This is a genomic window from Streptomyces sp. NPDC050732, assembly GCF_040654255.1.
Lineage (GTDB): Bacteria > Actinomycetota > Actinomycetes > Streptomycetales > Streptomycetaceae > Streptomyces.
On sequence record NZ_JBFAHP010000001.1, the window covers coordinates 114283 to 226506 of the forward strand.

Here is a 112224-nt window from a genome sequence, read left to right on the forward strand (position 1 = left end):
CCGGGACGGTCACCATCCGCGCCGTCAAGCCGGGCGCCGCCGAGCCGACCGCCGGCGAGGGCACAGTGACGTTCCGGCGGCCCACCCCGTCGGCCGGCACCGACGGCACCATGTCGATCCGCGCGATCCGGCCCAAGTCCGCGCAGCCCGTAGCGAACCCCTCCGTAGCGAACCCCTCCGTACCGAACCCCTCCGCACCGCAGTCCTCCGTACCGCCGCAGGGGAGTGTGCCCCCGCAGGCGCAGCCCTCCGTGCCGCAGCAAGGCGGTGTCCCCGCGCCCGTCACCTCCGGGCCCGGCGGTGGCGCGCAGTCCTGGGCGCAGCAGGTGCACCAGCTCGCACAGGCCCCGGTCGAACCGGCCCCCGCCCAGCAGGGCGAGGGACAGCCCGTCGTGCCGTGGAAGCCCGTGGCCGCGGACCCGTTCCTCGCCGTGGCGCAGGCGCAGGCCGCGGCCCGGCCCGCGGGGCTGGGGAGGCGGCTCGCGGCGCGGCTCCTCGACACCGTCGTCCTCGCCGTCGTCACCGGCGCCGCCGCGCTGCCCCTCGGCACCAAGGCCGCCGACCACATCGACAGCAAGATCGACGCGGCGAAGCTCTCCGGCGAGAAGACCACGGTCTGGCTGCTCGACGGCACCACCGCGGGCTACCTCGGCATGATCCTCGCCGTCCTGCTGCTCTTCGGCGTCGTGTACGAGGCGCTGCCCACCGCCAAGTGGGGCCGCACCCTGGGCAAGAAGGTGTGCGGCGTCGAGGTGCGGGACATCGAGGAGCACGAGGCGCCGACGTTCGGGGCGGCGCTGAAGCGCTGGCTGGTGTACAGCGTGCCGGGCGTGCTCGTGATCGGCGTCGTCGGCGTGCTGTGGTGCCTCTTCGACCGGCCGTGGCGCCAGTGCTGGCACGACAAGGCGGCGAACACCTTCGTCGCGGGGTAAGAGCCTGGGCAGGCTGGGGCATAACCCGGTCGGCCGCTCGCCGGATGCGGAGCCGGTTCCCCCGCGGTCGACTCGGGCCATGAGCACCGAACCGCCGCGATACCCGTCACCGGACGACGACCCGTTCCAGAAGCGGCCGCCGCAGCAGCCTCCGCAGGGCGGCGGGGGCGGCTCCCCGTACGACACCCCGCCCCCGGGTTCGGCGCCCCCGCCCCCGCCGTACGACGGCGACCCCTACGGCGGCGGGCCCGGTGGCTACGGCGGGCAGGACCCCCTCGCCGGAATGCCGCCGCTCGCCGACAGCGGCAAGCGGGTGCTCGCCCGCATCATCGACATGGTTCTGGTGGGCATCGTCGTCGGCCTGCTGACGTGGCTGTTCGGCACGGCGGAGTACGACATCGACCCGGACGAGGTGAACACGGGCAAGTCGTTCGGCCAGTCCCTGCTGGCCGCCGTGCTCTACATCGCCTACGACACCTTCATGATCTCCAGGACGGGGCAGACGCTCGGCAAGAAGTGGCTGGGGATGCGGGTCGCCAACCTCAACGACGGGGCCACGCCGACCCTGCAGACCGCGCTGGCCCGCGCGGCCGTCCTCTGGCTGCCGTTCGCGTTCTGCTGCGCCTGCGTCTGGACGGTGATCTGCGGCGGCTGGAGCTTCTTCGACAAGCCCTACAAGCAGGGCCTGCACGACAAGGCCGCCAAGACGGTGGTGGTCAGCGCCTAGGCACCGCGGCCTGCCGCGCCGGTACACGCGCCTCGGCGGGGGCGGGTGCCGGCACGGTGCGCGTGAGGGGCGCCGCAGGTTTCTCGGGACGCCTCGGCAGCGGAACCGTCATGGCGACCAGTAAGCCGAGGCCGAGCGCGGCCAGGGCTATCACCGCGATACCGACTCCCGAGGCGGTCCGGGAGAGCAGCAGCATCGCGAGGGTCGAGAAGACGACGGTCACCGAACCGTAGGTGATCTGTGCGGTGGTCGGACGTGGCATGGGACGAGGCATGACGTGATCCGTCCTCGGCATTGATCCCCCCACGGCTTGTGGCCGCGGGGGCGGATGCGGATGTGTGAACGACTGTTTACGAATCAAAGGGGGCCCGACGGGGGCGACTTGGGATGTGCCGCCCAGCGCGGTAGCGCACCGTCGATTGACTCTATGACGCTCCATGCCCGACGGGAACGGCCAGTAAGCGTGACCTAACCCACGGTGCGGCAGCACAGGGGGCGCACGGGTTCATGGCGTCCATCAAGTGGACGGTGCGGCGCGCCTGTTGACCATTCGCGTGGAACCGTGCTCCGCGTCCGGATACCGGAGCCCGGCGTCTGCATAGTGCACTTGGCCTGTCCAAGTCAAGGTCTGTCTTTTCTCCCGTACTTCCGGTCGAATGTCGTCACTTGTGACGCGTACATCGCGCGCGGACCTCCTCCGACCGGGAATTTCGGTCCGCCATTTTCGCGCGGGCGCGGGGGAGGACAACATCAAGTGACAGTCAGGACACGGACGTTCAGAGCCACCGCGGTGGCCGTGGCGATGGCCGCGGCCGCCGCGACGTTCTCGGCGGCGACGGCCGCGACGGCCTCGGCCGACGAGAGCGCCCCGGGCGGGGCGCCCGCCGTCGACCGGCAGGACCCGTCGCGCCCCAAGGCGCACGTCGACCACGATCTGGACGGACCGTTCAGCAAGCAGCAGGCGCAGCAGCGCAAGGCCGCCCTGCAGCAGGTCGTCGAGGGCGACGCCAAGGTCCAGAAGCGGGGCGCCTCCAAGGTCGTCAAGCTCGACGACAAGAAGTACGTCGAGCTGGGCCGGGAGAAGACCGACAAGATCTTCACGATCCTGGTGGAGTTCGGGGACAAGGTCGACGACACGACCATGTACGACCCGGACGGCCCCGAGGGCCCGCAGCAGCCCGTCAAGAAGTACGGCGGCAAGCCAGGACCGCTGCACAACAAGATAGCCAAGCCGGACCGTGCGAAGGACAACAGCACGGCCTGGCAGAAGGACTACAACCGGAAGCACTTCCAGGACCTCTACTTCGGTAAGGGCAAGGACAGCAAGGGCAAGACCAAGCACTCGCTGAAGACCTACTACGAGAAGACCTCCTCGGGCCGCTACTCGGTCGACGGCGAGGTCTCCGACTGGGTCAAGGTCGACTACAACGAGGCCCGCTACGGCTCGAACTACTGCGGCGACACCAACTGCGCCAACGTCTGGGACGCGGTCAAGGACGGCGTGACCGCCTGGACCAAGGCCCAGAAGGCCCAGGGCCGCACGGACGCGCAGATCAAGGCGGACCTGGCCAAGTACGACCTCTGGGACCGCTACGACTTCGACAACGACGGCGACTTCAACGAGTCCGACGGCTACATCGACCACTTCCAGATCGTCCACGCGGGCGAGGACGAGTCGGCCGGCGGCGGCGCCGAGGGCGAGAACGCCCTGTGGGCGCACCGCTGGTACGCGTACGGCAACGACGCGGGCCGCACGGGCCCCGGCAACAACAAGGCCGGCGGCACCCAGATCGGCGACTCGGGCATCTGGGTCGGCGACTACACCATGCAGCCGGAGAACGGCGGCCTCGGCGTCTTCGCCCACGAGTACGGCCACGACCTCGGCCTGCCCGACCTGTACGACACCACGGGCAAGGGCGAGAACTCGGTCGGCTTCTGGTCGCTGATGTCGGCCGGCTCCTGGCTCGGCACCGGCAAGGACGCCATCGGTGACCTGCCGGGCGACATGACCGCCTGGGACAAGTTCCAGCTGGGCTGGCTCGACTACGCCAAGGCGAAGGCGGCCACGACGTCCGAGCACAAGCTGGGCGTCGCGGAGTACAACACCCGGCACCGCCAGGCGCTCGTCGTCGACCTGCCGAAGAAGGCCGTGAAGACCACCGTCGTGAAGCCCGCCGAGGGCTCCAAGCAGTGGTGGAGCGACCAGGGCGACGACCTCAAGAACACCCTGACGCGCTCCGTCGACCTGACCGGCAAGTCCAAGGCCGAGCTCTCGCTGAGCGGCTGGTGGGACATCGAGGCCAACTACGACTACCTCTACACCGAGGTCTCGACGGACGGCGGCGCCAACTACACGCCGGTGGACGGCACCGCGGACGGCAAGCCGATCACCCGTGACGCCGGCGACAAGCCCGCGCTGACCGGTGTCTCCGGCGCGCACAAGAAGCTCGTCTTCCCGCTCGACGCCTACGCCGGCAAGAAGATCGACATCCGCTTCCGCTACGCCACGGACGGCGGCGCGGGCGGCAAGGGCTTCACGGCCGACGCGCTCACCGTCACCGCGGACGGCGCCAAGCTGTTCGAGGACGGCGCCGAGGGCGACGACAACGGCTGGACGGCGAAGGGCTTCTCGCGCATCGGTGAGTCCTTCACCAAGAAGTACGACCAGTACTACCTCGCCGAGAACCGCCAGTACGTGTCGTACGACAAGACCCTCAAGGTCGGCCCGTACAACTTCGGCTTCTCGCAGTCCCGTCCCGACTGGGTCGAGCACTACCCGTACCAGACCGGCCTGATGGTCTGGCAGTGGGACACCTCGCAGAAGGACAACAACACCAGCCAGCACCCCGGCCAGGGCCTGATCCTGCCGGTCGACGCCCACGCCAAGCCGCTGAAGTGGAAGAACGGCGACGTCCTGCGCAACAAGATCCAGCCGTTCGACGCGCCCTTCAGCAAGTACGCGACGGACACGTTCACGCTCCACAACGCGGACGTCGCGCTGAAGATCAAGTCCCAGAAGGGCGTCCCGGTCTTCGACGACCGCAAGGGCACCTACTGGTACGCCTCGAACCCCACCGGAAGTGTCAAGGTCACTGACACCAACACCCAGATCAAGATCATCAAGCAGCCCAAGGACGGCTCGACGATCACGCTCCAGGTGGGCCCCTCCACGAAGTAATTAGCGTTTTAGCAGGTCAAGCCATGATCGGCCGTTGCCCCCTGGCGGGCGGCGGCCGATCGTGTTTAGGTGCGTCCTGTGGCTCTCTTATTGACGCGACGTATCACGGGGGTGTGACCGACCATGTCCGCAGGTGGTTTCTGCAAGCTGCCCAACGGCAGCGTGGTGGTGGCGCTGACGCTGCCGAGCCCGGCGCCGGGCGGCGGCACGGTCAGGATGATCGTGCACGCCGTGAACCGCGCCAGGGCCCTGACCCGGCTGCGGAACCTCGGCCTGCGGGCCGTCTACCTCCGGGGCAACGCCGAGCCGCCCACCCCGGACGAGATAACGGCGGTCCTGCACCATCCGGACGGCCTCATATGGCGCACGGCGCCCGACACGGTGAACGAGCTGTGGCACCCCATCCGGGCCCTGTTCGGGCGGCGCGCCGCCGCGTAGCGCCCGCCCAGGGCCGGGGAGAGGCCTGCGCTCACCTGGGAGTGATGGCGATGCCCTCGGGCTGGTCCCCGGCGGGCAGGGTCGCCCGCACCTTCCCCGTCGCCGGGCCGACCACCGAGACGGTGTCCGAGCCCTCGTTGGCGACCCAGACCCGGTTGCCGCCCGGACTGACCGCGACCCCCTGCGGCGTCCTGCCGACGGGCACCTGATGCAGGACCCGGCCGGTCGAGGTGTCGATGACCAGGAGCCGGTCGGCCGCGGAGTCGGCGGCGTACAGACGCAGCCCGTCGGGGCTCAGCCCCAGGCCCAGCGGACCCTTGCCGACCGCCCAGGTGGCGGTCACCTTGCGCGTGCCGGTGTCGATGACCGAGATGGAGCCTGAGCCCGTGTTGGCGACGTAGACCCTGTCCCCCTTGCCGGTGCTCGCGATGCCGCTGGGGAAGTCACCCACCGGGATACGGGCCACCGCGCGGTCCTCCTTGGACAGCACGGTGACGTCGTTGGTACCGCTGTTGCTGACGTAGGAGACCCCGCCGGGCAGCGTGGCCACGCTGTGCGGGAGCTCGCCCACGGGGACGGTCGCGACGACCCTGCGGGTGGAGGTGTCGATGACCGACACGTTGTCGCTGCCCCAGTTCGCGGTGATGACCCGTCGCCCGTCACGGCTCGGCACGGCCGAGAACGGATACGAACCGACCGGCACGGTCGCCACGACCTTGTGGTGCGTGGTCTCGATGAAGGAGACCGTGCCGGACAGGCCGTTCGCCACGTACACGGTGGAGCCGTCCGGGGCCGCGCCCACGCCGGTCGGCCCGTTGCCCACCTCCGTGCTCGTGACGCGCCGTTCGAGCCGTACGTCGTAGGAGGGGACGGTCCCGGAACCGCTGCTCGCCACATAGGCGACGATGCGCATCGGGAATTCGCCGCCGGGCCCGCCCTCCGGCCCCGCCACCGGAGACACGGGCGGCCCGGGAGCCGCCGCGGCCGAGGTGCACGCCACGGCCGTGAGCACGGCACCGAGCGTCAGCCGGGCACGGAAACGGAAACGGCCGGTTACGGAAGGGCGCAGCATGATTCCCACCTTTTCGAGCTGGCGTTCGGGAGGTGTTCTACGGACACGTCCGTTCAAACGCCCGGCGGGTGATCAGTGCACGGCAGGAGTGTGAATTCGCTCTTCCGCCTGCGCCAGGTGGGCCAATTCGGCTATGACCCCACTTCGCGGACGGGGCGGGGGCCGACGATGTGAAGGGCTACAGCACCGGCTTGCCCGTGAGCTCCACGCCCGCCGCCCGCAGCTCCTGAAGGGCCCGCTCCGTCGTGGCCTCGGCCACCCCCGCCGTGAGGTCGAGCAGGACGTGCGTACGGAAGCCCTCGCGCGCCGCGTCGAGCGCCGTGGCCCGCACGCAGTGGTCCGTGGCGATGCCCACCACGTCGACCTCGGTGATGCTCCGCTCCCGCAGCCAGTCGGCCAGCGGCACCCCGTTCTCGTCGATGCCCTCGAAGCCGCTGTACGCCGCGGAGTAGGCCCCCTTGTCGAAGACCGCGTCGATGCCGCCGGAGGCGACGGCGGGCGCGAAGTTCGGGTGGAAGCCGATGCCCTCCGTGCCGGCCACGCAGTGCGGCGGCCAGGAGTCGACGTAGTCAGGACGGTCCGAGAAGTGGGCGCCGGGATCGATGTGGTGGTCGCGGGTGGCCACCACGTGGCGGTAGCACGCCGGGGCCTGGCCGATCAGCTCGGTGATGCCGGCGGCCACGTCCGCGCCGCCGGCGACCGCGAGGCTGCCGCCTTCGCAGAAGTCGTTCTGCACATCTACGACGATCAGTGCGCGGCGCATGGCGGGTGTCCTTCTGCTGGGAGACTACGAGCGTAGAGACTTCGGGTGCGTTGTGGGAGAGGGCGTTCGAAGCGCCCGGGGCGGGATCACACGTACTGGGCCGGGCGGATCACACGTACTCGGTCGGAATGACCGCTTCGCCCCGGGACAGCTGCGTCGCCGACAGGGGAAGCCCGGCGCGCGCGGCGGCGTGCCGGTCGCGGACCGCGTCCAGCGGCTCGCGGGCCACCACCCGGCCGCCCTTGACCAGCTCGACCAGGAGCTGCCGGTCGACGAGCTCGGGCGGCACCGCGCCGGTGCCGACGACCTCGGCCTCGGCGACGCCGTGCTCGTCGGTCCGGCGCGCGGCCCACTTGCGGCCGCCCACCGAGGACTTGGCGCCGAGCGACTTCTTCGCCACGGGCTCCAGGGGGGCCTTGGGGTCCGCCGAGTGCGCGCGGGCCACCAGCTTGTAGACCATCGAGGCGGTGGGGTGCCCGGAGCCGGTGACGAGCTGCGTGCCCACGCCGTACGCGTCGACGGGCGCCGCCCGCAGCGAGGCGATGGCGTACTCGTCGAGGTCGGAGGTCACGACGATCTTCGTGTCCGTCGCGCCGAGCTCGTCCAGCTCCTTGCGCACCCGATGCGCGACGAGCAGCAGGTCGCCGGAGTCGATGCGGACGGCGCCGAGCTCGGGCCCGGCGACCTCGACGGCCAGCCGGACGGCCTCGGTCACGTCGTAGGTGTCGACGAGCAGGGTGGTGCCGCGGCCGAGGGAGTCGACCTGGGCGCGGAACGCGTCGCGTTCGTTGTCGTGCAGCAGGGTGAAGGCGTGGGCGCTGGTGCCGACGGTCGGGATGCCGTAGCGGAAGCCGGCGGCCAGGTCGGAGGTGGTCGCGAAGCCGCCGACGTACGCGGCGCGGGCGGCGGCCACGGCGGCCAGTTCGTGGGTGCGGCGGGCACCCATCTCGATCAGCGGGCGGTCGCCGGCGGCCGAGGACATGCGGGAGGCGGCGGCCGCGATGGCCGAGTCGTGGTTGAGGATGGAGAGGATCACGGTCTCCAGGAGCACGCACTCCGCGAAGGAGCCCTCGACCCGCAGGATCGGCGATCCCGGGAAGTAGACCTCGCCCTCGGGGTAGCCCCAGATGTCGCCCTGGAAGCGGTAGCCGGAGAGCCATTCGAGGGTCGCCTCGTCGACGATGGCGCGCTCGCGCAGGAAGCCGAGGACGTCGGCGTCGAAGCGGAAGTTCTCGACGGCGTCCAGGACGCGGCCGGTGCCGGCCACCACGCCGTAGCGCCGCCCCTCGGGCAGTCTGCGGGTGAAGACCTCGAAGACCGAACGCCGGTCGCCGGTACCGGCCCGCAGCGCGGCCTGCAGCATCGTCAGCTCGTACTGGTCCGTGAAGAGCGCCGTCGACGGAACATCCACCGGCAGCCCAAGGTCCGCTGTGTTCATATGACGGATGCTACCCCCAATCTCGTCACTCTGACGATTTCAAGGGCCGGGAGGGGAGGCCATTTGTGCGAGGGCCCGTCCGGGGTGGCAGCATGGGGCAGGTGAGTACGGCTCCCGCAGAAATCACACGCCCGGAATCGGACGAGGAGACACTCGTCGTCCCCGAACCGGACGTCCCCTGGATCACGCTCGTGCACAACGACCCGGTCAACCTGATGAGCTACGTGACGTACGTGTTCCAGACGTACTTCGGGTACTCGAAGGAGAAGGCCACGAAGCTGATGATGGACGTGCACCAGAAGGGCCGTGCGGTCGTCTCCACCGGCACCCGCGAGGAGATGGAGCGCGACGTACAGGCCATGCACGGATACGGGCTGTGGGCCACCCTTCAGCAGGACCGCAAGTAGCGGACCGGAAGCAGCGGACCGGAAGTGGCGACGCATCTGATGCCAGGACAATTCGAAGCGATTCCAGGGGGCGGCGCCGCCGTCGCGCTCGACGAGGTCGAGGTCTCGATCATCCGCTCCCTCGCCGTGCAGCTCCTGGAGCTGATCGGTCCGGGGCCGGGCGGCGAGGTCTCCGACGACCCGCTCGCGGAGCTCTTCGCCGAGGGGCCGAGCGAGCCGCCGTCCGACCCGGTGATGAAGCGCCTGCTGCCCGACGCCTACGGCGGCCCCGGAAGCGAGGACGGGGCGAGCGACGCGGACGAACTCCGGGCGTACTCGGCGGAATTCCGCCGCTTCACGGAGAACGACCTGCGGGCCAAGAAGCGCGACGACGCCTTGGCCGTGATCCGCTCGCTCGACTCGATGACGGCGTCGGGCGAGGGCGGAGCTGTCCTGAAACTGTCGGTCGAGGAGTCGCGGCACTGGCTGGGAGCCCTCAACGACCTGCGCCTCGCGATCGGTACGCGCCTGGAGGTCAGCGACGAGGAGGACGCGGATCTGCTCTACCGGCTGCCGGACTCCGACCCCCGCAAGCCGATGGTGATGGCCTACCTCTGGCTGGGCGGACTGCAGGAAACGCTGGTCGGGACGTTGCTGGACTGAAGTCGGCGATAGTCGTTGCAGAGGACAGCGAATTTTGTTGTAGTGGACAGGTTGTGTTCACTCGCCGGCCGTTCGCTCAGCGGATGCTCAAATCCGGATAACGATCGCGTCACTTCATTGCCCGCCTTTGTGGCGCCGAGGGCGATTTGCCCGCTTCTTCTTGTGGCCTGCGTCACAGTTGGCTGATTCTGTCGCATTCCCTCACTGTTGCCACCGTGATAAATCTTCACGACCACTCGGTGACGCCACCCATGTCGCCGGGGGCGCTTCAGCCGGCAGACCGCCGGTAGCACTCCATTCGTATCCGGGGGGATCAGGACCTGGTCCGCAGCCACAACGCAGATGTGCGGGCGCGGATCAGCATGGAGAAAGGCGTCACCATGACCTCAGTGCAGGTCGAAGAGCACCACGACGAGCACGGCGGCAACGGTGTCGCGCAGGACGGCTCGTCCGGCGAGGGCTACCAGCGCGGGCTCGGAGCCCGGCAGATCCAGATGATCGCGATCGGCGGTGCCATCGGCACCGGCCTGTTCCTCGGCGCGGGCAAGGCCATTCACAAGGCCGGCCCCAGCCTCATCCTGGCGTACGCCATCGCGGGCCTCGTCATCTTCTTCATCATGCGGGCGCTCGGCGAGCTCCTCATGTACCGCCCCGTCTCGGGCTCCTTCTCGGAGTACGCCCGTGAGTTCATGGGCCCGTTCTTCGGATTCGTGACCGGCTGGACGTACTGGCTCTTCTGGGTCGTCACCGGCATCACCGAAGTGACAGCGGCCGCCCAGTACATGCAGTACTGGACACACGGATCCGTTCCACAATGGGCGTACGCGCTCATCTTCACGGTCATCCTGTACGGCGCGAACCTCATCTCCGTGAAGCTCTTCGGTGAGCTGGAGTTCTGGTTCTCGATGGTCAAGGTCACCGCCATCATCGGCATGATCCTGATCTGCATCGGCATCCTCACCATCGGCTTCTCCGACGCCGGTGACACCGCGACCGTCGCCCACCTGTGGAACCAGGGCGGCTTCTTCCCGAACGGCATCGGCTCCACGCTGATGACGCTGCAGATCGTGATGTTCGCCTTCCTCGCCGTCGAGCTCGTCGGCGTCACCGCGGGCGAGTCCAAGGACCCGAAGACCGTCCTGCCCAAGGCCATCAACACCGTGCCGTGGCGCATCGCCGTCTTCTACGTCGGCGCGCTCATCATGATCCTGTCGGTCGTGCCGTGGACGCACTTCCAGCCCGGCGTCTCGCCGTTCGTCGCCGCCTTCGAGAAGATGGGCCTCGGCGTCGGCGCCGCGATCGTGAACTTCGTGGTCCTCACCGCCGCACTCTCCTCCTGCAACTCCGGCATGTACTCCACCGGCCGCATGCTGCGCGACCTCGCGCTCAACGGCCAGGGCCCGAAGTTTTTCACCAAGCTCACGAAGAACGGCCTGCCGCTGATCGGCACCACGGCCTCCGCCGCGTTCATGCTGGTCGGCGTCTGGATCAACTACCAGTGGCCGGGCGAGGCGTTCAACTACGTCGTCTCCTTCGCCACCATCTCCGGCATGTGGGCCTGGATCATGATCCTGGCCTGCCAGATCCGCTACCGCCGCAAGGCCGACCGCGGCGAGCTGCCGCAGTCCACCTTCCGGGCCCCGGGCGCCCCGTACACCAGCTGGTTCGCCCTCCTCTTCATCGGCATGGTCATCGTGATGATGGGCGTCGACAAGGACGCGCGGATCTCGCTGTACGCCGCTCCGGTCTGGGCCGCGATCCTCGGTGTCTCCTACCTGGTCCTCAAGAGCCGCAACCCGCAGGCCGCGGCCTTCAACAAGCGGAAGGTCGGCCTCTCCGACAGCGACCGCGTCTCCAAGGACTGACCGGCACCCCAAGGCCGCTGTCCAGCATTCGGGCCCGCTCGTACCACACTCCGGTACGCGCGGGCCCCTCTGCTTATCCTGGCGCCATGCTGACCATCACCCAGGCCCTCCACGACCAGATCGTCGCGCACGCGCGCCAGGACCACCCCGACGAGGCGTGCGGCATGGTCGCGGGCCCGGCGGGCACCGGCCGCCCCGAGCGGTTCATCCCGATGCTCAACGCCGCGCGCTCGCCCACGTTCTACGAGTTCGACTCGGGCGACCTGCTCAAGCTCTACCGCGATCTCGACGACCGCGACGAGGAGCCGGTGATCATCTACCACTCGCACACCGCGACCGAGGCCTACCCCTCGCGCACCGACATCACGTACGCCAACGAACCCGGCGCCCACTACGTCCTGGTCTCCACGGCCGACACCGACGACGCGGGCCCCTTCCAGTTCCGCTCGTACCGGATCGTCGACGGCGAGGTCACCGAGGAAGAGGTAAAGGTCGTACAGGCATACTGAGCTTTACTCATGAGGGCGGCAGGACCCAGGAAGCCGGTGCGAACCCGGCACGGTCCCGCCACTGTGACCCCGTACCCGGCCGCGCAGGCCGGGGCGGGGGAAGTCAGGAACTGACCTGCCGCCTTCCTCCACACGACGCAGGGGACGCGGAAATCCCCTGGAGGAGGCAGTTCAGCCATGTCCCGCGCCCTTCGCGTACTCACCGCCGCGGCCCTGCTGGCCCCGCTCGCCGCATGCTCCGCCTCATCCGGTGGCGACGACTCGGGAAAGCCCGCCGCCAAGGCCGCCGGGTTCCCGTACACCGTCACCAACTGCGGTGTGAAGACCACGTACGACGCGCCTCCGAAGCGCGCCGTCACCATGAACCAGCACACCACCGAAGTGATGCTGGAACTCGGCCTGAAGGACCACATCGCCGGCACGGCCTACCTCGACGACAAGGTCCTCCCGAAGTATGAGAAGGCCTACAAGTCGGTCCCCGTGCTCGCCAAGGAGTACCCCTCCTACGAGAAGCTGCTCGCCGCCAACCCCGACTTCGTCTACGGCGGTTACGCCAGCGCCTTCCTCGCCGGCGACGGCCGCAGCCGCTCGGCGCTCGCCAAGTCCGGCATCGAAAGCCGCCTCAACGTAGAGGGCTGCGCCGAGCGCGCCCTCACCATGGACGACGTCTACCGCGAGGTCCGTGAGGTCGGCGCCACCTTCGGTGTGCGCGGGCGCGCCGAGACATGGGTGAGCGGGGCGAAGCGCGAACTGGGCGCCACGGCGAAGAAGGCACAGAGCGAGAAGCCGGCCCCCGTCTTCGTCTACGACAGCGGTGACAAGACGGCGTTCACGGCCGGCGGCCGCGGCATCGGCAACGACATCATCGAGCGGGCAGGCGGCCGCAACGTCTTCGCCGACGTCGACAAGTCCTTCAGTGACGCGTCCTGGGAGAAGGTCGTCGAGCGCCGCCCCGAGGTCATCCTGATCCTCGACTACGGCGCCACGACCGTCGCTCAGAAGAAGAAGCGCCTCCTGGAGGACCCGGCCCTCAAGGACGTCCCGGCCGTCAAGAACAAGCGCTTCGCGGTGCTGCGGCTGTCGGACATGGTCACGGGAGTACGAGCACCCGAGGCGGTGAGGAAGCTGGCGGCACAGCTGTGAGCGCGCTGCGGGAGTTTCAGCCCGTCCGGCGTTTGAGGACGAGCCCGAAGGGCGACAGACGGGGGCCACGGGGGCGGCACCTGGCCGTCCTGACGGTACTCACTGCCGCCCTCGTCGCGGCGACGATCGCCGGCCTGGCGCTCGGCTCCGTCCGCATCCCGCCGAGCCAGGTCGTCGAGATCCTGTCGGGCCGCGCGGAACCCTCCCCGTTCCGCACCATCGTGCTCGACGTGAGACTCCCCAGGGTCATCCTGGGGGCCACCGTGGGCGCCGGGCTCGCCGTCATCGGCACCGTGCTGCAAGCCCTCGTCCGCAACCCCCTCGCCGACCCGTTCCTGCTCGGCGTCTCCTCGGGCGCCTCCGTCGGCGCGGTCTGCGCGATCGTCCTCGGCGGCGTCTTCGGCCTCGGCGCCGCCCTGTCGACCGCCGTCACGATCCCGGCCGCCTCCTTCGCGGGCGCGCTGCTCTCGCTGGTCCTCGTCTACGCCCTGGCCCGCGGCGGCGGCAGCTTCGCCACCGGGCGCCTGATCCTCGCGGGCGTCGCCGTCTCGTACATCCTGACCGCGCTGACCAGCCTCATCCTCGTCACCGCCGACAGCGCGGACCACCTCAAGGAAGTCCTGTACTGGACGCTGGGCGGCCTCGGCAGCGCCCGCTGGGACATGCTCGCCCTGCCCTGCGTCACCCTCGTCCTCGGCACCGCCCTCCTGGTGTCCATGGCCCGGCCCCTCGACCTGCTCCTCGCCGGGGAGGAGGGCGCCACCGTCCTCGGCCTGCACGCCGCCCGCTTCCGCGCCGGCGTCTTCGTCCTCGCCTCGCTCCTGACCGGCGTCCTCGTCGCGTACAGCGGAGCCATCGGCTTCGTCGGCCTGATGGTGCCGCACGCCGCCCGCATGCTGGTCGGCGCCGCGCACCGCGCGCTGCTCCCGGTGGTGGCGCTGACGGGCGCGGTGTTCCTGGTCGTCGCCGACCTCGCCGCCCGCACCGTCGCCGCCCCGCAGGACATCCCCGTCGGCGTGCTCACCGCGCTGACCGGCGGCCCGTTCTTCCTGTGGCTGCTGCGGCGGCGTACCGAAGGAGTCCCGGCATGACAGGAGAGCTGCGCACCCAGGCCCTCTCGTACGAGATCGACGGCAGGCTCCTCGTCGACGCCGTCGACCTCACCGCCGCCCCCGGCGAGACCGTCGGCGTCGTCGGCCCCAACGGCAGCGGCAAGACGACCCTGCTCCGCTGCGTGTACGGCACACTGCGCCCCACCGCGGGCCACGCCCTCCTCGACGGCGACGACCTGCACACGATGACCCCGAAGGCCCGCGCCCGGCGCCTGGCCACCGTGCCGCAGGACGGACAGGCGGCGTTCGAGCTGACCGTCCGGCAGGTGGTCGCGATGGGCCGCTCCCCGCACAAGCGGTTCTGGGAGGCGGACACGGCGGCCGACGAGGCCCTCGTCACGGCGGCCCTCACCCGCGTCGGCGTCGAAGGGCTGGCCGACCGCGCGTTCCCCTCCCTGTCCGGCGGCGAGCGGCAGCGCGCCCTGGTGGCCCGCGCCCTGGTGCAGCAGCCCACCCTCGTCGTCCTCGACGAGCCCACCAACCACCTCGACATCCGCTACCAGCTCGAAATCCTCTCCTTCGTACGCGGTTTGGGCACGACGAACCTGCTGGCCCTGCACGACCTGAACCTCGCGGCGTACTACTGCGACCGCCTCTACGTCCTCGACGGCGGCCGCCTCGTCGCCTCCGGGGCGCCCAAGGAGGTCCTCACCGCCGAGCTGCTCGCCACCGTGTACGGCGTGACGGCCGAGGTCAGCACCCATCCGCTGACCGGCGCCCCGACCGTCGTCTATCTGCCGCCGCCCGCATCCTGAACGGATTCCGTCCAGCAGGTGAGATCACATTCCGGGATCCGGACCGGGAATCGATACGATGACCGCATGGTTCCCCATGACGTGAGCGAAGAGACGCCGAGCGCACCCCCCGTGCTGCTTGTCGCGCGGCTGCACGTCGACCTGTGCCGCCTCGCCAGCGCGATCTGTTCCCGCTGAACCGATCCGCAGCCCGGCCGTGGGCCGCGGCGCCGCACCCCGTACGCGGGCACACCCCGCGTACACCGACGCACCACACTCAGCACAGCGCCGCCGCGCGCGCCCACCACCCGCACTTTCTCGAACCCGACAGGAGCCCTCAGCCATGGCCATCGAGGTCCGCATCCCGACCATCCTCCGCACCTACACCGACGACGCCAAGGCCGTCGAAGGCAGCGGGGACACCCTCGCCGAGCTCTTCACGGACCTCGACTCGCGGCACCCGGGCATCGCCGCGCGCATCGTCGACGACGGCAAGCTCCGCCGCTTCGTGAACGTGTACCTGAACGACGAGGACGTCCGCTTCCTCGACGGCATCTCCACCAAGCTCTCCGACGGCGACAACGTCACGATCCTGCCGGCCGTCGCCGGCGGCATGGTCTAGGCCCGATCCCGGATGCCTCGCTACGACTCCCCGCTCGCCGCGGTCGGCAACACGCCGCTCGTCCGCCTGCCGCGCCTGTCCCCCTCGGAAGAGGTCCGCATCTGGGCCAAGCTGGAGGACCGCAACCCGACCGGCTCCATCAAGGACCGGCCCGCGCTGCACATGGTCGAACAGGCCGAGAAGGACGGCCGGTTGACGCCCGGCTGCACGATCCTGGAGCCGACCTCGGGCAACACCGGCATCTCGCTCGCCATGGCGGCCAGGCTCAAGGGCTACCGCATCGTGTGCGTCATGCCGGAGAACACCTCGCAGGAGCGGCGCGACCTGCTCGCCATGTGGGGCGCCGAGATCATCTCCTCACCGGCCGCGGGCGGCTCCAACACCGCCGTCCGCGTCGCCAAGGAGCTGGCCGCGGAGCACCCGGACTGGGTCATGCTCTACCAGTACGGCAACCCGGACAACGCGGGCGCCCACTACGCCACGACGGGCCCGGAGATCCTCACCGACCTCCCCTCCATCACCCACTTCGTGGCGGGCCTCGGCACCACCGGCACCCTCATGGGCGTCGGCCGCTACCTGCGCGAGCAGAAGCCCGACATCAAGATCGTCGCCGCCGAGCCGCGCTACGACGACCTCGTCTACGGCCTCCGCAACCTCGACGAGGGCTTCGTCCCCGAGCTGTACGACGCCTCCGTCCTCACCACCCGCTTCTCCGTCGGCTCGGCCGACGCGGTGACCCGCACCCGCGAACTCCTCCAGCAGGAGGGCATCTTCGCGGGCGTCTCCACCGGCGCCGCGCTGCACGCGGCGATCGGCGTCGGCAAGAAGGCGGTGGCGGCCGGCGAGCCCGCCGACATCGTCTTCGTCGTCGCCGACGGCGGCTGGAAGTACCTCTCGACGGGCGTCTACACCGCCCCGACCACGGAGGCGGCGATCGAGACGCTGCAGGGGCAGCTGTGGGCTTAGCCGCCCCGGAGAGCGGTGGATCACCGGCTCCGCCGCGTTCGTCCTCAAACGCCGGACAGGCTTGAAATCCCGCGCCCGGGCTGGTTCTCCAGCCCGGGCGCGGGATTGCGGGGCTCAGCCCGCCAGATACTTCACCTGGTCCCACAACACAGGGTCGACCGTCCCGGCCCTGCGCCGGAACTCCCCGAGCGGCACGTCCCGCAGCTCATCGGTCTCCAGGAAACTGGGCCGCCCGTGCGCGTCGCCCACCGAACCCGGCGGCAACGGAATCACGCCCGCCCGCTCCTCGTGGTACTTACTGGTGATCTTCGCGACCCGGGCGCGCCGCCCGCGCACGGACAGCACCAGACACGGCCGGTCCTTGCCGCCCGGCCCGTCCTCGTACGGCACCCGCGCCCACCAGATCTCCGCCGGGCGCGGCGCGGGCAGCCGCTGCCGGGGCCCCCGCGGCGGCCGCGTCCGCCCCGCCGGGCGGCTGCTCCGCTTACGCGGTCCGCGACCCCAGCCGTCCACCAGCGTGACGACGAGCGCCAGCACCACCACGGCTGCCAGCGCCAGCCACCACGACGTGTCCATACGCACGACGGTACCGGTGGCCATCCCGCACCGCCTGCCGCTTCACCCCGGTCCCACAAGCCCCCCGAACCGGTGACAGCGCAGGTGAGTTCCCCCACAACGGCCCGCGACGGAGGAGCGACCAGGGCTTTTGCGCCTTACGCTCGATCCACCGCACACTCCCCAGCTCTCCTGCCAGCGCGGAGGTTCCAGCTTCATGAAGCTCACCGTCGTCGGCTGCTCGGGGTCGTTTCCGTCCGCGGAATCGGCCTGTTCGAGCTACCTCGTCGAGGCCGACGGCTTCCGGTTGCTGCTCGACATGGGCAACGGCGCCCTCGGCGAGCTGCAGCGCCACATCGGTCTGTACGACCTGGACGCGGTCTTCCTCAGCCATCTGCACGCCGATCACTGCATCGACATGTGCGCGTACTTCGTGGCCCGCTACTACCGGCACGAGGGCGGCCGCTGCGCCCCCATCCCGGTCTTCGGCCCCGAAGGCACCGAGCAGCGCCTGACGACCGCGTACGCCGATACGCCCTCCGCCTCCTCGATGAGCGAGGTCTTCGACTTCCACACGGTCAAGCCGGGCTCGTTCGACATCGGCCCGTTCTCGGTGCGCACCGAGAAGATGTGCCACCCGGTCGAGGCGTACGCCATCCGGGTCGAGCACGCCGGGAAGTCCCTCACGTACTCCGGGGACACCGGGCCCTGCGACGCCCTGGACGAACTCGCCGCGGACACCGACCTGTTCCTGTGCGAGGCGGCCTTCACGCACGGCAAGGAGAACATCCCCGACCTGCACCTGAACGGCCGCGAGGCCGGTGAGTCCGCCCGGCGCGCGGGCGCAGGAAGGTTGCTGCTCACCCACATCCCGCCGTGGACGGACCCGCAGGTGAACCTCGCCGACGCGCGCGCGGTGTACGAGGGCCCCACGGCGCTGGCGGCGCCGGGCGCGACGTACGAGGTCTGATCCCGTCGACACACGGCGAAGGCCCCGGAACCGAACCGGTTCCGGGGCCTTCCTCCGCTCAGCCGAGCCGCAGGCTACTTCGCCTCGGCCTTCTGGAGCTCGGCGAGCTCCTCGTCGGACTCGCGGCCCGGCGTCGGCAGGTTGAACTTGGTGATCGCGAAGCGGAAGACCACGTAGTAGACCGCCGCGAAGCAGAGGCCGACCAGGGCCAGGCCCCACGGGTTCTTCGCGATGCCGAGGTTCAGGAAGAAGTCGACCGCGCCGGCCGAGAAGCCGAAGCCGTCCTTCATGCCGAGCGACCAGGTCAGCGCCATGGAGATGCCGGTGAGCACCGCGTGGATCGCGTACAGGACCGGCGCGATGAACATGAAGGTGAACTCGATCGGCTCGGTCACACCGGTCACGAAGGCGGTGAGCGCGAGCGAGAACATCATGCCGCCGACGACCTTGCGGCGCTCGGGGCGGGCGCAGTGCACGATCGCGAGGCAGGCCGCCGGGAGGGCGAACATCATGATCGGGAAGAAGCCGGTCATGAACTGTCCGGCGGTCGGGTCACCGGCGAGGAAGCGGTTGATGTCGCCGCTCTTGCCCTCGTACGAGCCCGCCTGGAACCACGGGAAGGAGTTCAGCAGGTGGTGCATGCCGACCGGGATCAGCGCACGGTTGGCGACACCGAAGATGCCCGCGCCGACGGCGCCCGAACCGACCAGCCACTCACCGAAGTTGTGCAGGCCCGTGCCGAGGACCGGCCAGATGTAGCCGAAGACGATGCCGAGGAGCAGGCCCGCGAAGGCCGAGAGGATCGGGACGAGGCGGCGGCCGCCGAAGAAGCCCGCCCAGTCGGGCAGCTTGGTCCGGTAGAACTTCTGGTAGAGCAGGGCCACCACGATGCCCATCACGACACCGCCGAGGACCTTGGCGTCCACGGGCGCCTCGGTCATGACTATCTTGCCGTCGACGACCTTCGCGATCTTGTCGAGGTTCGGGTCGGTGAACGTGGCGAGGACGTTCTTGAAGACCAGGTAGCCGGTGACGGCGGCGAGCGCCGTCGAGCCGTCGGACTTCTTGGCGAAGCCGATCGCGATGCCGACGGCGAACAGCAGCGCCATGTTGTCGAGGATCGCGTTGCCGCCCGCGGCCATGAAGGAGGCGATCTTGGTGACGAAGGCCGGGAACGAGTCGCGGCCCAGCATGTCGGTGTTGCCGAGGCGGACGAGCAGGGCGCCTGCGGGCAGCACGGCGACCGGCAGCATGAGGCTGCGGCCGATGCGCTGCATGACAGCCATCACGCCGGCGCCCTTCTTCTTCTCGGCCGCGGGAGCGGAACTGGCCGTGGACACAACTTCCTCCAGTGGGCAAGGCGCCGCCTGGGGACATGGAAGTGGGGGACGGCGGCGTCTCCGGGGGACGCGGCGAGAACGGCCGCGTGGTCTACACCATTAGTGGTGTAGACCTGTTGTAGCACGGTGAAGGTGGCGTAAGGAACCTGCGATTCCTGTTACCTGGGCCATATCCGGAAATGCCGGAGGAAAGCGCCGCCCGCAGGCAGTTACTCCTCGGTAGTTACACCTTGGTGTCACGCCTTGGTCTGCTCCCGGTCCTCGGCCTCCGCCTCCTCCTCCGGTTCACGGCCGGGCGTGTGCAGATCGAACTTCGTGATGACGAAGCGGAACAGCGCGTAGTACACGACGGCGAAGCACAGGCCGATCGGAATGATCAGCCATGGCTTCGTCGCCAGACTCCAGTTGATGACGTAGTCGATCAGGCCCGCCGAGAAGCTGAAGCCGTCCTTCACCCCCAGCGCCCACGTCACGGCCATCGAGACGCCGGTGAGCACCGCGTGGATCGCGTACAGGACCGGCGCGATGAAGAGGAACGAGTACTCGATCGGCTCGGTGATGCCCGTGACGAACGACGTCAGACCCACCGAGAGCATCAGGCCGCCGACCACCTTGCGGCGCTCGGGGCGCGCGCAGTGCGTGATCGCGAGAGCCGCTGCGGGCAGCGCGAACATCATGATGGGGAAGAAGCCCGAGGTGAACTGCCCCGCCGTCGGGTCGCCCGCCAGGAAGCGGTTGATGTCGCCGTGCACGACCGTGCCGTCCGGCTTGGTGTAGTCGCCGAACTGGAACCAGACGAACGTGTTCAGGAACTGGTGCAGGCCGACGGTGAGCAGCGCGCGGTTGGCGACACCGAAGATGCCCGAACCCAGCCAGCCGAGGTCGACGAGCCACTTGGAGAAGCTGGTCAGCGCGTCGCCGATGGGCGGCCAGATCCAGACGCAGAGACCGGCGAAGACCAGGCCGACGAAGGCCATGATGATCGGCACGAGGCGGCGGCCGTTGAAGAAGCCGAGCCAGTCGACCAGCTTCACGCGGTGGTAGCGCTGCCAGAACCAGGCGGCGAGCAGCCCCATCACGATGCCGCCGAACACCCCCGGATTCTGGTACGCGGCCTGCGCCACCGTCCCGTCCTCCGCCACGCACACCCCGCTCCACATGCCCGCGCTGCCGAACACGGTGTCCTGCGGGCAGTCGTCGGGGAAGGCGCGCAGCACCCCGTAGTAGACGAGGAACCCCGCGACCGCCGCGAGGGCCGTGGAGCCGTCCGCCTTCTTCGCCATGCCGATCGCGACACCGATGCAGAACAGCAGCGGCAGGCCGAGCGTGGAGTCGAGCAGCGAACCGCCCGCCGCCGCGAAGACCTTGGCGACGTTCGTCCAGCCGAGGCCGTCGTCGCCGAACACGTCGGGCTGTCCGAGGCGGTTCAGGATGCCGGCGGCGGGCAGCACCGCGATGGGCAGCTGGAGGCTGCGGCCCATCTTCTGCAGGCCCTGGAACAGGCCGTTCCACCACTTCTTCTGCGGCACCGTCGCGGCTGGGGAACTCATCGGCGTCCCTCCTGGAACAAGCCAGGTTTGGCGGTCGTTGAAAACTGGTGTAGACCAGTTTCGGAACGGGTGGGAGTGCCGCCCGATGAGGGACGGCACCTTGAGCGTCATCATTGGGCACGACTGCCGTATCCGCTCGCGAAGATGGTCCAACCGTGCGTTACGGTGACAAAGCGGACCAGCGGTCGGTCGCGGCCGCGTCCTACGGCTGCGTCTCCCGGGGGTTGCCCCGGACCCCCAGCCGCAAGAAACACAGGGAGAAACACATGGCCAGCAAGGCTGAGAAGATCGTTGCCGGGCTCGGCGGCATCGACAACATCGAAGAGGTCGAGGGCTGCATCACCCGCCTCCGCACCGAGGTCAAGGACCCCGCTCTCGTCGATGACGCGGCCCTCAAGGCCGCCGGCGCCCACGGCGTCGTCAAGATGGGCACCGCCGTCCAGGTCGTCATCGGCACCGACGCCGACCCCATCGCGGCGGACATCGAAGACATGATGTGAGACACGGGACCTGAGTGACCGGTCCTGAGCCACCTGACTCGATCCACCGGACTCGATCCACCGGACTCACTCGTGAGGGCCCCTCCCCGCCCAAGGGGAAGGGGCCCTCACCCATGTCCGGATAGGCTCGGGCCCATGTCCTCAACGCCCCGCATCGACGGCCGCACCCCCGAACAGCTCCGCCCCGTCACCATCGAACGCGGCTGGAGCAAGCACGCCGAGGGCTCCGTCCTCATCTCCTTCGGCGACACCAAGGTCTTCTGCACCGCCTCCGTCACCGAAGGCGTCCCGCGCTGGCGCAAGGGCAGCGGCGAGGGCTGGGTCACCGCCGAGTACTCCATGCTTCCCCGCTCCACCAACACCCGCGGCGACCGCGAGTCCGTCCGTGGCAAGATCGGCGGCCGCACCCACGAGATCAGCCGCCTCATCGGCCGCTCACTCCGCGCCGTCATCGACTACAAGGCCCTCGGCGAGAACACCATCGTCCTCGACTGCGACGTCCTCCAGGCCGACGGCGGCACCCGCACCGCCGCCATCACCGGCGCGTACGTGGCGCTCGCCGACGCCGTCGCCTGGGCCCAGGGCAAGAAGATCGTCAAGGCCGGCCGCAAGCCCCTCACCGACACCGTCAGCGCCGTCTCCGTCGGCATCGTCGGCGGCGTACCGCTCCTCGACCTCTGCTACGAGGAAGACGTGAAGGCCGACACCGACATGAACGTCGTCTGCACCGGCGACGGACGCTTCGTCGAGGTCCAGGGCACCGCCGAAGCCGAGCCCTTCGCCCGCAAGGAGCTCAACGCGCTCCTCGACCTCGCGGTCGGCGGCTGCGAGGACCTCGCCGCGTTCCAGCGCGAGGCGCTGGAGGCGACGCGCCAGTGATGAGCGCGACGTAGGTCACGCAAGCAACCAACAACCCCCTGCCGGGCGTTGTTACGAGTACGGGCGCGCGGGCAAAGCCGCGCGCTCGTCCACACCCTGGGGAGGGACCGAACCATGGCCGCGCGCCACCGACGTATCGCCACCGCCGTCGTCACAGCCCTGATCGTCATCCCGGCCGGTGCCGGCCTCGTCGGCTGCGACGCCGTCTCGAAGGCACTGGACTGCGTCCAGACCGCCGACACGATCGCCGACAGCGTCACCGACCTGCAGACGGCCGTCGAGAACGCCGGGGACAACCCGGCCGAGGCGGACAGGGCACTCGACGACATCGGCAAGAACCTCGACAAGATCGGCGACAAGACCGACAACACCGACGTCAACAAGGCCGTCGACGACCTCGACAAGGCCGTCGACAACGTCCGCGACGCCATCGACAAGGGCGACGCCACCCCTGACGTCTCCGGGGTCACCGACGCGGCCGGCGAACTGACGAAGGTCTGCACGCCGTAGGGGAGCGGGGCACCCCCGAGGGACTCGGGATACTGGGGGGCATGACCCGCCTCATCCTCGCCACCCGCAACACCGGCAAGATCACGGAACTCAGGGCGATCCTCGCCGACGCAGGCCTCACGCACGAGCTCGTCGGCGCGGACGCCTACCCCGAGATCCCCGACGTCAAGGAAACCGGCGTCACCTTCGCCGAGAACGCCCTCCTCAAGGCCCACGCCCTCGCCAGGGCCACGGGCCTGCCCGCCGTCGCCGACGACTCCGGCCTCTGCGTCGACGTCCTCGGCGGCGCCCCCGGCATCTTCTCCGCCCGCTGGGCCGGCCGCCACGGCGACGACACCGCGAACCTGAACCTGCTCCTGGCCCAGCTCTCCGACATCTCCGCCCCCCACCGCACCGCCCACTTCGCCTGCGCCGCGGCCCTGGCCCTCCCCGACGGCACGGAACGCGTGGTCGAGGGCCACCTCCGCGGCACCCTCCGCACGACCCCCGCGGGCACGGGCGGCTTCGGCTACGACCCGATCCTCCAGCCGGACGGCGAGACCCGCACATGCGCGGAGCTGACGCCGGACGAAAAGAACGCGATCAGCCATCGCGGGAAGGCGTTCCGGGCGCTGGCGCCGGTGGTGGGGGAGTTGCTGCGCTGAGCAGCGCAGAGAAGCTGAGCAGCGCACAGAAATGGCCTGCGCATCAATTCTTTGATGCGCAGGCCATTCGTGTGCGGCGGAAGGGATTCGAACCCTCAAGCCCGATCAAGGGCCACAGATCCTAAGTCTGCTGCGTCGCCGTTGCGCCACCGCCGCCAGCCGCCTGCCATCGTACCGGGCAGACGGCCGGCGGCTGATCGCGGGATTCCACCACAGGGGCGAGGTCAGAACCTCGGTGCTGTTGCCTGGGCCTCGACCATTTCTGCTGCCTCCTCCTTCGTTTCGACCGAAGGGGGTGAACCCGACAGCGGCTTCTGGGCCGTTTCCTTCATGCAGGCCACCGCGATGACGCCGACCAGGGCCGCCGCCATCGAGTAGTACGCCGGGACCATGTCCGTGCCCGTGATGCTGATCAGGGATGTGATCACCAGGGGGGCCGTGCCGCCGAAGAGGGAGGCGGAGAGGTTGTAGCCGACGGAGAGGGAGCCGTAGCGGACCGAGGTGGGGAAGAGGGCGGGCAGGGTCGCCGACATCGTGCCGAGGAGGCAGACGAGGGAGAGGCCCAGGAGGAGCATGCCGGCGGAGACCGCAAGGAGGCTGCCCTGCTTGATCAGGAGGAAGGCGGGGACCGAGAGGACCAGGAAGCTCAGCATGCCCGTCATCAGGAGGGGCTTGCGGCCGAAGCGGTCCGAGAGCTTGCCGACCTGATTCATGATCAGCATCAGGACGATCATCGTGCCGATGAGGATCAGCAGGCCGTGCGAGTCGTCGTAGCCCAGCTCGTCGGAGAGGTACGTCGGCATGTAGGACAGGAGCATGTAGTCCGTGACGTTGTACGCGCCGACCAGTGCGATGCAGAGGATCAGCGTCGGCCAGTAGTCGCGGAAGATCTTCGCCAGGTCGCCCTTGGCCGTGGTCTCGACGGTCGAGGCGCCCTCGCTCGCCGCGTGGAACGTCGCGTCCTCCATCTTCTGGAAGGCCGGGGTCTCGTCCAGCTTCAGCCGGAGGTAGAGGCCGACGAGGCCGAGCGGGCCCGCGACGAGGAACGGGATGCGCCAGCCCCAGGACTCCATGGCGTCGGAGCCGAGCGTGGTGTTCAGGATGAGGACCAGGCCCGCCGCACCCGTGTAGCCGGCCAGCGTGCCGAGCTCAAGGAAGCTGCCGAAGTAGCCGCGCCGCTTGTCGGGGGCGTACTCGGCGATGAAGGTCGAGGCGCCGCCGTACTCACCGCCCGTCGAGAAGCCCTGCACCAGGCGGAAGAAGATCAGCAGGACCGGCGCCCAGAAGCCGATCGTCGCGTAGGACGGGATCAGGCCGATGGCGAGCGTGCCGATCGCCATCATGATCATCGTCAGGGCGAGGACCTTCTTGCGGCCGATCTTGTCGCCCATCGGGCCGAAGACCATGCCGCCGATGGGGCGGACCAGGAAGGACACCGCGAAGGTCGCGAAGGAGGAGATCAGCTGTGCCGTGTCGTTCCCGGACGGGAAGAACACGTGGCCGATGGTGACGGCCAGATAGCTGTAGATGCCGAAGTCGAACCATTCCATGGCGTTGCCGAGCGAGGCCGCTTTGACGGCCCGCTTGACCGCGGCCTCGTCCGTGACGGTGATGTCCGTGCGGCGCAGGGGAGGGTTCCTGCGGCGTTTCACGGCCCGGAACAGGGTCCGGTGACGTCTCATCGCCTCGGGGTCGGCCTCGGCTTCGAGCTCTTCGTGGGCCGCCATGGAGTGGTTCCTTTCGTTCTTCGTACAAGTCCCCCGGGAGATCACTTGCTCGAAGATGGCCGATGCAAACGAAAGCCCCCCGCGAACGCGGAGGGGGGCTTCGTCACATCAGGCCGGTCACATCAGGCGCAGGAGGCCGGAGCGGCTCAGACGCCGAGATCCTTGATGATCTTCGCTACGTGGCCCGTCGCCTTCACGTTGTAGAACGCGTGCTCGACCTTGCCCTGCTCGTCGACCACCACGGTCGAGCGGATCACGCCGGTCACCGTCTTGCCGTACAGCTTCTTCTCGCCGAAGGCGCCGTACGCCTCCAGGGTCTCCTTGGAGGGGTCGCCGACCAGCGTGACCTTGAGGTTCTCCTGCTCACGGAACTTGGCGAGCTTCTCCGGCTTGTCCGGCGACACGCCGATCACGTCGTAACCCGCGGCGGCGAGCACGTCGAGGTTGTCCGTGAAGTCGCAGGCCTGCTTCGTGCAGCCGGGGGTGAGGGCGGCCGGGTAGAAGTAGACGATGACCTTGCGGCCCTTGTGGTCGGCCAGCGAGACGTCCTTGCCGTCGGCGTCGGGCAGGGTGAAGGCGGGGGCGGTGTCGCCGGGCTGCAGTCGCTCGCTCATGGTCGGTCTCCTCGTACGGGTGCTCGCTAAGGGTCGGGTGACGGAGTCGAGCGTAATAGGGGTGCCGTGGGGTGCGGTGAGCGCGAAGCTGACAGACTGTGGTCAGAGTTTCAGAGTTCACGTCCCATCATCGATACGACCACGGAGGCAGCGCGGTGTCGGATGCCAGGACCCCTGCGCAGATCGAGGCGGACATCAAGCGCCGGCGCGACCAGCTGGCCGAGACCCTCGACGAGATCGGGGTGCGCGTCCACCCGAAGACGATCGTCGGTGACGCCAAGGCGAAGGTCGTCGCCGGCGTGGACAACTCCCTCGGCCGGGCGTACGTCGGAGCGAACCGCATCGTCTCGGACGTGCGGGGCCAGCTCGTCTCGGCGGACGGTTCGCCGCGCATCGAGCGGATCGTGCCGGTCGCCCTGGTGGCGGTGGGCCTCGTCGGGCTGCTCGTGGTGAGCTCGCGCCGACGTAAGTGAGTACGGACCCGGGAGCCCACGGCCCCGGCCCCGCCAGGTAGGTTCGGGGGCGTGAGCGAGAAGACGTCCCAGAGCCCCCACGACGACAAGCTGCCCATTCGCATGCTGCACGACCGCGTGCTCGTGCGGCAGGACACCAGCGAGGGCGAGCGGCGCTCAGGCGGCGGCATCCTGATCCCCGCGACCGCGGCCGTGGGCAAGCGGCTCGCCTGGGCCGAGGTGGTCGCGGTCGGGCAGAACGTCCGGACGGTCGAGCCGGGCGACCGGGTCCTGTACGACCCGGAGGACCGCGCCGAGGTCGAGGTGCGAGGCGTGGCCTACGTCCTCATGCGGGAGCGCGACCTGCACGCCGTGGCCGCCGACCGGTTCGAGGGGTCGGAGGACTCGACGGGCCTTTACCTGTAGCCAGGTACATGTGCCCGAGGGGCTGGTGACCATCGTCACCAGCCCTTACGCATGGGCTTTGCTACCTTGGAAGGACCCCGACGAGACGCGCCGTACCGGGTTATCGCAAAGACGACGCACCCCCATCAGGTAACGCGCTGAGCGTTTCTACTCGTCGGAGGTGCCGTCATGGCCTGGGTTCTGCTGATCGTCGCCGGTCTGCTCGAAGTGGGCTGGTCGATCGGGATGAAGTACACGGACGGCTTCACGCGGCTGTGGCCCAGCCTGTTCACGGGCGTGGGCATCGTCGCCAGCATGATGCTGTTGTCGCAGGCCGCCAAGACGCTGCCCATCGGTACGGCGTACGGCGTGTGGGTCGGCATCGGAGCGGCCGGTGCGGCGGTGCTCGGCATGGTGATCCTGGGTGAGCCGGTCACCGCCGCCCGGATCTTCTTCGTCTGCCTGCTGCTGGTGGCCGTGGTCGGCCTGAAGGCGACCTCGGGCCACTGAGCCGCCGCACCGATCCAAAGACGGGCCCTAGCCCTCCGGGAAGCCGATCGCGCCCCCGTCGTCCATGCCGCCGTCGGCCACCCCTCCTGCGTCGTCGGTGCCGCCCGTCGGCCCGCCCTGGGCGCCGCCGTCGGTCGGTCCGCCGTCGGCGGCGCCTCCGTCGGCGGCTCCGCCCGGGTCCTGGCCGCCGGCCGGTTCACCCGTCTGGCCGCCGTCCTGCCCACCTGTCTGACCGCCCGTCTGGCCGCCCCCGGTGTCCTGGTCCCCCGTGGTGGCGCCGCCGCCGGTGTCCTGGCCGCCGGTAGTGGTGCCGCCGTCCTGTCCGCCGCCGGTCTCGGTGCCGCCGTCCGTGGTGCCGCCGGTGCCGGGCTCGTCGACGCCGCCCGTCGTCGGGTCGGGCACCTCGGGCACGTCGGCGCCCTGTTCGAGCTCCAGGTCGAAGTCCTTGACGGGCTTGCCCTCCAGGGCGTCCTTGGTGAACTCGGCCCAGACGCGCGCCGGGTAGCCGCCGCCGTTGATGCGGGCCTCGCCGAGCGCGCCGTACAGCGGGGTGTGGGCGCCGGTCTCGGGGTCCTGGCCCATGACCGCGACGACCGTGGCGAGGTCGGGGGTGTAGCCCGCGAACCAGGCCGCCGTGTCGTTCTCCGCGGTGCCGGTCTTGCCCGCGGCCGGCCGGCCCGCGCCCTGCGCCGCCGTACCGGTGCCGCCCTGGACGACGCTCTGCAGGATCGAGGTGGTGGTGTCGGCGGCCTCACGGCTCACGGCCTGCCGGGTCTTCGGCTCCGGCAGCGTGATCTCGTCGCCGTCCTTGGTGATCTTCTCGACGAGCGTGTACGTGCCGTGCTTGCCGTGGTTCGCCAGTGTCGCGTACGCCTCGGTCATGTCGAGGACGCTCGCGGTGGACGGGCCGAGCGCGATCGACGGGGACGCGGTGAGGTCGGGGGTGGTCCCGGGGACGCCGAGGGCGACGGCGGTGTCCTTGACCTTGTCGGAGCCGACGTCGACGGCCATCTGCGCGTACACCGAGTTCACGGACTTGTCGGTGGCGGTGCGGACGGTGATGTCGCCGTAGTTGACGTGGTCCTCGTTCTCGGGGGCGTACGTCCCGCCGCTCCAGCCCTGGACGGGGCGCTTGTTCGTGCCGTCGTAGACGGTGTTCGGGGTGATCGGGCGGCCGTCCTGGGTGACCGAGCCGTTCTCCACCGCGGAGGTGAACACGAACGGCTTGAACGTGGATCCGACCTGGTAGTCGCGGCGGGTCGCGTTGTTGACGTACTGCTTGGTGTAGTCGATGCCCCCGTACATGGCGACGACCTTGCCGGTGGCCGGGTCGATGGAGGCACCGCCCGCGCGGACGTTGCGGTCGACCTTGCGGGCGTCCTTGTCGACCTTCGACATGACCTCCTCGTCGACGGCCTTCTTGAAGGCTTCCTGGCGGTCCTTCTGGAGGGTCGTGGTGATGCGGTAGCCGCCCTTGGCGAGGGTGTCCTCTTCGATGATCTTGTTGGCGGTGAGGTAGTCCTCGACGGCCTTCACGACATAGCCGCGCTGCCCCGAGAGGCCCGCCGCGCCCTTGGCCTCGTCGGGCATCGGGAACTTCGTCTTCGCCCGGTCGGACCGGCTGAGCCAGCCCTCCTTGACCATGCCGTCCAGGACGTAGTTCCAGCGGCCCGCGGCGCGCGGCTTGTTCTCGGGGTGCGTGGCGACGTCGTAGGCGTTGGGGGAGTTGAGGAGGGTGGCGAGATAGGCGCCCTGGCCGACCGTGAGGTCCTGGACGTTCTTGCCGTAGTAGGCCTGGGCCGCGGCCTGGACGCCGTACGCGTTGCGGCCGAAGTAGCTGGTGTTGAGGTAGCCCTCAAGGATGTCGTTCTTGCTCACCTCGCGGTCCAGCTTGATCGAGATGAAGAACTCCTTCACCTTGCGGGTGACCGTCTGCTCCTGGCCCAGGTAGTAGTTCTTCACGTACTGCTGGGTGATCGTCGAGCCGGACTGCTTGCCCTTGCCGGTGACCGTGTTCCAGGCCGCGCGGATCATCGCCTTCGGGTCGACCGCGGACTCGCCGTAGAAGTCGCGGTCCTCGGCGGCGAGCACGGCGTGCTGGACGGTGAGCGGGACCTGCTTGAGCGGCACCTTCTCGCGGTTGACCTCGCCGTCGCGGGCGATCTGGGTGCCGTCGGAGTACAGGTAGACGTTGCTCTGCTTGGTGGCGGCGGCGTTCGCCGGCGGGATGTCGACCAGCATGTAGCCCGCCATGAAGCCGCCGACGCACAGCAGGATGATCAGGATGAAGCCGCCGAGGACCATGCGCCAGGTCGGGAAGATGCGCCGCCAGCCCTTGCGCTTGGGACGCTTGGGCTTCTTGGCTTTCTTGCCGTCGACGGAGGCCGCAGGGACTGCGGAGGCCGTGGAGGCCTCGGAGGCTGCCGGAGCCGCCTTGGCGGGGGTCGCCCCGGCGGGAGTCGTGTCGTCGGCGGTCGCCGCGTCCTCGGGCGTGCCCTGCGGCTCCCCGGGCTCCCGGCCCTGGCGTCCGGCAGGACCCTGCTGCTGCGGCTCGTCACTCATGTCTTGCGGAACTCCCGGTTAGCGTCGTACGTCCAGCACGCCTCGTAAACCCCGTGGCAACCCCCACTGCCACCCCATTGCACACCCTGGTCACACGCGTGCGTGACCAGGCACGCGCCCGCACGCCGAAAATGCCTGGCACGAGCGACCCCGATCGCACTAGGCTCCAGCGCTTTGGCCCGGTTCGGGACGAAGCCCACGGTGAAAGGGATGCTCGTGCGTGCAGGACGGTTCCGTTTGTACGCGGCCGTCACCGGAGGAAGCTTCCGCAGGTACGCCACGTATCGGGTGGCGACGGCTGCGGGGGTGTTCACCAACACGGTCTTCGGACTCATTCTCGCCTACACCTACGTGGCGCTCTGGGACGAGCGCCCCGGCCTCGGCGGCTACGACCAGTCACAGGCGCTCACCTACGTCTGGCTGGGCCAGGGCCTGCTGACCACGATGGCGCTGATGGGCGGCGGCTTCGAGAGCGAGCTGATCGAGCGGATCCGCACCGGGGACATCGCCGTCGACCTCTACCGGCCCGCCGACCTCCAGGCCTGGTGGCTCGCCACCGACCTCGGCCGGGCCGCGTTCCAGCTGCTCGGACGCGGAATCGTACCGATGATCTTCGGCGCGCTCGTCTTCGATCTGACGCTGCCGCCGGACGCGCTGGGCTGGCTGGCGTTCCTGGTCGCCGTCGTGCTCGGCACGGTGGTCAGCTTCGCGATCCGGTTCCTGGTGGCGCTCTCCGCCTTCTGGCTGATGGACGGCGCCGGCACCACCCAGGTGGCGATGCTCGCGGGCACCTTCTTCTCCGGGATGCTGCTCCCGCTGAACGTCTTCCCCGGCGCGCTCGGCGAGTTCGCCCGCGCGCTGCCCTGGTCGGCGCTGCTTCAGGTGCCCGCCGACGTGTTCCTCGGGGAGCGCTCGGGCGCCGGGCTGCTGCGGGTGTACGCCTTCCAGCTCGGCTGGGCGGCGGCGCTGCTCACGGCCGGGCGGCTGCTGCAGGGTGTGGCGACGCGAAGGGTGGTGGTCCAGGGTGGCTGACCTGCGACAGGCCCGCGAGAGGCTGTGCCAGGTGCGCGAGCGACTGGTCCAGGTGCGGGACGGGCTGCGTGTCTACCGGCTGATCTCCGCCATGTGGATCCGCTCCCTCATGGCGTACCGCGTGTCGTTCGCGATGACGGCGTTCGGCAACTTCGCGGTGACCGCGTTCGACTTCGTCGCGATCCTGCTGATGTTCTCCCAGGTGGACCGGCTCGGCGGGTACTCGCTCTCCGAGATCGCGTTCCTGTACGGCGCGTCGTGCACCGCGTTCGGCCTCGCCGACCTCGTCATCGGGTCCATGGACCGGCTCGGCAGGCGGGTGCGCGACGGCACGCTCGACACGCTCCTGGTGCGGCCCGCCCCGGTCATCGCGCAGGTCGCCGCCGACCGCTTCGGGCTGCACAGGATCGGCCGCCTCACGCAGGGCGCGCTGGTCCTCGCGTACGCGCTCGTGGTCCTGGACATCGACTGGACGCCGCTGAAGGTCCTGGTGGTGCCGCTGATGCTGCTGAGCGGGGCGGGCATCTTCGGGGCCGTGTTCGTGGCGGGCGGGGCCTTCCAGTTCCTGGCGCAGGACGCGGCCGAGGTGCAGAACGCCTTCACGTACGGCGGTACGACGCTGCTCCAGTATCCGCCGACCGTCTTCGCCAAGGACCTGGTGCGCGGCGTCACCTTCGTCCTGCCGCTCGCCTTCGTCAACTGGCTGCCCGCGCTGTACGTCCTCGGGCGGCCCTATCCGCTGGACCTGCCGACGTGGGTGGCGTTCACGCCGCCGCTGGTGGCCGCGGGGTGTCTCGCACTCGCCGGCCTCGCCTGGCGCACGGGTCTCCGTTCGTACCGCAGCACAGGGAGCTGAACTGTCGTGGAGAAGGATCTCATCGAGCTGGACGGCGTCGAGAAGGTCTTCGACGTACGCAGAAAGACGGGCTTCCTGCGGCGCGAGCGGCACGAGGTGCGAGCCGTCGACAACATCTCCTTCACCGTGCCGCGCGGCGAGATGGTGGGTTACATCGGCCCGAACGGCGCGGGCAAGTCGACGACGATCAAGATGCTGACGGGCATCCTCACGCCGAGCGGCGGCCGCCTGCGGGTGGCGGGCATCGACCCGTCGCGGGAGCGCGCGAAGCTCGCCCGCCGCATCGGCGTGGTCTTCGGCCAGCGCACGACGCTGTGGTGGGATCTGCCGCTGATCGACTCGTACCGCCTGATGCACCGCATGTACCGCATCCCGGACGCCCGTTACGCCGAGAACCTCGACCGCTGTGTGGAACTCCTGGAACTCTCCGCCCTGTTGGACGTCCCGGTGCGCCAGCTCTCCCTCGGCCAGCGCATGCGCGGCGACATCGCGGCGGCGCTGCTGCACGACCCCGAGGTGCTGTACCTGGACGAGCCGACGATCGGCCTGGACGTGATCAGCAAGGCGAAGGTCCGTGGTTTCCTGCGGGACTTGAACGAGGAGGCGGGGACGACGGTCCTCCTCACCACCCACGACCTGACCGACATCGAGCAGCTCTGCAAGCGGGTGATGGTGATCGACCACGGGCGTCTGATGTACGACGGACCGCTGGCGGGCCTGCACGAGGTGGGCGAGAGCGAGCGCACGCTGGTGGTCGACTTCGAACGCGAACTCCCGCCGATCGCGGTGGAGTCGGATTCGGCACGGGTGGTGAAGGTCGAGGGGCCGCGGCAGTGGCTCGCCTTCCCGGCGGCGGAGTCGGCCGCTCCGCTTGTCGCGCGGATCGCGGCGCGCTATCCGCTGGCCGACCTCTCGGTCAGGGAACCGGACATCGAGGCGGTCATCGCGAAGATGTACGCGGAGAAGCCGACCTCGTAGGCTTCGTATTTATGAGTGACGACCGCCCCGATCTCCCCCGTCTCCCCGATCTCCCCGACCTGCGGGCATCGGACGCCGACCGTGAGCGGGTGGCCGAGCAGCTCCGGGACGCGATGGCCGAGGGCCGCCTCGACATGACGGAGTTCGAGGAGCGCCTGGACGCGACGTACAAGGCCCGTACGTACGGGGAGCTGGAGCCCCTCACGCGCGATCTGCCGTCGCACAGCGCCAAGGTGTCCATGGTGAAGCGGCCGGCCGGCGACAACCCCGCCGCCATCGACTGGGACGAGCGGATGACGGCCGGCGAACCGACGTCGACCCTCGGGATCGCCATCTGGAGCGGGTTCAGCCGGAAGGGCGGCTGGGTGGTCGGCCGTCAGTTCACCGGTTTCGCGCTGTGGGGCGGCGGCGACATCGACCTGCGTGAGGCACGGTTCACGGAGCGCGACGTCGAGATCCGCTGCTTCACGATCATGGGCGGCCTGCAGGTCACCGTGCCGCCCGAGATGACCGTCGTCGTCAAGGGCTTCGGCATCATGGGCGGCTTCGACGACCGGGCGACGGGCGAGGGCACACCCGACTCGCCCCGCGTCGTGGTCAAGGGTTTCGCCCTGATGGGCGGTGTAGGCGTGGACCGCAAGATCCGCAAGATCGAAAAACTCCGCCTGAAGGAAGAACGCCGCAGAGAAAAACTGGAACGCAAGCAGTCCCGCCGCCAGATCCACCCCTGAGCCCGCACGTGCGGTGCCGCCCGCCCCGGCCGGCCCAGGGGGCGCGGGGAACTGCGCGACTCCGGCTCCGGACGACCCGCGGGCGAGGTGCCGCCCGCGCCGGGTGGCCCAGGGGCGCGGGGAACTGCGCGACCAGCCACAACCGACCCGCAGACCAAGGACGGATCAGAGCTCGGCCGCGGCCGACCCCTTGAGGTGCGAGAGATTGAACGTCTCCGCCATCCGGCGGAACCCCGCATCGGACGGATGCAGATGATCCCCGGAGTCGTACAGCTTCCGCAGCCTCCGCGGATCGTACGGATCCCGCAACGCCCGGTCGAAGTCCACGACCTCGTCGAAGACCTTGCCCGAGCGGATCTCCGCGTTGACGGCCTGGCGCACGTCCTCCAAGGCGGGCTCGTACCCCCGGTGCCCCCCGAACGGCATGAGCGTCGCCCCGACGACCCGCAGCCCGCGCGTGTGCGCCTGCCGGGTCAGCTCGCGCAGCCCCTCGACGATGCGGTCGGGATCGTTCTGGTGCGGGTTGCGCAGGATGTCGTTGACGCCGAGCGCGATGACGACGGCCTTGACCCCGGTCCGGTCGAGCACGTCCCGGTCGAAGCGGGAGAGCCCGCTGGGGTTGACGGCGGGGTTGCCGTTCCCGTCGGAGAGGATGCGGTTGCCGCTGATGCCCTGGTTGGCGACGCCGTAGCGCGGCGCGCCCGACTCGGTGCGCAGCCGGTCGGCGAGGACGTCGGTCCAGCGCCGGTTGGCGCCCATCGTGGACGAGATGCCGTCGGTGATGGAGTCGCCGAAGACGACGACGGTGCCGTCGGTCTCGTTGCTGAGGACGTCCACCGCGGAGAGGTAGCGCCAGTACGGGCTCTGCTCGGTGTACGCGTCGCCGAGCTGGTCCTCGGTGCGGTCGCCCTCCGCGACGTAGCTGATCTGGCGCGCGTGCGGGTGGTAGGTGACCGGCCCGGAGGGGGTCGGCGAGTACGTCGTGACGAGCAGGTCCGCGTCGTGCGGGACGCGCAGCCGCGCCGCGTCGCTCATCACCTGGGCGCCCGGCGGGATCACCACCGACGTGTTGCCGTTGAAGGTGAGCCTGCGCAGCGTGCCGGCCGCCGCGGCGGGGCTGTTCGACGCGGAGGCGAGGGCGATCGAGGCGTGCGTGACGCTGAGCGGTGTGGTCCCGTACAGGTTCGAAAGGGTGATGCGGGCGCTGGTGCCGCCGACGCTGGTGTGCACGACGTTGCGGATCGAGCGGCCCGCGAACCCCTTCTGTGCCGTGCCCGGTTCGGACCCCGCGGGGGAGGCGGACCAGGAGCCGACCCAGATGCCGGAGGAGGCGGGTGCGGCGGAGTTGCGGGGGTTGCGGCCGCCGGCGCTGATGGTGTCCTGCGAGCCGTCGTCCGTGCCGGAGACGCCGACGTATATGGCGCCTGAAATCACCACTATGACCGCGAGAACCGCGGCGAGAAGGGCATAACCGTGTCGCTTGGTCATGCGGGCTCTTTCTCCTCGGGCAGGGGGAGCCCCGAGGCTCCGGTGTGATCACCCCATGATGCGGCATGGGCCGGGAGACGGCCGACACTGCCCCCCTCCGCTCTTATCAGACGCCGGGAACTTGTCGTTCGTTCCAGGAGTAGGTCAGGAAGGGACGTAGAACACAGGGCACGGGGACAATCAGGACACCGGACGCGGGGCACCGGAACAGTGGCAGGGGAACAGTGCGGACGAGGACGAAGCGAACGGGCCGGGTGGAGTGAGTGGAACGCGCAAACGCGGAGGATTCGACTGAGGCGGGCACCGCTTCGGGTGCGGGCAGCCGCACGGATGGCCCAAAGGAACCCATAGGGCCGATGAAGGGCGGCCTCGCCTACAGCCCCGCCGACGAGGAGAAGCGCCGGGGCGTCCGCCGCATGAAGGCCACGGCGACGGGACTGCTCGTCCTGGTCGCCGTCGTCTACGTACTCGCGAAGTGGGCGCAGCACTCCGGAGCGGGCCCCTGGGCGGGGTATGTCGCCGCGGCGGCCGAGGCGGGCATGGTCGGCGCGCTCGCCGACTGGTTCGCGGTCACGGCGCTCTTCCGTCACCCGCTCGGCCTGCCCATCCCGCACACGGCGATCATCCCGAACAAGAAGGACCAGCTGGGCGCCTCCCTGGGCGACTTCGTGGGGGAGAACTTCCTCTCCGCCGATGTCGTACGAGGCCGCCTGCGCGCGGTGGGCATCGGCAGCCGCCTCGGCACCTGGCTCGCGGAGCCCGAGCACGCCGACCGGGTGACCGCCGAGCTCGCCACGGCCCTGCGCGGCGCCCTGACGGTGCTGCGCGACTCGGACGTGCAGGCCGTCGTCGGCGAGGCCATCACGCGGCGGGCCGACGCCCAGGAGATCGCCCCCGGCATGGGCAAGATGCTGGAGAAGGTCGTCGCGGACGGCGGCCACAAGCGGGTCGTGGACCTCGTCTGCGTCCGCGCGCACGACTGGCTCGTCGAGCACGGCGACTCGGTGATGGACGCGGTGCAGGGCGGGGCGCCCGGCTGGACGCCGCGGTTCGTCGACAAGCGGGTCGGCGAGCGGGTCTACAAGGAACTGCTCCGCTTCGTCACCGAGATGCGGGACATGCCGGAGCACCCCGCGCGGGGCGCCGTCGACCGGTTCCTCGCGGACTTCGCCGCCGACCTGCAGTCCGACTCGGACACGCGGGAGCGTGTGGAGCGGCTGAAGCGGGAGGTCCTCGGCCGCGGTGAGGTGCAGGACCTCATCGCCTCCGCCTGGTCGGCCGTGCGCGCCATGATCGTGGCCGCGGCGGAGGACGAGCGCAGCGAGCTGCGGCTGCGCGTGCGGGCCTCGCTGCTTTCGCTCGGCGCGCGGATGGCGAAGGACGGGCGGCTCCAGCGGAAGGTCGACGGCTGGGTCGAGGGCGCGGCGGTGTACGTGGTGACGACGTACCGCGACGAGATCACCTCGCTCATCAGCGACACCGTGGCCGGCTGGGACGCCGAGCACACCTCGAAGAAGATCGAGGCGCACATCGGCCGCGACCTGCAGTTCATCCGGATCAACGGCACGGTGGTCGGCTCCCTGGCGGGGCTCGCGATCTATACGGTGTCGCGGCTGCTGGGGGCGTAGCCGCTGCGGGTGCGGGGGGCACAGGCGGAGCGTAGGCGGGGCGTAGGCGCACTTCAGCGCGCGTGAACGGAGGTTCGCTGGGCACTCTGGAGGGGCCCCTCGCCGTCGAGGTGGCCGTCGTCCGGGAGGTGCGGGGGTCGCAGTCCCCCGGGCGGCGTGGCTGCAGCGGAAGGAGTCGCCCGCCATGACCGCGTCGTCCACGCCTTCGCAGCCGCCGCCCGGAACCGGCCAGGGCGCCGAGACCCCAGGGACGGAGAACACCGTCACCACAGCGGTCCCCGCCCGGCTCGACCGGCTGCCCTGGTCGCGCTGGCACTGGATGATCGTGATCGGCCTCGGCACGGTCTGGATCCTGGACGGCCTCGAAGTCACCACCGTCGGCAACATCGCGAGCCGCCTCTCCGAGGAAGGCAGCGGTCTGGCGATCAGCTCGGCGCAGGTCACCGGCCTCGCGGCGGCCCTCTATGTGGCGGGCGCCTGCGCCGGGGCGCTGTTCTTCGGGCGCCTCACCGACAAGTACGGCCGCAAGAAGCTCTTCATGGTCACCCTGGCCGTCTACCTCGGCGCCACCGCCCTGACGGCCCTCTCCTTCGACGCCTGGTGGTTCTTCCTCTTCCGCTTCCTGACGGGCTTCGGCATCGGCGGGGAGTACGCGGCGATCAACTCGGCCATCGACGAGCTCATCCCGTCCAAGTACCGGGGCCGCGTCGACCTGATCATCAACGGCAGCTACTGGCTGGGCGCGATCGGCGGCTCGCTGCTCTCCGTCCTCATGCTCAACACGAGCATCTTCCCGAAGGACCTGGGCTGGCGGCTCACCTTCGCCCTCGGCGTCGTCCTCGGCCTGGCCATCCTGCTCGTACGCCGCCACGTCCCGGAGAGCCCGCGCTGGCAGTTCATCCACGGCCACGAGGAGGCGGCGGAGCGACTGGTCACGTCGGTGGAACGCGAGATCGAGGAGGAGAAAGGCGAACGCCTCCCGCCCCCCGACCGCGAGATCACCATCCACCAGCGCAAGAGCATCGGCTTCGGCCTGATCGCCAAGACGGTGTTCCGCGACTACCCGAAGCGCGCGACCCTCGGCCTGTCCCTCTTCATCGGCCAGGCGTTCCTCTACAACGCGATCACGTTCGGCTTCGGCGCGATCCTGACCAAGTTCTACGACGTCCCCTCGGGCAGCACGGGCTATTACTTCGCCGTCATCGCGGCGGGCAACTTCCTGGGCCCGCTCTTCCTGGGCAAGCTCTTCGACACGGTCGGCCGCCGCATCATGATCTCCTCGACGTACATCGTGTCGGGCGTTCTGCTCTTCGTCACGGCCTGGCTCTTCGACCGCGGCTCGCTGAGCGCGGTGACGCTCACGGCCTGCTGGTGCGTGGTCCTGTTCTTCGCGTCGGCGGGCGCGAGCAGCGCGTACCTCACGGTCTCGGAGATCTTCCCGATGGAGACGCGCGCCATGGCCATCGCCTTCTTCTACGCGGTGGGCACGGCGGCCGGCGGCATCAGCGGCCCCCTGATCTTCGCCGAGCTGACCGAGTCGGGTGTCGTCGGCGACACGGTCCTGGCCTTCCAGATCGGCGCGGGCCTGATGTGCGCGGCGGGCCTGGTCGCGGCGGCGCTGGCGGTGAAGGCGGAGCGGAGGTCGCTGGAGGACATCGCGACGCCGCTGTCGGCGACGTCGGCGACAGCGCCGACGGCGGCGAAGTGAGGGGCCGGCGCCGGCGCCGGGGCCGCTAGGTTCTGCGCATGGTCATGAGCTCCGGGAGGCACCGGGTGGCGGTACTCGTACGGGACGGCGTACTGCCGATGGAACTGGGCCTGGTGCACCAGCTGTTCGGCGGCGCGCGGGGCCCGGCGGGGGAGCGGCTGTACGAGGTGCGGACGTGCGCGGTGACGGGCCCGGGCATGATCCGCACCGACGCGGACTTCCCGATCGGCGCACCGCACGGCCCGGAGGAGCTGGCCCGCGCGGACACGGTGATCGTGCCCGCCTCGCACGAGGAGGACGAGTCGCTGACCCCGTCCGCGCTGCCGACGCAACTGGCACGCGCACTGGAGAACGCCGCCGGGGCCGCCCGGCTGGCATCGATCTGCACGGGAGCGTTCGTACTGGCGGCGGCGGGCCTGCTCGACGGCCGCAGGGCGACGACGCACTGGCTCTCCACGGACCTGTTCGCCCGCAGATTCCCCTCCGTGACGGTCGACCCCGACGTCCTCTACGTGGACGAGGGCCGGATCCTGACGTCGGCGGGGGAGGCGGCGGGCGTGGACCTGTGCCTGCACCTGATCCGCGGGGACCACGGCGCTGCGGTGGCGGCGGACGTGGCACGCCGCACGGTGGTGCCGCCGCACCGGGAGGGCGGCCAGGCCCAGTACATCCAACGCCCGGTGACACCCGCGCAGTCGACATCAACGGGCGCGGCACGCGCCTGGGCGCAGGCCCGCCTGCACGAACCCCTGACGCTCCGGCAACTGGCCGACCAGGCATCGATGAGCGTCCGCACGTTCAGCCGCCGCTTCCGCGAGGAGACGGGCCTGACACCGATGCAGTGGCTGACGCAGCGCCGCCTGGACCGCGCCCGCGAACTCCTGGAATCCACGGACCACACGGTGGACAGGGTGGCGACGGAGGCGGGCTTCGGCACGGCGGCGTCGCTGCGGGCGCACTTCGTGGCGGGGGTGGGGGTGGCGCCGGCGACGTATCGGGCGACGTTCAGGGGCTCGGGCCCACCTCGGGAATGAGTACGCGTACTCTGTCGCGCCCTACGGCCGGGACGGCACCGTCGTACACATGAACGCGACGCTGATACCGCTACGGCAGACCGCCCCGCTCCCCAGGTACGCGACCCGCCTCCTGGGCGCGGCGCTCGCGGCCACGGCATACGTGGCGTGCCTCCCCTGGGACCTGCGCAACCGCGCGGAGACCGCGGGCGCGCTCAACGAGACGTCACCGGTGACGACGCAGGGCGTGGTGCTCCTGATCCTGGCGCTCCTGGCCCTCTCCGCCTACTTCGGCATAAGGGACCGCCTGGCGTGGACACTGCTGGTGGTGGCGGCCCCACCGTCGACGCTGCTGTTCGTGTCCTTCGACTCCCACCCCACGCAGGACGCGCAGGTGTGGCCGCTGGCGTGGGCGTTCTGCACGCTGGTGATGGGTGTGGGGGCCTTGGGGGCGGCGGGGGTGGCGAGGAGCGCGACGCGGCGCAGCGACGCGTGACGTACGCGGGGAAGCCGCCCCGTACGCGGGGAAGCGGCCCGCACGCGGGAAAGCCGCCCGCACGCGGGGCAACCGCCCCGTACGCGGGGAAGCCGCCCGTACGCGGGGAGACTGCCTCCGCCCCCTCTCGCCTCAGCTACGCCGGTCGGCGAGGACCCACGACGCGACCCCGACACCACCCGCGACGCTGAACACGGCGGGCCAGGCGCCCACCTTCTTGGCGAGCGGGTGCGACCCGGCGAACCCGGCGACGTAGGCCGCGGTGAGCGCGGCGGCGGTCTTCCCGCCGGCCGCCTCCCGCCACTGCCGGGCGGCGACGGCCCCGGCGGCGGCGAGCACGGCGCCGCCGAGGGGCCGCTTCTTGGTGAACCGGGCGGTGGCATAGCCCCCGACCAGCCCACTCGCCGCCACGACCGCTCCGGGAATCCTCGCCATGGTTGCCCCACCTCTCACCGATAAATCCAATAAATCCAAATCCGCGATGTTCCTTCGGCCCGAGGCTAACGCGCGGCGACCGGGGCGGGGCGAGCGGGCTCAGAGCTTCGGCTCGACGGGCCCGGGCTGGGCCTCGGCCCAGGCGGCGAGAACATCCACCGCAGCGTCCCGCGCGGCCCCTCCCACCGGCACCTCGTCCAGCATCCGCCGCTCGGCATTGGGCAACGCCAGCTCCCGATAGAACCGCAGATCCTCATGCCCATGCACCGCGGCATCGCGACTGCCGGCGCCATAGACGAGCCGCGGAATCCCGGCCCAGTAACAGGCGACGAGGCACATGGGACAGGGCTCACTGCTCGAATACAGCGTGCAGTCGTCCAAGAGATACGTCCCGAGCCGCCGCCCCGCGTCCCGCAGGGCGACGACCTCGGCATGAGCAGTCGGATCACACGCCTCAACGACGGAGTTGCTCCCGGACCCCACGACTTCCCCACCACGCACGACGACGGCACCGAAAGGCTTCTTGGTACTGCCGTCTTCGAGCGAACGCCGGGAGTTGGCGATGGCCAGATCCAGGAACTTGCGGTCTTGGTCGTTCTCGGGGGCGTACGGCACGGATCTCCCTCTCCTTCGACACATCCGGACAGAAGCACCGTAACTTTGAAGTACGGACGAGCACCCCACGTCCGCCCACCGCCACCTGGACACACTCGGTCCCGGAACCAGCCCTAGTGGGCGAGTGCAGGGCATTCAGCGCAGGGAAATGTCGAGTTCTCCGACATGCTGGATGTGGAGCTCATGGTGGGGAACTCGATGAATTCTCCAGTTTCGTCTCGATATATTATTCCGACGTTGTTCGCTGCGAGTAGCTCGCATATGTCGTCATCAGGCAAGCCAGGCAGGAGGACCATGCGTCGCAGTGGTCTGTTGTCAGTTGACTCCACGTACCTACTGATCTCCAGGAGCTGCACAAAGGCGTCCTTGGTTGCCTGGCGGGAGGAGCTTCCGGAAGGTTCGAAGACGGCATGCTGGGTCTGATCGAACAGTTCGGCGACAAGAGTGTCTTCGAGGCCTCGGGCTCGCACCTCAAGACGGCCAACAGAGTGCTGATCACCGCTGAGTGTGGCTGCGTAGTCTGCAGTCAAGTCCTCCCGTGTCTGAGCAGCAACAGTTGCCGCTGCGACGTCCCGCTCGCCACCTGTTCTCCGGCGCTTGGGTGCCCTCGGGCGGCGCATCGCCCCGTCTCGGACGAAGGTAACTTTCGTCTCCCGCGCGGGCGGAATTACGTCTTCCTCCAACCGGTGGAATTCCCCGATAGGCCGTAGACGGAAAACGATGACATCGCGCTCTGCCTGGTTCTCGTCGAGTGCGCGCCGTACGACGTACGGTCGATCCTCGTCGACCCCGAAAGCCCCTATGTAGCGGTGGGTCCTGATGCCCGTGCCCGGGACCTTTCCAGCCGCGATAAATAGATGAAGTATGCGCCCATCGGTGGCGTGCAGGGAGATCGCCGCGTTCCCTGACCCCCGGATCCCCTCGAACGTCTGGTTTCCGACAGTGCCCGCACCCGTGTACTCGAAAATGGGGCCATATCTATCTGCCTCGCGCAGCCACCCGTCCCGGTACCCGTACTTCTCGCCAGCGCTGATGTCGGAGTAGAGAACTACGGTTCCCTTCTCCTTCGACGGGCATATACCCCCTTGAGGGCTTCCTCCCAGTTCTGCACGAATTTCCGCACGTGTACGGATGTCTCCGGGTCTGAACGAGGGGGCGAGAGTCGTCATGCCTCAGAGGCTAGTCGGCCCGATCCAGCCTTGGAGTGAGGGGGTAAGGGGCCCAGCTAGGGGGGCCGTTGGGGCGTACTGGTGAGTCGGGGATGATGAACTCATGGACCAAGGACTCGCTGCGGTAATAGCTGGAGTGTCCGGAACCGCGGGGGCCGTCGCAGGCGCTTTCATCGGCGCGCTGGCTGGCCTCCGAGGCGCTCGCATCGGCGGAGAGAAGACAGTGGAGTCCGCTCGACTGCAAGTTGAGGGGCAAGCTGCTGCCGGGCATGTCCAGTGGGTTCGCAGCCAGCAGCAGCAGGTCTACGCAAAGCTGCTCGACGCGCACTCATCGGTGGAGGACTCGCTGCGCCGAGCAGCGGCTGGCGTGCGCGGGGGCGGAGTTCTCGCGCACGACGCCCGTACTGAACTCGCTTCGCGCATATTGGCTATGCAGCCCTGCCTCAACCAACTCGCCCTGTGGGGACCGGAGGAGGTGGTGGACCTTGCTCAGCTACTCAGAGCCGAGACGGCCGAGGCAGCTAAGGCTCTCGTCGACGCTCAGCGCGGGGTGCCCCAGACCGCCGGGAACCTGGACTCACGCTGGATTCAGTGGGAGCGAAAGATCCAAGTCGTGGCAGACCAACGCGCCCTCTTCCTGCAACGTGCCGGGGAGGTAGTCCGCGGCACGGAGCAGTCAGCCACCTAGAAGCTGGTGGCGGTTCACTAGCTAAGCATCGATGGACTTCGCATCGCGAACGGCGCCTATGAAGCCCTCCCAGGCGCGAGCGCCCACGGTAATGCAGGGTCGCGTAGGCGCCTTGGAGTCCCTCACAGCAATGTCAGTAGGCAACCTGGCGACCTCAACACACTCTCCACCCATGCCGTTGCTGTAACTACTCTTCCGCCACTGGACCGTTGGAAGCGAGGTCATCGGGAGTGCTCCTTCAGGATTTCCTTGATCAGCGACACTGAACGCTGCGGGCCGAGCGCCAGGGCTCTGAGGTGGTCGAACGCCTTCGAGTAGAGGTCGACGTCCTTGGGATCTTCGAGGTAGACGGAGTCCGTCAGTCCTTCCCGGTACACCATGTCCGGGTCCTCTTGTTCCGGGAAGCCGAGCACGGTGAACGACCCCGTCGTGGGGTAGGCGCCTGCGTCAAACGGCAAGACCTGGACCGTCACGTTCCTCAGCTCCGCCATTTCCAGCATACGTTCGAGCTGGCCGGCCATGACCCGCCGATTTCCGACGACATGCATCAGCGTGCTCTGGTGCACAACCGTCCACAGGTCAGGCGGGCAGTCGCCTACCAACAGGGCCTGGCGTCGCATGCGCACGTCGACCATCCGCTGGATCTCGTCGACTGTGTGATCGATCCATGAGCGACTCAACTCCGTCGCGTAGTCATGCGTTTGGAGCAGGCCCGGGACGAACTCTCCCTGGTAGCTGCGCAGGTCAGATGCCGCCTGCTCCAGTCCCACATAGACGGAGAACCAGGAGGGGACGGCATTCCCGTGCGCGTGCCACCAACCCTTTGTCTTGGACTCCTTGGCCAGGGACTTGAGCAGGTTGCGTAGCTCGTCCGAGGTTTCGTAGAAGCGGCACAGAGCGTCCACATCGGATGGTTGGACCCGCCCCTGTCCCGTCTCCATACGGTTCACCTTGGAGCTGCTCCAGTCCAGCGCTTTGCCGACTTGGCTGCAGGTCAAGCCGTTCTCCTCGCGCAGCCTCTTGACCTCGATCGCCAGACGTCGGCGGCGTGCGGTGGGCGAACCGGACACGTCAACTCCTCTTGCTGTAGCGGATGTTCCATCACATCGGAAGTGGCGCCAACTTCCAATCACTCCATCAGGGGAATCTCTTCGTGCATGTTGCACGGCGGGATGGTCACTGGGAGTCTCTCACTAAGAGTGACCCATGGTCACGCAGTGCACGGACGGTGTGGAAGGTAGGCATGGTGACCCCTGCAAGTAGCTGCGCCAGGCAGAAATCGTGGGACCTTTCCTTCGCGGCAGATCTCAGCGAGGTTGCGGTACTGCGGCGCACGTTGAAGGTCCACCTCGCCGGGTGGGGACTTCCGGAGCTCGTCGATTCGGCTCAGACGTGCGTCACGGAGTTGACCTCGAATGTCATCAACCACGTGGGTGTGGGAACGCCCGCTACGCTTACGGTCTCCATGAGGTGCACGTATCTGCGCATCGAGATGCGAGACCCTGACGCGCGAGCGCTACCCACTCTCCACGCCGCCGGAAGTGACGCGGAATCGGGGCGTGGAATGCAACTCATCGATGCCGTCACCGAGCAGCGGTGGGGCATCATCCTCCACGCGGATTCCAAGGTGGTGTGGTGTGAACTGGCAATGGACCTCATCGCCCCGAACGGCCATGGGGGCGGCGCCTGCTTTGCGCAGCCACAGGGGCACCTGGGAGTCGTGGCGGCGGACGAGGTGTTGGATCGGGTGCAACTGCGCTTCGAGGCTGAAGAGGAGGCCCCTAAGTTGTGACTGAGGAGTACGTCCAGACGTCGGCCGGTACCTCGTGCTGGAGCTTCCAGGTGATCGCCATCGGCTTGCTTCCCTCATGGGAGACGTACTGGGCGGGACCCAAGAACATCCACGGCTCGGCGCCACCGATGTCGGTGCTCTTGTAGCGGCGCACGAACAGCAAGATGTGGCTGCCGCGTTGTGTGTGCTCGCGGTAGCGACGGCCGGTGGCGGAGTTCTCATCCGTGGCGTTCTGCGACTCCCAGTGGAAGAGCGTTGGGCTCATCGCGTAGTCCTTGTACCGGATGGTGGGAGTGAAGTCCTTGTCATCCTTTTCAAGAGTGATGAGGAGAGCATCGGTATTGAATTCCTTGGCCTCCACGACACCTTGCGCAAACGAACGCGGCATCTGCCCACCCAGGCGCGCCACGTTGAGGGCAGCAAGGATCTCCGAGCGGTTGTAGGAGCTGTGGATGTTCAAGGGAAGGCTGCTGTGCGGCCCTTCTAGGCGGATCGGATAGTGATCTGTATGGGCCAGGCAGTGTTCGAGGACCTGGTGGAGCTCGTCGCGGACAGCCTCATGCTCCTGCAGTGAGGCTAGGCCCTCCTGGTAGGACGAGTAACCACCGGCATTGTCCCAGAAGTTGAAGAACAGCATGCGGGCGAAGCTCTGTTCAAGCGGGCTCATGACGTCGTAAACAGGTGCATTATCTGCAAGGAGTCGTTGGTATGCCTCGATGCGGTCACGATCGTCGACATGGAGGAAAGATGAGATGCGCTTCAACAATCCCAACTCGCCATCAGGAGCCGCTTCCGGCAGCATTTTAGCGCGACGGAGAAGGGTAGTCCACGAGTTGCCGTTGCCGCCGCGGTAGATTTCCTTAATGTCGCGCCCACTTTCTGTCAGGTATGTAGAAAGATGGGGTTCGCCGTACTCCCTGACTTCACGGGCAAGGGTATTGGCGTTGACGTTAAGTTGCTCCTTGATGTTCTTGATGATGGCTTGCTTAGCCTTGGGCTCCAGGATGATTTGGCAGGACGACGGCATTGATGGAAAATCGTGCTCCAAGTTATCCAGTAGGCGCTTCCTCGTGAGGTTCGTGAGCGCTCGAAATTGGTTCTCGAAATGGAACTCTTTGCGGTGCTGTCCGATAAAGTCTAGGACCGTCAGGAACTCTTTCTGTTCCGTGCGGCGCAATCCGCGGCCGAGTTGCTGCAGGAACAGGGTGGCGCTTGCAGTGGGGCGGAGCAGGAGCAAAGTGTCTACATCGGGGATGTCGAGACCTTCGTTGAACAGGTCAACGGAGAAGATCACTTGGATCTTTCCGGCCTTTAGGTCGCTAAGGGTATCTTGGCGCTCATCGCGGTGGCTTGCACCGGAGAGAGCGGTCGCCTTGATCCCAGCCTCTCGGAAGTAGTGGGCCATGAACTGGGCATGTGAGACGGACACGCAGAATCCCAGGGCGCGCATACTACCCAGGTCAGGGACCTTCTCCTTGACTGCTTCTACGACAAGTTGGGCACGTTCACTGCTCTGCGTGAAAATGTCACTGAGGGAGGCCAGATCGTAAGTGCCACGCTTCCACTCCACGGACCGCAGGTCAGTGTCATCGCTGATCCCAAAGTAGCGGAATGAGCTCAGGAGTTCGTTCTCCAGCGCCTCCCATAGGCGCATCTCGGCCGCGATATTGCCGTCAAAGAACTCATCCTGAACGTTCTTGCCGTCCATGCGCTCGGGGGTCGCGGTCAGGCCGAGCAGTTCTCTCGGCGTAAAGTGATCGATGATCTTTCGGTATGTGGGGGAAGTGCTGTGGTGGAACTCGTCGATGACGATGACATCAAAGTGGTCCGGGGGGAGCCCATCTAGCACTTGAGGGTTGAGGGACTGAACGCTCGCGAAGACATGTGTCCACTTTTGGGGACTGCCACCACTATGGAATGACTCGCCGAACGCGGCGTCATTTAGTACGCGTTGATACGTTTGCCGTGATTGTTCCAGGATTTCCTTGCGGTGTGCGACAAAAAGGAGTCGCAAACTGCGTCCCGCTTCGCGGCACAGCTCCTGGTAGTCGAGCGCCGCCATCACAGTCTTGCCCGTTCCAGTCGCGGCAACCAGGAGATTGCGGTGGCGGCCGCGGACTGAGCGCTCTACCGCTAGACGCTCCAGCATGTCTTTCTGGTGCGGATAGGCGATCACCCCACGTTCAGCGGCTAGGCGATTGACCCACTCACGGACACCGTCCAAAGTTGCCACCGACTCCAGAATGCTGTGTGCCGTGTGCAACCGTTCCTGCTCAGGCAGCTGTTGGAGTGTGCTGCGTATGGCCTCGGCAACGCGCCATGCGACGTCGCGAGGTGTCGACGAAGAACCGGACAAGCCGTTGATAGTGGGCAAGCTGGCTGCATCAAGGCCCTTCAACTGGTCCTCGATGCGTAGCGCCACCAACTGCTCGTACAGCCCAGAAGTGGCCTCGTTGGGCCCCAACGCCTCAGTCACGCCTAGTCCTCCCCGGGAAATCACCGCACGCGATATCACCTAGCGGCGGTATGCCGAACCAGCTTATGGACTCGGTCGGCAACAGGAGGCTCTTTAACGTTGTCGCGGTGGGGCTAGCCAGGGGTCCTCGCGGTCAGGCGGAGGGAGCCCCATGGCACTCCCCGTACCCCCGTCCCGACCCACACCAGCAATCCCCACCCCGCTCCGGCGGCCAAGAGACTGCCCGTCCCCGGGCCGCCAGCGTCGTCGCGTACTGGGGCAGCAGCGATGGGTCCTCCGGGGACGTTGCCTCTGAGGCGGCGAAGGCCTCGTAGGAGGGGACTGTTCCTGTGACGATGCCGAGGTTCGGGGTGCCGGAGGTGGAGAGTTCGCGGAGGGAGGACTCTATGGTCGACAGGTGGGCCTCGTGGGAGGGGTACTCCGAGGTCAGGGACGGGTACGCCGTCAGGAGTTCCGTCAGTTCCGAGGACGGCCAGTGGAGGATCGCCACGGGGAACGGGCGGGACAGCGCCTCGCGGTACGAGCCCAACTCCGCCTGGATGCGGGCGATCTCCGCGCGCAGCTCCGCGGGGTTCTCCGAGCCGAGGGACCACACCCGCTTCGGGTCGTGGAGTTCGTCCAGGGAGACCGAGGCCGTGGAGACGCGGTCCGCCAGGGCGTCCCACTCGTCGTGCTCCGCGCCCAGGAGGCGGCGTACACGGTGGCGGCCGAAGAGGAGGGGGTGCGTGGCGTACGGGGGGTCCGTCGTGGTGACGGGGACCAGGAGTGCCGCCGCCTCCGTGAACGTCGCCTGTGCCTGTTCCAGCTCGTCGTGCGCCTCCAGCGACTCCGCCACGATCACCCACGGCGCCGGGTCCCGGGGCGATGCCGTGCGGACTCCGTCGATGATCGCGCGGGCCTCGGCCTCGTGGCCGTACTCCCAGAGATTCGAGGCCTTCAGCGCGCGGATCAGGAGCGGGGCGGACGGCGGGTGCGGCGCGGTGGGCGACAGCAGGCGGTCGTAGAGCGTCGTCGCGCGGTCGCGGTCGCCGGCCAGTTCGAGGTGGGCCGCGGCCTGGATGAGGAGCTGTTCGGCGTCCTCCGGATACAGGTCGGCCGTGCGTTCCAGACGCGCGGCTTCGGCGATGTGGTCGACGTCGACGTGGTCGGCGGCAGCAGGCTTCTCGGGGCGCATACGGGACACCGTACTGCCGAGCGTGCCTCCCGCAGGAGGGGCGGTGCGGGGTCGGTGTGGGGGCGGCGCAGGGGCGGTGCGGGGCCGGTGCGCGGTTGGTGTGCGGTTGGTAGGCGGTTGTACGGGTGCCGCTTCGGTTCGGGCATGGATTGTTGCCGGTGCAGCGCCTATCCTCCGGGCCGCCGGGGACCCTCGGGTCCCCAGAGCGCAGGGGCGCCGGGGCGCCGGGTCACCGGGGACTCCCGGCCCTCCGGATCGCCGGGGGACATGGTGCTGGTGCGGAGGAGGCGTCGTGCGGGGTCGCGTGCCCGTCGTTCAGCAGGGGCGCCGCCCGAGTCGCCCCCTCGGCGTACGGCTGCTGTGGAACGGCGCCGAAGTCGCCGTCACCCTCGGGCTCGTCCTGCTCCTCCTCGTCGCCCATCAGCTCTGGTGGACCAACCGGCAGGCCCGCGCCGCCGCCGAGCGGAAGGTCGAGGCCCTGGAGAGGGAGTGGGCCGAGGACGAGGCCCCTGGCGGGGAGTCGGGTCCGGACGCGTCCCGTCGGCCTTCGGGCGCCCCTCCCCGGGCCTCGTCGGGCGGCGGTGACCGGCCACCGCGTGACGGGCGCCCGGCCGCGGGGGCCACCGGTGGGTCCGGCGCGTCGGCGGGCGCGCCCGCACCCCGCTGGGACCAGGCCTACGCCGTCCTCCGCATCCCCCGCATCGGCGTCCGCGTCCCCGTCGGTGAGGGTGTGAGCAAGCGGGGCGTGCTCGACAAGGGGTACGTCGGGCACTATCCCCGCGCCGCCCAGCCCGGCCAGGCCGGGAACTTCGCTCTCGCCGGGCACCGCAACACCCACGGCGAGCCCTTCCGGTACATCAACCGGCTGCGGCGCGGGGACGAGATCGAGGTCCGGACTGCGGACGCCCTCTACACGTACGTCGTCGACAAGACCCTGGCACGGACCTCCGCCCGCGACAGTGGCGTCATCCAGCGCGTGCCCCGCAGCGATGTGCGCGGCGGATACGGGTATCGCGGCGCCGGGTACTACATCACGCTCACCACCTGCACCCCCGAGTACACCTCCAAGTACCGGCTCGTCGTCTGGGGCAAGCTTCGGTCCATGCGGCCCGGATAGGGTCAACCCCTGTGATCGCTCGCCGCCCCCACCTGGCACGCCCCCACCTCCTCTGGCTTCTCGGGCCCTTCGTGCTGTATCTCGTGGCCCTGCCCCTCGCCAACCGCGTCCGGCCCGTCGTCCTCGGGCTGCCCTTCCTCTTCTTCTGGCTCCTCTGCGCGACCCTCCTCACGCCCCTCTGCGTGTGGTTGACGTACCGAGGGGATCGGAAGAGCCGGAAGAGGACGGAGGGTCCGGCATGAGTGACGGAGCCGTCGCCACCCTCGTCTTCGGCGTCTTCATGGCCGGGACCGTCGCCCTCGGTCTCGCCGCCGTCCGCGGGCGCGGGCAGCAGGGCGGGATCGCCGAGTGGTCCGTGGGCGGGCGCAGTCTCGGGGCCGTGTTCATCTGGGTGCTGATGGCGGGGGAGGGGTACACCAGCTTCAGCTATCTGGGGGCAGCGGGCTGGGGGTACAACTACGGGGCGCCCGTGCTGTACGTCGTCGCCTACATGTCCTGCGGTTACGCCGTGGGGTACGTCGTCGGGCCCATGCTGTGGGCCTACGCCCGGCGGCACGGGCTCGTCAGCATCTCCGACATGGTCGCCCACCGGTACGGGCGGCCCTGGCTCGGCGCGGGCGTCGCCCTGCTCGCCACCGTGTTCCTGCTGCCGTACATCCAGCTGCAGATCACCGGCATGGGCGTCGTCGTCTCCACCATCTCGTACGGTGCCATCAGCCTCAACTGGGCCTACTTCATCGGCTTCGCGGTCACGACCGGGTTCGTGGTGGTGAGCGGGCTGCGCGGCAGCGCCTGGGTGTCCGTGCTCAAGGACGTCCTGGTCGTCGGGACCCTCGCCTTCCTCGCCGTCTACGTACCCCTGCACTACTTCGACGGGTACGGGCCGTTCCTCGACCGGATCGTGAGCGAGAAGAGCGACTGGCTCACGTTGCCGGGGAGCGGCGGGAGTCAGTACGGGGAAGCGTGGTTCGTCACGACCTCGCTGCTCAACGCGCTCACCGTCGTCATCTTCCCCACCACCGTCGCCGGGTACCTCGGCGCCCGCAGCGCGGACGGGCTGCGGCGCAACGCCATCTGGCTGCCCGCCTACAACGTGCTGCTCTTCGTGCCCATGCTCCTCGGCATTGCCGCGCTCTTCGTCGTGCCCGGACTCGTCGGCGCCGAGTCCAACCTCGCGCTCTTCAAGCTGGTGGTCGACTCGCTGCCCGCGTGGGCGGTCGGCCTCATCGGGGTGGCGGCCGCGCTCTCCTCCATCGTTCCGATGGCCGTGTTCATGCTGGTCATCGGCACCATGTGGGGGAGCAGCGTGCTGTCGCTGCTGCCCCGGTGGCGCACTCCGCAGCGGCAGAAGCTCGCCTCGCAGGGCGTGGTCGTCGTCGCGGGCGCGCTCGCCCTCGCCCTGACCTACGGGGCGCCCAACACCCTCGTACGGCTCTCCCTCATCTCTTACGAGGGGATGGCGCAGCTGGTGCCCATGCTGCTTCTGGGGCTCGTGTGGCGGAAGTTGTCCTTGGTCGGGGTGCTGAGCGGGCTCGTCGTGGGGGTCGCGATCGTGTGCGCGCTCGTCTTCAGCGAGCACGACCCCGTCTTCGGCGTGAACGCGGGGATCGTCGCGCTCGCCGTCAATCTCGCCGTGGCGCTGACCGTGACGTACGTCGGTCCGGACGGCCGCGAGGACGGGCGACCGGACGACGAGGTCCTCGCGAGCGATCCTCTCGACGACGAGCCGCTCGCAGTGGATCCTGTATAACGTCAATCAGAACGTCAGTCAGCACGTCAGTCAGAACGTCAGGCAGTACTACAGTCGGTACGACGAACAACCGTGCGCGAGCGTGAGGAGAGGAGGGCCGGCGATGCACGACATGATCCGTGGCTGGAAAGCAGCCGCGCGCCCCGCCCTGCTCCTCCTCTTCCTTCTCGTCGAGGTCGTCCTCGTCGACACCGGTGGCCTCGCCTCCGCCGTCGCGCTCGCCGCGACGGCCGCCGCGGGCTCCGCGCTCGCCGCCTGCTCCGTGATCGCCGCGCGCTGCGCGCCCGCCGTGCCCCGCACCAGAGTGCGCACGGCCATCCGCGACCGCGAGATGCGCACCGCCTTCCTGCCCCAACGCGACCCCGACGCCCGGGGCCGCAGGCGCCCCCGAGCACCCGGCCGTCCCCTCCCGACGGCCGCGTAGGGGACCCCCGCACCACCACAGTCGGTCCCTGCCTCAGCCCCTCGCGGGCCGTCACGCCGAAACGCGACGTCTTCCCGTCGCTTCTTCTTCCGGCACGACGGAACCCTCGGAGGGCTTCTCCATGTCCGATCTCCTGTCCGATCCCATGTCCGCGTCCATGTCCCTGTTCGCCGGGCTCGTCGAGCACCTCGCCGACCTGCTCGACCCGTTCTTCCACACCTCGGCGACCGCCGCCGCGATCGTCCTGTTCACCGCCTGCGTACGACTCCTCGTCCACCCCCTGTCGCGCGCCGCGGCCCGCGGGCAGAAGGCGCGCGCCAAGCTGTCGCCGCAGATCGCGGAGTTGCGCAAGAAGCACGCGAAGAACCCCGAGAAGCTGCAGAAGGCCGTCCTGGAACTGCACAGGAAGGAGCAGGTGTCGCCGCTCTCCGGCTGCCTGCCGAGCCTCTTCCAGCTGCCGGCCTTCTTCCTCCTCTACCACCTGTTCTCCAGCGCCGGCATCGGCGGAGAGGCGAACGCGCTGCTCGGTCACACCCTCTTCGCCGCGCCGCTCGGCGGCCGGTGGACCGACGCGCTGGCCGAGGGTGGGGTCTTCGGGGCGCAGGGGCTGGTCTACGTGACGCTGTTCGCGCTCGTCGCCGCCGTCGCCACCTTCAACTACCGGCGCACAAAGGCGCAGCTGGCGGCCAACCCGCTGCCGCAGGGGCAGGCCGGGGGCGCCGGGGGCGCCGGGGGCCAGCAGGTGCCCGGCATGGGGGCGATCGCCAAGGTGATGCCGCTCATGTCGTTCATGACTCTGTTCACGGTGGCCGTGGTGCCGCTGGCCGCCGCGCTGTACGTGGTGACCAGTACGACGTGGAGCGCGGTCGAGCGGGCGGTGCTGTACCGGGACATGCCGGGCGCGGCGGGAGCGCTGGCTACCGCCGGGTAACGGTCCAGTACGTGAACCGGGTATTGCCTACGGCACAGGGACCTTGGACGATCGACCAATCCTCCGATGGCCGCACCCCATCGGCCGGGCCACGCTCGACCAAGGGAGACTGACCATGAAACTGCTGCGAGTCGGTACGGCGGGGGCGGAGCGCCCCGCGCTGCTGGACGCCGACGGGGCCCTCCGGGACCTGTCGGGGGTCGTCGCCGACCTCGACGGCACCGTGCTCGCCGACGCGGCGGCGCTCGACCGGATCAGGGCCGCCGCCGACGCGGGCGACCTGCCCGTACTCGCGGCCGAAGGGCTCCGCGTCGGGCCGCCGGTGGCACGGATCGGCAAGGTCGTCTGCATCGGCCTCAACTACCACGACCACGCCCGCGAGACCGGCGCCGAGCCGCCCGCCGAACCCGTCGTCTTCTTCAAGGCGGCCGACACGGTGGTCGGCCCGGACGACACCGTCCTGGTACCGCGCCGCTCGGTCAAGACGGACTGGGAGGTCGAGCTCGCCGTGGTCATCGGACGTACGGCACGCTATCTGGAGTCGCACGAGGAGGCGCTGGCGCACGTCGCGGGGTACGCGGTGGCGCACGACGTCTCGGAGCGGGAGTTCCAGATCGAGCGGGGCGGCACCTGGGACAAGGGCAAGAACTGCGAGACGTTCAACCCGCTGGGCCCCTGGCTGGTCACCGCCGACGAGGTGCCGGACCCACAGGCCCTCTCCCTGAAGCTCTGGGTCAACGGCGAACTGAAGCAGGACGGCTCGACCGCCGACCAGATCTTCCCGGTCGCCGAAGTGGTGCGGTACGTGAGCCAGTTCATGACGCTGTACCCGGGCGACGTCATCAACACGGGCACGCCCGCCGGGGTCGCGATGGGGCAGCCCGAGCCGAAGCCGTACCTGCGGGCCGGTGACGTGGTGGAGCTGGAGATCGAGGGGTTGGGGCGGCAGCGGCAGGAGCTCAAGGACGCGTAACGCCCCACCGCCCTGCGCCCCCGGTGCCCCCGGGGGCGCAGGCGCGCCATCATGGCGAGGTGAGACTGACTGCGGTCGAAGCCGCGCTCACCGGCACGACGCTGGGCGCCCTCGCCACCTTCTCCAGCGCCTGGCTCATTCAGCGGGCCACGACCAGACGCGAACGTGAGAACCGCGTGTGGGACCGGCGGATGGCCGTCTACGACGAAGTGATGATCGTCGTCAGGCGGATGGCGGACCTCAGGGAGGCCGTCCGGCGGACGGGCACCTTCCCCGAACGGCGGGCCGGCGAGACGGCCCCCGCCGACGACATGTCCCCGCTCCTCGCCCGCCTGGAGATCTACGGCAGCGACGAGCTGCTCGCCGCCTGCAAGCACGCCTTCGCCGCCCGCAGGCGATGGAAACTCGCCTGGGGAAAATGGCACACCCAGCGCGAGAACAACCCCCGGATCAGCGACAACGACGAATTCTGGGTCGAGTTCAAGAAGGCCGTGAAGAAGTCGAGGAAAGCCGACCGGCGGGTGCTCGCGCTGCTGCGTGCGGAGGTCCACCCCGAAAGGATCTCCGCGAGGCGGAAGTTGCTGATGCGGCTGCGGCGGTTCAGGCTGCCGCGTCCGTGGCGAAGACACCCGATCGACCCCGGCCGAACTCCTGACCGAAATCCTGGATGACCCCGGGGAATATTCCAGGAGATGTGCCACGGGCCCATTCCAGGGCAACCGATTCTGGCTACCATGGCGTCTTCCGGGCGAAAGCGGGGGTTCGCTCAGAGGTCCGGACGGGGGGCTGGTCCGCGGTGTACGACGAGCACTTCATCGAGATCTTCCGGAGCGGCTGCCGCCAGGGCGGCGAATGCCGACGGGGGGACGACTGCCGGCGGGACGAAGGTCTCGGGCAGGACGAGAGCTGCCGTCGGGGCTCGGGCGTGCGGCTCACCCGCGAGTTCGCCCTCACCGCCGCGCACTGCCTCAAGGCCCGCGAGCTCAAGGGCCTCGACCCCGTCATGCTCCGGCTCTCCGACGGCAAGCAGGTCACGGGCGGCGTCCTCGACTACGACCGGCGGTCCGACCTCGCCCTGCTCAACCTCACCTTCGACGAGGGCGAGGACGTCCAGCTCCCGGGCGTCTGCTTCGACGACGCCCGCCGCGACGAACTGTGGAAGGCGACCCACCACCCCCCGGAGACCGACGACGTGTTGACCGGCACCGTGGCCGACGTCGCCTACGAGTACGGCGAGCCCCAGAAGGGCGTGAAGATCTGCGCCCTGCGGCTCAACTGCCACACCGGGCCCGACGATCACGGGATGTACGCGGGCAGCCCGGTGGAGCGCGGCGACCCCTACCGGCCGACGGCGGTACTCGGCCTCATCGTCGAGCGGCGCGCGGCGGTCGGCACGGCGGCCGGCACGGCGGGCGACACGGTCTACGCCGGGACGATCCGCGAAGCCGTCCGGCAGTTCGACCGCTTCCGGTTCCGCATCGAGGACCTGGCGAGGGACCAGTGGCCCCTGTCCGTCCGGCCCTACTCGGTGGAGGCGACCGAGACGGAGCGGAAGCTCCGGGTCAGTGCCGCCGTGGCCGAGGCCCTCAAGAAGGCGGGCCACGACTCCGTGGTGGCAGTGCACTGGATACGCCGCTGACCCAGCACACCGGCACGTGGGCCGGCGACCTCCCGGGAGGGACCATGACGACGACGCAGTACCTCGACGACGCCATAGCCGTCGCCGAAGAGATGCTCCTGGCACCCGCCGGGCCGCGCCGCCGGGACAAGGGCCGCCTGGCCGCCTACGTGAAGCACGTCCGCAGGCCCGACCCCGCCGACAAGTCCCAGCGGTTACGCGCGGGACAGCTCATCCACCTGGCGAAGCTGCTGAGCGCCCTCGGCATGAAGACGCTGTCCCTGTCGGTGGCCGACATGACGCTGCGGCACATGGAGATCGTGGAGGCGGACCGCGAGGTGTACGCGGCGTCCGTCTGGAACGAACTGGGCTCGCTGCTCGCCGAGCACGGCGAACTGGAACGGGCGCGGCTCGTCCTGGGCCGCGCGCTGAGCAGGGCCGAGCGGGGCAGCCGGGTGCCCGAGCGGGGCCGCATCCTCGCCAACCTGAGCGCCGTCAGCCTGCGCAGGGGCGACCTGGGCGACGCCGACTTCTGGGCCGACAAGGCGCTGGAGGAGATGGACACGCGGCCGGGCGACGACCCCGACGCCCGGCTGACCGCGGACCTGGTGCGGCTCGAAGTCGCCAGAGCGGACAAGGACATCGACCGGATCCACGACACCCTGCAGAAGTTCGACAGGTCCGCGGAGCACTCCATCGCCCTCAAGGGCGGCGACCACCCCGCGGCCATCGCCGCCCGGCGGGCCCTCGCCACGGCGACGTTCCACGCGGCCGCGGCCGGGCACGACGTGGAGCTCAGCGAGCGGCAGCTGAGCGAGCTGGAGATCGTGAAGCTGAACGCGTCGGCGTTCCTGGGGGCGACCCACCGCGAGACCATCGTGGCCCAGGCGGCCCTGGCCGTCGCCGAGTTCGAGGCGGCGAGCGGCGGCTCGGGGAGCCTGCTGCGCAGGCGGCGGGCCGTGATGCTGCTGGAGAGCGCCGAGGAGATGGCCGTGGAGGCGCTGGGCCGGGAGCACGCGCAGACCCTCGCGATACGGGAGGCGCTCGCGCACCTGCGGGCGGCCACGGTGCAGACGGACGATCTGCCGTACCGGATCGACCGTACGTACACACCGCAGGAGAACGACGTACGCAACACCGCGAAGCAGAAGGCGATCGGCGCGGAGCGGAACGTGATCCGGCTGACCGCGCACGCGGGCGCCTCGTATTTCCTCGCCGACCTGGACATCTTCTACTGGCAGATTTACCGCGCCCTGGAGCGCGGCACCTATTTCCACGTGATTCTGAGCAGTCCTTGGAACAATCTCGCGATCTTCATGCAGCACGGCGCGGAATCGGAGCCGGTGAGCCACCAGAACATCGTGGACCGGGTACGGGCGAGCACGTATTACCAGGAGACGTTCCTGCCGGTCATCGCCTCCTATCAGGACCTGCGCGACCGGTTCCCCGATCACATCGAGCTGAAGCTGACCCCCACCGACATATCCGGGTCGACGCTGCTCACGTCGGAAGCGGGATTCTTCGAGCCGTACATCACGATGAATCCGCTGCAGCGCACCCGCAGGGGCCTGAGCGTCTTCGAGCACCAGTTCCTGAAGGACAGCAAGTACTACGAGGACAGCCTCGCGGCGTTCCGTACGCAGTGGGAACTGACCAGCACGTGGGAGCAGTTCGGCATGCACGAGGAGAAGCACAAGGAAAGGCTGCGCGCGCTGATGACGACACAGTCCGACGACCGCTGGAGCAAGAGCCACGAATAGCTCAGGGGCAGTGCACCGCGCCGTCCCTGATGCTCCTCAGGACGCCCGCCGAGCCGACGAAGAGCGCTTCGGGCAGCGCGTCCAGGGGCCAGAACTGCCAGCGCAGACAGCGGTCCGGTTCGCGTACGAGGATGTCGCCGGTGTAGTCGACGACCTCGACGCCGACCTGCATGTGGTGGTTGGCCGCCGGGTCCGGGTCGGTCACGCAGGCGACCCGCAGGTCCAGGGCCTGGACACCGGTCTCCTCCGCCAGTTCCCTGCGGGCGGCGTCCGTCAGGGACTCGCCCACTTCCAGGTGGCCGCCGGGCAGGCCCCAGGTGCCCGCGCCGAAGCAGTTGGCCCGCAGGCCGAGAAGGACGTCACCGCCGAGGCGGACGATCGCCTGGACACCTACGCGTACGTGCGCTGTCATCGGGAGCTCCTCACGGGGCCGGCGGGCCGTCCGGATCCGGGCCGTCCGGGTCCGGGTAGGTGCCGGCGAAGTTCTCGACGTTCCGGGCAGGGGTGATCAGCTCGGCGGGCCGGAGCGTGCGGTCCGCGAGCTTCTCGAAGAGATTCCCGATCCTCCGTTCCTCACCCTCGTCGACGACGACGATCTCGCAGTCCGGATCGATGAAGAAGTAGCTGCCGGTGCGGGTCGAGTTGCGGTACACCCTCAAGGCCACGCGGTGCCGCCGCGCGGCCTCCTCGCACTGCTCGACGACGTCCTCGAACTCCGCGTCGCCGATGGAGAGCCAGTCCCGGTTGTCCGCGCCGTAGTTGGTCTCGGACATCTGGTAGACCTTCCACACGTCGGGCAGCGAGGCCTCGTCCTCGATCAGGTCCAGGACGTGCGGCGCGCCCTTCACGTTGAGGCGCGTGACGACCGTGCCCAGCTTCACCCGGACGTGCCCGTGGTTCTTGCGCACCTCCCTCAGCAGGTCGAGCACCCTGTCGCGGTGCGGTGCCGGGCTGCCGGTGCGCAGCAGTCCGTGCTCCGCCGCGTCCTTGGACTCCAGTGGCAGGGCGAGCCAGGAGAGGTGGGGGAGGATGCGCTGCATGGACTTCAGGGGGGCGAGGCCGTTGGTGCTGAGGACGACGCGGGGCGGCCGCCCGGACGGCAGCGGCCGGTTCAACTCCTCGGCCAGCTCGGGGAGGTAGGGCAGCAGTGTCGGTTCTCCACCGGAGATGACGACGCCTCGCACGCCCGAGTCCCGGAGGACGGCAGCGATCCGTAAAGCCGTCTCCCGGGGCATCGAGGGCACCTCGTGGCGGGGGCCGAAGCAGAAGGGACAGCTGAGGTTGCAACGCCCGATGGGACGCAGGTCTACAAACGCGGGCAGCTGCATGGACGGACACTATGGGGTCCCTGGGGCCCCACAGTGTCGCTTCCACTCATTCAAGCGAGTGGTTTTCACTCATTGCGCTGAACAATCCTGGTTCAGGCTGCGACGAACCGTTCCAGCGCCTCTACCACCAGTGCATGGTCCTCCACCTGCGGCAGTCCCGACACCACCACCGTGCCGATCACTCCCGCGCCCGCCACCGCGAGCGGGAACGCGCCGCCGTGGGCCGCGTACACGTCGGGGTCGAGGCGGGAGGAGTCCTCGAACGTCGTGCCCTTGGCGCGGAAGCGGGAGCCGACCAGGTACGAGGAGCAGCCGTAGCGCTCGACGACGCGGCGTTTGCGGTCGATCCAGGCGTCGTTGTCCGGGGTGGAGCCGGGCAGCGCCGCGTGGAAGAGCTGCTGGCCGCCGCGGCGGATGTCGATCGCCACGGGGGCGCGGCGCTCGCGGGCCAGCTCCACCAGGAGCGTGCCGAGCGCCCAGGCGTCGTCGTATGTGAAGTGGGGGAGGACCAGGCGGCGCTCCTGGGCCTCCAGCTCGTCGATGGACGGGGCGGCGGCGGGGGGCGGGGTCACAGCGTCACCGCCACGCCGTCGCGGGCCGAGCGGCGGGCCGCCTCCAGGACGTCCAGGGCCGCGGCGGCCTCGTGCGCGGTGACGGGGTTCTCGCCGGTGCCGCGCAGGGCGTTCGCCACCGCTTCGTAGTACGCGGGGTAGTCGCCAGGCAGGGTCGGCAGCGGGGTGCCGCCGCCGGTCAGCGGGGACTCCCCGGCTCCGACCGTCCCCCACATCGACTCCGGCTCCACGCCCCACGGGTCGTCCGCGGTCGTGGCCGTGGCCGGGCGCTTGCCGTCGCGCAGGGCCGCTTCCTGCGGGTCGAGGCCGTACTTCACGTAGCCCGCCCGCGAGCCGAGGACCCGGAAGCGGGGGCCGAGCTGGGCGGTGGTGGCGCTGACGTAGAGGTGCGAACGGACGCCGTTCGCGTGGGTGAGCGCGAGGAACGTGTCGTCGTCGGCCTCCGCGCCGGGGCGCCGCACGTCCGACTCGGCGTACACGCTCACGACCGGGCCGAAGAGCACCAGGGCCTGGTCGACGACGTGGCTGCCCAGGTCGTAGAGGAGGCCGCCGATCTCCTCCGGGTTCCCGGACTCGCGCCAGCCGCCCTTCGGCTTCGGCCGCCACCGCTCGAAACGGGACTCGAAGCGCCATACGTCGCCGAGCCCGCCGTCGGCGATCAGCTTGCGCAGGGTGCGGAAGTCGTTGTCCCAGCGGCGGTTCTGGAAGACGGAGAGGAGCAGCCCGCTCTCGTCGGCGAGGGCCGCGAGCCCGCGCGCCTCGGCGGCCGTGCCCGCGACCGGCTTGTCCACGACGGCCGGCAGGCCCGCCTTGAGGGCGGCGGTGGCGAGCGCCACGTGCGTCTTGTTCGGCGACGCGATGACGATCAGGTCGAGCTCGTCAGCCCGGTCCCACAGCTCGTCGGCCGAGGCCGCGCAGCGCAGGCCGTCGCCGAACTCGGCGCGGGCCTGCGCCTGCCGCTCGGGGTTCGACGTCACGACCGTGTCGAGGACGAGGCCCTCGGTGGCGGCGATCAGCGGGGCGTGGAAGACGGAACCCGCGAGGCCGTACCCGATGAGGCCGACGCGGAGGGGGGTGCCTGAGGTGTCTGAGGTGCCTGTGCCGGTCTTGGGGCCTGTACCAGTCATGTCCTCCACTTAAGCAACGGTGTTGCCAAAGTGCAAGCGGACGGGACAATGGCCCTGTGACGTCGTACGTGAACAGGGGAAACCCCGGAGTGAACCTGCCGGTGCTGCGCGGGCACAACGCTGCCCTCGTGCTCGATCTGCTGCGCGCCGCGGGCGAGGCGGGCATCAGCCGCCTCGAACTCGCCGAGCGCACCGGGCTCACCCCGCAGGCCGTCAGCAAGATCACCGCGAGGCTGCGGGCCGAGGGGCTGGCCGCGGAGGCGGGGCGCCGCGCCTCCACGGGCGGCAAGCCCCGCACCGTGCTGCGCCTCGTCCCCGGCGCGGGCCACGCGGTCGGCCTCCACCTGGACCGTGACGAGCTGACGGCGGTCCTCGTCGACCTGACCGGCGCGGTGGTCGCCGAACGCCGCGCTCCGCTCGCCTTCGGCGCGGGCGCGGAGGCCGTGGTCGAGGTGGCCGTCGGGGAAGTGCGGGGGCTGCTCCTCGGCCGCGGCACCGTCTCCGGGGTCGGGGTCGCGCTGCCCGGGCCGCTCGACCACGCGGCGGGGGTGCTGCACCGCGTCACCGGGTTCCCGGAGTGGGACGGGTTCGCGCTGCGGGACGTGCTCTCGGGGCGGCTCGGGCTGCCCGTCGTGGTCGACAAGGACACCAACGCCGCGGCTCTCGGCCTCGCTCTCGCGAGTGCCGCCGACTCCTTCGCGTACCTCCATCTGGGCACCGGGCTCGGCGCCGGGCTCGTGTTCGGCGGCGCCCTGCACCGCGGGGCCCGTACCGGCGCGGGCGAGTTCGGCCACCAGGTGCTGCAGCTGGACGGGCCGTCCTGCGAGTGCGGGGACCGGGGCTGCGTGGAGGCGCTCTGCCTCGCGGCCGTCGCCCGGGGCGACCTCGACGAGGCGGCGCGGGTGCTCGGCACGGCCGCCGGCAACCTCGTCGGCCTCCTCGATATCGACCGCGTCCTCCTCGGCGGCCGGACCGTCTTCGCCGCGGGGGAGCTTTTCGTACGGGGGGTCGGCGCGGTCGTCGCCGAGCGCGTCCGGCGCGGGGGCGGGGAGGTTCGGGTGCCGGTGAGTCTCGCGCCGGGAGGGGAGCGCGGGGTGGCGGAGGGGGCGGCACAGCTCGTCCTCGCACCGCTCTTCGGGCGCGCGGAGGTGGCTTTTCCGGTGCGTTGAGGGCGGGTTGCTGGTGGTGGCAGTCAGGGGGGGGCATGCGGCGGTCATGCGGCAGTCATGCGGCGGGGACTTATGCGCGGGGACGGGGATCTCGCCTGAACGGGGGGCTTGGGTGGGCCGGTCGGGCCTGTCCGACGGTGGTGGGGTGGCCGTGTCGCGCACGCGTGGCAGGGTCGGAAGCGCCCCCGTTCGCCGGTGAGCGCTCAGTAAAGGTTCTTCATGGGCTTCCGCAGTTCTCTCGCCTTCGGTGCCACTGCCGTGGCCGCCGCAGCCGCCGCCCTCGTGCCCGCCGCGCCCTCCGTGGCCGGGGAGGGTGTTGTGCGGGGTGGCGGCGGGGCCGACTGTGAGGTGGCAAGGGGTGTGGGCCGGGATCTCTGTGCCGCTGCCCCGGGAGAGTCCGGGCTCCGTGTGGTCCGGAACCGGGAGTGGGAGGGGGTACGGGGCCGGGAGCAGGGATGGGGGCGGGGCCGGGGACAGGAACGGGAGCGTGGGCGCGGTGGTGCGGTTCGGCGGGCCACCTGTGCGGGGGAGGACCGGGTCGACTTCCCCATCGACGCCCGGATTCATCGGGGGCCCGCCATCTACCGGCCCGGCGGTGGGCACGAGGACTGGACGGTCGACCTCACCAACGCCACCGACGAGCCCTGCGGCAACATCCACCCCGTCCTCGTCCTCGTCGACGAGGAGCGGACGCTGACGTCCCGGCAGGTGCGGCTGCGGTTCGTCGACGGGACGCGGTGGCGGCCCGTGGCGTTCGAGCGGACCGGTCAGGGCGAGCACGTCGGTGTCTTCGACGACGGTTTCCCCGGCTTCACGGTCGCGCCGGGCCGTACCCTCACCGTCAAGGTCCGGCTCGCCTTCACGGCCGACGCCGGGCCCAACCACGTCGTGGCCTCCGCCGCGGTCGTCCAGCGCAGGGACGGCGACGGCGACTGGGTCGGCGCCTCCAACGACTACCCGTTCGACCTCGCCCCCGGCGCCTCCGCGGAGCTCGCCGCCGAGCCGCCCGCCGGCCTGCGCGCCGAGCTCGCCGAGACCGGTTCGGACGTCCCGCTCGTCACGCGCATCGCCGCCGCCGGAGCCGTCGTCCTCGTCGGGAGCGGCACCCTCGCCCTGTGGGGCGCCCGCCGCCCACGAGTCCGCCGGCGCTGAGGGGCGGGCACGGCCCAGGGTCCGGCGACCCCCGTTCACGTACGTCTGCGAACATCCCCGCGTGGACATTCCGAACACCGCGCACCACCCCGCCCACCTGCTCGACCAGGCGCCGGGCGCCCCCATCCGCTCCGGTATCCCCGAGCACGGCCGCATCCCGAAGTACTACGCCGTGAAGGCGCGGATCGCCGCGCTCATCGAGGAGTTGGGGGACGGGCAGCCGCTGCCCACCGAGCGAGATCTCGCCGAGCGGTACGAAGTGGCGCGCGAGACCGTGCGGCAGGCGTTGCGCGAACTGCTCCTGGAGGGGCGGCTGCGCAGACAGGGGCGCGGCACCGTCGTGGCGGGGCCGAAGCTTGAGCAGCCGTTGTCCCTCGCGAGTTACACCGAGGGCGTGCGGCGGCAGGGGCGTACCCCCGGACGCAACCTCATCTCCCTCGACCGGTTCCCGTGCCCGCCCGCCCTCGCCCGCGAGATCGGCACCGACGCGGGCGAGCCCGTCTGGCACATGGAACGCGTGCTGCTCGCCGACGACGAGCGGGTCGGCCTTGAGAGCACCTACGTCTCCGTGGCGCGGGTGCCGCGGCTCGACACCGACTTCGAGCCCGACTCCTCCTTCTACGCCTACCTGCGCGACAGCCTCGGCATCTCCTTCGGCGACGCCGACGAACGGATCGAGACGGTCCTCGCCACCCCGCGCGAGGCCCTGCTCATCGGGACGCCGCCCGCGCTGCCCATGCTCCTGATCCACCGGCTGTCGCGGGACACGTCGGGCCGCCCGCTGGAGCGGGTGCGCACCCTCTACCGGGGCGACCGGTTCTCGTTCACCACGCATCTCGGCTGAAGCGGCGGCCACCCCTCGCTCATCAAGTTCGGTAACGAGAAGATAACGGGTCTAGGCCAAGCTTGGGTGGCCGTTCACCGTCCCGTTGCCGTTCGGCCCCGCCCGGGACACCGGCCCCCAGGAGCGTTGCCGCCGTGAGAGTCATCGTCGTAGGAGCCGGCGTGGTGGGAACCATGCACGCCTGGCACGCAGTGGAACGCGGCCACGAGGTCGTACAGATCGAGCGCGAGAGCGAGGCCCGCGGGGCGTCCCTGCGCAACTTCGGGCAGATATGGGTGAGCGGCCGGGCGGGCGGCGAGGAGCTCGACACCGCCCTGCGCGCCCGCGAGCTGTGGGAGCACATCGGCGAACGCGTGCCGGGCCTCGGCTTCCGCGCCAACGGCTCCCTCACCCTCGTCCGCAACGAACGCGAGCACGCCGTCGCCGAGGCCGCCCTGGCCCGCCCGGACGCGGCGGCCCGCGGCCACAAGCTGCTGAGCGCCGACGAGGCACGTGCCCTCAACCCGGCCCTGCGCGGTGAGTTCAGCGCCGGCCTGTGGTGCGAACGGGACGCGGCCGTGGAGCCACGCACCGCTCAACTCCGGCTGCGGGAAGCCCTTCTGGCCTCCCCGCGCTACACCTTCCTGCCCGGGCGCGAGGTACGCGACGTCGTCGGCGGGAGCGCGGTCCGCGACGACCACGGTGACGTGCACACCGGAGACGTCGTCGTCCTCGCCACCGGCGCCTGGCTCGGCGGCCTCGTCCGCGAGCTCGCGGGACCCGACCTGCCTGTGCGCCGCGTACGGCTGCAGATGATGCAGACCGAGCCCCTCGGCGAACCGCTCACCACCTCCGTCGCCGACGCCGACAGCTTCCGCTACTACCCGGCGTACCGGTCGGACGCCCTCGACGCGCTCAACGCCGGGCAGGCCCAGACGCCGACCGCCGCCGCACACAAGATGCAGCTGCTCATGGTGCAGCGCGCCGACGGCGGCCTGACCATCGGCGACACCCACGAGTACGAGCACCCCTTCGCCTTCGACACCGTCGAGGAGCCCTACGACCACCTCACCGAGGTCGTCGAGGGCTTCCTCGGCCGCCCGCTGCCGAAGATCAGGCGGCGCTGGGCCGGGGTGTACGCCCAGTGCGTCGACACGAGCCGCGTCGTGCACCGGCAGCAGGTACGCGACGGCGTGTGGCTGGTCACCGGGCCCGGCGGGCGCGGCATGACCTGCTCGCCCGCGATCGCCGAGCAGACAGCGAACGAACTGGGATGGTGAGGGAGTTGACCGACAAGACGCAGGGCCGCGTCGGGCTCGTCGTGCTCGACATGGCCGGTACCACCGTCGCCGACGGCGGCCTCGTCGAGCAGGCCTTCGCCGCCGCCGCGCGGGAGCTCGGGGTCGAGCCCGGCTCGGCCGACCACGCCGCGAAACTGGAGTACGTCCGCGCCACGATGGGCGAGTCCAAGATCTCCGTCTTCCGGCACCTGTTCGGCGAGGAGAAGCTCGCGCAGCAGGCCAACGCCGCCTTCGAGAAGGCGTACGGGACGCTCGTCGACGGCGGTCGCATCGCACCGATCGCAGGGGCGCGCGAGGCCATCGAGGAGCTCGCGGACGACGGCCGCACCGTCGTCCTGACCACCGGCTTCGCCCGGATCACCCAGGACGCCATCCTCGACGCGCTGGGCTGGCGGGGCCTCGTCCCGCTCACCCTGTGCCCCGCCGACGCGGGCGGCCGCGGGCGCCCCTACCCCGACATGGTGCTCAGCGCGTTCCTGCGGACCGGTGCCGTGGACGGCGTCCGGGACGTCGCGGTCGCGGGCGACACGGCGTACGACATGCTCAGCGGCGTACGCGCCGGCGCCTCCGTCGTCGCCGGAGTGCTCACCGGCGCCCACGGCGACACCGCGCTCCGCGAGGCCGGGGCCACCCACGTGCTCGGCTCCGTCGCCGAACTGCCCGCGCTGCTCCGGGGAGTCGGCTGATGGGCAGCGGCATCCGCTTCGACGGGGTCTCCGTCGCGTACGACGGGAACACCGTCCTCGACTCCCTCGACCTGACCGTCGAACCCGGCGAGGTCATGGCCCTCCTCGGGCCCTCCGGGTCGGGCAAGACGACCGCGCTGCGGGCCGTCGCCGGGTTCGTGCGGCCCGTGTCCGGGCGCGTCCTCATCGGCGGGCGCGACGTCACCGCGCTGCCGCCGCACCGGCGGGGCATCGGCATGGTCGTCCAGCAGTACGCCCTCTTCCCGCACATGCGGGTCGCGGACAACGTCACCTTCGGTATGAAGGCGCAGAAGACGGCAAAGGCGGAGATCCCCGGGCGGGTCGCCGAGGCGCTGGAGATGACGGGCATGGCCGCGTACGCGCGGCGGTTCCCGCGCGAACTGTCCGGCGGGCAGCAGCAGCGGGTCGCCATCGCGCGGGCACTCGCCATCCGGCCCGGCGTGCTGCTCCTCGACGAGCCGCTCTCCGCGCTCGACGCGCAGCTGCGCTCCGGAATGCTGGCCGAACTCGCCCGCCTCCACCGCGAGTTGCCCGACGTGTCGATCCTGTACGTCACCCACGACCAGGTCGAGGCGCTCACCCTGGCCGACCGGATCGCCGTCATGGACCGGGCCCGGCTGCGGGACTGCGGGACCCCGCAGGAGCTCTACCGGGCGCCGCGCACGGAGTTCACGGCGTCGTTCGTCGGCAACGCGAACCTCCTCGCGGTGACGGTGGAGACCGGGGCCGTCTCCTTCGGTGGGGTGTCGTTGAAGGTGAACACGGGGGGTGTCGCCCCTGGGGCGACCGCCACACTGTGCGTGCGGCCGCATCTGGTCGGGCTCGGGGAGGGCCCGAACCCCCTGCGGGGCAGGGTCGCCGAAGTCCAATGGCGGGGTGCCATCCATCGGTTGTACGTCGACGTGGCCGGGGAGCGGGTGAAGGTGGATGTCCGGGAGCTTCGGGATCCGCCCGCTATCGGCGACGTGGTCACCCTGCACTTCCTGCCCGAGGACGCGGTGCTCCTGGCCGGAGGGGTGACCGATGGGTAGTCCCACTGGGCGCCACGGTACAAGTGGCCCGGCACCGGGGGCTGTGCCCACCCTCCCCCAATCTCTCGACTCCGCTCGATCAGGGGGGACCCCCATCGCCGTGCGGAACGCCTGCCCACAGCAGAAGCGGCAGGAGTCCGGGGCTCGGCGGGGGTGGCGTCTGCCCGCGTTCGTGTGGGTTCTGCCGCCCGTCGGGATTCTCGGGGTGTTCTTTCTCTATCCCCTCTTCCTCGTCGTGCAGCAGTCCGTGCGGCCCGACAGCGGTGGGACCTCTCTCCAGCCGTATTCCGACGTGTTCGCCTCCGAGGCGTTCCGGGAGGCGCTCGGGACCACCGTGTGGCTGGCGGTCGGGGCGACCGTGGGATGTCTCGTGCTCGGGTTCGCGCTCGCGCTGGTCATCGCGTTCGTGCCGTTCCCCGGCGGGAAGACCGTCGCGAAGTTCATCGACGTGTTTCTTTCCTTCCCGTCCTTCCTGATCACTCTCGCCCTGCTCTTCATCTACGGGACGAAGGGCATGGCCAACGGGGTGTGGACGGACGCGACCGGCGCCGCCGAGGGGCCGTTCCAGTTCCTGACCACCCCGTGGGGCGTGCTGCTCGCCGAGATCACGTACTTCACGCCCTTCGTGATGCGGCCGCTGCTCGCCGCGTTCTCGCAGCTCGACACCGCGCAGATCGAGGTCGCTTCGAGCCTCGGGGCCGGGCCCGCCCGCATCGTGCGGCGCGTCATCCTGCCCGAGGCGCTGCCCGCGCTCGCCGCCGGCGGCAGCCTCGTCCTCGTCATGTGCCTGAACGAGTTCGGGATCGTCCTCTTCACGGGGGCGAAAGGCGTCACCACCCTCCCGATGCTCGTCTACAGCAAAGCCATCCTTGAGTCCGACTATCCGGCCGCGTGCGTCGTCGCCGTCATCAACATCGCGATCTCCGTGGGCCTCTACGGCCTCTACCGGGTGGTGAGCCGTCGTGTTGGTGCATAGCCGCAAGGGGAAGTGGGCCGTCTGGGTCCTGTTCGCCGTGCTCTTCCTGCCCCTCTTCGCGCTGCCGCTGCTCGTCATCCTCACGGCGTCGTTCTCCGAGCACTGGTCGGGGGCCTTCCCGTCCGGGCTCACCGGCGAGCACTACGCCTCGGCCACCCGCGGGGAGTCGCTGCGCGCCCTCACCACCAGCCTGGTCACCGCCCTCGGCGCCAGCCTGCTCGCGCTGACCGTCGGCTCCTGGGCGGCGCTCGCCGCCGCCTCGCTGAAGAAGGGCGGCAGGAAGGGCGGCAAGAGGGTCCTCGACGCGCTGTTCGTGCTGCCTGTCGCCGTGCCGTCCGTGGTCGTGGGCCTCGCGGTCCTCGTCGCCTTCTCCAAGCCGCCGATGATCCTCAACGGGACGCGGTGGATCGTGATCCTGGCGCACGCCCTGCTCGTCACGGCATTCGCCTACCAGTCCGTCACGGCGGCGATCGCGCGGCTCGACCCGGCGTACGAACAGGCCGCCGCGTCGCTGGGCGCCCGGCCCTCGTACGTCCTGTGGAAGGTGAAGCTGCCGCTCCTGCTGCCGTCCCTGAACGCGGCCGCCGGGCTCTGCTTCGCGCTCTCCATGGGCGAGCTGAGCGCCACGATGATGCTCTACCCGCCGGACTGGACGCCGCTCCCCGTGCGGATCTTCGCGGCCACCGACCGCGGGTCCACCTTCACCGGCGCCGCCCTCGCGGTGGTCCTGATGGCGGCCACGCTCCTCGTGCTGCTCGCCGTCTCCCGCGTCCGCACCCGCGCCTCCTACCGCTGACCTCCCCGCCTCCCTGTCCCAAGGAGTACGAAACGTCATGTCGCGTCACCCCCGCATCCGCGTCCGAGCGCTCGCCGCCGTCACCGGCAGCCTCGTCCTCGCCGGCTCCCTCACCGCGTGCGGCGGCAGCTCGGCCGCGTCCGACGACAAGGTCGTCACCGTCTACAGCGCCGACGGCCTCAAGGGCGAGAACGGCGACGGCTGGTACGACCGGGTCTTCGAGGACTTCGAGAAGAAGACCGGCATCAAGGTGAACTACGTCGAGGGCGGCTCCGGCGAGATGGTGCAGCGCGCCGTCCGCGAGAAGTCCAACACGCAGGCCGACGTCATCATCACCCTGCCGCCGTTCATCCAGCAGGCCGACGAGAAGGGCCTGTTGCAGGCGTACGAGCCCAAGGGGTCGGACCGGGTCGGCGGCGCCGACAAGGCCGCCGACGGCAAGTGGACCGCGGTCGTGAAGAACTACTTCGGGTTCATCCACAACAAGAAGGAACTGGCGGGCGGCAAGGCGCCGAAGACGTGGGAGGACCTCACCGACCCCGCGTACAAGAACAAGGTGCAGTACTCCACGCCGGGCGTCGCGGGCGACGGGACCGCCGTGCTCATCAAGGCGATGCACGACTTCGGCGGCAAGGAGCCGGCGATGGCGTACCTGAAGAAGCTGCAGACCAACAACGTCGGCCCGTCCGCCTCCACCGGCAAGCTCGCGCCCAAGGTCGACAAGGGTGAGCTGCTCGCCGCCAATGGCGACGTCCAGATGAACTACGCGCAGTCCAAGGACATGCCGAACCTCGGCATCTGGTTCCCCGCGACCGAGAAGGACCCGGACAGGCCCACCACGTTCGCGCTGCCCTACGCGGCCGGTCTGGTCAGCAAGGCCCCGCACAGCGCCAACGCGAAGAAGTTCCTCGACCACCTCCTCGGGGAGCAGGCGCAGCGGCAGGTCAGCGAGATCGGCGGCGGCTTCTCTGCCCGCGAGGACATCAAGGCCACCGACGCCAACGCCATCGCCCTCGACAAGATCATCGACGGGGTGGAGGTCTTCGAGCCGGACTGGAAGGACATCTCCGAGAACCTCCAGTCGTATGTGGAGGACTGGAAGTCGGCGACGGGCAGCTGAGCCGTCAGGCACGAGCCGTCGCGCCCAAGCCCGATGTGATCGGCGGGGTCAAGATCACCGCATCCTGATTAGGCTGTGGGGTGTCGGCACAGCGCTGTCCCGGCGCCCCAGCCACCTCGTACACCGCAGGAGTGCACCCCATGGCAGAGCGCAAGCCCATCGAATCGTGGCTCACCGACATGGACGGCGTGCTCATCCACGAGGGAGTACCGATCCCGGGCGCCGACGCCTTCATCAAGAAGCTGCGCGAGTCCGGCAGGCCCTTCCTCGTCCTGACGAACAACTCCATCTACACCGCGCGCGACCTCCAGGCCCGGCTGAACCGCATGGGCCTCGACGTGCCCGTCGAGAACATCTGGACGTCCGCGCTCGCCACCGCCAAGTTCCTCGACGACCAGCGCCCCGGCGGCACCGCGTACGTCATCGGCGAGGCGGGCCTGACCACCGCCCTGCACGACATCGGGTACGTCCTCACCGACCACGACCCGGACTACGTGGTCCTCGGCGAGACCCGCACGTATTCCTTCGAGGCCATGACCAAGGCCGTCCGCCTCATCAACGGCGGGGCCCGCTTCATCTGCACCAACCCCGACGAGACGGGCCCCTCCATGGAGGGGCCGCTGCCCGCCACCGGGGCCGTCGCGGCCCTCATCACCAAGGCGACCGGCAAGAACCCGTACTTCGCGGGCAAGCCGAACCCGCTGATGATGCGGACAGGGCTGAACGCGATCGGCGCGCACTCGGAGACCAGCGCGATGATCGGGGACCGCATGGACACCGACATCCTCGCCGGTCTCGAAGCCGGGATGGAGACGTTCCTGGTGCTCACGGGGCTGACGACCCGGGCCGACATCGATCGCCACCCCTTCCGCCCCTCGAACATCGTCGACTCCATCGCCGACCTCGTCGACCGCGTCTGACCGGCCCGGACCTCCGTCGAGATGCGGAGTCGTCCGGTGCGGGTGAACCTCGTAAGTGGAGGTTCACGATGCGTATACGTTCCCTAGCTCTCCGTCGGGTAGGGGTGGCCGTCGTCCTGGCGGCCGTCCTGCCCGCCGGTGCGGCCCAGGCCCACGACAAGGACGCGGTGCGGGCCACCGTCACCCCGTCCGACGCCGCGCCCGGCGCCACCGTGGAGGTGAGCGTCTCCGGCTGTGGGGGCACCACCGGTACGGCCGGTTCGGGAGCCTTCGAGGGCGACGCCGAGCTCACCGGACGCGACGGCGGCAAGTACGCGCTCAACGGCAGCACCAAGATCAGGCGCGGCGTCTCAGGGACGTTCGACGTCACGGTCACCTGCGACGGCCACCCGCACCAGGGCGTCGGCACGGTCCAGGTGGGCAGGAACGACGCGGCCCCGGTCGCCCCGGTGCGGGCCGGTGGCGGCGGCGCGCGGCTGACCACCGCCACCTCGGCCGAGGCGGAGGAGGCGGGACCCGGCACCCGGCACGCCGTGATCGGCCTGGTCCTCGCCGGGGTCGCCGCCGTGGCCGTCGCGTTCCGCAGCGTCCGCCGACGACGACGCTCCGAGTGACGGGCGGGCAGAACCGTGTCCAGCGGTGGACGCGCGACCGGCTCGGGACGCCTGCTGACCGGCGTGGCCTGGGCGGTACTCCTGGTCGCCCTCTGGCTCTGGGGCAGTGACATCGCCGGTCTGCGCGGCGGGATGTCCGCGCCCGCCACGGGTGACGTGGCCGCGGTCGGCCGCCCCCTCGGCGTCGAACTCCCGCCCGCACACGAACCGTTGACGCCCGCACGGCCGCAGCGCGTCGACGTGCCCTCACTGGAGGTGCGGGCCCCGGTGGCGGCCCGCGGTCTGGACGCCGACGGCGCGATAGACCCGCCGTCCTTCGCCCAGGCCGACACCGTCGGCTGGTACGCGGGCGGCGCCCGCCCCGGGGAGCCCGGCGCGGCCCTCTTCGTCGGCCACGTCGACACGGAGACCGAACCGGCCGTCTTCTACGACCTGAGCGCGCTGCGCGCCGGCGAGCAGATCAGGGTGGCCCGCGACGACGGCACGGTCGCGGAGTTCACGGTGGACGACGTGCGGGTCGTCACCCGGGCACGCTTCGACGCCGAGAAGGCGTACGGCCCGCACCAGGAGGGCCGCGCCGAGCTGCGGCTCATCACCTGCGGCGGCGTCTTCGACAAGACCGCCCGCACGTACTCGGCCAACGTGATCGTGTCGGCCTACCTCACGGGTGTGCGGTCGTAGGGCAACCCGGCGCCCGGCTCCCGTACCTGGCCCGGTCGGCGGCCCGCTCCCCCCGGAGCCGCCGACCGGGCTGGTCCTCGACCGCGCGCGCACGGGCTGCGGGAGAAACCCGGCGCCGGCGCGGGAGGTACGGGGACCATCCCGAAACGCGGAATGGCCGACAGGCCGGGGGCTTGGGCCGTGCAAGAAACTGTAGAACGAATGAGCGCGCGGGCCTAGGGGGCGATCGAGGCAGAATGACGCCATGTCGCAGGCCCCTGTCCCTGTGTGATCAGCGCAGGTGGGAGCGGTCCTTCAGGAAGGTCCGGACCTGCGCCGCCGAAGGGTTTCGGCATCGATCAGCCCCTTGATCACCTGCACGGCCACCAGGTCGACGACCTGCTGTTCTCTGCGTGCGTAACTCCGCATCGCCTCGAACGCATCGTCCATGCCCGTCTGCCAGCGCTCGGCGAGTATCCCTTTGGCCTGTTCGACACGGATGCGGCTGTTCAGTGCCGTCTGGAGCTGCTCGGACAGCAGCCGGCACGCGAAGTGGGTGCGGTGGTTGTGCAGGCCGGTCGCCGCGGCCTTGGCGAGGGCCTGCGCGATCCGCACCTCGCGGACGGACGTCGGCCCGCTCTCCCGGCCCACCCCGCGATGCGCCGCCGCCACGAAGACGTTGAGCGCGCCCAGTACCGTGCCGTTCCGCCTGATCGGCACCGCGTACGTCTCCGCGATGCCGTACTTGCAGGCCCGCGCGGCGAACGCCGGCCAGCGGGCCCCCGCGACGGCGGAGTCGATCCGTACCGGCGCCACGGGCTCGCCGGTGCCGAAGCTCTCCACACACGGGCCGCCCAGGTGCTGGATCTCCAACAGCTCCAGGATCGCCGCCCGTTGACGCCCACAGGCGGCGAGGAACACGTCGTCGATGCCGGCGGTGTACATCACCCCGGCGCCCCGGGCGCCGAGCAGCTCCACACAGCGGTCGGCCAGCCACGTCAGATAGCGGCCGAGGTCGAAGTCGTCGGTCAGAGTGTCCGCGGTCTCCACCAGGACGTCCGCAAGCCGCAGTTCGCTGTCGCGGTCTCGCATGCCCCATGCACCTCCACTCCCCGCGGACTGCGCCTACCCCGCTGGGGCGGGCTGTAACAGCTCTCGTACAGCTCCCTGCGCCGGGCCCCGCGGACCTCGTGGGCAGGGGCCGGGTATGCCAGGATTGCAACAGGGCCAGTGCACCCGAGGGGGAGTGTATGTACCGCAAATACACCGGCCGCGGACGCGGTTTCGCGACCCGGGGGATGCGGACGGGAGCGGCGCTCGCCGGGGCCGCGCTCCTCCTCGCCGGGTGCTCCTCCGGCGGTGACTCGCCGGACGACACGTCGAGCCGGCCGGTGAAGCAGCAGCCCAAGGAGAAGGACCCGTACTGGGTCAACCCGGACGGCAACGCGGCCAGGCAGGCTGCCTCGTACGCCGAGGAAGGCAAGAAGGACGACGCCGAGCTGATCCGGAGGATAGCCGAGCAGCCGGTCGCCGAGTGGCTCGTCCCGGAGAACGCGGAGGACCAGGCGCGCGGCTTCACCGAGGCCGCGGAGAAGGCCGACCGGGACGCCCTCCTCGTCGTCTACAACATCCCGCACCGCGACTGCGGCCAGTACTCGGGCGGCGGCGCGGCCGACGGCAACGCGTACCGCGCCTTCATCGACCAGGTCGCCCAGGGCATCGGCGACCGGCACGCCACGGTGGTCCTGGAGCCCGACGCGGTCCTCCACCTGGTCGACAACTGCACGCCGAAGGAGTTCCACGAGGAGCGCTACGACCTCCTCAAGGGCGCCGTCGAGAAGCTCAAGTCCCTGAAGAACACGAAGGTGTACCTCGACGCGGGCAACGCGGGCTGGCAGAACCCCGACGCCCTCTGGGAGCCGCTGAAGCGGTCCGGCGTCGAGCAGGCCGACGGCTTCGCGGTGAACGTCTCCAACTTCCAGACCACCGAGTCCAGCACCGAGTTCGGCAAGAACCTCTCGGCGAAGATCGGCAACAAGCCGTTCGTCATCGACACGGGCCGCAACGGCAACGGGGCGTACACCAAGGGCAAGGACCCCTGGTGCAACCCGCCGGGCCGGGCCCTCGGCGAGACCCCGACGACGAAGACGTCCGACCCACTCGTCGACGCGTACCTCTGGGTCAAGCGCCCCGGTGAGTCCGACGGCACGTGCCGGGGCGGCCCCAAGGCCGGCGAGTGGTGGCCGGAGTATGCGTTGGGCCTCGCGAAGGCTGACTAGGGGCGCGGGGAACTGCGCGAGCAACCACGACAAAGCCGCAGTCGCGTCTGCCGAGTACCCGGCAGGTGCGACTGCGGCTTTTCGTGGGCTGAGCGCGCAGTTCCCCGCGCCCCTGAAACGCCCCTGCGGGGCGTCCCTAGGGCACGTGGACCCAGCGTGCCTTGCTGGGCGTGCCCTGGTCGTCCGTCACGAAGAGCATGTACCAGCCGGACTCGACCAGGCTCCGGTTCTTCGGGACCGTCACCGTGACAGAGCCCTTCGCCTTCTTCAGGTCGAGCGCGACCGACGTCTGGTCGATGTCCGTGACGTGCGTCGACGCACTCGGCTTGATGAGGCGGGCCGTCTTGAGGGACGACGCGTGCTTCGTCGGGAACGTCCCCGACCCGCCCCGTGGGATCGTCTTCGGCCCCGCGCCGAGCGAAGGCTGCGAGCCGCGGTAGAGGTACGGCGGCGTGTAGATCTCGATGCGCTGCTCGAAGACGCCGGGCTTGGTGTCGGCCTCGTCGGCGTAGAGCGAGTCGGAGCCGAAGAACATCACGCGGCCGTCGGGCAGCAGGACCGAACCGGAGTGGTAGTTGCGGCCGACCTCGGGGTCGGCCACCCGCCGCATCTCACCGGTCTTCGCGTCGTAGATCCGCGCCTGGTGGATGTTGGAGTCGCCGCGTCCGCGGTAGTCCTCGGAGCCGCCCGAGATCAGCACGGTGTCGTCGGGCAGCGTGGAGATCTGCGGGTAGCGCGTGCCCTTCTCCAGCGGGGGCCCGTCGACGAAGCGGGGCTCGTCCGCCTTCAGGTCGACGGTGCGGGTCTTCTCGGTGGACTCCTTGGACTCGCCGACGCCACCGCCGCCGACGACCATGTACTTCTGGTCCTGCGCGGGCGGCAGCTCGACCGTGCCGGAGGTCTCCAGGAGGTGCTGGTCGCTCAGGCCGGGGACGCCCTGCCACTTGTTGGCCTTGAGGTCCCAGATGCCGGGCTTGCGGCCGACGTCGTCCGGGCCGTAGCCCGCGTTGGAACCGGAGTAGAAGAGCTTGCCGTCGGCCAGCTGGAAGATCGCGGGGTACGTCGGGAACTGGCGGATCCCCTTCGTGTACGTCCACTTCTTCGTCTTCGGGTCGTACACCTCGTTCTTGCCCGGGACCAGCTGGCCGATCTCGTCGAGGCCCGAGGTGGAGAGGATCCTGCCGTCGGTGAGCGTGGTCAGCGTGGGGTACCAGCGCGCCTCGTTCATCGGGTCGACCTTGATGTACCGCTCGGCGACCGGGTCGAACTCGAAGGTGTCCTTGATGCCCTGGAAGTCCTTCTTGTCGAGGGCGAGCTTCTGCGCCATGCCGTAGACGTTGCGGGTGTCGGAGCCCTTCAGGCCCTGGATGCGGTAGTTGTCCTGGGTGCCCGTCTCGTACTTGGCGCCGCTCCTGGCCGCCTCCACGTAGACCCGGCCGAGGCCCGGCTCGGTGCGCAGGAACCGGCCGGTCTGCTTGTCGAAGACCTTCTTCGCCTTCTCGACCAGGACGCTGTCCTGGGAGACGAACGTCCTGCCGTTCTTCTTCCCCGTGAACGTGGTGCCCGCGGGGATCGTCTTCGGCTCGTCCGGGTCCTCGTTGTGGACGATCATCAGGCCGCCGGCCTTGGTGACGTCGCCCTTCAGCTTCTCGTAGCGCTGGGTGCCGCCCGCGATCAGCAGGTTGCCGTTGCCCAGCTGGGTGTGGCCCGTGCAGAACAGGTCGGTGGGCGTCGGGATCTTCTTGACGGTGTTCTTGACCGGGTCCCACAGCCGGGTGTCGAACTTCTTCTTGTCGAAGTTCTTCTGGTTGTTGCCGGACCCGGCGACCAGCAGGACCTTGCCCGTGTGCAGGAGCGCCGCGTGGATGGTGTTCTGGCGGTACTCCTCAGGGAAGTCGAGGACCTCCCAGTGGCCGTTGGCCGCCTTGTACTCCGGCTTGTTGATCTTGTAGTCGTGGTACTTCTCGGAGCCCACGCGCCACAGCCACGGGCCGTTCATCCCTGCCAGCGCGAGGACGACCGCCGTGCCTATCGCGATGCGGCGGGCGCGGCGGCGGTGACCGGCACGGTCTTTCATTTCTCACGTCCCCCATGGGAAATCCGGGAAATCTGCAGGGTCTGGTCGGGCGCCGCCGCCCAGCTGGGCTTCTGCCGCGGCACGATCACGTCGGGCGCGGGCGGCTCGGGCCTCTTCCTGTCCTGCCGCATGCCCCAGCGCCACGCGAAGATCGGCGCGGCCGTGATCAGCAGGGCGAACGTGGCCCAGACGATCATCGCGGGGTGGGAGTGCCCGTACACGAAGGAGGCGGCCATCGAGCCGCCGAAGACCAGGATGAAGAACAGGTGGATCCGGAAGGTCCCGAACAGCGTGTCGGGGCTCGCCGAGTCGCCCTTGGGGGTCACCACGAACCTGCTCTTGCGGCGCAGGGCCGCGTCGAGGAGCGAGCGCGCGTAGACCGGTGCGGAGAGCGCCGACATCACCATGCCCGCCACACCGCCGGAGCCCTCGGGCTCGTGCGGGGAGACGTTGTGCCTGCGGTTCCAGATGTAGAGGCCGATCTGCAGCGCGGAGGCGTTGCCGTACAGCATCAGCCAGATGGTCGGGTCGATGTTCACGCCGGACGCGCCGAGACCGAGGAACAGCGCGCAGCTCAGCGCGGCCAGGATCCAGTTCATGGCGGACATCGGGTAGAAGATGACCATCATCGTGTAGTTGAAGAGGCGGCCCGGGGGCAGGGAGAACGGCGCCTTCCAGAACTGCTTGAGGATCGTCTCGTACGTGCCGCGGGACCAGCGCAGCTGCTGTGTGAAGAAGTCCGTCCAGGCGTTCGGGCCCTCGCCGACCGCGAGCACGTCCGGGGTGTAGACCGACTTCCACTTCTTGCCGGTCGCCGGGTTCGTGGCGCGGTGGATCTCGAAGCCGGTCGCCATGTCCTCGGTGATCGAGTCGTACAGGCCGCCGATCTGCTTCAGCGCCTTGATGCGTACGGCGTTGGACGTACCGACGAACATCGGGGCGCCGTAGGCGTTGCCCGCGCGCTGGATCAGCGCGTGGAAGAGGAACTGCTGCGACTCGGCGGCCTTGGTGACGAAATTGTCGTAGTTGCCGTAGACCTGCGGGCCGATGACGAAGCCCACGTTCTCGTCGCGGAAGAAGCCGAGCATCCGCTCCAGGTAGTTCGGCATCGGGACGTGGTCGGTGTCCACCGACGCGAAGTAGTCGTAGTCGTCGCCGTGCGCGTCCAGCCAGGCGTTGTAGTTGCCGTGCTTGGTCCTGGCGCGGTGCGGGCCCTTGGCCGTGTTCCACTTCGCCACGCCCTTGCGGGAGAAGTGGTGGACGCCGAGCCGCCGGCAGACCTCCGTGACCTCCGGGTCGTCACCCTCGTCGAGGAGCCATACGTGCATCGGGCCGCGGTGCCGGATCTTGACCGCGGCCTCCAGGGTCTTCGTCACCATCTCGATCGGCTCCTTGCCGGGCACGAACGAGGTGAGGAAGGCGACTCTGGTCCCCGTCTCGGGGACCACGGGTATCGGGTCCCGGGCGACGAGCGTGGCGTGCGCGTTCGACAGCACGTTCATGCAGCGGAAGAACTCGATCAGGCCGATGGATATGAGCATGACGACGTCGAGGACCGGCAGCCAGTCGTTCGCGACGTGGTCCCGCTCCGTCCAGTGCTGGGGCTGGAGCAGCCAGCCGAGCAGCACGAGGGAGAGCAGCGGGGCCGCGCCCAGCATCAGCGCGGCCCGAATCCTGTGCGGCTCCTGCGAGAGCAGCGTGCGGTACTTCACCCGGTAGGGCTTGCTCGGATCGGGCCGGGTCAGGGGCCCGGCGAGCCGGCTGTAGTGCTCGTAGTCGTACCGCGGCAGGGACTTCCTGATTCTGCGGAACCCGCCCGTCGTGTGCGAAAGCACCCGGAGCCGGGTCGTCTCTGACGGGTCGTTCTGTCGGGCGCCCGGCGGCGTCGACGTCATGAGCATCCCCCCGCACGCGGTCCGCCGCGTGGTCGTTCGCATGCTGCCCCCTGGCATCGCCAGGGTTCTACGCCTTACGGCATGATCGCAAGAGCGAAAACAAGGGGTTTACCGGTCATACGTGCGATGTGGAGTGTCTGCTGGGACGGGGGAGCTCAGGCGGGTACGGATGTTGCCGAAGTGCTCGCGTATGGCCTGCTCAGCGCGGAGAACGTCGCCCGAGCGGACCGCCGCGAGGATTTCCCGGTGCTGGCGGCAGGTGACCCGGGGATCGAGCGGAACGTCCACCAGGTCCGTGCGAACCTTGTGGAAAGCGTCCCAAAACGCCTCCAGAACCTCACCGAGCAGCAGGTTTCCCAGGCCGCGGTAGAGCGTGGCGTGAAATGCGCGGTCGGTCTCGGCGTGCACGGCGCCCTCCGGGGACGCCGCCTCGGCCTCCATCCGTGCCACCAAGGCGTCGAGTTCGGCCAGGTCGGCGTCCGGGACGCGGCCCGCGAGACGTGCGATGAGCCCGGTCTCCACGGCCTCGCGCAGCTCCAGGAGCTGGAGCAGGCTGTCCTCGCCGCGGTAGTGGCCCGCGACCGTGCGGAAGGCCAGGCCCTCGATCATCGGCGCGACCGACATCGGGCCGACATACGTCCCGAAACCGTGCCGGATCTCCACGATCCCCATCGCCTGGAGCGCCTTGAGGGCCTCCCGCACGGAGTTCCTGCTGACCCCCAGGCGCTCCATCAGCTCGGGCTCCGTCGGCAGGGAGGCGCCGGAGGGCAGCCTGGAATCGATGATGAGCTTCTTGATCCGCTCCTGGATGTCGCGCGCCATGGCGACACGTTAGCGGTACGGATGCGGGGACCGGCCCCGCGCGGACACGACGAAGGCCCCCCGCGTGAACGGAGGGCCTTCGCTGTCTGTGCGCCGCCAGGGACTCGAACCCCGGACCCGCTGATTAAGAGTCAGCTGCTCTAACCAACTGAGCTAGCGGCGCCTGCTGACCTGGATAACTCTACCGGATGCCGAGGGGTGGTCCCGACCACCCGGCGGCCGCCCGGCGAGGGCCGGCGCTGTGGGGGGTGCGCGGGTGGGACCGGGTGGCGGTCCGATCCATCATTCGGACCGTCAACATGCGGTATCCCGGGACAGTTGAGAAACTGACGGACGTGCAGATGCGCGAACATTCTTTTCCGGGGTGTGAGGGGAATCGCATGGAGGCCGCTCCACTGTTCGAGGAATTCGCCCCCGAGAGAGACTGCGACTGTCCCGGCTGTATTCACCTGCGCCGCACGACGGCGCTCGCGCTGCCCCCGCGGCTCGGCGGCCACCCCGCGGCGCACGGCGCGCGCCGCGCCCTCGTCCTCGCCGCCGCGGCCGGCACGGTGCTCGGCGGCCAGGCGCTGCCCGCGGTGGCATCGGCCGAGGTGGGAGGCGTCCCGGCGGGACCGGAAGCGGGACCGGAAGCGGGTCCGGCGGACACCGGCCCCGACACCCCGCAGGGCCCCGCGAGCCCGCTGCACGGCCGCCAGGGCGTGGCCCTGCCGGGCGCGCCGGCGCCGACAGGGGTACGGGCGACCACCCGGACGGAGATCATCAACCGGGCCAAGGCATGGGTCGCCGAGAAGGTTCCCTACAGCATGGAGAAGTACCGGCCCGACGGCTATCGGCAGGACTGCTCCGGCTTTGTCTCCATGGCCTGGAACCTCGGCGGCAACGAATGGACGGGCAGCCTCGACACCTACGCGACGCGCATTTCCAAGGACCAGCTTCAGCCCGGCGACATTCTTCTCTTCCACAATCCGGCGAACCCCACCAATGGCTCGCACGTGACCCTTTTCGGGGGCTGGACGGACTACACGCGCACGCATTACCTCGCCTACGAACTGGCCCGCCCGCACGCCCGGAAACAGTCCACTCCCTATGCCTACTGGACGTACGCGGACCGCTATGTGGCCTATCGGTACAAGGGCGTCGGCGTCGGCTCCCCGGGCGGCCCGGGGCCCTCGGCCTCCGCGCCGGCGCGGTATCCGGGCGCGGCGGCCTTCGCCCCCGGGGCGAGCAACAAGCACGTGACGCGGCTCGGCGAGGCGCTGGTCGCCCGGGGCGGCAAGCGCTTCTACCGGTCGGGTCCCGGCCCGCGCTGGAGCGACGCCGACCGCAGGGCCACCCGGGCGTTCCAGCTGGCGCAGGGCTGGCGGGGCGGTGACGCGGACGGGCGGCCGGGCCCGACGACGTGGTCGTACCTGGTGGAGGGGAAGGGCCGGGACATCCCGGCCGGGGGCAGCACCGGCGGCTCCGCTCCGCACGGTTCTCATGGCGCTGCGGGTGGGCCCGCGTATCCGGGCCGGGGCGTCTTCCGCCCGGGGCAGTCGCACGCGGCGATCGAGCGGCTCGGCAGACAACTGGTGCGCAAGGGCTTCGGCCGGCACTACGCGCGCGGCCCCGGCCGCTCGTGGAGCGAGAGCGACCGGCGCAACGTGGAGGCGTTCCAGCGCTCCCAGGGCTGGCGGGGCGCGGCGGCGGACGGCTTCCCGGGGCCTGAGACGTGGCGGCGGTTGTTCCGGTGAGCGGAGTGGCGGGTGGACGCGCGCTTCCGGAGCGCGCGGAGGTGCGGGAGCCGGACAAGGGCGAGGTGGAGGAACGGATGAGTGCGACGGCAGCTTCGGAGTCAGCGGTTCCGCCGGCCGAAGGGGGGCCGGAGACGGGCGTCGCGCGGTTGCCGCGGGTGATCCAGAGCGAGGCCACCACCGAGATCCCCGTCCACCTGCTCTTCCGCGACGATCCGGACGACGTGACGGGCGTCGCGCTGCCACCCGCCGTGGTGCGGCGCAGACGGGGAACCGGGGAGCAGCCGCGCACGCCGCGCCGCCCCGCGGCGACACCCCTCACCGCACCCGTCGCCCGGCCCGTGCCCGACGTCGACCCGGCCCTCGTGGAGCGGCGGGCCCGCGTCCTGCCCGGCCTCGCCGGGGTGCTCGGCGGCTGCGCGGGCGTGGCGGGGTGCGCGCTCTCGCTGTGGTGGGCGGGCGTGCTGCCCGAGCCCGTGGTGCGGGTGACGGGACTGCCCGCGTACGACGGTGTCCGGCTCGGCCCCGCGCAGTGGGCGTCGCTCGCCGGGTCGGGGGCGCTCGGTCTCTTCGGGTTCGGGGGCCTGGCCCGCGGCCGGGTCGGCAGGGCCTGGGTGCTGAGCCTCTTCGGCCGCTACCGGGGCACCGTCCGCCGCACCGGCCTGATGTGGGTGAACCCTCTCCTGCTGCGCCGCCGTGTCGACGTACGGCTGCGGCACTGGCGGAGCGAGCCGATGCCGGCGGTGGACCGCGGCGGCGTCGCCCTGCGCGTCGTGCTGCTCGTCGTGTGGCGGGTGAAGGACCCCGCGCGGGCGACGCTCGCGGTCGAGGACCACCAGGAGTACCTGCGGGAGTGCGTGGAGGCGACCACGGCCCGGGTCCTCTCGCGGCTGCCCGCCGACGCCTTCCACGACGAGGCCCCCACCCTGCGCGACGCCGAGGCCGTCGGCGCCGCGCTGACCCGGACGCTCGCCGCCGACGCGGAGGCGGTCGGCGTCGAGATCTTCTCGGCGCAGCCGACCCGTATCGAGTACGCCCCCGAGGTCGCCGCAGCGATGCGGCGCCGCCGGGTCGCCGCCCTGGACGCACGCCACCGTGACACCGTCCTGACCTCGGTGGTCGACTCGGTCGAGGACACGGTGACGCGGCTGACCACGCGGGGTCTCGTGGAGCTGGACGACTACGAGCGCAAGGCCTTGGTGAAGGACCTGACGGTGGCGTTCTATACGGGCCATGGAGAACACCGATGACACCGCTGCCACCGATGACCTCGCCCGACTCGCCGCCGACGCCAGGAAGCTGACGGCCGGGGTCCCGCGCGCCGTCCTCGGGATCGCGGGGCCGCCCGGCACCGGCAAGTCGACGCTCGCGCGGGCCCTGGTCGAGCGGATCGGCGAGGACGCCGCGTATCTGCCGCTGGACGGCTTCCACCTGTCCAACGGACAGCTGGCGCGGCTCGGCCTCACCGGGCGCAAGGGCTCGGAGCCCAGTTTCGACGTGGCGGGATATGTCGCGCTGCTGCGCCGGGTGCTCGGCGACCCGGGGCACGACATCTACGTACCCGACTACGACCGCACGCTCCACGAGCCGGTCGCGGCCCGGCACCTCGTCCCGCCCGCCGCCCGCCTCGTGATCACCGAGGGGAACTACCTCGCCTGCGACCTGCCGGGCTGGCGCGCCGCGTACGACCTCATGGCGGAGTGCTGGTACCTCGACTCACCTGCGGAGGTACGGCAACGGCGCCTCGTCGAGCGGCAGTTGGCGGGCGGCAGGTCGCCGGAGGAGGCCGTGACCTGGGTCGCGACGAACGACGGGCCCAACGGTGAACTTGTGGAGACGTCGCGGGGGAGATGCGGACGGATCCTCTCCGAGATTGGTATGGACATGTTCAACTAACGGCAATAATCTGAACTTGGTCTAGACCGCAGTGCGCGCACGTCCCACGGAACTCCCCACGTTCGGCAGGAGCGGCACATGCGAAACAAGAAGATGTACGCGGCCCTGGTCGGCCTCGGCACGGTCGGCGCGTTCGCGCTCTCCTCCGGTGGTGCCAGCGGTCACGGCTACACGGATCTGCCGGCCAGTCGGCAGATCAACTGCGCCAAGGGCGTGGTGGCCAACTGTGGCTCCATCAATTACGAGCCACAGAGCGTCGAGGGCCTGAAGGGCTTCCCCGCCGGGGGCCCGGCCGACGGCAAGATCTGTTCGGCGGGCGTCGCGGGCTTCAGCCAGCTCGACTCGCCCAAGACGCCGAACGGCGCGGCCTGGCCGACGACGAAGGTGAGCGGCGGTCAGAACTACACGTTCCGCTGGCAGTTCACCGCGCGCCACCGCACCACCGATTTCAAGTACTACATCACCAAGCAGGGCTGGGACGACAGCAAGGCGGTGACCAGGTCCGCCCTGGACACCACGCCGTTCCTCAGCGTTCCTTACAACAGCCAGCAGCCGCCCGCGACCCTGTCGCACAGCGGCACCATTCCCGGCGGCCGCAGCGGCCACCACGTGATCGTCGCCGTCTGGACGGTCGCGGACACGGCGAACGCGTTCTACGCCTGCTCGGACGTGCAGTTCTGACGCGGTCCCCCACAGGTTCCGCGCACGCCGTGCCGACCACACGGCGTGCGCGGGGCCGCACGCGCGCGGACGACGGTCTCGTCATCTGACGCTCCATCAATTACCGTGCGCGACCATGGAGAGCACCGGAAGCACGGTCGCGGAACTCGTACAGGCGCGCTGGGGCGACCACCGCACCGGTCTGCGCCACGCGGGCGGACGGCTGAGCCACCACCAGGTGACGGCGGGCGCCGCGGCCAGGGCCGCGCTCCTCGCCGACCTGCTGCCCCCGCACGGCGACCGCCACATCGGCGTCCTCCTCGACAACACCCCCGAATTCCCCCAGTGGTTGAGCGCGGCCGCCCTCGCGGGGGCGGCGGTCGCGGGCATCAACCCCACGCGGCGCGGAGCGGAGCTGGCCCGGGACATCCTGCACACCGACTGCACGGTCCTCGTGACCGGACGGACACACCTGCCACTCCTCGACGGCCTCGAACTCCCGGGCGTACGCGTCCTCGTGACCGACACCGACGCCTACGCCGAACTGCTGGCCCCCTACGCCGACGCGAAACCGGAGATCGCCCGGACCGTGGGCCCCGACAGCCGCATGCTGCTCTACTTCACCTCCGGCTCGACGGGCGCGCCCAAGGCGGCGATCTGCAGCCAGGGCAGGCTGGCGGCGGCGGGCCGCTCCCTGGTCGAGCACTTCGGGATCCGTGCCTCCGACACCCACTACATCTGCATGCCCATGTTCCACGGCAATGCGGTGATCGCGGACTGGGCCCCGGCGCTGGCCGCGGGGGCGGGGGTGGCGCTCCGGTCCCGTTTCTCCGCGTCCGGCTTCCTCCCCGACGTACGAGAATTCGGCGCCACGTACTTCACCTACGTGGGCCGGGCCGTCCAGTACATCCTGGCCACGCCCGAGCGGCCCGACGACCGGGAGAACCCGCTGCGGGTCGGCTTCGGGACCGAGGCGGGGGCGGTGGACGCGGCACGCTTCGAGGAACGCTTCGGCGTGCGGCTCGTCGAGGGCTACGGCTCCTCCGAGGGCGGCGCGGCCATCCAGCGCACCCCCGGCACGCCGGCCGGGGCGATCGGCCGCGCGGCACCCGGGGACGACCTCGCGGTGGTGGACCCGGAGACACGGCGGGAGTGCGAGCCGGCCCGGTTCACGGCGGACGGCCGCCTCCTGAACGGTACGTCCGCCATAGGAGAACTGGTCAACCGCGGCCCGAACCCCTTCGAGGGGTACTGGCGCAACGAGGAGGCCCAGGCGGAACGGAGCCGCGACGGCTGGTACTGGACGGGTGACCTCTTCTACCGCGACGCCGCGGGCTTCCTCTACTTCGCGGGCCGTACGGACGACCGGCTGCGGGTGGACAGCGAGAACCTGGCGGCGGCGATGATCGAGAACATCCTCGCGCGGTACGAGGGGGTGGCGGCGGTGGCGGTGTACGCGGTGCCCGACCCGGTGGCGGGCGACCAGGTCATGGCGGCCCTGGCACTCCCGCCCGACACCCCCTTCGACCCCCTCACCTTCACCGAATTCCTCCTCTCCCAACCGGACTTGGGGACGAAGATGGCCCCTTCCTACGTCCGGGTGGTGCGGCGGATGCCGACGACCGCGACGAACAAGGTGGCGCGGAGCCTGCTGCGCCGCGAGGCGTTCCTCTGCGAGGACCCCGTCTGGTGGCGCGCCCCGGGCACCCCGGCCTACCGCCCCCTGACCCCCGCGGACGTGGCCACCCTCCTCACCACATACCGCACCCACACCCGCCACTCCCTCCTGAACCCGTGACGCCCCCCCTGCGCCCGGGCAGAAGCCCCAAGCCCGCCGCTCCGCGGCGGATGCCTCCCACCCACCCACCCGTTTGCCCCGCAACGTCCTGCGGGGTAGGGGCGGGGGCGGGTGGGTCTCCCCGCGATGCCCCGTGGAGGTAGGGGTGGGTGGGGTGCCCCTGCGATGCCCCGCGGGAGCAAGGGCGGGGTGGGTGGGGGCCGCCCGCGACGCCCCGTCCGGGTAGGAGCACCAAGCCCGCCGCTTCGCGGCGGATGTTTCCCACCCACCCACCCGTTTGCCCCGCGACGCAGCTGCCAGGTAGGAGCAAAGACGGGGACCACGGGGACCCCCACCGGCCGGGCAGCCGCGAGCGCGCCGGAGGGGACGTGGGGGTATGTGCGAACGGAGCACCGAGCACACCATGGCGTCTTTGTCCGTGCAGCGTGGCGCAGGGATAGCGAGTACGCACATACCCCCGCGGCCCCGCCCCACAGACGAAGCAAAGGCGCAGCCCCCAGCCCGCGACGCCCCGCAGGCGCAGCCCCCGCCCAAGGCGCCCCGCAGGCGCAGGCCCCGCCCCAGGCGCCCCGCAGGCGCAGACCCCGACCCACAACGCCCCGCAGGCGCAGGCCCGGCCCACAGCGACCCGCACGCGAGCCCCCGCCCAAGGCGCCCCCGCCAGCCCCCGCTTACCGTAGGGCCATGGCCCGGGGGAGTGTCAGGAATGCGGTGCCGGGGGCGGCGGCCCACCGTTCGAGAGGTGTCGCGCCCTGGCGCAGTGCCCTGTACCTCCTGGGAGGGGTCCTCCTCGGTGCCGGCATCCTCGTGCTGGGGCTCGTCCTCACCACCGTAGGGGCCCTCCTCAGCCTCGTCCTCCTCGGCATCCCCCTCCTCGGCGCCCTCGCCTTCGCCGGTGTCCCGGTCGCCGCCCTGGAACGCCGCCGCGTCCTCCTCGTCGATCCCACCCCCGCACCCACCCCCGCGCCCTCCCCCCACCGCACCCCCACCACCCCCGGCATCCCCGCCTGGTTCCGCCTCCGGCTGAAGGAGCAGGCGACCTGGCGCGAACTCGCGTACACCGTCCTGTTCGCCCTCGTCCTGTGGCCGCTCGACCTCCTCGTCCTCGCCTGCACCACGGCCGCCCCCGCCCTGCTCGTCGCCGCCCCCGCCCATCTCGCCCTGACCGGCGGCCCGGAACAGGGAGGAGTACGGCCCGCCAAGCTGTGGCTTGTGGAGGCGTACCCGGCGGCGTGGGCCACCGCGCTGCTGGGGCTCGTCCTGCTTCTCGCCCTCGCGTACCCGCTGGGCGCGTACGCCGCCGCCCGTGCCGCGTTCACCCGCCTCCTGCTCGCCCCGCGCGAGACGGAGGCCGCCGACGCCCTGGCGGAGGTCACCCGCTCGCGCGCCCGCCTCGTCGACGCCTTCGAGGCCGAACGCCGTCGTATCGAGCGGGACTTGCACGACGGCGCGCAGCAGCGTCTCGTCGCGCTCACGATGACCCTCGGGCTCGCCCGGCTCGACGTGCCTCCGGGCAGCGCGCTCGCCGAGCGGCTGGCCACCGCGCACGACGAGGCGGGCCGCGTCCTCACGGAGCTGCGCGAGCTGATCCGCGGCATCCACCCCCAAGTGCTCGCCGACTACGGCCTCACCGCGGCCGTGGAGGACGCCGCGGACCGCTCCACCGTCCCCGTGGAGACGCAGACGGGGAAGGGGGCGGGGGCGGGGGCGGGGGCGGACGGCACCCCGCTCCCGAGGTTGCCCGAAGCCGTCGAGTCCGCCGCCTACTTCGCGGTCCGCGAAGCCCTCACCAACATCGGCAAGCACAGCGGCGCGACCCGGGCCCGCATCACCGCCGTCCACACGGACGGCGTCCTCCGCATCGACGTGTACGACGACGGCCGCGGCGGCGTCGACCCGGCCCGCGGCACGGGACTCACCGGCCTCGCGGACCGCCTCGCCGTCCTCGATGGCACACTGACGGTCGCCGGCCCGCCGGGCGGCCCGACCATCCTGTCCGTGGAGATCCCGTGCCAAGCAGCAGACCGACCGGCAGCCGAGGCCTGAGAGTCGTCCTCGCCGAGGACAGCGTGCTGCTGCGCGAGGGGCTCATCGGCGTACTGGCCCGCTTCGGGCACGAGACGGTCGCCGCGGTGGGCGACGCGAACGCGCTGCGGGACGCCGTGTCGGCGTACGACCCGGACATCGTGGTGACGGACGTGCGGATGCCGCCCGGTTTCCAGGACGAGGGACTGCGGGCGGCCGTCGCGCTCCGGGCGGCGCGGCCGGCACTGCCCGTGCTCGTGCTGAGTCAGTACGTCCAACGGTCCTACGCCGCCGAGCTCCTGGACACCGGTGACGGCACGGGCGTCGGCTATCTCCTGAAGGACCGCGTGGGCCAGGTCGAGCAGTTCGTCGACGGGCTCACGACGGTCGCGGAGGGCGGCACGGTCGTCGACCCGGAAGTCGTACGGCAGTTGCTGCGCCGCCGCCGCGACCCGCTGGAGCGGCTGACCCCGCGCGAGCGCGAGGTGCTCGCCCTCGTCGCCGAGGGCAGGTCGAACGCGGCGATCGCCGCCGAACTCGTCGTCTCCGAGGCGGCGGTGGGCAAACACATCGGCAACATCCTCGGGAAGCTGAACCTGCCGCCGGCGGACGGCACGCACCGCAGGGTGCTCGCGGTCCTCGCGTATCTGCGGGCGTGAGGAACCCGTGCTGAAGGAACACAAGTCGGCAGAACCGCTCGCGTGAACGATTACGATCCACGTACATGAGTGCGCACGACCAGACCACGCCGGCCCACGACGAGGCCCCCGCCCCCACCCCCGCCGCCCGCGCCCGGCGCGCCCGCATCGCCGCGGCCTCGGTGCTGATGGCCGCGGCGGCGGTGGTCCTCGCGCTGCGCCTGGCGAGCCGGTCCTCCGTCCTCGTCGTCGGGGTGTACGGACTGCTGCTCATCCTCTGCGGCGGAGTGATCGAGCTGAGCCGCCGCGGCCGGACCAGGCTCGGCACTTGGCTGCTGGCCGCGGGGCTCGCGGCGGCGCTGTTCATGGACGGTTTCGTGCTGTCGTGACGCCATGACGCCCGTGGAGGCGCCGCAGCGGCCCGGGCGCCCACCAGGCCCGGCTCCCCAGCAGAGCCATGGAGGCCGGGACGAGGAACATGCGGACCACGGTCGCGTCGATGAGGACGGCCAGGGTCAGCCCGAGCCCGATCTGCAGGATCGGTGAGAAGCCGCCGGTCATGAACCCGGCGAAGACGACGGCCAGGAGCAGCGCCGCACAGCTGACCACGCGCCCGGAGCGGCGCAGGCCCTCGACGACGGCGGTGCGGTGGTCGCCGGTCTCCGTCCAGCTCTCCCGCATCCGGGAGAGGATGAACAGCTCGTAGTCCATGGCGAGTCCGAACGCGATGGCGACGATGAGCGGCGGCGCCGTCAGGCTCAGCGCGCCGAGCCCCTCGCCGCCGAGCAGCGAAGCGCCGTGTCCGTGCTGGAAGACCCAGGTGACGACGCCGAGCGCGGCACCGAGGCTGAGCAGTGTGGTGGCGAGGGTGCGCAGGGGGATCAGGACGGACCCGGTGAAGGCGAAGAGCAGCGTGAACAGACCGGCGAGGACGGTCAGCACCGCCCAGGGGGCGCGCTCGGCGAGCATCGAACGGAAGTCGACGAGGCGGGCGGCGTTGCCGGTGACCTGGACCGGCTCGGCGCCGCGCACATCACGGATCCGCTCGACGAGGCCGGTCGCGGCCGGCCCGTCGACCGGGCCCTTCGGGGTGAGTGCGAGCAGGACGGTGCCGTCGCGGAGGACCCGGCGTTCGGACGCCGCGATGCCGGGCAGCGCACCGATCCTGCGCGCGCAGTCGGCGGGGGCGCCGGGGCGGACGAGGACGCTCACGGGGTCGGTGCCTGCCTCGGGCGGGTAGTGCTCGCGCACGGTGTCGTAGAGCCGGCGGGCCTCGGTGTCGTGCGGCAGCTGGCGGGCGTCGCCGATGCCGATGCGCATCCCGAACGCGGGCACGGCGAGGACGACGAGGGCGGAACCGGCGACGACGAGCACGGCGACCGCCCGCCGGGCGGCGAACCGTCCCACCCGGGCGAAGACCTCCCCGTCCCGCACCTCGCGACCCCCGCGCCGGCCGGCCCGGACCGCCCCCGCGGCCGAGATCTTCCCGCCGAACCGGGCGAGCAGCGCCGGGAGCAGCGTCAGCGCCGCCAGCATGTCGACGACCACCACGGCCCCGGCCGCGAGACCCATGCTGCGCAGGAACGGGCTGGGGAACCAGAGCAGGCCGGAGAGGCAGATCGCGACGGTCAGCCCGGAGAAGAGGACGGTGCGCCCGGCATGGGCGACCGTCGCGCGCACGGCCCCGGCGACGTCGAGCGCCCGTGCCCGCTCCTCGCGGAAGCGGACGACCATCAACAGGGCGTAGTCCACGGCGAGTCCGAGCCCGAGCATGCTGACGATCTGGACGGCGTAGACGGAGATGTCGGTGAGCAGACTGAAGCCGTACAGGATCAGGAAGGCCCCGGCGACGCCGCTGACGGTGACGAGCAGCGGGAGCCCCGCCGCGCGCAGGCCGCCGAAGATGAGCAACAGCACCAGGAGCACGGCGGGCAGCGTGATCAACTCGGCCTGGGCGACGTCCTCCTGGGCCCGCGTGCCCAGCTGCTCGCCGAGCAGGGGGCCACCGCTGACGGCCACGTCGGCCGCGTCGATCTCGCGGAGCAGGCCGGCCGCGGCACCGACGGTGTCGTCCTCGGCGTCGTCGTCGAGCCCGCCCTTGAGGGTGACCGGGATCAGCAGCGCCCGGTTGTCGTGGGCCACGAGGCCGTGCCGGTCGTACGGGTGGGGGACCTCGGCGACGCCGGGCAGTGTGCGCACCGCGGCGACGGCCCGGTCGATCTCGGCGCGCAGCGGGGGCCGGTCGACGTCACCGCCGCCCGAGGCGACGGCGGTGATGGTGGCGCCGGACGGGTCGAGGTCGTCGAGGAGCTCGTCGGCGACGACCGACTCGCTGCCCGGCACGTCCTCCACCGTCGAGGTCAGATCCCCGAAGACGCGGGTCCCGAAGCCGAGTCCGAGGACGAGCAGGCAGAGCCAGACGGCGATCACGGTGAGCGGGCGGCGTGTCGCCGTCCGGGCGAAGGTGGCGAGCATGACGACTCCTCAGGAGTGACCGGGCCGGGTGCCCAGAGTCGTCCCGGAACCGTCCCCGCGAATCACCGCACGGAGCGGTCTTGCCCCCTCCCTCGCGGGGGCGAGCACTCACCCGCCGGAGGGAGGCCGCGGGCACGGGAGCCGTCAGTCCTCCCCGTCGTCGTCCTCGCCCGCCACCACGAGCCCCGTCTCGTACGCGCAGATCACCGCCTGCACCCGGTCCCGCAGCGCCAGTTTGGAGAGGACGTTGCTGACGTGGGTCTTCACCGTGTGCTCGCTGACCACGAAGGACGCCGCGATCTCCGCGTTCGTCAGGCCCCGCGCCAGCAGCCGCAGCGTCTCCTCCTCGCGGGCGGTGAGGACGGCGAGGCGTGCGGCCGGCGCCCCCGGGCCCGCGCCCCGCCCCCGCCGCACGAGGTCCGCGACCAGGCGCCGCGTCACCGTCGGCGCCAGCAGCGACTCACCGGCCGCGACGACGCGGACCGCGTGCACCAGGTCGTCCCTGCGGACGTCCTTGAGGAGGAACCCGCTCGCTCCCGCGTACAGCGCGTCGTACACGTACTCGTCCAGGTCGAAGGTGGTGAGCATGACGACGCGGCAGCCGGACACCGAGCAGACCCGGCGGGCCGCCTCGATGCCGTCCATGCCGGGCATGCGGATGTCCAGGAGCAGCACGTCGGGGGCGTGCGCGCGCACCGCGGCGACCGCCGCCGCACCGTCACCCGCCTCCGCGACCACCTCGATGTCCGGCTGCGCGTCCAGGATCATCGAGAAGCCGCTGCGCACCAGCTCCTGATCGTCGGCGACCACCACCCGGATGCTCATCCCCCAAGGATGCCGTGGGCAGCCACGCGACGACACGGAATCCTCCACCGGGCCCGGGCCCGGGTCCGGCCTCCGCGCGCCCGCCGCACGCGGCGGCACGCTCGCGCACCCCGACGAGCCCGTGCCCGCCACCGTCGCCGCCACCCGCACCCTGCCCGTCGTCGGTGACCGTGACGCGCAACTGGCCGTCGCCCCACTCCAGTTGTACGTGCACGCGCGTGGCCCGCGCGTGCTTCACCGTGTTGGTCAGCGCTTCCTGGACGATGCGGTACACCGACACCTCGACGTCCGCGGTCAGCGCGCACGGCGTGCCAAGGACGGCCAACTCGGCTGTCAGGCCGGTGAGTCGGACGTGCTCGACCAGGCCGGGCAGGGTGTCGAGGGACGGCTGCGGGCCCCGCTCGCCGGGGGCCCGCTCCTCCCTGAGCACGCCCAGGATGCGGCGCAGCTGCACCATCGCGTCGCGCCCCGCCGAGGCGATCGCGTCGAACGCCGCCTCCGCGCGCGGCGGATCGCTGCGCACCACCACGGGTCCGGCCTCGGCCTGCACCACCATGAGGCTCACCGCGTGGGCGAGGATGTCGTGCATGTCCCGTGCGATGGTGGCCCGTTCGAGGGCCACGGCCCGCGCGGTCTCGCTCGCCCGCTCCCGCTCCAGACGCCGCGCCCGGTCCTCCAGGGCGGCGGTGTACGCGCGCTGTACGCGGGCCAGCACCCCGAGGGCGTACGCGCTGCCGAGACTCAGCAGGTGGAAGGGGTACTCATACGGTTCCGCGCGCTCGTGGAACGCCATGGTGACCGTCGTGCCGACCAGCCACCCGGCCAGCATGACCCGCCGCTGCCACGGCCGGGCGAGGGCGGCCACGGTGTACAGCACGACGAGCCCGCCGTACATGATGTCCGGCGGCGGCCGGTGGTGGACCGCCATGGCGGGCGTGCAGCAGGTGACGGCGCACGCGACGAGGAAGGGCGCGCGGCGCCGCCACACCAGCGGCACGGCCGTACCCGCGCCGAGCAGGAAGCCGGCCGTGGACAGGGCGTCCCCGCCCTCGTCGGGGAAGAGGAACTGCAGGGAGACGGCGAACAGGACGACGGCGGCCGGCGCCGTGTCGACCACCCACGGCGGAGCGGCACGCACCCACGCGACGGACCGGGCGACTCCGGGCATGCGCATACGGCGGCTCCTCAAGAGGGAGGCCGCCAGTATCACCGCGCCCGCCCGCCACCGTCCTCACCGGCGGGAGGGATATGACGAGGGGCAGTCACGACTCCAGATAGCGCAGCACCGCGAGCACCCGCCTGCTGTACCCCGTCGTCTGGGAGAGCCCCAGTTTGTCGAAGATCGCGGCGAGGTTCTTCTCGACCGCGCTCAGCGAGATGTGCAGCTTCTGCCCGATGGCCGCGTTGGTGTGCCCCTCGGCCAGCGCCTCCAGGACGGTGCGTTCCCTCGGGGTGAGCCGGGTCAGCGGGTCGGCGTGGGTGGTGCGGATGAGGAGCTGGCGTACGACCTCGGGGTCGATGGCGGCGCCCCCGGCATGCACCCGCTCCAGCGCGTCGAGGAACTCCTCGACCTGCGCGACCCGGTCCTTGAGGAGGTAGCCGACCCGCTCGGCGCTCGACGTGAGCAGCTGGGCCGCGTAGTTGCGCTCCACGTACTGGGAGAGGACGACGACGCCGATCTCGGGGCGCAGTTCGCGGATCCGCACCGCGGCGCGCAGGCCTTCGTCGGTGTGGTCCGGCGGCATCCGGATGTCGGTGACGACGACGTCCGGCTCGTGTGCCGCGACCTCGCGCAGCAGCGCGTCGGCGTCGCCCACGGCGGCGAAGACCTCGTGGCCCTCCTCGGCGAGCAGCCTGACCAGGCCCTCCCGCAGCAGGGTCGAGTCCTCGGCGAGGATTACGCGCACGGCAGCTCCGCGGTGATCGTGGTGGGGCCCCCGAGGGGGCTGTCGACATGCAGGGCGCCGTCGAGCGCGGCGACCCGGCTGAGCAGTCCGGTGAGCCCGCTGCCCGTGGGGTCGGCGCCGCCGGTCCCGGTGTCGCGGACGACCACGGAGAGGGACGCGCCCCGCTGCCGTACGCGGACGAAGACCTCATCGGCCGCCGAGTGCTTGGCGGCGTTGTTCACGGCCTCCGACACGACGAAGTAGGCGGCCGTCTCGACGGCGGAGGGCAGCGGGTCCGGTACGTCGTACTCCATGCGGACGGGGATCGCGCACCGCTCCGACACCCCGCCGAGCGCCTCGCGCAGGCCCAGGCTGTCGAGGGCGGTGGGGTAGACCCGCCAGGCCACTTCACGCAGTTCGGTGAGGACTTCCCGGGCCTCCTTGTGGGCCTGTTCGAGCAGGGCGTCCGCCTGTTCCGGGGTGCGGCCGCGGCGGGCCCTGCCGAGCAGCATGGCGAGGGCGACGAGCCGCTGCTGGACGCCGTCGTGCAGGTCGCGCTCGACGCGGCGCCGCTCCACGTCGACCGCCCTGACCACCGCGGCGCGGCTGGTGGCCAGCTCGTCGATGCGGCGCTGGAGGAGCTCGCGCTCGGAGGGGCCGAAGCACTCGCGGGCGAGCCTGGCGTCCTGCTCGGTCAGCGCGCGCAGCCCCTGGACGGCGAGGAAGAGCAGGGTGCCGCCGAGGACGACCTGGCTCAGCACGTCCAGCCAGGTCATCGACGACCGGGCGAGCGACACCGCGAAGATCCCCGCGAGGACGGCCCCGAAGTCGACGAGGCCGACGACGACGGCGCACAGCAGCCCGGAGTACGTGCGGGCCGCGAGGTAGCGCAGGATCTGCTGGTCGGAGGCGCGGTGCTCGGGGAACGCGTCGCGGAAGAAGAGGGACCGGCGCCGCCGGTCCAGGGCGGTGAGCCTGCGGGCGCCCGCGGCGAGCAGGGCGTGGGCGCGGCGGCGGGTGCGCGGCCAGAGCAGGAAGGCGCCGAGGGCGGTGCCGGCGACGACGAAGTACAGCAGCCCGAGGAGCGCGGTCAGGCACCCGACGAGCACCCCGGCGACCCGCATGAGCAGCGGCGCGGCGACGGGTTCCCTCACATCGCCCGACATTAGCCGAGCCCTAGCGGGAGCGGCGGTGGCGGGCCTCGGAACCGGCCCCGGGCTGTTTGCGGGACCGCACGCGCACCGCCACGTACACGGCGACGGCCCCGACGACCAGGACGAGGACGGCCTTGGAGAGGAGCCCCACGTATGTCTCGACCGCGTCCCACTGGTCGCCGAGCCAGTATCCGGCCATGACGAGCACGGAGTTCCAGACCAGGCTGCCCAGCGTGGTGAGGGCGAGGAAGACGGGCAGCCGCATGCGTTCCACGCCGGCCGGCACGGAGATGAGGCTGCGGAAGATCGGCACCATCCGGCCGAGGAGGACGGCCTTGGTGCCGTGCTTGGCGAACCAGGCCTCGGTGCGCTCCAGGTCGGAGATCTTGACCAGCGGCAGCTTCGCCCACAGGGCGTGCATGCGCTCACGCCCGAACCAGACGCCGATCCCGTAGAGGGCGGCCGCGCCGACCACCGAGCCGAGCGTCGTCCAGAACAGGGCGGAGGCCAGGCTGATGACTCCCTGCCCCGCGGCGAAGCCGGTGAGCGGCAGGATCACCTCGCTGGGCAGCGGCGGGAAGAGGTTCTCCAGGGCGATGGCGAGCCCCGCGCCGGGGCCGCCCAGGGTGTCCACGAGGTCGGCGGCCCATCCTGCGATGCCGCCTGCGGGTTCCTGGGGGAGGGCGAGAGTCATGAGGTCCATGGAGGCCACGCTAGAAAGTGCAGGTCAGCGGCGGTATGGGGGTTGCCGTCGGATGGGGGTGCGGAAAACCGCACCCTGCTGCGGAAAGGGTGAGGCGTACGCGAAAGGGCGTCCCCGGAGACCGGGAACGCCCTTTCGGCATTCGCAAGTGCGCCGCCAGGGACTCGAACCCCGGACCCGCTGATTAAGAGTCAGCTGCTCTAACCAACTGAGCTAGCGGCGCCTGCTGACGAGTAAATAATACCTGGTCCGGGAGCGTGCTTCCGACCACGGCGGCCGGGCCCCTCAGATGGCCAGGGACAGCAGCACGGGCGCCGCCCGGCGATTAAGTGTGTCCGCGGCCTCGCGCAGGCGATGCGCGTGCTCCACCGGCAGGGACAGGGCGAGGCACCCCACGGAGGACCCCGCGGTGATCGGAACCGCGGCGCACACCGTGCCCACCGCGTACTCCTGGAGGTCGAGGACCGGGACCGTGGCGGGCTGGGCGGCGAGGCGGTTCAGGAGGACCCGCTCGTTCGTGATCGTCCGCGAGGTGAGGCGGGCCATCCTGTGCCGGGAGAGGTGATCGCGGCGGCCGTCCACGTCGAGCTGGGTGAGCAGGCTCTTGCCGATCGCGCTGGCGTGGGCGGAGGAGCGGAAGTCGACCCATTCGTTGACCGCGGGGGTGCGGGGGCCCGCCGCGAAGTCGGTGACGCGGATCTCGCCGTCCACGTACCGGCTGATGTAGACGGCGGCGCCGATGGAGTCGCGGAGCCCGTCCAGGGTGCGCCGGAGCTTCTCGCGGAGCGCCTCGGCGTGGTTCTCGGCCGAGCCGAGGCGGTCGAGGGCCTCCCCGGTGACGTACGCACCGGTCGCGTCGTCGGTGAGCTCTTCGACGTACCCCTCACTGCTCAGCATGCGCAGCAGGGGTGTCAGCCGGGCGGTGGGCAGTCCGGTGTCGCGGGCGATGCGGGCGGCGGTCACTCCGGTGCCGTGCCGGGCGACGGTCTCCAGGACCCGCAGGGCGTCCTGGACGGAGCGGTGCGGCGTGATCGCCTCGTGCTGCAACGCCACGGCTTCCCCCTGCGTGGGACGGTTCCGGACAGCTGGGCCTCGTACCAAGATAGCGGTCAAGTGGCGCATTCGGAGCGTCTGTTGGGGGGTTTGGTGGCGCGTTCCTCTCCTGTGCGCAGGAACGCGCCACTCTGGCATATGCCTCAGTCATGCCCCCATCCTGGTCCGGTCACAGCACCGCGCTGAGGAACTCCCGGGTCCGCTCGTGCTCGGGCTCGGTGAAGATCTTCTCCGGGGTCCCGGACTCGATGACCCGGCCCGAGTCGAACATGAGTACCTGGTCCGAGATGTCCCGGGCGAAGTTCATCTCGTGCGTCACGCACAGCATCGTGATGTCCGTGGTGTGCGCGATGTCGCGGAGCACGTCGAGGACGCCCGCCACCAGCTCCGGGTCGAGCGCGGAGGTGACCTCGTCGAGCAGCAGCACCTGCGGGCGCATCGCCAGGGCCCGCGCGATGGCGACCCGCTGCTGCTGGCCGCCGGAGAGCTGCGTCGGGTACGCGTCGCAGCGGTCGCCGAGCCCCACCAGGTCGAGCAGCTCGCGGGCGCGCGCCTCGGCCTCGTCCTTGGACAGGCCGAGGACGGAGACCGGCGCCTCGGTGATGTTCCGCAGCACCTTCATGTTCGGGAAGAGGTTGAACTGCTGGAACACCATCCCGATGTTCTTGCGGACCTCGCGGACGTGCTTCTCGCCCGCGGGGACGAGCTTGCCGTTCTTCTCCTCGTGGGTGAGGTACTTGCCGCCCACCTTGATGGTGCCCTGCTCCGGCTTCACCAGGGTCATGAGGAGCCGCAGGATCGTGGTCTTGCCGGAGCCGGAGGGGCCGATCAGCGTCACGTGCTTGCCGGAGGCCACGGAGAAGTCCAGCTCGTCGAGGACGACGTTGGAGCCGTAGCGCTTGACGACCTTGTCGAAGCGGATCAGTTCGCTGCCGTCGACGGCCGGGTTGGCGATTTCCTGGGAAGTGCTGCTGTCAGCGGACAAGGCGACGCTCCAAAACTCGCAGAAGAAGAGAGGCCGGGTAGGCGATGAGGATGAAGGCGACGCCGACCACGCTGATCGCCTCGTAGGTGAAGGTCGCCTGGCTGTAGCCCTGGGCCTGGCCGAGCATGTCGAGCGCGCCGATGGCGGCCATCTGCGGCGACTCCTTCAGCATGACGATCACGTAGTTGCCGAGCGCGGGGATCACCCGGCGCACCGCCTGCGGCAGGATCACGGACGTCCAGGTGCGGCGCTTGGAGAGGCTGAGCGCGGTCGCCGCCTCCCACTGGCCGGCCGGCACGCCTTCGATGCCCGCCCGGTAGACCTCCGAGGTGTACGTCGAGTAGTGCAGCCCGAGACCGACGATGCCCGTGGTGAGCGGGGACATCGAGGGGCCCCACTCCGGCACCACGTAGAACAGGAAGAACAGCTGCACCAGGAGCGGGGTGTTGCGGATGAACTCGGTGACCACCGTGACCGGCCACCGGATCCACTTCTTCTCCGAACGCTGCGCGACCGCCCACACCAGGCCGAGCGAGAAGGCGATCAGGGTGCCGAAGAACAGCGCCTTGAGGGTGAGCTCCACGCCGTCCCAGAAGAGCGGCATGAAGTCGTCGACGTGCGACCAGTTCCAGTTCACTTGGCACCCCCCGTACCGGCGACGACGTCGATCGACGACTTGGCGCGCATCCCGCTGAACAGGCCCGTCCTCTCCGGCTCCTGGCCCACCCGTTTCTTGGCGTGCCGCTCCAGGAGCCGCATGCCGCGCGTGAGGACGAACGCGAAGACGAAGTACAGGGCGAGCAGCAGCGTGTAGATCGGCGCGCTCTCGTTCGTGACGAGCCGCAGCAGGTCACCGGCGAAGGTCATGTCGGCCACCGCGATGAGGGAGACCAGGGACGTGCCCTTGAGCAGCTCGATCAGCAGGTTGTTGAACGGCGGGATCATCTCCGGCCAGGCCTGCGGCAGTTCGATGCGGCGCAGCCGCTGCAGCGGGGTGAAGTTCAGGGCGATGCCCGCCTCGCGCTGCGCGGGCGGCACCGCGGCGAGCGCCCCGCGCACGATTTCCGAGGCGTACGCGCCGTAGGTGATGCCGAGGGCGAGCACGCCCGCGAACATCGGCTGGAAACTGATGTTGAAGACCGGCGGCACGGTGAACGCGATCCAGAACATGAAGACCAGCGACGACGTGCTGCGGAAGATCTCGAAGTAGGCCCCGGCGAGGAACCGCACGATCCACAGCCGGTTCGTGCGCAGCACACCGATGGGGAAGGCGATCACGAAGGCGAGGGCCGCGCTGTAGAGGGTGACCTGGACGGTGATCCAGATGCCGGGCAGGAACCAGTTCCCGAAGAACTCCGACGACATCATGAGGAGACGCCCTTCGCCGGCGGACACAGCTTCTCCACGGTCAGATCCGTCATCTCCGCCTCCGTGAACCCGAACGGCTTGACGATGCGCAGGAGTTCGCCGCTCTTCTTGAGCTTGTGCAGCTCCTCGTTGAAGGCGTCCCGCAGGTTCTTTTCGGACAGCCGGAAGGCGAAACCGCCCGCGCCGTAGGCCGGCTCGCCGTCGACCACGGGCTGGAACGGCTCCGTCGCCTCGACCCGCGGATTCTTCTTGATCACCGTGCGCACGGTGACGTTGGTGCCGGCGAACGCGTCGACCCGGCCCTGGGCCACGGCGTCGAGCCCCGCCACCTGGTCGGGCAGGACGAGGACGGACTTCACGCCCGCGGCCTTGGCGTAGTCGATCTCCGCGTAGGCGGTGCCGCTCGCCAGCCGCAGACCCTTCTTGGCGATGTCGTCGTAGTCCTTGATGCCGTGCGGGTTGCCCTTCTTCACGATGAACGAGTCGAGCATGAGGTAGTCGGGGTCCGCGAAGAGGACCTGCTCGCACCGTGTCGGGTTGATGTACATGCCCGCCGACACCACGTCGAACTGCCGTGCCTGCGTGAGTCCCGGGATCAGCGCGCCGAACTTGGTGGGCACCGCCTTGACCTTGGGCACGCCGAGGCGGGGGAAGATGACCTTGGCGATGGCCGGCGCCTCGCCGGTGACCTCGCCGTCCTCGTCGATGTAGCCGAACGGGACCTCGCCCGCGACACCGATCCTGACCGTACCGCTGTCGCGCAGGCGGTCCAGCAGATCGCCCCCCTCAACCTTCCCCTCCTCCGGGACCCGGCTGCATGCCGAGAGCCCGAATGTGCCGAGAGCCGCCCCGCCCGCTCCGGTGAGCAGGGCGCGGCGGCGAACCGCTCTGCCAGTGAATCCCTCGTTGTTCCCAAGTGGTGGAGCCATGGGCGCGCGGCTACCCGACTCGAAGCGAGATATGCCGACGAATTCCGGCCCCTGATGCAATCGTTGTGCTCTTGACCCGGGGAGTGATCCAGGGAGGAGCATGGGACACATGGCGGAGCGATTCATCGAAGTCTCCCTCGCGAAGCGGGGAGTTCAGTGCACGGCGAAACTGCTCGACGACCGGGCCCCGGTGACCTGCGCGGCGGTGTGGGAGGCGCTGCCGCTCGGCTCGGACGTCTACCACGCGAAGTACGCGCGGAACGAGATCTACGCCCTCTTCCCGGCGTTCGCGGACCGCGAGCCGCCGCTGGAGAACCCGACAGTCACCCCCATCCCGGGAGATCTCTGCTATTTCTCCTTCTCCGGTACGGAACTGGGCACCCAGGCCTACGGATACGAGGCGGAGGCGGGCGTACAGGCGGGCACCACCGTCGTCGACCTCGCCCTCTTCTACGAACGGAACAATCTGCTCCTGAACGGCGACGTCGGCTGGGTCCCCGGCATCGTCTGGGGCCAGATCGTCGAGGGCCTCGACCGGATGGCCGAGGCCTGCAACGACCTGTGGCGCGCGGGCGCCCAGGGCGAGACGCTGAACTTCAGGAGGCTGTAGCCACTTCAGGAGACGGTGGCCCCGGGCCGCTGGGGCGGGGCGATGCCCCCGGCCCCCGCCTCGTACAGCGCCTGCGCCGCCCGCAGCACCAGCACGTCCGCGTGGCGTGCGGCCACGAGCTGCACGCCGATGGGCAGCCCGTCCTCGTCCACCCCGCAGGGCACCGTGGCGGCGGGCTGCTGGGTCAGGTTGAAGGGGTACGTGAACGGGGTCCAGCCCGTCCACCGCCGGTGCCCCGACCCCTTCGGCACCTCGGCCCCCGCCTCGAACGCGGTGATCGGCAGCGTCGGCGTGACCAGCAGGTCGTACGTCTCGTGGAAGTGGCCCATGCGGCGCCCGAGGTCCATGCGGACGTCGACGGCCTCCAGATAGTCCAGCGCGCTGTACCGCGCGCCCTGCCCGCAGATCTCCCGCAGCCCTGGGTCGAGCAACTCCCGCCGTTCGGCGGGCAGATGGTGCACGACGCGCGCCGCCCCGCTGAACCACAGGGTGTGGAAGGCCTCCACCGGCTCCGAGAAGTCGGGGTCCGCCTCCTCGACGTACGCACCCTGGGCCGCCAGCGACTCCACCGCCCGCCGCACCGCCGCAGCGACGGCGGGCCGCACCGCGACCTGCCCGCCCAGCGACGGCGAGTAGGCGACGCGCAGCCCGCGCACCCCGTCGGCCAGGCCCGCGCGGAAACTCCCGTCCACCGCGCCCAGTTGGGACCAGTCGCGGGCGTCCGGGCCCGTGATCACGTCCATCATCAGCGCCGCGTCCGCCGCGTCCCGCGTCATCGGCCCCACATGGGCGAGCGTCCCGAAGGGGCTCGCCGGATACAGCGGCACCCGGCCGTACGTCGGCTTCAGCGCGAAGATCCCGCAGAACGCCGCCGGAATGCGCACCGAACCGCCGCCGTCCGTACCCAGCGACAGCGGGCCCGCGCCGAGGGACACGGCGGCCGCGCTGCCCCCGCTGGAACCGCCGGAGGTCCGCGACGGATCGTACGGATTTCGGGTGATGCCGCTCTGCGGACCGTCCGTCACGCCCTTCCACCCGAACTCCGGGGTCGTCGTGCGGCCGACGAACACCGCGCCGTGCTCGCGCAGCCGCGCCACCGACGGCGCGTCCTCGTTCCACTTCCCCTCCGGGCGCACCGTCAGCGAGCCGCGCAGCGTCGGCCCGCCGCGCATCAGGAGCAGGTCCTTCACGGACACCGGCACGCCGTCCACCAGACCCAGCGGCTCCCCCCGCCGCCACCGCTCCGCGCTCGCCCCGGCCTGCGCGAGCGTCGGCTCCGCCTCGATCCGCACGAACGCGTTCACCGTCGGCTGTGTCTCCTCGGCCCGCCGCAGCGCGGCCCGGGCCGCGTCGACCGGACTGAATTCGCCCTTGCGATAGCCGTCGACGAGTTGTACCGCGGTGAGATCCGTGAGCTCGGTCATGCAGGCTCCTCAGCAGACAGACGGGGTGACCGGGGAAGAGGGGCGGGGGAGAGGTGCGGGACGATCAATGGCCCGGGACATATCCGCGTTCCTTGTCCACCACGTTCGTCAGCGGCCGGCCCGCCGCCCACGCCTCGTACAGATCGACGAACTGAGCGCCCAGTTCGTCACGCCAGCCCACCGTGTCGCCGCTCATGTGCGGGGAGACGAGCAGACCGGGCGCCGTCCACAGCGGACTGTCCGCGGGCAGCGGCTCCCGCTCGAACACGTCGAGGGCGGCGCCCGCGATCCACCGCTTCGTCAGGGCGTCGACCAGGTCGTCCTCGACGACGAGGGGCCCGCGCCCGATGTTGATGAACCGCGCGGAGGGCTGCATGAGGCCGAAGCGCCGCGCGTCGAACATGCCGCGCGTGTCGTCCGTGAGCGGCGCCGCGCACACCACCCAGTCGGCCCGCGCCATCAGCCGGTCGAGCTCCTCCGCGCCGTGCACTCCGTCCCGCGCCGTGCGGCCCACCAGGGCCGTGATCATGCCGAGCCCCTTCAGCGTCCGCACTATGGTCCGCCCGATGGGCCCCGAACCGATCACGCACGCGCGCGTGCCCGCGATCCGCTGGGTCTCGCGGTGGCGCCAGGAGCGCTCCCGCTGCAGCTCCAGGGTGCGCGGCAGGTCCTTGGCCATGGCGAGCACCAGCGCGGCCACGTACTCGGCGATGGGCCGGTCGAAGATGCCCCTGGCGTTCGTCACCACCGTGTCGGACGCCGCGAGTTCGGGGCACATCAGGTGGTCGACGCCCGCGCTCGCGGTGTGCACCCAGCGGGGCCGCGGCCCCTCGCCCGGCCAGGCGCGGCGCACCGCGTCGGAGGTGAAGTCCCACACCAACAGCACGTCGGCGAGCGGCAGTCGGCCGACGAGCGCGCTCTCGTCCGTATGCACGATCCTGGCCCGCCCGGCCAGCCTTCCGAGGCGCGGCGGCGGGGCAGGGGGCGCCGCGTCAAGGACGAGGACGGTCGTTTCGGAAACCGTCGGGACACCGTTTCGCAATGAGATTCCGCTCCCCTGTCCGGAGGTACGGCCGAGCCGCGTCCAAAGACGACTCAGCCGTCTGAGATGTGCGGATTGACCACGCTCGCACCCGAACCTACCTTCGTCAACAGAGGTACTGCTGTACCGGCAGTGCAAGAACCAGTACTCTCCGTGCAGCCGCTCACACACAGCGTGCGGTACGCCCGCGCGGATCTCCCCGTCCCGACGTCCCGGCGCGTCGCCGGCATCGCTCGTCCCCGGCCCCCGGCCGGTCCCTGAATGCACGCACGAACTTGGGGACTGCTCATGGACGTCTCTTTTCTCGGCGGACCTCACCCTCAGCGCGGTGTGGGCGTCGTCGCCCCTTTCGACTTCGTCCTCGACCGCGAACTGTGGCGCTGGATCCCCGACGAGGTCTCCCTCCACCTGACCCGCACGCCGTACGTGCCCGTCGAGGTCAGCCTCGACCTGGCACGCCTCGTCAGCGAGCACGAGACGCTCGCCGAGGCGGTCCGCGCACTGACCGCCGCCGAGCCCGAAGTCCTCGCGTACGCCTGTACGTCGGGCAGTTTCGTCGGCGGCACCGCGGGGGAGCGCGCGATGTGCGAGGCGATGACGCGCGAGGGCGCGGTCGCCTCGGTGACCACGTCGGGCGCGCTCCTCGAAGCCATCGAGGAACTGGCCGCGCGGCGCATCGCGCTCGTCACGCCCTACACCTGGTCGGTCACCCAGGCCCTGGAGGAGTACCTGGCGGCGGCCGGGGTCTCCGTCACGGGCCGCGCCTACCTCGGCCTCACCCGGCACATCTGGAAGGTCCCCTACCGGGACGTGGCCGACATGGCGCGCCGCGCGGTCCTCGGCAGCGACGGCGGCGCCGACCTCCTCTTCATCAGCTGTACGAACCTGCCGACGTACGACGTCATCCCGCAACTGGAAGCGGAACTGCGCATGCCGGTGATCTCCGCGAACCAGGTGACGATGTGGTCCGCGCTGCGTCGGCTGGGTACCCGTGCGGTAGGGCCCTATCAGGCGCTGATCGATCCGACGGCACGGCCGGGCGCGAGCAGCCCGCTGAATCCGCCGGCGCCGCCGCAGGGCCTGCCCGAAGGACCACCCGCAGAAGGAGGAGGCTGGACGTGACGGCACTCGGATTTCTCTACCCGGGGCACTCGGCCGAGGACGACTATCCCCGCATGGAGCAGATGCTCGGCAGCGACGTCCGGCTGCAGGTCGTCCACACGGACATCGGCGAGGACGCCCACCGGGTCGACGCGCTCCTGGAGATGGGGTCGGCCGCACGGCTCGCCGCGGGCGTCGAGGAGCTGCGCCTGTCCGGTGCCGAGGCGGTGGTGTGGGCGTGCACCAGCGGCAGCTTCGTCCTCGGCTGGGAGGGCGCCCACGAGCAGGTCCGCGACCTGGCCGTGACGGCGGGGCTGCCCGCGTCCTCCACGTCGTTCGCCTTCGCCCACGCCGTCCGCGAGGTGGGGGCGGTCCGCGTCGCGGTCGCGGCGACGTATCCGGAGGACGTCACCGGTCACTTCTCGGAGTTCCTGAAGGCCGCGGGCGCCGAGGTCGTGTCGGTCAGGGGGAGCGGCATCATCACGGCCGCGGAGGTCGGCACGTGGGGCCGCGACGAGGTGTTCGCGCTGGCCCGCGCGGGCGACCACCCGGACGCCCAGGCGGTGCTCCTGCCGGACACGGCCCTGCACACGGCGGCGTACGTCCGCGACCTGGAGGCCGAGCTCGGCAAGCCGGTCCTGACGGCGAACCAGGTCACCGTCTGGGAGGCGCTGCGCCTCGCCCGGCGCAGGGTGAACGCGCCGGCGCTGGGCTTCCTGTTCACGAAGGAGCCGCTGGTGCAGGTCACGGGCTGAGGATCAGTCTGACCACCGTTAACGTCTGGACCGATCCGGAGACGTAGTACAGGACTATGGCCCCGTCGACCGTGGCCTCCCTGCGGTCGGGGTCGTCCCTGACCGGTGTGGAGCCGTGGCCGTACGGGTCCCGGCCCACGGTGCGCGCGAGGGTGGCGCGGAAGGCGTCGGCGTCGCCCATCTTGGTGAGGGTGTCGTCGGCAGGCGGCGCGTAGGTGACGCGGTAGCCCTTGCGGTGGCGGGGGCTCACGACGTGCCCCGCCTCTCGGCCTCGTCGGACGCGAGCCGGACGAGCCGGGCCTCGGCGGCGGGGTCGGGCACGGCTTCCAGCATCCAGTGCCGCATCACCGCGTGGATCTCGTCGACCCCGGCCGTGTTGATGGCCCGGTCGAACTCCGCGCGCCGCTCCTCGGGCAGGGCGGCGCGGATGTCCGGGAGGGTGTTGGGCACTTCGACCTCGACTCCGTCGACGAGGGTCTTCAGGGGATCTGCCATGGCCAGCACCGTAGCCGTGCGCCCGCCCCGCAGCGCAGGGGCGGGCCCGGGGAATAAAACGGAGTGAGCCTCCTGTTGCCGGTTCCGTAGCCACGAGAGCCACGAGACGACGTACGTACGCAGTGCAGGAGGCACCCCAAGTGACAGTGGACCCGACCGACGACGGCATCCGGGGCGAGCGGCTCGGCACCGCGCCCGTACCCCTGTCCGTCCTCGACCTCGTCACCGTCGGCGCCGGCCGCACCGCCACCGACGCGCTGCGCACCAGCGTCGACATCGCCAAGCTCGCCGAGGCCCGCGGCTACCACCGCTACTGGGTCGCCGAGCACCACTCCATGCCCGGCGTCGCCTCCTCGTCGCCGGCCGTGATCCTCGCCCATCTGGCCGCCCACACCGACCGCATCCGGCTCGGCTCCGGCGGCGTCATGCTGCCCAACCACGCCCCGCTCGTCATCGCCGAACAGTTCGGCACCCTGGAGGCGATGGCCCCGGGCCGCGTCGACCTCGGCCTCGGCCGCGCCCCCGGCACCGACGGCGCGACGGCGGCCGCCCTGCGCCGGACCGACCGCTTGAACGAAGGCGCCGACGACTTCCCCCAGCAGCTCGCCGAGCTCACCCGCTTCCTCGACGACGACTTCCCCGACGGGCACCCCTACGCCCGCATCCACGCCGTCCCGGGACCCGTCCAGGCGACCTCGCCCGGCGGCGTCCAGTCCCCGCACCGGCCGCCGCTCTGGCTGCTCGGCTCCTCCGGCTTCAGCGCCCGCCTCGCCGGCACCCTCGGCCTGTCGTTCGCCTTCGCGCACCACTTCTCCGCGCAGAACACGATCCCGGCCCTCGACCTCTACCGCGAGACGTTCCGGCCCTCCGCCGTCCTCGACGCCCCGTACGCCCTCATCGGCGTCTCGGCGCTCGCGACCGACGACGAGAAGGAGGCCCGCCGCCAGGTCATGGCCGCCGCGCTGAACATGGTCCGCCTGCGCACCGGCCGCCCCGGCCTCGTACCCACCCCCGAGGAGGCGGAGGCGTACCAGTTCAGCGAGATGGAGCGGGACTTCATCACCAGCTGGAACGCCAACGTCATCCACGGCACCGCCGACCAGGTCCGCACCGGCCTCGACGACCTCGCCAAGCGCACCGGCGCCGACGAACTGATGATCACGGGCAACGCGCACAGCGGCGACATCCGGCTGCGCTCCTACGAACTGATCGCGGACGCGTACGGCCTGCCGAAGGCGTAGCCGCGACCCCGCCTTCCTACGGCCGGGCGTCGTCCGGGTCGGGCACCGCGTTGTCCGCCGGGGCGTCGCTGCGGCCGTAGTGGCGCGTCGTGAACATGTACACCAGGCCCGCGAGCACCACGATGCCGCCGCTGAGCAGCACGATCCAGTTGTCGTACCAGGCGGCTTCGGGGGTGCGGGGCCAGGCGATGTTGACGATGGCGAAGATGCCGTAGGCGAGCGCCCCGAAGTTGACGACCATGCCCCAGCGGCCGAGCCGGTACTCGCCGCTCGGCTTCCAGCCCTTGAGGCGGGCCCGCAGCGCGGCCAGGACGACCATCTGGAACGACGCGTAGATGCCGAGGATCGCGAAGGACACGATCTTCGTCAGGGCGTTCTCCGAGATCAGCGAGCCGACGGCGATCAGCGCGGGCAGGATCGCCGCGATCAGCAGCGCGTACGGGGGGACCGCCCGCGCCTCCGAGAACTTCCGCAGCAGCCGGTGCCCGATGATCATCTCGTCACGGGCGTAGGAGTAGATCAGCCGCCCGGCCGCCGCCTGGAGGCTGATGGTGCAGGACAGGAACGAGATGAGGACGACGGCCATCACTGTCCGCGCGCCCGCCTCGCCGAGGGCGTCGAAGAGGACCCTGACCACCGGGTCCGAGTCCTCCCCGGAGATCACCGCCCGGTAGTCGACGACGGCGAGGAGCAGCGTCAGACAGGTGAACGTCGCCGCCGCCCCGCCCACGTAGATGGTCCGGCGCATCGCCTTCGGGATCACCTTGCCGGGGTGCTTGACCTCCTCGGCGACATCCCCGCAGGCCTCGAAGCCGTAGTACTGGTAGAAGCCGATGATCGCCGCGCCGAGGAAGACCGGCAGGTAGGAGCCGTCACCGGCCGCGCCGAAGTCGTCGAAGAGGACACCGAGGCCGTGGAAGCGGTGCGTGGTCAGCAGGATGATGCCGACGACGAGCGCGCCGAGCAGTTCCGCGCTGAAGCCGATCAGCGCCGCCCACGAAAGGGCCTTCGTACCCGCGTAGTTGATGAGCACGGAGATCACGATCAGCGCGATCGTGCACAGCACGGTGGTGTGCACGGTGGGGTCGAAGCCGAGCAGGATCGCGATGTAGGGCCCGGCGCCGTACGCGACGCTGGTGATCGTGACGAGCAGCGCCCACATGTAGACCCAGCCGGTCATCCAAGCCCAGCGTTTGCCCCAGAGGCGCCGCGCCCACGGGTAGACGCCGCCCGCGACCGGGTACTGCGCGACGACCTCGCCGAAGACCAGCGCCACGAGGAACTGCCCGCAGCCCGCCATGACGAAGGCCCAGATCATCGGGGGCCCGCCGTCGGCGAGCGCCGTGCCGAAGAGGGTGTACGTGCTCACCACGGGCGAGAGGTAGGTGAAGCCGAGGGCGAAGTTCGCCCACGGTCCCATGTCCTTGCGGAACTCCGACTTCTCTTCCCCGGGAGCCGTCTGCCCGTCGGCGTCCGGTGGTCCGGGGGCGGTCACTGGACGGGTCCTTCCCCGGCGGCCTGCCCCGGGGCGGGCCGGGCCATGATGAGGTCCGCCGCGCGTTCGGCGGCGAGCAGCACGGTCACCATCGGGTTGATGGACGGCATGGTCGGGAAGATCGAGGCATCCACGATGCGCAGCCCGTCGTGCCCGCGCAGCCGCAACTGCGGGTCGACCACCGCCATCGGGTCGTCCTCCGCGCCCATCCGGCAGGTGCCCGCCGGGTGGTAGACGGTGTGCGCGGCCCGCCGCCCGTACTCCGACAGGTCCGCGTCCGACGTGACGTCCGGCCCCGGCGCCACTTCACGCAGCAGCCAGTCGCTGAGCGGGGCGGTGGCCGCCACCTCGCGGGCGATCCGCAGCCCGTCGAGGATCGTGCGCTCGTCGTGCCCCTCCGGGTCGGTGAAGTAGCGGAAGTCCAGGGCGGGTTTGACGGTCGGGTCCGCGCTGCGCAGCCACATGCGGCCGATGGAGCGGGCGCGCGGCACGTTCGGCGTCATGCAGACGCCGTGTTCGGGGACGGGATAGCCGAGACGTTCCGTATTGACGGTGAACGGCACCTGGTAGAAGTGGAACATCAGGTCGGGCCGCGGGCCGCCCGTCGCGTCCCTGCGCAGGAAGAGACCGGCGTCGGAGTCCATCGCCGAGTTCGGCGGCAGCGGGCCGCGGGTCTCCCACACCATCACCGACTCGGGGTGGTCGAGCAGGTTCTCGCCGATCCCCGGCAGATCCGCGTGGACCTCGATGCCCAGGTCGCGCAGCTGGTCGGCGGGGCCGATGCCGGAGAGCATGAGCAGTCGCGGCGTGTCGATGGCCCCGGCGCAGAGCAGCACCTCCGCCTCGGCCTCCAGCGTCGACACCGACCCGTCGGGGTTGCGCACCTGCACCCGGGTGAAGCGCCCCTCCTCGTCCTGCAACAGCCGGTACGCCCAGGTCTCCAGACGCAGCGTCAGGTTCGGTCGGTCCATGATCGGATGCAGATACGCGACCGACGCGGATGACCGGTTGTTGGTCTCTGGGTCGTACGCGAGCGAGAAGAAGCCGGCGCCGTCGGTGAAGGGGCGGGCGTTGAAGTCGTCGACGACGGGGACGCCGAGCCGGGTGGCCGCCGCTGCGACGAAGTCCTGGGCGATGGCGTTACGGTCGGCGGCGCCGACGGGCACGATGGTGTTCTGCAGCCGCGACCGGTACGGCAGGATCGTCTCGGGACCCCACCCGTCGCAGCCGCTCGCCACCCACTCGTCGAGGTCCTGCGGGAACGGCAGGAAGCTGATCAGGGTGTTGTGCGAGGAGCAGCCGCCGAGCACCCGGGCCCGCGAGTGCAGGATGTGGGAGTTGCCGCGGGGCTGCTCCTCGGTGGTGTAGCCGTAGTCGAACTCGCCGCCGAGCAGGTTGATCCAGTTGCGGAGCTTCAGGATGCGGTCGTCGCCGACGTCGCTGGGCCCGCCCTCCACCACGCACACCCGGGAGGCCGGGTCCTCGCTCAGCCGCGCGGCCAGCACGGAGCCCGCCGTACCGCCGCCGATGATCAAGTAGTCGTAGACCGTCGTCTCGTCGCTCATGCCGTCGCCCTCTCTCTCGCCCCGCCTGGCCCTGTCCGCTCAGCCCTTGAACCAGCCGGAGGGGCCCGGCCGCAGGTTCTGGTAGATGTGCTTGGCCTCCTGGTACTCGCGCAGGCCGGTGGGCCCGAGCTCCCGGCCGAAACCGGAACGGCCGAAGCCGCCCCACTCCGCCTGCGGTACGTACGGGTGGAAGTCGTTGATCCAGACCGTGCCGTGCCGCAGCCGGGCGGCGACCCGCTGGGCGCGGCTCGCGTCGCTCGTCCAGACACCGCCCGCCAGGCCGTACCGCGTGTCGTTGGCCAGCTCCACGGCCTCGTCCTCGGAGCGGAACCGCTCCACCGTGACCACCGGGCCGAAGACCTCCTCCTGCACGATCCGCATGGAGCGGTCGCAGTCGGCGTAGATCGTGGGCAGCAGGAAGAAGCCGCGCGACAGCTCGGGGTCGTCCGGGCGGCGGCCGCCGCAGACGAGACGGGCCCCCTCGTCGCGGGCGATCTCCAGATAGCCCTCGACCTTCTCCCGGTGCTCCGCCGAGCTGAGCGGCCCGCTCTCGGTCTGCGGGTCCATGCCGTTGCCGAGCCGGATGGCGCTCGCGCGGGCGGCGAGCCGCTCCACGAACCGGTCGTGCAGGGAGTCCTCCACGAGGAGCCGCGACCCGGCCGAGCAGACCTGCCCCGAGTGCAGGAACGACGCCTCAAGGGCGTGGTCGACGGCGGCCTCGAAGTCGCAGTCCGCGAAGACCACGTTCGGGTTCTTGCCGCCGAGCTCCAGCGCGAGGTTCTTCACGCCCGGCGCGCACGCCTCCATGATCCGGCGCCCGGTGGCGAGACCGCCGGTGAAGGAGACCAGGTCCACATCGGGGTGGGCGGACATGGCGGCGCCGACGGTGGCACCCGGGCCGAGCACGAGGTTCGCGACCCCGGCCGGAGCGCCCGCCTCGGCGATCAGCCGCATCATGTGGATCGTGGAGAGCGGCGTCGTCTCGCTGGGCTTCAGCACGAAGGTGTTGCCCGCGACGAGCGCGGGGGCGACCTTCCAGGAGGCCTGCAGCAGCGGGTAGTTCCACGGCGCGATCAGCGCGCACACCCCGATGGGGTGGTACGTGACGCGGCTCAGCACGTCCGGGCCGACGTCCACGACCCGCCCGCCGTCCTTGTCGGCGATCTCGGCGAAGTACCGGAACGCGTTCGACACGTCCTCGACGTCGATCCGCGCCTCGGCGAGCGTCTTGCCGGTGTCGAGCGACTCGACGTGCGCGATCTCCTCCTGGTCCCGCAGCAGGAACCGCGCCACCCGGAGCAGCACGTCGGCGCGCTCCCGGGTGGGCGTCTCCGGCCAGTCGCCGCGGTCGAAGGCGCGCCGGGCGGCCCGTACGGCGAGATCGACGTCCGCCTCGCCGGCGTCGTCGACCTGCTGGATGACGGACGCGTCGAACGGATTGACGACCTCCCGCCGCCCGCCTTGGACGGCCCCGGTCCACTCGCCGTCGACGAACAGTTCCGGCATCGTGGGCTCCCTAGCTCTCGTCCTCGTCAGGTGCCGAGGTCACCCACCGGCACGCACACCGGGCACCAACATCGTCCGATCGGCGTGCACCGGCCACGGGGACGCACCGGCCGGGGGAGGGTTGGCCGCAGATGTGACCTGGTTGGGCTAGGGAGAGAGCCGGGCAGGGCCGGGGTCAGGCCGCCCCGCCCAGCAGTACGGAGATACGATCCGCCGGAACCGGCCGGGAGTAGAGCCACCCCTGCCCCGTGTCGCACCCGATCCGCCGCAGCCGCGCCGCCTGCGCCGCGGTCTCCACGCACTCCGCGGTCACGGTGAGCCCCAGCCGGTGCGCGAGCTGCACCATCGCCTCGACGATGACCTCGTCGGCGGGGTTGGTGTGCTGCTCGCCCTCCTCGTACTGGAAGCCCCGCACGAAGGAACCGTCCAGCTTCAGGACGGACACCGGCAGCCGGCTCAGATACGCGAGGTTCGAGTACCCCGTCCCGAAGTCGTCGATGGCGATCCGCACCCCCATGTCGCTGAGCGCCTGGAGTGCCTGCAACGGGCGGCCCGCCGACCCCATGACGGCGGACTCGGTGAGCTCAAGCTGCAACAGGTGCGCGGACAGCCCGGTCTCGGTGAGGATCTCCGCGACGTCGGCGACCAGATCCGAGTCCCACACCTGCCGCACGGCCACGTTGACGCTGACGAAGACCGGATCCCGGTCGGGGTGGTCCAGCTGCCAGCGCCGGGCCTGCCGGCAGGCGCTCCGCAGCACCCAGCGGCCGAGCTGCACGATCGACCCGTCCTCTTCGGCCAATCCGATGAACCGATTCGGCGTGAGGAGGCCGAACTGCGGATGCTGCCACCGCACCAGCGCCTCGACCCCGTGCAGCCCCTCGTCGTCGAGCCCCACCAGCGGCTGGTACTCCAGGACGAACTCGTCGCGGTCGACGGCGGGCCGCAGCGAGCTGGAGAGGGCCTGGCGGGTCATGCGGTGGGCGTTGCGCTCGGGGTCGAAGAGCGTCCAGCGGGCCTTGCCGTCCGTCTTCGCCCAGTACAGCGTGGTGTCGGCGGCCTGCATCAGCCCCGTCGTGGTGGTGCCGGCGGCGCGCCGCTCCACGACGCCGATGGACGCGGAGACGGAGAGCCGCTGCCCGGACAGGTCGAAGGGTTCCTGGAGGGCCTGCAGCGTCGTCTCGGCGAGCTCCGCCAGCTGGTCCGTGCCGGTCGACTCCTCGACGAGCAGCGCGAACTCGTCGCCGCCGAGCCGCGCGACCAGCGGCGCCGCCGCCCTGCCGTACCCGGCCCGGTCGGCGCAGCGCGTGAGCCGCTCCGCGACGGCGGCGAGCAGCCGGTCCCCGACCCGGTGGCCGAGGGTGTCGTTGACCGCCTTGAACCCGTCGAGGTCGAGGTAGCAGAGCCCGATCCGGCCGGTGCTCGTGTCGTCGTACGTCCCCGCTTCGAGCGCGGACGCGAGGCGCTCGAAGAAGAGGTTGCGGTTGGGCAGCCGGGTCACCGGGTCGTGCATCTGCACATGGCGCAGCCGGGCCTGGAGCTCGCGGCGCGCGCTGATGTCGGTGGCGGCGAGCAGCACGGTGCCGCCGTCGGCCCGGTCGGCGGCCCCCGGCATGGGCTCCACCGTGACCTGCACCCACAGGGAGTGCCCGTCGGGGTGCTTCAGGCGCCGGGTGCAGCGCAGCCGGGCCTGCCGGCCGCGGAGCACCTCCAGGTACGTGTGCCAGGTGCGGGCGTCGGACGCCAGGTCGATCAGGTCGGCGGCGACCCGCCCCGCGAGCGCGCCGGGGGCCTCCCCGAAGAGGTCGGCCAGTGCGTCGTTGGCGCTGATGACGAGGCCCTCGCCGTCGACGACCGCGAGGGGCAGCGGGGCGGCCGCGAAGGCGGCGCGGTAGTCGGACCGCTCCGTGCGGCGACGCTCCGTGACATCGGGGCGGGTCCGGCCGGGTGCTGTGGCCGTGGGGGTGGGCCCTTCGGACGTTCCGTTCACCGCTTGCTCCCGCAGTGCAGTTTGTTCTCGAACAGGTCTCGTCGGGCGGCGGGCAGGTGGCGGGTGGTGGTGTGGGGACCGGGCCCGCGCAGGAAAGTGTGCCGATCATAGAGGTTGGCCGGACGGCCGTTCCAGCCGTATCGCCGGGCCGGGTGGACGCCACCCCGGTCGGCAGATCGTTTCTGCTCGGCCCTGAACTGCTTCCGTTGCGACCCGATCGCTTGTGACGTTCCGTGAGCGGTCGGGGTGTCGCCCCCTCGCCTCGTACTCACTCGGAAGGGCCAGACAAACAGGGCAGAGGTCTGCAAAACGTCACAAGGTGGGTGGGGTGTCCCGCATTCCGCACCCGGAGGTCGACGTGCCGCGTCAGCTCCCCCCTTGGGGACTCACCCGTGGAGGGGAGAAATCCCGCCTGCGCAGCACCGCCGCCTTCATCACCTCGCTCACCGCGCTGGCCGCCACCTCACTGGTCGCGGGCCCCGCGACCGCCGAGTCCACCGCGGGGCCCTGCGCCCTGCGCCGCACCGCCGCGCACCACTCGGAGGGCCTCGACACCTGGAACACCGCCTATCCGCGCCCGGCCAGGACGCTGAACGCGGCGATGGTGTTCCTGTCCTTCCCGGACTCCCCGCCGCTGACCACCCCCGGCGAACTGGCCGCCGACCACTTCCCGGCCACCAGCCGGTTCTTCGAGCGCGCCTCGTACGGCAAGTTCACACTGGTCCCGCACCCGCAGCGCGCGTGGGTCGAGATGCCGGACGACTCCCTCTCGTACGCCATACAGCGCGACTGGAACCCCAAGCGCCGCGCCGCCTATCTGCGGGACGCGGTGGCCGCGGCCGATCCGCACGTGGACTTCTCGCGGTACGACATCGTGTACTT

The 112224-nt window shown here is 70.5% G+C and carries 112 protein-coding genes, 3 tRNA genes and 2 riboswitches (2 of these 117 cut by a window edge); of the genes, 67 read left to right on the forward strand and 48 right to left on the reverse strand.

All coding sequences use genetic code 11. The annotated features are described in order from the left end of the window. Both AB0H82_RS00445 and AB0H82_RS00450 read left to right on the forward strand, forming a co-directional pair. Positions 1 to 932: the 3' portion of an RDD family protein gene (locus tag AB0H82_RS00445; protein ID WP_362987185.1), read on the forward strand. Its footprint begins 745 nt before the window's first position; only the last 932 of its 1677 coding nucleotides appear in the window; its start codon lies beyond the left edge, outside the window; it ends in the stop codon at positions 930 to 932. Positions 933 to 1011: 79 nt separating this feature from the next. After that, positions 1012 to 1659 (forward strand): RDD family protein, encoded by a 648-nt coding sequence (locus AB0H82_RS00450; RefSeq protein WP_362987187.1) that lies wholly within the window; start codon positions 1012 to 1014, stop codon positions 1657 to 1659. On the opposite strand, the gene AB0H82_RS00455 is transcribed toward AB0H82_RS00450, so the two are convergent. Next, a complete protein-coding gene (locus AB0H82_RS00455) occupies positions 1649 to 1921 on the reverse strand; it encodes a hypothetical protein (protein ID WP_362987189.1) in 273 nt (90 codons plus the stop codon). The genes AB0H82_RS00450 and AB0H82_RS00455 overlap by 11 nt on opposite strands. 492 nt (positions 1922 to 2413) lie before the next feature. Here AB0H82_RS00455 and AB0H82_RS00460 point away from each other — a divergent pair, with 492 nt between their 5' ends. Both AB0H82_RS00460 and AB0H82_RS00465 read left to right on the forward strand, forming a co-directional pair. Next, complete coding sequence (locus AB0H82_RS00460) at positions 2414 to 4837, forward strand: immune inhibitor A domain-containing protein (RefSeq protein ID WP_362987191.1); 2424 nt, start codon at positions 2414 to 2416, stop codon at positions 4835 to 4837. A gap of 123 nt (positions 4838 to 4960) precedes the next feature. Beyond that, positions 4961 to 5275, forward strand: coding sequence for a hypothetical protein (locus AB0H82_RS00465; RefSeq protein ID WP_362987193.1), 315 nt, complete (start codon positions 4961 to 4963; stop codon positions 5273 to 5275). A gap of 31 nt (positions 5276 to 5306) precedes the next feature. Here AB0H82_RS00465 and AB0H82_RS00470 read toward each other — a convergent pair whose 3' ends face one another. The 3 genes from AB0H82_RS00470 to AB0H82_RS00480 all read right to left on the reverse strand — a co-directional run bounded on the left by AB0H82_RS00470 (position 5307) and on the right by AB0H82_RS00480 (position 8548). Further along, positions 5307 to 6347, reverse strand: a complete 1041-nt coding sequence (locus tag AB0H82_RS00470; protein ID WP_362987195.1) for an SMP-30/gluconolactonase/LRE family protein — start codon at positions 6345 to 6347, stop codon at positions 5307 to 5309. Positions 6348 to 6525: 178 nt separating this feature from the next. After that, complete coding sequence (locus tag AB0H82_RS00475; RefSeq protein WP_362987197.1) at positions 6526 to 7110, reverse strand: isochorismatase family protein; 585 nt, start codon at positions 7108 to 7110, stop codon at positions 6526 to 6528. Positions 7111 to 7219: 109 nt separating this feature from the next. Beyond that, positions 7220 to 8548 carry a nicotinate phosphoribosyltransferase gene (locus tag AB0H82_RS00480; RefSeq protein WP_362987199.1) on the reverse strand — a complete coding sequence of 443 codons (1329 nt, stop codon included), beginning with the start codon at positions 8546 to 8548 and terminating at the stop codon, positions 7220 to 7222. A 92-nt stretch (positions 8549 to 8640) separates the two neighbouring features. On the opposite strand from AB0H82_RS00480, the gene clpS reads away from it, so the two are divergent. The 10 genes from clpS to AB0H82_RS00530 all read left to right on the forward strand — a co-directional run bounded on the left by clpS (position 8641) and on the right by AB0H82_RS00530 (position 16548). Then, positions 8641 to 8955, forward strand: coding sequence for an ATP-dependent Clp protease adapter ClpS (gene clpS / locus AB0H82_RS00485; RefSeq protein ID WP_362987201.1), 315 nt, complete (start codon positions 8641 to 8643; stop codon positions 8953 to 8955). A 39-nt stretch (positions 8956 to 8994) separates the two neighbouring features. Further along, positions 8995 to 9597 carry a DUF2017 domain-containing protein gene (locus tag AB0H82_RS00490; protein ID WP_362987203.1) on the forward strand — a complete coding sequence of 201 codons (603 nt, stop codon included), beginning with the start codon at positions 8995 to 8997 and terminating at the stop codon, positions 9595 to 9597. A 380-nt stretch (positions 9598 to 9977) separates the two neighbouring features. Further along, complete coding sequence (locus AB0H82_RS00495; RefSeq protein WP_362987205.1) at positions 9978 to 11462, forward strand: amino acid permease; 1485 nt, start codon at positions 9978 to 9980, stop codon at positions 11460 to 11462. 86 nt (positions 11463 to 11548) lie between these two features. Then, positions 11549 to 11971 (forward strand): M67 family metallopeptidase, encoded by a 423-nt coding sequence (locus tag AB0H82_RS00500; protein ID WP_362987207.1) that lies wholly within the window; start codon positions 11549 to 11551, stop codon positions 11969 to 11971. Then, positions 11944 to 12105: riboswitch (cobalamin riboswitch) on the forward strand. It overlaps the preceding gene by 28 nt. A 43-nt stretch (positions 12106 to 12148) precedes the next feature. After that, positions 12149 to 13114: an ABC transporter substrate-binding protein gene (locus tag AB0H82_RS00505; RefSeq protein WP_362987209.1), complete on the forward strand. Its 966-nt coding sequence runs from the start codon at positions 12149 to 12151 to the stop codon at positions 13112 to 13114. 80 nt (positions 13115 to 13194) lie between these two features. Further along, the gene (locus AB0H82_RS00510) at positions 13195 to 14205 is read left to right on the forward strand and encodes an iron ABC transporter permease (protein WP_362987695.1); all 1011 of its coding nucleotides are present in this window, start codon (positions 13195 to 13197) and stop codon (positions 14203 to 14205) included. Continuing rightward, positions 14202 to 14981, forward strand: coding sequence for an ABC transporter ATP-binding protein (locus AB0H82_RS00515; protein ID WP_362987211.1), 780 nt, complete (start codon positions 14202 to 14204; stop codon positions 14979 to 14981). The genes AB0H82_RS00510 and AB0H82_RS00515 overlap by 4 nt, the downstream gene beginning before the upstream one ends. A 66-nt stretch (positions 14982 to 15047) precedes the next feature. Continuing rightward, complete coding sequence (locus AB0H82_RS00520) at positions 15048 to 15158, forward strand: putative leader peptide (protein ID WP_362987213.1); 111 nt, start codon at positions 15048 to 15050, stop codon at positions 15156 to 15158. A 145-nt stretch (positions 15159 to 15303) separates the two neighbouring features. Beyond that, the gene (locus tag AB0H82_RS00525; RefSeq protein ID WP_362987215.1) at positions 15304 to 15582 is read left to right on the forward strand and encodes a MoaD/ThiS family protein; all 279 of its coding nucleotides are present in this window, start codon (positions 15304 to 15306) and stop codon (positions 15580 to 15582) included. Between the two features lie 12 nt (positions 15583 to 15594). Beyond that, positions 15595 to 16548, forward strand: a complete 954-nt coding sequence (locus AB0H82_RS00530; protein WP_362987217.1) for a cysteine synthase — start codon at positions 15595 to 15597, stop codon at positions 16546 to 16548. Positions 16549 to 16662: 114 nt separating this feature from the next. Here the strand turns inward: AB0H82_RS00530 and AB0H82_RS00535 are convergent, their stop codons facing one another. Then, positions 16663 to 17124: a type II toxin-antitoxin system PemK/MazF family toxin gene (locus AB0H82_RS00535; protein ID WP_362987219.1), complete on the reverse strand. Its 462-nt coding sequence runs from the start codon at positions 17122 to 17124 to the stop codon at positions 16663 to 16665. A 196-nt stretch (positions 17125 to 17320) separates the two neighbouring features. Here AB0H82_RS00535 and AB0H82_RS00540 point away from each other — a divergent pair, with 196 nt between their 5' ends. Beyond that, positions 17321 to 18073: an MBL fold metallo-hydrolase gene (locus tag AB0H82_RS00540; RefSeq protein ID WP_362987221.1), complete on the forward strand. Its 753-nt coding sequence runs from the start codon at positions 17321 to 17323 to the stop codon at positions 18071 to 18073. Positions 18074 to 18147: 74 nt separating this feature from the next. Here the strand turns inward: AB0H82_RS00540 and AB0H82_RS00545 are convergent, their stop codons facing one another. Together AB0H82_RS00545 and AB0H82_RS00550 are read right to left on the reverse strand one after the other, a co-directional pair. After that, positions 18148 to 19413: a PTS transporter subunit EIIC gene (locus AB0H82_RS00545; protein WP_362987223.1), complete on the reverse strand. Its 1266-nt coding sequence runs from the start codon at positions 19411 to 19413 to the stop codon at positions 18148 to 18150. A 236-nt stretch (positions 19414 to 19649) separates the two neighbouring features. Next, entirely contained in the window at positions 19650 to 20963 is a 1314-nt protein-coding gene (locus tag AB0H82_RS00550) for a PTS transporter subunit EIIC (protein WP_362987225.1), read from the reverse strand. A 224-nt stretch (positions 20964 to 21187) separates the two neighbouring features. Between AB0H82_RS00550 and AB0H82_RS00555 the strand changes: the two genes are divergently transcribed. From AB0H82_RS00555 to rdgB, 4 genes are all read left to right on the forward strand, one after another. Further along, positions 21188 to 21463, forward strand: coding sequence for a PTS glucose/sucrose transporter subunit IIB (locus AB0H82_RS00555; RefSeq protein WP_362987698.1), 276 nt, complete (start codon positions 21188 to 21190; stop codon positions 21461 to 21463). Between the two features lie 135 nt (positions 21464 to 21598). Beyond that, positions 21599 to 22342, forward strand: coding sequence for a ribonuclease PH (gene rph / locus AB0H82_RS00560; RefSeq protein ID WP_362987227.1), 744 nt, complete (start codon positions 21599 to 21601; stop codon positions 22340 to 22342). Positions 22343 to 22456: 114 nt separating this feature from the next. Further along, positions 22457 to 22852 carry a hypothetical protein gene (locus AB0H82_RS00565; protein ID WP_362987229.1) on the forward strand — a complete coding sequence of 132 codons (396 nt, stop codon included), beginning with the start codon at positions 22457 to 22459 and terminating at the stop codon, positions 22850 to 22852. Positions 22853 to 22893: 41 nt separating this feature from the next. Then, positions 22894 to 23496: an RdgB/HAM1 family non-canonical purine NTP pyrophosphatase gene (gene rdgB, locus AB0H82_RS00570; RefSeq protein WP_362987231.1), complete on the forward strand. Its 603-nt coding sequence runs from the start codon at positions 22894 to 22896 to the stop codon at positions 23494 to 23496. 72 nt (positions 23497 to 23568) lie between these two features. Here the strand turns inward: rdgB and AB0H82_RS00575 are convergent. The 3 genes from AB0H82_RS00575 to bcp form a co-directional block, all read right to left on the reverse strand. Further along, positions 23569 to 23652 (reverse strand) — tRNA-Leu (locus tag AB0H82_RS00575). 68 nt (positions 23653 to 23720) lie between these two features. After that, the gene (gene proP / locus AB0H82_RS00580) at positions 23721 to 25223 is read right to left on the reverse strand and encodes a glycine betaine/L-proline transporter ProP (RefSeq protein WP_362987233.1); all 1503 of its coding nucleotides are present in this window, start codon (positions 25221 to 25223) and stop codon (positions 23721 to 23723) included. Positions 25224 to 25369: 146 nt separating this feature from the next. Then, positions 25370 to 25837: a thioredoxin-dependent thiol peroxidase gene (gene bcp / locus AB0H82_RS00585; protein ID WP_362987235.1), complete on the reverse strand. Its 468-nt coding sequence runs from the start codon at positions 25835 to 25837 to the stop codon at positions 25370 to 25372. Between the two features lie 155 nt (positions 25838 to 25992). Between bcp and AB0H82_RS00590 the strand changes: the two genes are divergently transcribed. The 3 genes from AB0H82_RS00590 to AB0H82_RS00600 all read left to right on the forward strand — a co-directional run bounded on the left by AB0H82_RS00590 (position 25993) and on the right by AB0H82_RS00600 (position 27204). Beyond that, complete coding sequence (locus tag AB0H82_RS00590; protein ID WP_362987237.1) at positions 25993 to 26310, forward strand: DUF3618 domain-containing protein; 318 nt, start codon at positions 25993 to 25995, stop codon at positions 26308 to 26310. Positions 26311 to 26361: 51 nt separating this feature from the next. Beyond that, on the forward strand, positions 26362 to 26715 hold the full coding sequence (locus tag AB0H82_RS00595; protein ID WP_362987239.1) for a co-chaperone GroES: 354 nt from the start codon (positions 26362 to 26364) through the stop codon (positions 26713 to 26715). A 59-nt stretch (positions 26716 to 26774) separates the two neighbouring features. Beyond that, positions 26775 to 26836: riboswitch (guanidine-III (ykkC-III) riboswitch) on the forward strand. 47 nt (positions 26837 to 26883) lie between these two features. Then, on the forward strand, positions 26884 to 27204 hold the full coding sequence (locus tag AB0H82_RS00600) for a multidrug efflux SMR transporter (protein ID WP_361166116.1): 321 nt from the start codon (positions 26884 to 26886) through the stop codon (positions 27202 to 27204). 27 nt (positions 27205 to 27231) lie between these two features. Here the strand turns inward: AB0H82_RS00600 and AB0H82_RS00605 are convergent, their stop codons facing one another. Further along, positions 27232 to 29508: a transglycosylase domain-containing protein gene (locus tag AB0H82_RS00605; protein WP_362987700.1), complete on the reverse strand. Its 2277-nt coding sequence runs from the start codon at positions 29506 to 29508 to the stop codon at positions 27232 to 27234. Between the two features lie 468 nt (positions 29509 to 29976). Between AB0H82_RS00605 and AB0H82_RS00610 the strand changes: the two genes are divergently transcribed. The 4 genes from AB0H82_RS00610 to AB0H82_RS00625 are packed head-to-tail and all read left to right on the forward strand — an operon-like array spanning position 29977 to position 33363. Next, positions 29977 to 30798, forward strand: a complete 822-nt coding sequence (locus AB0H82_RS00610; protein WP_362987241.1) for an ABC-2 family transporter protein — start codon at positions 29977 to 29979, stop codon at positions 30796 to 30798. Then, positions 30791 to 31654: an ABC transporter permease gene (locus AB0H82_RS00615; protein ID WP_362987243.1), complete on the forward strand. Its 864-nt coding sequence runs from the start codon at positions 30791 to 30793 to the stop codon at positions 31652 to 31654. The genes AB0H82_RS00610 and AB0H82_RS00615 overlap by 8 nt, the downstream gene beginning before the upstream one ends. 6 nt (positions 31655 to 31660) lie before the next feature. Continuing rightward, positions 31661 to 32632, forward strand: a complete 972-nt coding sequence (locus AB0H82_RS00620) for an ABC transporter ATP-binding protein (RefSeq protein ID WP_362987245.1) — start codon at positions 31661 to 31663, stop codon at positions 32630 to 32632. An 11-nt stretch (positions 32633 to 32643) separates the two neighbouring features. Beyond that, entirely contained in the window at positions 32644 to 33363 is a 720-nt protein-coding gene (locus tag AB0H82_RS00625) for a DUF1707 domain-containing protein (protein WP_362987247.1), read from the forward strand. Positions 33364 to 33528: 165 nt separating this feature from the next. On the opposite strand, the gene AB0H82_RS00630 is transcribed toward AB0H82_RS00625, so the two are convergent. Further along, positions 33529 to 34851, reverse strand: coding sequence for an SGNH/GDSL hydrolase family protein (locus AB0H82_RS00630; protein ID WP_362987249.1), 1323 nt, complete (start codon positions 34849 to 34851; stop codon positions 33529 to 33531). A 356-nt stretch (positions 34852 to 35207) separates the two neighbouring features. On the opposite strand from AB0H82_RS00630, the gene AB0H82_RS00635 reads away from it, so the two are divergent. The 4 genes from AB0H82_RS00635 (at position 35208) to AB0H82_RS00650 (ending at position 39696) form a co-directional block, all read left to right on the forward strand. Continuing rightward, positions 35208 to 36479 carry a DUF445 domain-containing protein gene (locus tag AB0H82_RS00635; protein WP_362987251.1) on the forward strand — a complete coding sequence of 424 codons (1272 nt, stop codon included), beginning with the start codon at positions 35208 to 35210 and terminating at the stop codon, positions 36477 to 36479. A gap of 184 nt (positions 36480 to 36663) precedes the next feature. Continuing rightward, positions 36664 to 38187, forward strand: a complete 1524-nt coding sequence (locus tag AB0H82_RS00640) for an MFS transporter (RefSeq protein WP_362987253.1) — start codon at positions 36664 to 36666, stop codon at positions 38185 to 38187. 44 nt (positions 38188 to 38231) lie between these two features. Then, entirely contained in the window at positions 38232 to 39221 is a 990-nt protein-coding gene (locus tag AB0H82_RS00645; RefSeq protein WP_362987702.1) for a helix-turn-helix domain-containing protein, read from the forward strand. A gap of 49 nt (positions 39222 to 39270) precedes the next feature. Beyond that, a complete protein-coding gene (locus AB0H82_RS00650) occupies positions 39271 to 39696 on the forward strand; it encodes a hypothetical protein (protein ID WP_362987255.1) in 426 nt (141 codons plus the stop codon). Positions 39697 to 39828: 132 nt separating this feature from the next. On the opposite strand, the gene AB0H82_RS00655 is transcribed toward AB0H82_RS00650, so the two are convergent. From AB0H82_RS00655 to AB0H82_RS00665, 3 genes are all read right to left on the reverse strand, one after another. Then, positions 39829 to 40131 (reverse strand): hypothetical protein, encoded by a 303-nt coding sequence (locus tag AB0H82_RS00655; RefSeq protein ID WP_362987257.1) that lies wholly within the window; start codon positions 40129 to 40131, stop codon positions 39829 to 39831. Positions 40132 to 40230: 99 nt separating this feature from the next. Beyond that, positions 40231 to 40746 (reverse strand): nucleoside deaminase, encoded by a 516-nt coding sequence (locus AB0H82_RS00660; protein WP_362987259.1) that lies wholly within the window; start codon positions 40744 to 40746, stop codon positions 40231 to 40233. 113 nt (positions 40747 to 40859) lie between these two features. Continuing rightward, a complete protein-coding gene (locus AB0H82_RS00665; RefSeq protein WP_362987261.1) occupies positions 40860 to 41915 on the reverse strand; it encodes a hypothetical protein in 1056 nt (351 codons plus the stop codon). 103 nt (positions 41916 to 42018) lie between these two features. Here AB0H82_RS00665 and AB0H82_RS00670 point away from each other — a divergent pair, with 103 nt between their 5' ends. Then, positions 42019 to 42603 (forward strand): hypothetical protein, encoded by a 585-nt coding sequence (locus AB0H82_RS00670; protein WP_362987262.1) that lies wholly within the window; start codon positions 42019 to 42021, stop codon positions 42601 to 42603. A gap of 21 nt (positions 42604 to 42624) precedes the next feature. Here AB0H82_RS00670 and AB0H82_RS00675 read toward each other — a convergent pair whose 3' ends face one another. Both AB0H82_RS00675 and AB0H82_RS00680 read right to left on the reverse strand, forming a co-directional pair. After that, positions 42625 to 42828, reverse strand: coding sequence for a DUF397 domain-containing protein (locus AB0H82_RS00675; protein WP_362987264.1), 204 nt, complete (start codon positions 42826 to 42828; stop codon positions 42625 to 42627). Next, positions 42825 to 43673, reverse strand: coding sequence for a helix-turn-helix transcriptional regulator (locus tag AB0H82_RS00680; RefSeq protein WP_362987266.1), 849 nt, complete (start codon positions 43671 to 43673; stop codon positions 42825 to 42827). The genes AB0H82_RS00675 and AB0H82_RS00680 overlap by 4 nt, the downstream gene beginning before the upstream one ends. 494 nt (positions 43674 to 44167) lie before the next feature. Between AB0H82_RS00680 and AB0H82_RS00685 the strand changes: the two genes are divergently transcribed. Continuing rightward, positions 44168 to 44395, forward strand: coding sequence for a hypothetical protein (locus tag AB0H82_RS00685; RefSeq protein ID WP_362987268.1), 228 nt, complete (start codon positions 44168 to 44170; stop codon positions 44393 to 44395). On the opposite strand, the gene AB0H82_RS00690 is transcribed toward AB0H82_RS00685, so the two are convergent. Both AB0H82_RS00690 and AB0H82_RS00695 read right to left on the reverse strand, forming a co-directional pair. Then, positions 44385 to 46871 carry a DUF3427 domain-containing protein gene (locus tag AB0H82_RS00690; RefSeq protein ID WP_362987270.1) on the reverse strand — a complete coding sequence of 829 codons (2487 nt, stop codon included), beginning with the start codon at positions 46869 to 46871 and terminating at the stop codon, positions 44385 to 44387. The two genes, AB0H82_RS00685 and AB0H82_RS00690, sit on opposite strands and share 11 nt — an antisense overlap. Positions 46872 to 47004: 133 nt before the next feature. Beyond that, positions 47005 to 48045, reverse strand: a complete 1041-nt coding sequence (locus tag AB0H82_RS00695) for an SEC-C domain-containing protein (RefSeq protein WP_362987272.1) — start codon at positions 48043 to 48045, stop codon at positions 47005 to 47007. Between the two features lie 292 nt (positions 48046 to 48337). On the opposite strand from AB0H82_RS00695, the gene AB0H82_RS00700 reads away from it, so the two are divergent. The 9 genes from AB0H82_RS00700 to AB0H82_RS00740 all read left to right on the forward strand — a co-directional run bounded on the left by AB0H82_RS00700 (position 48338) and on the right by AB0H82_RS00740 (position 56618). Beyond that, entirely contained in the window at positions 48338 to 49162 is an 825-nt protein-coding gene (locus AB0H82_RS00700) for a class E sortase (protein ID WP_362987274.1), read from the forward strand. Between the two features lie 11 nt (positions 49163 to 49173). Next, the gene (locus tag AB0H82_RS00705) at positions 49174 to 49404 is read left to right on the forward strand and encodes a DUF3311 domain-containing protein (protein WP_362987276.1); all 231 of its coding nucleotides are present in this window, start codon (positions 49174 to 49176) and stop codon (positions 49402 to 49404) included. After that, positions 49401 to 50912 carry a sodium:solute symporter family protein gene (locus AB0H82_RS00710; RefSeq protein ID WP_362987278.1) on the forward strand — a complete coding sequence of 504 codons (1512 nt, stop codon included), beginning with the start codon at positions 49401 to 49403 and terminating at the stop codon, positions 50910 to 50912. Before AB0H82_RS00705 ends, AB0H82_RS00710 begins: the two co-directional genes overlap by 4 nt. 112 nt (positions 50913 to 51024) lie before the next feature. Then, positions 51025 to 51336, forward strand: a complete 312-nt coding sequence (locus tag AB0H82_RS00715; RefSeq protein ID WP_362987704.1) for a DUF6412 domain-containing protein — start codon at positions 51025 to 51027, stop codon at positions 51334 to 51336. Positions 51337 to 51481: 145 nt separating this feature from the next. Continuing rightward, positions 51482 to 52267 carry a YidC/Oxa1 family membrane protein insertase gene (locus tag AB0H82_RS00720; protein WP_362987706.1) on the forward strand — a complete coding sequence of 262 codons (786 nt, stop codon included), beginning with the start codon at positions 51482 to 51484 and terminating at the stop codon, positions 52265 to 52267. Between the two features lie 115 nt (positions 52268 to 52382). Beyond that, positions 52383 to 53240 carry a fumarylacetoacetate hydrolase family protein gene (locus tag AB0H82_RS00725; RefSeq protein WP_362987280.1) on the forward strand — a complete coding sequence of 286 codons (858 nt, stop codon included), beginning with the start codon at positions 52383 to 52385 and terminating at the stop codon, positions 53238 to 53240. 59 nt (positions 53241 to 53299) lie between these two features. After that, on the forward strand, positions 53300 to 53911 hold the full coding sequence (locus AB0H82_RS00730; protein ID WP_362987282.1) for a hypothetical protein: 612 nt from the start codon (positions 53300 to 53302) through the stop codon (positions 53909 to 53911). Between the two features lie 125 nt (positions 53912 to 54036). After that, positions 54037 to 54879 (forward strand): serine protease, encoded by an 843-nt coding sequence (locus tag AB0H82_RS00735; RefSeq protein ID WP_362987284.1) that lies wholly within the window; start codon positions 54037 to 54039, stop codon positions 54877 to 54879. Between the two features lie 44 nt (positions 54880 to 54923). Beyond that, entirely contained in the window at positions 54924 to 56618 is a 1695-nt protein-coding gene (locus tag AB0H82_RS00740) for a hypothetical protein (RefSeq protein ID WP_362987286.1), read from the forward strand. A 1-nt stretch (position 56619) separates the two neighbouring features. On the opposite strand, the gene AB0H82_RS00745 is transcribed toward AB0H82_RS00740, so the two are convergent. The 4 genes from AB0H82_RS00745 to AB0H82_RS00760 form a co-directional block, all read right to left on the reverse strand. Then, positions 56620 to 57030, reverse strand: a complete 411-nt coding sequence (locus AB0H82_RS00745) for an NUDIX domain-containing protein (protein WP_362987288.1) — start codon at positions 57028 to 57030, stop codon at positions 56620 to 56622. 10 nt (positions 57031 to 57040) lie between these two features. Beyond that, complete coding sequence (locus tag AB0H82_RS00750) at positions 57041 to 57946, reverse strand: radical SAM protein (protein ID WP_362987290.1); 906 nt, start codon at positions 57944 to 57946, stop codon at positions 57041 to 57043. Positions 57947 to 58038: 92 nt separating this feature from the next. Further along, positions 58039 to 58518, reverse strand: a complete 480-nt coding sequence (locus AB0H82_RS00755) for a heme-degrading domain-containing protein (RefSeq protein WP_362987292.1) — start codon at positions 58516 to 58518, stop codon at positions 58039 to 58041. Then, positions 58515 to 59645: a Gfo/Idh/MocA family oxidoreductase gene (locus tag AB0H82_RS00760; protein ID WP_362987294.1), complete on the reverse strand. Its 1131-nt coding sequence runs from the start codon at positions 59643 to 59645 to the stop codon at positions 58515 to 58517. The genes AB0H82_RS00755 and AB0H82_RS00760 overlap by 4 nt, the downstream gene beginning before the upstream one ends. 56 nt (positions 59646 to 59701) lie before the next feature. Here AB0H82_RS00760 and AB0H82_RS00765 point away from each other — a divergent pair, with 56 nt between their 5' ends. The 12 genes from AB0H82_RS00765 to AB0H82_RS00820 all read left to right on the forward strand — a co-directional run bounded on the left by AB0H82_RS00765 (position 59702) and on the right by AB0H82_RS00820 (position 70935). Then, positions 59702 to 60814, forward strand: a complete 1113-nt coding sequence (locus AB0H82_RS00765) for an ROK family transcriptional regulator (RefSeq protein ID WP_362987296.1) — start codon at positions 59702 to 59704, stop codon at positions 60812 to 60814. A 408-nt stretch (positions 60815 to 61222) separates the two neighbouring features. Next, the gene (locus AB0H82_RS00770) at positions 61223 to 61966 is read left to right on the forward strand and encodes a hypothetical protein (protein ID WP_362987297.1); all 744 of its coding nucleotides are present in this window, start codon (positions 61223 to 61225) and stop codon (positions 61964 to 61966) included. Positions 61967 to 62027: 61 nt separating this feature from the next. Continuing rightward, positions 62028 to 62810 (forward strand): GntR family transcriptional regulator, encoded by a 783-nt coding sequence (locus AB0H82_RS00775; RefSeq protein WP_362987299.1) that lies wholly within the window; start codon positions 62028 to 62030, stop codon positions 62808 to 62810. Between the two features lie 134 nt (positions 62811 to 62944). Continuing rightward, a complete protein-coding gene (locus tag AB0H82_RS00780) occupies positions 62945 to 64069 on the forward strand; it encodes a TIGR03364 family FAD-dependent oxidoreductase (protein ID WP_362987302.1) in 1125 nt (374 codons plus the stop codon). 5 nt (positions 64070 to 64074) lie between these two features. Continuing rightward, the gene (locus AB0H82_RS00785) at positions 64075 to 64776 is read left to right on the forward strand and encodes an HAD family hydrolase (RefSeq protein WP_362987303.1); all 702 of its coding nucleotides are present in this window, start codon (positions 64075 to 64077) and stop codon (positions 64774 to 64776) included. After that, a complete protein-coding gene (locus AB0H82_RS00790) occupies positions 64776 to 65828 on the forward strand; it encodes an ABC transporter ATP-binding protein (RefSeq protein ID WP_362987305.1) in 1053 nt (350 codons plus the stop codon). Before AB0H82_RS00785 ends, AB0H82_RS00790 begins: the two co-directional genes overlap by 1 nt. Positions 65829 to 65988: 160 nt before the next feature. Beyond that, positions 65989 to 66804 carry a 2-aminoethylphosphonate ABC transporter permease subunit gene (locus AB0H82_RS00795; protein WP_362987708.1) on the forward strand — a complete coding sequence of 272 codons (816 nt, stop codon included), beginning with the start codon at positions 65989 to 65991 and terminating at the stop codon, positions 66802 to 66804. Continuing rightward, on the forward strand, positions 66791 to 67600 hold the full coding sequence (locus tag AB0H82_RS00800; RefSeq protein ID WP_362987307.1) for an ABC transporter permease subunit: 810 nt from the start codon (positions 66791 to 66793) through the stop codon (positions 67598 to 67600). Before AB0H82_RS00795 ends, AB0H82_RS00800 begins: the two co-directional genes overlap by 14 nt. A gap of 37 nt (positions 67601 to 67637) precedes the next feature. Further along, positions 67638 to 68720 carry a 2-aminoethylphosphonate ABC transporter substrate-binding protein gene (locus AB0H82_RS00805; protein WP_362987309.1) on the forward strand — a complete coding sequence of 361 codons (1083 nt, stop codon included), beginning with the start codon at positions 67638 to 67640 and terminating at the stop codon, positions 68718 to 68720. A 140-nt stretch (positions 68721 to 68860) separates the two neighbouring features. After that, positions 68861 to 69640 carry an HAD-IIA family hydrolase gene (locus tag AB0H82_RS00810; RefSeq protein WP_362987311.1) on the forward strand — a complete coding sequence of 260 codons (780 nt, stop codon included), beginning with the start codon at positions 68861 to 68863 and terminating at the stop codon, positions 69638 to 69640. A gap of 68 nt (positions 69641 to 69708) precedes the next feature. After that, positions 69709 to 70254, forward strand: coding sequence for a hypothetical protein (locus tag AB0H82_RS00815; protein WP_362987313.1), 546 nt, complete (start codon positions 69709 to 69711; stop codon positions 70252 to 70254). A gap of 15 nt (positions 70255 to 70269) precedes the next feature. Next, complete coding sequence (locus tag AB0H82_RS00820; protein ID WP_362987315.1) at positions 70270 to 70935, forward strand: class F sortase; 666 nt, start codon at positions 70270 to 70272, stop codon at positions 70933 to 70935. A gap of 294 nt (positions 70936 to 71229) precedes the next feature. Here AB0H82_RS00820 and AB0H82_RS00825 read toward each other — a convergent pair whose 3' ends face one another. Continuing rightward, positions 71230 to 72006 carry an ANTAR domain-containing protein gene (locus AB0H82_RS00825; RefSeq protein WP_362987317.1) on the reverse strand — a complete coding sequence of 259 codons (777 nt, stop codon included), beginning with the start codon at positions 72004 to 72006 and terminating at the stop codon, positions 71230 to 71232. 158 nt (positions 72007 to 72164) lie between these two features. Between AB0H82_RS00825 and AB0H82_RS00830 the strand changes: the two genes are divergently transcribed. Continuing rightward, a complete protein-coding gene (locus AB0H82_RS00830; RefSeq protein WP_362987319.1) occupies positions 72165 to 73193 on the forward strand; it encodes a glycoside hydrolase family 6 protein in 1029 nt (342 codons plus the stop codon). A gap of 136 nt (positions 73194 to 73329) precedes the next feature. Here the strand turns inward: AB0H82_RS00830 and AB0H82_RS00835 are convergent, their stop codons facing one another. The 4 genes from AB0H82_RS00835 to AB0H82_RS00850 all read right to left on the reverse strand — a co-directional run bounded on the left by AB0H82_RS00835 (position 73330) and on the right by AB0H82_RS00850 (position 78150). Then, the gene (locus AB0H82_RS00835; RefSeq protein WP_362987321.1) at positions 73330 to 75270 is read right to left on the reverse strand and encodes a kelch motif-containing protein; all 1941 of its coding nucleotides are present in this window, start codon (positions 75268 to 75270) and stop codon (positions 73330 to 73332) included. After that, complete coding sequence (locus tag AB0H82_RS00840) at positions 75267 to 77165, reverse strand: glycosyltransferase family 2 protein (RefSeq protein WP_362987710.1); 1899 nt, start codon at positions 77163 to 77165, stop codon at positions 75267 to 75269. Before AB0H82_RS00840 ends, AB0H82_RS00835 begins: the two co-directional genes overlap by 4 nt. Positions 77166 to 77273: 108 nt before the next feature. After that, on the reverse strand, positions 77274 to 77987 hold the full coding sequence (locus tag AB0H82_RS00845) for a FadR/GntR family transcriptional regulator (RefSeq protein WP_362987323.1): 714 nt from the start codon (positions 77985 to 77987) through the stop codon (positions 77274 to 77276). Between the two features lie 89 nt (positions 77988 to 78076). Next, positions 78077 to 78150 (reverse strand) — tRNA-Lys (locus AB0H82_RS00850). A gap of 217 nt (positions 78151 to 78367) precedes the next feature. Between AB0H82_RS00850 and AB0H82_RS00855 the strand changes: the two genes are divergently transcribed. From AB0H82_RS00855 to AB0H82_RS00890, 8 genes are all read left to right on the forward strand, one after another. Further along, entirely contained in the window at positions 78368 to 79723 is a 1356-nt protein-coding gene (locus AB0H82_RS00855; protein ID WP_362987324.1) for a peptidoglycan-binding protein, read from the forward strand. A 77-nt stretch (positions 79724 to 79800) separates the two neighbouring features. Then, a complete protein-coding gene (locus AB0H82_RS00860) occupies positions 79801 to 80973 on the forward strand; it encodes an SPFH domain-containing protein (RefSeq protein ID WP_362987326.1) in 1173 nt (390 codons plus the stop codon). Next, positions 80957 to 81619, forward strand: coding sequence for a nucleoside/nucleotide kinase family protein (locus AB0H82_RS00865; RefSeq protein WP_362987328.1), 663 nt, complete (start codon positions 80957 to 80959; stop codon positions 81617 to 81619). The genes AB0H82_RS00860 and AB0H82_RS00865 overlap by 17 nt, the downstream gene beginning before the upstream one ends. 78 nt (positions 81620 to 81697) lie before the next feature. Further along, the gene (locus tag AB0H82_RS00870) at positions 81698 to 82300 is read left to right on the forward strand and encodes a lytic polysaccharide monooxygenase (protein WP_362987330.1); all 603 of its coding nucleotides are present in this window, start codon (positions 81698 to 81700) and stop codon (positions 82298 to 82300) included. 115 nt (positions 82301 to 82415) lie between these two features. Further along, a complete protein-coding gene (locus AB0H82_RS00875; RefSeq protein WP_362987332.1) occupies positions 82416 to 84077 on the forward strand; it encodes an AMP-binding protein in 1662 nt (553 codons plus the stop codon). Positions 84078 to 84761: 684 nt separating this feature from the next. Then, a complete protein-coding gene (locus tag AB0H82_RS00880; protein WP_362987334.1) occupies positions 84762 to 86123 on the forward strand; it encodes a sensor domain-containing protein in 1362 nt (453 codons plus the stop codon). Then, a complete protein-coding gene (locus tag AB0H82_RS00885) occupies positions 86087 to 86761 on the forward strand; it encodes a response regulator transcription factor (RefSeq protein ID WP_362987336.1) in 675 nt (224 codons plus the stop codon). Before AB0H82_RS00880 ends, AB0H82_RS00885 begins: the two co-directional genes overlap by 37 nt. Before the next feature lie 65 nt (positions 86762 to 86826). Further along, positions 86827 to 87129, forward strand: a complete 303-nt coding sequence (locus tag AB0H82_RS00890; protein WP_362987337.1) for a hypothetical protein — start codon at positions 86827 to 86829, stop codon at positions 87127 to 87129. Here the strand turns inward: AB0H82_RS00890 and AB0H82_RS00895 are convergent. From AB0H82_RS00895 to ehuB, 12 genes are all read right to left on the reverse strand, one after another. After that, positions 87104 to 89215, reverse strand: a complete 2112-nt coding sequence (locus AB0H82_RS00895) for an MMPL family transporter (protein ID WP_362987339.1) — start codon at positions 89213 to 89215, stop codon at positions 87104 to 87106. The two genes, AB0H82_RS00890 and AB0H82_RS00895, sit on opposite strands and share 26 nt — an antisense overlap. Before the next feature lie 144 nt (positions 89216 to 89359). Next, complete coding sequence (locus tag AB0H82_RS00900) at positions 89360 to 90040, reverse strand: response regulator transcription factor (RefSeq protein WP_362987341.1); 681 nt, start codon at positions 90038 to 90040, stop codon at positions 89360 to 89362. After that, entirely contained in the window at positions 89934 to 91214 is a 1281-nt protein-coding gene (locus tag AB0H82_RS00905; protein WP_362987342.1) for a histidine kinase, read from the reverse strand. The genes AB0H82_RS00900 and AB0H82_RS00905 overlap by 107 nt, the downstream gene beginning before the upstream one ends. Before the next feature lie 88 nt (positions 91215 to 91302). Continuing rightward, positions 91303 to 91947: a response regulator transcription factor gene (locus AB0H82_RS00910; protein WP_362987344.1), complete on the reverse strand. Its 645-nt coding sequence runs from the start codon at positions 91945 to 91947 to the stop codon at positions 91303 to 91305. Next, entirely contained in the window at positions 91938 to 93080 is a 1143-nt protein-coding gene (locus tag AB0H82_RS00915) for a histidine kinase (RefSeq protein ID WP_362987346.1), read from the reverse strand. Before AB0H82_RS00915 ends, AB0H82_RS00910 begins: the two co-directional genes overlap by 10 nt. A 22-nt stretch (positions 93081 to 93102) precedes the next feature. Then, positions 93103 to 93783, reverse strand: coding sequence for a DedA family protein (locus AB0H82_RS00920; RefSeq protein WP_362987348.1), 681 nt, complete (start codon positions 93781 to 93783; stop codon positions 93103 to 93105). A 149-nt stretch (positions 93784 to 93932) separates the two neighbouring features. After that, positions 93933 to 94006, reverse strand: a tRNA-Lys gene (locus tag AB0H82_RS00925). A 62-nt stretch (positions 94007 to 94068) separates the two neighbouring features. Next, positions 94069 to 94836, reverse strand: a complete 768-nt coding sequence (locus AB0H82_RS00930) for an IclR family transcriptional regulator C-terminal domain-containing protein (protein ID WP_362987350.1) — start codon at positions 94834 to 94836, stop codon at positions 94069 to 94071. Between the two features lie 169 nt (positions 94837 to 95005). After that, on the reverse strand, positions 95006 to 95821 hold the full coding sequence (ehuA, locus tag AB0H82_RS00935; protein WP_362987352.1) for an ectoine/hydroxyectoine ABC transporter ATP-binding protein EhuA: 816 nt from the start codon (positions 95819 to 95821) through the stop codon (positions 95006 to 95008). Further along, positions 95811 to 96458, reverse strand: a complete 648-nt coding sequence (gene ehuD / locus AB0H82_RS00940) for an ectoine/hydroxyectoine ABC transporter permease subunit EhuD (RefSeq protein WP_362987354.1) — start codon at positions 96456 to 96458, stop codon at positions 95811 to 95813. The genes ehuA and ehuD overlap by 11 nt, the downstream gene beginning before the upstream one ends. Continuing rightward, the gene (ehuC, locus tag AB0H82_RS00945; RefSeq protein ID WP_362987712.1) at positions 96455 to 97186 is read right to left on the reverse strand and encodes an ectoine/hydroxyectoine ABC transporter permease subunit EhuC; all 732 of its coding nucleotides are present in this window, start codon (positions 97184 to 97186) and stop codon (positions 96455 to 96457) included. The genes ehuD and ehuC overlap by 4 nt, the downstream gene beginning before the upstream one ends. Then, positions 97186 to 98118 (reverse strand): ectoine/hydroxyectoine ABC transporter substrate-binding protein EhuB, encoded by a 933-nt coding sequence (gene ehuB, locus AB0H82_RS00950; RefSeq protein WP_362987356.1) that lies wholly within the window; start codon positions 98116 to 98118, stop codon positions 97186 to 97188. The genes ehuC and ehuB overlap by 1 nt, the downstream gene beginning before the upstream one ends. A gap of 109 nt (positions 98119 to 98227) precedes the next feature. On the opposite strand from ehuB, the gene AB0H82_RS00955 reads away from it, so the two are divergent. Further along, positions 98228 to 98728 (forward strand): DUF3830 family protein, encoded by a 501-nt coding sequence (locus AB0H82_RS00955; RefSeq protein WP_362987358.1) that lies wholly within the window; start codon positions 98228 to 98230, stop codon positions 98726 to 98728. 5 nt (positions 98729 to 98733) lie between these two features. Here AB0H82_RS00955 and AB0H82_RS00960 read toward each other — a convergent pair whose 3' ends face one another. Together AB0H82_RS00960 and AB0H82_RS00965 are read right to left on the reverse strand one after the other, a co-directional pair. Next, a complete protein-coding gene (locus AB0H82_RS00960; RefSeq protein ID WP_362987359.1) occupies positions 98734 to 100152 on the reverse strand; it encodes an amidase in 1419 nt (472 codons plus the stop codon). A gap of 64 nt (positions 100153 to 100216) precedes the next feature. Beyond that, the gene (locus tag AB0H82_RS00965; RefSeq protein ID WP_362987361.1) at positions 100217 to 101194 is read right to left on the reverse strand and encodes a D-2-hydroxyacid dehydrogenase; all 978 of its coding nucleotides are present in this window, start codon (positions 101192 to 101194) and stop codon (positions 100217 to 100219) included. A gap of 288 nt (positions 101195 to 101482) precedes the next feature. Here AB0H82_RS00965 and AB0H82_RS00970 point away from each other — a divergent pair, with 288 nt between their 5' ends. After that, the gene (locus AB0H82_RS00970) at positions 101483 to 102316 is read left to right on the forward strand and encodes a decarboxylase (RefSeq protein WP_362987363.1); all 834 of its coding nucleotides are present in this window, start codon (positions 101483 to 101485) and stop codon (positions 102314 to 102316) included. After that, a complete protein-coding gene (locus tag AB0H82_RS00975; protein ID WP_362987365.1) occupies positions 102313 to 103050 on the forward strand; it encodes a decarboxylase in 738 nt (245 codons plus the stop codon). Before AB0H82_RS00970 ends, AB0H82_RS00975 begins: the two co-directional genes overlap by 4 nt. On the opposite strand, the gene AB0H82_RS00980 is transcribed toward AB0H82_RS00975, so the two are convergent. Both AB0H82_RS00980 and AB0H82_RS00985 read right to left on the reverse strand, forming a co-directional pair. Further along, a complete protein-coding gene (locus tag AB0H82_RS00980; RefSeq protein WP_362987714.1) occupies positions 103040 to 103231 on the reverse strand; it encodes a hypothetical protein in 192 nt (63 codons plus the stop codon). The genes AB0H82_RS00975 and AB0H82_RS00980 overlap by 11 nt on opposite strands. Before the next feature lie 65 nt (positions 103232 to 103296). Next, positions 103297 to 103545 (reverse strand): hypothetical protein, encoded by a 249-nt coding sequence (locus AB0H82_RS00985; RefSeq protein ID WP_362987367.1) that lies wholly within the window; start codon positions 103543 to 103545, stop codon positions 103297 to 103299. A gap of 146 nt (positions 103546 to 103691) precedes the next feature. On the opposite strand from AB0H82_RS00985, the gene AB0H82_RS00990 reads away from it, so the two are divergent. Next, entirely contained in the window at positions 103692 to 104786 is a 1095-nt protein-coding gene (locus AB0H82_RS00990; RefSeq protein WP_362987716.1) for an LLM class flavin-dependent oxidoreductase, read from the forward strand. Positions 104787 to 104802: 16 nt separating this feature from the next. Here the strand turns inward: AB0H82_RS00990 and AB0H82_RS00995 are convergent, their stop codons facing one another. The 4 genes from AB0H82_RS00995 to AB0H82_RS01010 all read right to left on the reverse strand — a co-directional run bounded on the left by AB0H82_RS00995 (position 104803) and on the right by AB0H82_RS01010 (position 111342). After that, positions 104803 to 106281 (reverse strand): APC family permease, encoded by a 1479-nt coding sequence (locus AB0H82_RS00995; protein WP_362987369.1) that lies wholly within the window; start codon positions 106279 to 106281, stop codon positions 104803 to 104805. Next, positions 106278 to 107846 carry a GMC oxidoreductase gene (locus AB0H82_RS01000; protein ID WP_362987371.1) on the reverse strand — a complete coding sequence of 523 codons (1569 nt, stop codon included), beginning with the start codon at positions 107844 to 107846 and terminating at the stop codon, positions 106278 to 106280. The genes AB0H82_RS00995 and AB0H82_RS01000 overlap by 4 nt, the downstream gene beginning before the upstream one ends. 39 nt (positions 107847 to 107885) lie before the next feature. Continuing rightward, the gene (locus AB0H82_RS01005) at positions 107886 to 109352 is read right to left on the reverse strand and encodes an aldehyde dehydrogenase family protein (protein ID WP_362987373.1); all 1467 of its coding nucleotides are present in this window, start codon (positions 109350 to 109352) and stop codon (positions 107886 to 107888) included. 175 nt (positions 109353 to 109527) lie between these two features. After that, entirely contained in the window at positions 109528 to 111342 is a 1815-nt protein-coding gene (locus AB0H82_RS01010) for an EAL domain-containing protein (protein ID WP_362987375.1), read from the reverse strand. Between the two features lie 328 nt (positions 111343 to 111670). Here AB0H82_RS01010 and AB0H82_RS01015 point away from each other — a divergent pair, with 328 nt between their 5' ends. After that, positions 111671 to 112224: the beginning of a M6 family metalloprotease domain-containing protein gene (locus AB0H82_RS01015; RefSeq protein WP_362987377.1), read on the forward strand. It continues 727 nt past the right edge of the window; only the first 554 of its 1281 coding nucleotides appear in the window; its start codon is at positions 111671 to 111673; the stop codon falls past the right edge of the window.

Coding starts and splice junctions, on each gene's coding strand:
- clpS (WP_362987201.1), top strand. CDS start 8,641: ATGGGGCAGGTGAGTACGGCTCCCGCAGAAATCACACGCCCGGAATCG.
- AB0H82_RS00455 (WP_362987189.1), bottom strand. CDS start 1,921: ATGCCACGTCCGACCACCGCACAGATCACCTACGGTTCGGTGACCGTC.
- AB0H82_RS00985 (WP_362987367.1), bottom strand. CDS start 103,545: ATGGCAGATCCCCTGAAGACCCTCGTCGACGGAGTCGAGGTCGAAGTG.
- AB0H82_RS00645 (WP_362987702.1), top strand. CDS start 38,232: ATGAGCTCCGGGAGGCACCGGGTGGCGGTACTCGTACGGGACGGCGTA.
- AB0H82_RS00525 (WP_362987215.1), top strand. CDS start 15,304: ATGGCCATCGAGGTCCGCATCCCGACCATCCTCCGCACCTACACCGAC.
- AB0H82_RS00815 (WP_362987313.1), top strand. CDS start 69,709: ATGCGTATACGTTCCCTAGCTCTCCGTCGGGTAGGGGTGGCCGTCGTC.
- AB0H82_RS00665 (WP_362987261.1), bottom strand. CDS start 41,915: ATGACGACTCTCGCCCCCTCGTTCAGACCCGGAGACATCCGTACACGT.
- AB0H82_RS00970 (WP_362987363.1), top strand. CDS start 101,483: ATGGACGTCTCTTTTCTCGGCGGACCTCACCCTCAGCGCGGTGTGGGC.
- AB0H82_RS00890 (WP_362987337.1), top strand. CDS start 86,827: ATGAGTGCGCACGACCAGACCACGCCGGCCCACGACGAGGCCCCCGCC.
- AB0H82_RS00465 (WP_362987193.1), top strand. CDS start 4,961: ATGTCCGCAGGTGGTTTCTGCAAGCTGCCCAACGGCAGCGTGGTGGTG.
- AB0H82_RS00825 (WP_362987317.1), bottom strand. CDS start 72,006: ATGCGAGACCGCGACAGCGAACTGCGGCTTGCGGACGTCCTGGTGGAG.
- AB0H82_RS00675 (WP_362987264.1), bottom strand. CDS start 42,828: ATGACCTCGCTTCCAACGGTCCAGTGGCGGAAGAGTAGTTACAGCAAC.
- AB0H82_RS00475 (WP_362987197.1), bottom strand. CDS start 7,110: ATGCGCCGCGCACTGATCGTCGTAGATGTGCAGAACGACTTCTGCGAA.
- proP (WP_362987233.1), bottom strand. CDS start 25,223: ATGGCGGCCCACGAAGAGCTCGAAGCCGAGGCCGACCCCGAGGCGATG.
- AB0H82_RS00515 (WP_362987211.1), top strand. CDS start 14,202: ATGACAGGAGAGCTGCGCACCCAGGCCCTCTCGTACGAGATCGACGGC.
- AB0H82_RS00865 (WP_362987328.1), top strand. CDS start 80,957: ATGGAGAACACCGATGACACCGCTGCCACCGATGACCTCGCCCGACTC.
- AB0H82_RS00655 (WP_362987257.1), bottom strand. CDS start 40,131: ATGGCGAGGATTCCCGGAGCGGTCGTGGCGGCGAGTGGGCTGGTCGGG.
- AB0H82_RS00845 (WP_362987323.1), bottom strand. CDS start 77,987: ATGGCGCGCGACATCCAGGAGCGGATCAAGAAGCTCATCATCGATTCC.
- AB0H82_RS00695 (WP_362987272.1), bottom strand. CDS start 48,045: ATGCGCCCCGAGAAGCCTGCTGCCGCCGACCACGTCGACGTCGACCAC.
- AB0H82_RS00600 (WP_361166116.1), top strand. CDS start 26,884: ATGGCCTGGGTTCTGCTGATCGTCGCCGGTCTGCTCGAAGTGGGCTGG.
- AB0H82_RS00740 (WP_362987286.1), top strand. CDS start 54,924: ATGACGACGACGCAGTACCTCGACGACGCCATAGCCGTCGCCGAAGAG.
- AB0H82_RS00540 (WP_362987221.1), top strand. CDS start 17,321: ATGAAGCTCACCGTCGTCGGCTGCTCGGGGTCGTTTCCGTCCGCGGAA.
- AB0H82_RS00980 (WP_362987714.1), bottom strand. CDS start 103,231: ATGGGCGACGCCGACGCCTTCCGCGCCACCCTCGCGCGCACCGTGGGC.
- AB0H82_RS00550 (WP_362987225.1), bottom strand. CDS start 20,963: ATGAGTTCCCCAGCCGCGACGGTGCCGCAGAAGAAGTGGTGGAACGGC.
- AB0H82_RS00715 (WP_362987704.1), top strand. CDS start 51,025: ATGATCCGTGGCTGGAAAGCAGCCGCGCGCCCCGCCCTGCTCCTCCTC.
- AB0H82_RS00520 (WP_362987213.1), top strand. CDS start 15,048: ATGGTTCCCCATGACGTGAGCGAAGAGACGCCGAGCGCACCCCCCGTG.
- AB0H82_RS00710 (WP_362987278.1), top strand. CDS start 49,401: ATGAGTGACGGAGCCGTCGCCACCCTCGTCTTCGGCGTCTTCATGGCC.
- AB0H82_RS00605 (WP_362987700.1), bottom strand. CDS start 29,508: ATGGTCCTCGGCGGCTTCATCCTGATCATCCTGCTGTGCGTCGGCGGC.
- rph (WP_362987227.1), top strand. CDS start 21,599: ATGTCCTCAACGCCCCGCATCGACGGCCGCACCCCCGAACAGCTCCGC.
- AB0H82_RS00855 (WP_362987324.1), top strand. CDS start 78,368: ATGGAGGCCGCTCCACTGTTCGAGGAATTCGCCCCCGAGAGAGACTGC.
- AB0H82_RS00500 (WP_362987207.1), top strand. CDS start 11,549: ATGCTGACCATCACCCAGGCCCTCCACGACCAGATCGTCGCGCACGCG.
- AB0H82_RS00505 (WP_362987209.1), top strand. CDS start 12,149: ATGTCCCGCGCCCTTCGCGTACTCACCGCCGCGGCCCTGCTGGCCCCG.
- AB0H82_RS00905 (WP_362987342.1), bottom strand. CDS start 91,214: ATGCGCATGCCCGGAGTCGCCCGGTCCGTCGCGTGGGTGCGTGCCGCT.
- AB0H82_RS00495 (WP_362987205.1), top strand. CDS start 9,978: ATGACCTCAGTGCAGGTCGAAGAGCACCACGACGAGCACGGCGGCAAC.
- AB0H82_RS00565 (WP_362987229.1), top strand. CDS start 22,457: ATGGCCGCGCGCCACCGACGTATCGCCACCGCCGTCGTCACAGCCCTG.
- AB0H82_RS00650 (WP_362987255.1), top strand. CDS start 39,271: ATGAACGCGACGCTGATACCGCTACGGCAGACCGCCCCGCTCCCCAGG.
- AB0H82_RS00720 (WP_362987706.1), top strand. CDS start 51,482: ATGTCCGCGTCCATGTCCCTGTTCGCCGGGCTCGTCGAGCACCTCGCC.
- bcp (WP_362987235.1), bottom strand. CDS start 25,837: ATGAGCGAGCGACTGCAGCCCGGCGACACCGCCCCCGCCTTCACCCTG.
- ehuC (WP_362987712.1), bottom strand. CDS start 97,186: ATGTCGTCGGAGTTCTTCGGGAACTGGTTCCTGCCCGGCATCTGGATC.
- AB0H82_RS00875 (WP_362987332.1), top strand. CDS start 82,416: ATGGAGAGCACCGGAAGCACGGTCGCGGAACTCGTACAGGCGCGCTGG.
- AB0H82_RS00530 (WP_362987217.1), top strand. CDS start 15,595: ATGCCTCGCTACGACTCCCCGCTCGCCGCGGTCGGCAACACGCCGCTC.
- AB0H82_RS00750 (WP_362987290.1), bottom strand. CDS start 57,946: ATGCAGCTGCCCGCGTTTGTAGACCTGCGTCCCATCGGGCGTTGCAAC.
- AB0H82_RS00480 (WP_362987199.1), bottom strand. CDS start 8,548: ATGAACACAGCGGACCTTGGGCTGCCGGTGGATGTTCCGTCGACGGCG.
- AB0H82_RS00630 (WP_362987249.1), bottom strand. CDS start 34,851: ATGACCAAGCGACACGGTTATGCCCTTCTCGCCGCGGTTCTCGCGGTC.
- AB0H82_RS01000 (WP_362987371.1), bottom strand. CDS start 107,846: ATGAGCGACGAGACGACGGTCTACGACTACTTGATCATCGGCGGCGGT.
- AB0H82_RS00955 (WP_362987358.1), top strand. CDS start 98,228: ATGGCGGAGCGATTCATCGAAGTCTCCCTCGCGAAGCGGGGAGTTCAG.
- AB0H82_RS00450 (WP_362987187.1), top strand. CDS start 1,012: ATGAGCACCGAACCGCCGCGATACCCGTCACCGGACGACGACCCGTTC.
- AB0H82_RS00805 (WP_362987309.1), top strand. CDS start 67,638: ATGTCGCGTCACCCCCGCATCCGCGTCCGAGCGCTCGCCGCCGTCACC.
- AB0H82_RS00610 (WP_362987241.1), top strand. CDS start 29,977: ATGCTCGTGCGTGCAGGACGGTTCCGTTTGTACGCGGCCGTCACCGGA.
- AB0H82_RS00725 (WP_362987280.1), top strand. CDS start 52,383: ATGAAACTGCTGCGAGTCGGTACGGCGGGGGCGGAGCGCCCCGCGCTG.
- AB0H82_RS00625 (WP_362987247.1), top strand. CDS start 32,644: ATGAGTGACGACCGCCCCGATCTCCCCCGTCTCCCCGATCTCCCCGAC.
- AB0H82_RS00830 (WP_362987319.1), top strand. CDS start 72,165: ATGTACCGCAAATACACCGGCCGCGGACGCGGTTTCGCGACCCGGGGG.
- AB0H82_RS00810 (WP_362987311.1), top strand. CDS start 68,861: ATGGCAGAGCGCAAGCCCATCGAATCGTGGCTCACCGACATGGACGGC.
- AB0H82_RS00960 (WP_362987359.1), bottom strand. CDS start 100,152: ATGACCGAGCTCACGGATCTCACCGCGGTACAACTCGTCGACGGCTAT.
- AB0H82_RS00670 (WP_362987262.1), top strand. CDS start 42,019: ATGGACCAAGGACTCGCTGCGGTAATAGCTGGAGTGTCCGGAACCGCG.
- AB0H82_RS00895 (WP_362987339.1), bottom strand. CDS start 89,215: ATGCTCGCCACCTTCGCCCGGACGGCGACACGCCGCCCGCTCACCGTG.
- AB0H82_RS00470 (WP_362987195.1), bottom strand. CDS start 6,347: ATGCTGCGCCCTTCCGTAACCGGCCGTTTCCGTTTCCGTGCCCGGCTG.
- AB0H82_RS01005 (WP_362987373.1), bottom strand. CDS start 109,352: ATGCCGGAACTGTTCGTCGACGGCGAGTGGACCGGGGCCGTCCAAGGC.
- AB0H82_RS00870 (WP_362987330.1), top strand. CDS start 81,698: ATGCGAAACAAGAAGATGTACGCGGCCCTGGTCGGCCTCGGCACGGTC.
- rdgB (WP_362987231.1), top strand. CDS start 22,894: ATGACCCGCCTCATCCTCGCCACCCGCAACACCGGCAAGATCACGGAA.
- AB0H82_RS00860 (WP_362987326.1), top strand. CDS start 79,801: ATGAGTGCGACGGCAGCTTCGGAGTCAGCGGTTCCGCCGGCCGAAGGG.
- AB0H82_RS00640 (WP_362987253.1), top strand. CDS start 36,664: ATGACCGCGTCGTCCACGCCTTCGCAGCCGCCGCCCGGAACCGGCCAG.
- AB0H82_RS00880 (WP_362987334.1), top strand. CDS start 84,762: ATGGCCCGGGGGAGTGTCAGGAATGCGGTGCCGGGGGCGGCGGCCCAC.
- AB0H82_RS00490 (WP_362987203.1), top strand. CDS start 8,995: ATGCCAGGACAATTCGAAGCGATTCCAGGGGGCGGCGCCGCCGTCGCG.
- AB0H82_RS00685 (WP_362987268.1), top strand. CDS start 44,168: ATGCAACTCATCGATGCCGTCACCGAGCAGCGGTGGGGCATCATCCTC.
- AB0H82_RS00760 (WP_362987294.1), bottom strand. CDS start 59,645: ATGACTGGTACAGGCCCCAAGACCGGCACAGGCACCTCAGACACCTCA.
- AB0H82_RS00745 (WP_362987288.1), bottom strand. CDS start 57,030: ATGACAGCGCACGTACGCGTAGGTGTCCAGGCGATCGTCCGCCTCGGC.
- ehuB (WP_362987356.1), bottom strand. CDS start 98,118: ATGGCTCCACCACTTGGGAACAACGAGGGATTCACTGGCAGAGCGGTT.
- AB0H82_RS00835 (WP_362987321.1), bottom strand. CDS start 75,270: ATGAAAGACCGTGCCGGTCACCGCCGCCGCGCCCGCCGCATCGCGATA.
- AB0H82_RS00920 (WP_362987348.1), bottom strand. CDS start 93,783: ATGGACCTCATGACTCTCGCCCTCCCCCAGGAACCCGCAGGCGGCATC.
- AB0H82_RS00635 (WP_362987251.1), top strand. CDS start 35,208: ATGAAGGGCGGCCTCGCCTACAGCCCCGCCGACGAGGAGAAGCGCCGG.
- AB0H82_RS00790 (WP_362987305.1), top strand. CDS start 64,776: ATGGGCAGCGGCATCCGCTTCGACGGGGTCTCCGTCGCGTACGACGGG.
- AB0H82_RS00535 (WP_362987219.1), bottom strand. CDS start 17,124: ATGGACACGTCGTGGTGGCTGGCGCTGGCAGCCGTGGTGGTGCTGGCG.
- AB0H82_RS00900 (WP_362987341.1), bottom strand. CDS start 90,040: ATGAGCATCCGGGTGGTGGTCGCCGACGATCAGGAGCTGGTGCGCAGC.
- AB0H82_RS00840 (WP_362987710.1), bottom strand. CDS start 77,165: ATGACGTCGACGCCGCCGGGCGCCCGACAGAACGACCCGTCAGAGACG.